The sequence below is a fragment of the Sphingobium sp. CECT 9361 genome (assembly GCF_918741285.1).
Taxonomy (GTDB): domain Bacteria; phylum Pseudomonadota; class Alphaproteobacteria; order Sphingomonadales; family Sphingomonadaceae; genus Sphingobium.
Map to the genome: position 1 here is coordinate 172,349 of NZ_CAKKNC010000002.1, position 114,570 is coordinate 286,918.

At 59.7% G+C, this 114,570-nt stretch carries 106 protein-coding genes, 1 tRNA gene and 1 riboswitch (2 of these 108 only partly in view); of the genes, 51 read left to right on the top strand and 56 right to left on the bottom strand.

Annotation, left to right across the window (positions count from 1 at the left end; all coding sequences use genetic code 11):
- From LQ220_RS05995 to LQ220_RS06010, 4 genes are all read left to right on the top strand, one after another.
- A protein-coding gene (locus LQ220_RS05995; protein WP_230187398.1) for a DsbE family thiol:disulfide interchange protein crosses the window boundary here: on the top strand, positions 1 to 518 show its 3' portion. Its footprint begins 13 nt before the window's first position; 518 of the gene's 531 nt are visible here — the last part of the coding sequence; its start codon lies beyond the left edge, outside the window; the stop codon is at positions 516 to 518.
- Positions 515 to 928, top strand: a complete 414-nt coding sequence (locus LQ220_RS06000) for a cytochrome c-type biogenesis protein (RefSeq protein ID WP_230187399.1) — start codon at positions 515 to 517, stop codon at positions 926 to 928. The genes LQ220_RS05995 and LQ220_RS06000 overlap by 4 nt, the downstream gene beginning before the upstream one ends.
- Positions 925 to 1,551: a tetratricopeptide repeat protein gene (locus LQ220_RS06005; RefSeq protein WP_230187400.1), complete on the top strand. Its 627-nt coding sequence runs from the start codon at positions 925 to 927 to the stop codon at positions 1,549 to 1,551. The genes LQ220_RS06000 and LQ220_RS06005 overlap by 4 nt, the downstream gene beginning before the upstream one ends.
- A gap of 136 nt (positions 1,552 to 1,687) precedes the next feature.
- Complete coding sequence (locus LQ220_RS06010) at positions 1,688 to 3,622, top strand: potassium transporter Kup (protein WP_230187401.1); 1,935 nt, start codon at positions 1,688 to 1,690, stop codon at positions 3,620 to 3,622.
- A gap of 50 nt (positions 3,623 to 3,672) precedes the next feature.
- Here the strand turns inward: LQ220_RS06010 and leuA are convergent, their stop codons facing one another.
- The 7 genes from leuA to miaA form a co-directional block, all read right to left on the bottom strand.
- Positions 3,673 to 5,349 (bottom strand): 2-isopropylmalate synthase, encoded by a 1,677-nt coding sequence (leuA, locus tag LQ220_RS06015; protein WP_230187402.1) that lies wholly within the window; start codon positions 5,347 to 5,349, stop codon positions 3,673 to 3,675.
- A 250-nt stretch (positions 5,350 to 5,599) separates the two neighbouring features.
- Positions 5,600 to 6,226, bottom strand: a complete 627-nt coding sequence (locus LQ220_RS06020) for a YceI family protein (RefSeq protein ID WP_230187403.1) — start codon at positions 6,224 to 6,226, stop codon at positions 5,600 to 5,602.
- Between the two features lie 109 nt (positions 6,227 to 6,335).
- Positions 6,336 to 7,355 (bottom strand): ketol-acid reductoisomerase, encoded by a 1,020-nt coding sequence (gene ilvC / locus LQ220_RS06025; protein ID WP_230187404.1) that lies wholly within the window; start codon positions 7,353 to 7,355, stop codon positions 6,336 to 6,338.
- A 62-nt stretch (positions 7,356 to 7,417) separates the two neighbouring features.
- The gene (gene ilvN, locus LQ220_RS06030) at positions 7,418 to 7,933 is read right to left on the bottom strand and encodes an acetolactate synthase small subunit (protein ID WP_230187405.1); all 516 of its coding nucleotides are present in this window, start codon (positions 7,931 to 7,933) and stop codon (positions 7,418 to 7,420) included.
- The gene (locus LQ220_RS06035; RefSeq protein WP_230187406.1) at positions 7,933 to 8,298 is read right to left on the bottom strand and encodes a hypothetical protein; all 366 of its coding nucleotides are present in this window, start codon (positions 8,296 to 8,298) and stop codon (positions 7,933 to 7,935) included. Before LQ220_RS06035 ends, ilvN begins: the two co-directional genes overlap by 1 nt.
- 41 nt (positions 8,299 to 8,339) lie before the next feature.
- Positions 8,340 to 10,148: an acetolactate synthase 3 large subunit gene (locus LQ220_RS06040; RefSeq protein ID WP_290369017.1), complete on the bottom strand. Its 1,809-nt coding sequence runs from the start codon at positions 10,146 to 10,148 to the stop codon at positions 8,340 to 8,342.
- Positions 10,149 to 10,258: 110 nt separating this feature from the next.
- The gene (miaA, locus tag LQ220_RS06045; protein ID WP_230187407.1) at positions 10,259 to 11,200 is read right to left on the bottom strand and encodes a tRNA (adenosine(37)-N6)-dimethylallyltransferase MiaA; all 942 of its coding nucleotides are present in this window, start codon (positions 11,198 to 11,200) and stop codon (positions 10,259 to 10,261) included.
- Here miaA and serB point away from each other — a divergent pair.
- Positions 11,199 to 12,074 (top strand): phosphoserine phosphatase SerB, encoded by an 876-nt coding sequence (gene serB, locus LQ220_RS06050; RefSeq protein ID WP_230187408.1) that lies wholly within the window; start codon positions 11,199 to 11,201, stop codon positions 12,072 to 12,074. The two genes, miaA and serB, sit on opposite strands and share 2 nt — an antisense overlap.
- 5 nt (positions 12,075 to 12,079) lie before the next feature.
- Here the strand turns inward: serB and LQ220_RS06055 are convergent, their stop codons facing one another.
- The 4 genes from LQ220_RS06055 to LQ220_RS06070 all read right to left on the bottom strand — a co-directional run bounded on the left by LQ220_RS06055 (position 12,080) and on the right by LQ220_RS06070 (position 16,335).
- Complete coding sequence (locus LQ220_RS06055) at positions 12,080 to 13,135, bottom strand: potassium channel family protein (protein ID WP_230187521.1); 1,056 nt, start codon at positions 13,133 to 13,135, stop codon at positions 12,080 to 12,082.
- Positions 13,136 to 13,175: 40 nt separating this feature from the next.
- Positions 13,176 to 13,970 carry a 5'/3'-nucleotidase SurE gene (surE, locus tag LQ220_RS06060; RefSeq protein WP_230187409.1) on the bottom strand — a complete coding sequence of 265 codons (795 nt, stop codon included), beginning with the start codon at positions 13,968 to 13,970 and terminating at the stop codon, positions 13,176 to 13,178.
- A 40-nt stretch (positions 13,971 to 14,010) separates the two neighbouring features.
- Positions 14,011 to 15,288: a serine--tRNA ligase gene (gene serS, locus LQ220_RS06065; RefSeq protein ID WP_230187410.1), complete on the bottom strand. Its 1,278-nt coding sequence runs from the start codon at positions 15,286 to 15,288 to the stop codon at positions 14,011 to 14,013.
- Between the two features lie 126 nt (positions 15,289 to 15,414).
- A complete protein-coding gene (locus LQ220_RS06070; RefSeq protein WP_230187411.1) occupies positions 15,415 to 16,335 on the bottom strand; it encodes a PEP-CTERM sorting domain-containing protein in 921 nt (306 codons plus the stop codon).
- A gap of 419 nt (positions 16,336 to 16,754) precedes the next feature.
- On the opposite strand from LQ220_RS06070, the gene dksA reads away from it, so the two are divergent.
- Positions 16,755 to 17,219, top strand: coding sequence for an RNA polymerase-binding protein DksA (gene dksA, locus LQ220_RS06075; RefSeq protein ID WP_230187412.1), 465 nt, complete (start codon positions 16,755 to 16,757; stop codon positions 17,217 to 17,219).
- A gap of 68 nt (positions 17,220 to 17,287) precedes the next feature.
- Positions 17,288 to 17,656, top strand: a complete 369-nt coding sequence (locus LQ220_RS06080; RefSeq protein ID WP_230187413.1) for a PilZ domain-containing protein — start codon at positions 17,288 to 17,290, stop codon at positions 17,654 to 17,656.
- 78 nt (positions 17,657 to 17,734) lie between these two features.
- On the opposite strand, the gene LQ220_RS06085 is transcribed toward LQ220_RS06080, so the two are convergent.
- Positions 17,735 to 17,893: a YdcH family protein gene (locus LQ220_RS06085; protein WP_230187414.1), complete on the bottom strand. Its 159-nt coding sequence runs from the start codon at positions 17,891 to 17,893 to the stop codon at positions 17,735 to 17,737.
- A 175-nt stretch (positions 17,894 to 18,068) separates the two neighbouring features.
- On the opposite strand from LQ220_RS06085, the gene LQ220_RS06090 reads away from it, so the two are divergent.
- The 10 genes from LQ220_RS06090 (at position 18,069) to gcvPB (ending at position 32,697) form a co-directional block, all read left to right on the top strand.
- Positions 18,069 to 18,266, top strand: a complete 198-nt coding sequence (locus LQ220_RS06090) for a DUF465 domain-containing protein (RefSeq protein WP_230187415.1) — start codon at positions 18,069 to 18,071, stop codon at positions 18,264 to 18,266.
- Positions 18,267 to 18,350: 84 nt separating this feature from the next.
- Positions 18,351 to 18,833: a DUF1465 family protein gene (locus LQ220_RS06095; RefSeq protein ID WP_230187416.1), complete on the top strand. Its 483-nt coding sequence runs from the start codon at positions 18,351 to 18,353 to the stop codon at positions 18,831 to 18,833.
- A gap of 218 nt (positions 18,834 to 19,051) precedes the next feature.
- Positions 19,052 to 21,043, top strand: coding sequence for a BamA/TamA family outer membrane protein (locus LQ220_RS06100; RefSeq protein ID WP_230187522.1), 1,992 nt, complete (start codon positions 19,052 to 19,054; stop codon positions 21,041 to 21,043).
- Positions 21,043 to 25,224 (top strand): translocation/assembly module TamB domain-containing protein, encoded by a 4,182-nt coding sequence (locus LQ220_RS06105; protein ID WP_230187417.1) that lies wholly within the window; start codon positions 21,043 to 21,045, stop codon positions 25,222 to 25,224. The genes LQ220_RS06100 and LQ220_RS06105 overlap by 1 nt, the downstream gene beginning before the upstream one ends.
- A 25-nt stretch (positions 25,225 to 25,249) precedes the next feature.
- On the top strand, positions 25,250 to 26,662 hold the full coding sequence (locus LQ220_RS06110; RefSeq protein WP_290369021.1) for an L-serine ammonia-lyase: 1,413 nt from the start codon (positions 25,250 to 25,252) through the stop codon (positions 26,660 to 26,662).
- 51 nt (positions 26,663 to 26,713) lie between these two features.
- Complete coding sequence (locus tag LQ220_RS06115) at positions 26,714 to 27,880, top strand: deoxyguanosinetriphosphate triphosphohydrolase (RefSeq protein ID WP_230187418.1); 1,167 nt, start codon at positions 26,714 to 26,716, stop codon at positions 27,878 to 27,880.
- 53 nt (positions 27,881 to 27,933) lie between these two features.
- A riboswitch (glycine riboswitch) is annotated at positions 27,934 to 28,036 on the top strand.
- A 188-nt stretch (positions 28,037 to 28,224) separates the two neighbouring features.
- The gene (gene gcvT / locus LQ220_RS06120; RefSeq protein WP_230187419.1) at positions 28,225 to 29,376 is read left to right on the top strand and encodes a glycine cleavage system aminomethyltransferase GcvT; all 1,152 of its coding nucleotides are present in this window, start codon (positions 28,225 to 28,227) and stop codon (positions 29,374 to 29,376) included.
- A gap of 2 nt (positions 29,377 to 29,378) precedes the next feature.
- The gene (gene gcvH, locus LQ220_RS06125; protein ID WP_230187420.1) at positions 29,379 to 29,750 is read left to right on the top strand and encodes a glycine cleavage system protein GcvH; all 372 of its coding nucleotides are present in this window, start codon (positions 29,379 to 29,381) and stop codon (positions 29,748 to 29,750) included.
- Between the two features lie 20 nt (positions 29,751 to 29,770).
- The gene (gene gcvPA / locus LQ220_RS06130; RefSeq protein ID WP_230187421.1) at positions 29,771 to 31,129 is read left to right on the top strand and encodes an aminomethyl-transferring glycine dehydrogenase subunit GcvPA; all 1,359 of its coding nucleotides are present in this window, start codon (positions 29,771 to 29,773) and stop codon (positions 31,127 to 31,129) included.
- Positions 31,126 to 32,697: an aminomethyl-transferring glycine dehydrogenase subunit GcvPB gene (gcvPB, locus tag LQ220_RS06135; protein ID WP_230187422.1), complete on the top strand. Its 1,572-nt coding sequence runs from the start codon at positions 31,126 to 31,128 to the stop codon at positions 32,695 to 32,697. The genes gcvPA and gcvPB overlap by 4 nt, the downstream gene beginning before the upstream one ends.
- Before the next feature lie 7 nt (positions 32,698 to 32,704).
- Here gcvPB and LQ220_RS06140 read toward each other — a convergent pair whose 3' ends face one another.
- The 4 genes from LQ220_RS06140 to LQ220_RS06155 form a co-directional block, all read right to left on the bottom strand.
- Complete coding sequence (locus tag LQ220_RS06140) at positions 32,705 to 33,202, bottom strand: hypothetical protein (RefSeq protein ID WP_230187423.1); 498 nt, start codon at positions 33,200 to 33,202, stop codon at positions 32,705 to 32,707.
- Positions 33,203 to 33,354: 152 nt separating this feature from the next.
- A complete protein-coding gene (gene rpoC / locus LQ220_RS06145; RefSeq protein ID WP_230187424.1) occupies positions 33,355 to 37,605 on the bottom strand; it encodes a DNA-directed RNA polymerase subunit beta' in 4,251 nt (1,416 codons plus the stop codon).
- 122 nt (positions 37,606 to 37,727) lie between these two features.
- Entirely contained in the window at positions 37,728 to 41,894 is a 4,167-nt protein-coding gene (gene rpoB / locus LQ220_RS06150; RefSeq protein WP_230187425.1) for a DNA-directed RNA polymerase subunit beta, read from the bottom strand.
- Between the two features lie 410 nt (positions 41,895 to 42,304).
- Positions 42,305 to 43,369, bottom strand: coding sequence for a mannose-1-phosphate guanylyltransferase/mannose-6-phosphate isomerase (locus LQ220_RS06155; RefSeq protein WP_230187426.1), 1,065 nt, complete (start codon positions 43,367 to 43,369; stop codon positions 42,305 to 42,307).
- 138 nt (positions 43,370 to 43,507) lie between these two features.
- Between LQ220_RS06155 and wecB the strand changes: the two genes are divergently transcribed.
- The 3 genes from wecB (at position 43,508) to LQ220_RS06170 (ending at position 46,824) form a co-directional block, all read left to right on the top strand.
- The gene (gene wecB / locus LQ220_RS06160) at positions 43,508 to 44,656 is read left to right on the top strand and encodes a UDP-N-acetylglucosamine 2-epimerase (non-hydrolyzing) (protein WP_230187427.1); all 1,149 of its coding nucleotides are present in this window, start codon (positions 43,508 to 43,510) and stop codon (positions 44,654 to 44,656) included.
- Between the two features lie 106 nt (positions 44,657 to 44,762).
- Complete coding sequence (wecC, locus tag LQ220_RS06165; protein WP_230187428.1) at positions 44,763 to 46,058, top strand: UDP-N-acetyl-D-mannosamine dehydrogenase; 1,296 nt, start codon at positions 44,763 to 44,765, stop codon at positions 46,056 to 46,058.
- 61 nt (positions 46,059 to 46,119) lie between these two features.
- Positions 46,120 to 46,824, top strand: coding sequence for a fatty acid desaturase family protein (locus tag LQ220_RS06170; RefSeq protein WP_230187429.1), 705 nt, complete (start codon positions 46,120 to 46,122; stop codon positions 46,822 to 46,824).
- Positions 46,825 to 46,837: 13 nt separating this feature from the next.
- Here LQ220_RS06170 and LQ220_RS06175 read toward each other — a convergent pair whose 3' ends face one another.
- From LQ220_RS06175 to LQ220_RS06210, 8 genes are all read right to left on the bottom strand, one after another.
- Positions 46,838 to 47,926, bottom strand: coding sequence for a glycosyltransferase family 1 protein (locus LQ220_RS06175; protein WP_230187430.1), 1,089 nt, complete (start codon positions 47,924 to 47,926; stop codon positions 46,838 to 46,840).
- 197 nt (positions 47,927 to 48,123) lie between these two features.
- Entirely contained in the window at positions 48,124 to 49,434 is a 1,311-nt protein-coding gene (locus LQ220_RS06180) for a capsular biosynthesis protein (protein ID WP_230187431.1), read from the bottom strand.
- Positions 49,421 to 51,061, bottom strand: coding sequence for a capsule biosynthesis protein (locus tag LQ220_RS06185; protein ID WP_230187432.1), 1,641 nt, complete (start codon positions 51,059 to 51,061; stop codon positions 49,421 to 49,423). Before LQ220_RS06185 ends, LQ220_RS06180 begins: the two co-directional genes overlap by 14 nt.
- The gene (locus tag LQ220_RS06190) at positions 51,058 to 51,909 is read right to left on the bottom strand and encodes an alpha/beta fold hydrolase (RefSeq protein WP_230187433.1); all 852 of its coding nucleotides are present in this window, start codon (positions 51,907 to 51,909) and stop codon (positions 51,058 to 51,060) included. Before LQ220_RS06190 ends, LQ220_RS06185 begins: the two co-directional genes overlap by 4 nt.
- A gap of 3 nt (positions 51,910 to 51,912) precedes the next feature.
- A complete protein-coding gene (gene kdsA / locus LQ220_RS06195) occupies positions 51,913 to 52,746 on the bottom strand; it encodes a 3-deoxy-8-phosphooctulonate synthase (protein ID WP_230187434.1) in 834 nt (277 codons plus the stop codon).
- An 8-nt stretch (positions 52,747 to 52,754) separates the two neighbouring features.
- Positions 52,755 to 53,555: a manno-octulosonate cytidylyltransferase gene (locus LQ220_RS06200; protein ID WP_230187435.1), complete on the bottom strand. Its 801-nt coding sequence runs from the start codon at positions 53,553 to 53,555 to the stop codon at positions 52,755 to 52,757.
- Positions 53,556 to 53,583: 28 nt separating this feature from the next.
- Positions 53,584 to 54,552: a KpsF/GutQ family sugar-phosphate isomerase gene (locus LQ220_RS06205; RefSeq protein ID WP_230187436.1), complete on the bottom strand. Its 969-nt coding sequence runs from the start codon at positions 54,550 to 54,552 to the stop codon at positions 53,584 to 53,586.
- A 169-nt stretch (positions 54,553 to 54,721) separates the two neighbouring features.
- On the bottom strand, positions 54,722 to 55,756 hold the full coding sequence (locus LQ220_RS06210) for a phytanoyl-CoA dioxygenase family protein (RefSeq protein ID WP_230187437.1): 1,035 nt from the start codon (positions 55,754 to 55,756) through the stop codon (positions 54,722 to 54,724).
- 204 nt (positions 55,757 to 55,960) lie between these two features.
- Between LQ220_RS06210 and LQ220_RS06215 the strand changes: the two genes are divergently transcribed.
- The 6 genes from LQ220_RS06215 to LQ220_RS06240 all read left to right on the top strand — a co-directional run bounded on the left by LQ220_RS06215 (position 55,961) and on the right by LQ220_RS06240 (position 65,114).
- A complete protein-coding gene (locus LQ220_RS06215) occupies positions 55,961 to 57,325 on the top strand; it encodes an exopolysaccharide biosynthesis polyprenyl glycosylphosphotransferase (protein ID WP_230187524.1) in 1,365 nt (454 codons plus the stop codon).
- A gap of 16 nt (positions 57,326 to 57,341) precedes the next feature.
- Positions 57,342 to 58,658: a hypothetical protein gene (locus LQ220_RS06220; protein ID WP_230187438.1), complete on the top strand. Its 1,317-nt coding sequence runs from the start codon at positions 57,342 to 57,344 to the stop codon at positions 58,656 to 58,658.
- Positions 58,655 to 59,818 (top strand): glycosyltransferase, encoded by a 1,164-nt coding sequence (locus LQ220_RS06225; protein ID WP_230187439.1) that lies wholly within the window; start codon positions 58,655 to 58,657, stop codon positions 59,816 to 59,818. Before LQ220_RS06220 ends, LQ220_RS06225 begins: the two co-directional genes overlap by 4 nt.
- The gene (locus LQ220_RS06230; protein WP_230187440.1) at positions 59,815 to 60,564 is read left to right on the top strand and encodes an FkbM family methyltransferase; all 750 of its coding nucleotides are present in this window, start codon (positions 59,815 to 59,817) and stop codon (positions 60,562 to 60,564) included. Before LQ220_RS06225 ends, LQ220_RS06230 begins: the two co-directional genes overlap by 4 nt.
- A gap of 233 nt (positions 60,565 to 60,797) precedes the next feature.
- Positions 60,798 to 62,309, top strand: coding sequence for a hypothetical protein (locus LQ220_RS06235; RefSeq protein ID WP_230187441.1), 1,512 nt, complete (start codon positions 60,798 to 60,800; stop codon positions 62,307 to 62,309).
- Positions 62,310 to 62,390: 81 nt separating this feature from the next.
- Positions 62,391 to 65,114, top strand: a complete 2,724-nt coding sequence (locus LQ220_RS06240) for a TonB-dependent receptor (RefSeq protein ID WP_230187442.1) — start codon at positions 62,391 to 62,393, stop codon at positions 65,112 to 65,114.
- A gap of 24 nt (positions 65,115 to 65,138) precedes the next feature.
- On the opposite strand, the gene LQ220_RS06245 is transcribed toward LQ220_RS06240, so the two are convergent.
- Entirely contained in the window at positions 65,139 to 65,786 is a 648-nt protein-coding gene (locus LQ220_RS06245) for a 2OG-Fe(II) oxygenase (RefSeq protein ID WP_230187443.1), read from the bottom strand.
- A gap of 164 nt (positions 65,787 to 65,950) precedes the next feature.
- Here LQ220_RS06245 and LQ220_RS06250 point away from each other — a divergent pair, with 164 nt between their 5' ends.
- From LQ220_RS06250 to LQ220_RS06310, 13 genes are read left to right on the top strand one after another with little or no spacing between them, the layout of a single operon-like run.
- Positions 65,951 to 66,799, top strand: coding sequence for a type II secretion system protein N (locus LQ220_RS06250; protein ID WP_230187525.1), 849 nt, complete (start codon positions 65,951 to 65,953; stop codon positions 66,797 to 66,799).
- Positions 66,796 to 69,012 (top strand): type II secretion system secretin GspD, encoded by a 2,217-nt coding sequence (gene gspD, locus LQ220_RS06255; RefSeq protein ID WP_230187444.1) that lies wholly within the window; start codon positions 66,796 to 66,798, stop codon positions 69,010 to 69,012. The genes LQ220_RS06250 and gspD overlap by 4 nt, the downstream gene beginning before the upstream one ends.
- A gap of 52 nt (positions 69,013 to 69,064) precedes the next feature.
- Positions 69,065 to 70,642 carry a type II secretion system ATPase GspE gene (gene gspE, locus LQ220_RS06260; protein ID WP_230187445.1) on the top strand — a complete coding sequence of 526 codons (1,578 nt, stop codon included), beginning with the start codon at positions 69,065 to 69,067 and terminating at the stop codon, positions 70,640 to 70,642.
- Positions 70,635 to 71,855 carry a type II secretion system inner membrane protein GspF gene (gene gspF / locus LQ220_RS06265; RefSeq protein WP_230187446.1) on the top strand — a complete coding sequence of 407 codons (1,221 nt, stop codon included), beginning with the start codon at positions 70,635 to 70,637 and terminating at the stop codon, positions 71,853 to 71,855. Before gspE ends, gspF begins: the two co-directional genes overlap by 8 nt.
- Before the next feature lie 4 nt (positions 71,856 to 71,859).
- Positions 71,860 to 72,336: a type II secretion system major pseudopilin GspG gene (gene gspG / locus LQ220_RS06270; RefSeq protein WP_230187447.1), complete on the top strand. Its 477-nt coding sequence runs from the start codon at positions 71,860 to 71,862 to the stop codon at positions 72,334 to 72,336.
- Positions 72,308 to 72,778, top strand: a complete 471-nt coding sequence (locus LQ220_RS06275; protein ID WP_281822596.1) for a GspH/FimT family pseudopilin — start codon at positions 72,308 to 72,310, stop codon at positions 72,776 to 72,778. The genes gspG and LQ220_RS06275 overlap by 29 nt, the downstream gene beginning before the upstream one ends.
- On the top strand, positions 72,765 to 73,142 hold the full coding sequence (gene gspI, locus LQ220_RS06280; RefSeq protein WP_230187448.1) for a type II secretion system minor pseudopilin GspI: 378 nt from the start codon (positions 72,765 to 72,767) through the stop codon (positions 73,140 to 73,142). The genes LQ220_RS06275 and gspI overlap by 14 nt, the downstream gene beginning before the upstream one ends.
- Positions 73,139 to 73,774: a type II secretion system minor pseudopilin GspJ gene (gspJ, locus tag LQ220_RS06285; protein WP_230187449.1), complete on the top strand. Its 636-nt coding sequence runs from the start codon at positions 73,139 to 73,141 to the stop codon at positions 73,772 to 73,774. The genes gspI and gspJ overlap by 4 nt, the downstream gene beginning before the upstream one ends.
- Positions 73,767 to 74,759, top strand: a complete 993-nt coding sequence (gene gspK, locus LQ220_RS06290; RefSeq protein ID WP_290369018.1) for a type II secretion system minor pseudopilin GspK — start codon at positions 73,767 to 73,769, stop codon at positions 74,757 to 74,759. Before gspJ ends, gspK begins: the two co-directional genes overlap by 8 nt.
- Positions 74,756 to 75,877 (top strand): type II secretion system protein GspL, encoded by a 1,122-nt coding sequence (gene gspL, locus LQ220_RS06295; protein WP_230187450.1) that lies wholly within the window; start codon positions 74,756 to 74,758, stop codon positions 75,875 to 75,877. The genes gspK and gspL overlap by 4 nt, the downstream gene beginning before the upstream one ends.
- Positions 75,874 to 76,353 carry a type II secretion system protein M gene (locus LQ220_RS06300; RefSeq protein WP_230187451.1) on the top strand — a complete coding sequence of 160 codons (480 nt, stop codon included), beginning with the start codon at positions 75,874 to 75,876 and terminating at the stop codon, positions 76,351 to 76,353. Before gspL ends, LQ220_RS06300 begins: the two co-directional genes overlap by 4 nt.
- Positions 76,350 to 77,072, top strand: coding sequence for a type II secretion system protein N (gspN, locus tag LQ220_RS06305; protein ID WP_230187452.1), 723 nt, complete (start codon positions 76,350 to 76,352; stop codon positions 77,070 to 77,072). The genes LQ220_RS06300 and gspN overlap by 4 nt, the downstream gene beginning before the upstream one ends.
- A complete protein-coding gene (locus tag LQ220_RS06310) occupies positions 77,069 to 77,839 on the top strand; it encodes an A24 family peptidase (RefSeq protein WP_230187453.1) in 771 nt (256 codons plus the stop codon). The genes gspN and LQ220_RS06310 overlap by 4 nt, the downstream gene beginning before the upstream one ends.
- On the opposite strand, the gene LQ220_RS06315 is transcribed toward LQ220_RS06310, so the two are convergent.
- From LQ220_RS06315 to LQ220_RS06330, 4 genes are all read right to left on the bottom strand, one after another.
- Positions 77,827 to 77,901, bottom strand: a tRNA-Thr gene (locus LQ220_RS06315). The genes LQ220_RS06310 and LQ220_RS06315 overlap by 13 nt on opposite strands.
- Before the next feature lie 28 nt (positions 77,902 to 77,929).
- The gene (locus LQ220_RS06320; protein ID WP_230187454.1) at positions 77,930 to 78,811 is read right to left on the bottom strand and encodes a hypothetical protein; all 882 of its coding nucleotides are present in this window, start codon (positions 78,809 to 78,811) and stop codon (positions 77,930 to 77,932) included.
- Positions 78,808 to 80,127: a replication-associated recombination protein A gene (locus LQ220_RS06325; RefSeq protein ID WP_230187455.1), complete on the bottom strand. Its 1,320-nt coding sequence runs from the start codon at positions 80,125 to 80,127 to the stop codon at positions 78,808 to 78,810. The genes LQ220_RS06320 and LQ220_RS06325 overlap by 4 nt, the downstream gene beginning before the upstream one ends.
- 6 nt (positions 80,128 to 80,133) lie before the next feature.
- On the bottom strand, positions 80,134 to 81,312 hold the full coding sequence (locus LQ220_RS06330; protein WP_230187456.1) for a glycosyltransferase family 1 protein: 1,179 nt from the start codon (positions 81,310 to 81,312) through the stop codon (positions 80,134 to 80,136).
- Positions 81,313 to 81,402: 90 nt separating this feature from the next.
- On the opposite strand from LQ220_RS06330, the gene LQ220_RS06335 reads away from it, so the two are divergent.
- Together LQ220_RS06335 and LQ220_RS06340 are read left to right on the top strand one after the other, a co-directional pair.
- Positions 81,403 to 81,636 (top strand): DUF2945 domain-containing protein, encoded by a 234-nt coding sequence (locus tag LQ220_RS06335; protein ID WP_230187457.1) that lies wholly within the window; start codon positions 81,403 to 81,405, stop codon positions 81,634 to 81,636.
- A gap of 38 nt (positions 81,637 to 81,674) precedes the next feature.
- The gene (locus LQ220_RS06340) at positions 81,675 to 82,325 is read left to right on the top strand and encodes an MOSC domain-containing protein (RefSeq protein ID WP_230187458.1); all 651 of its coding nucleotides are present in this window, start codon (positions 81,675 to 81,677) and stop codon (positions 82,323 to 82,325) included.
- On the opposite strand, the gene LQ220_RS06345 is transcribed toward LQ220_RS06340, so the two are convergent.
- From LQ220_RS06345 to LQ220_RS06400, 12 genes are all read right to left on the bottom strand, one after another.
- Positions 82,322 to 82,561, bottom strand: coding sequence for a hypothetical protein (locus LQ220_RS06345; protein ID WP_230187459.1), 240 nt, complete (start codon positions 82,559 to 82,561; stop codon positions 82,322 to 82,324). The two genes, LQ220_RS06340 and LQ220_RS06345, sit on opposite strands and share 4 nt — an antisense overlap.
- Positions 82,562 to 82,629: 68 nt before the next feature.
- On the bottom strand, positions 82,630 to 83,577 hold the full coding sequence (locus tag LQ220_RS06350) for a hemolysin family protein (RefSeq protein WP_230187460.1): 948 nt from the start codon (positions 83,575 to 83,577) through the stop codon (positions 82,630 to 82,632).
- Positions 83,578 to 83,613: 36 nt separating this feature from the next.
- On the bottom strand, positions 83,614 to 84,117 hold the full coding sequence (ybeY, locus tag LQ220_RS06355; RefSeq protein WP_230187461.1) for an rRNA maturation RNase YbeY: 504 nt from the start codon (positions 84,115 to 84,117) through the stop codon (positions 83,614 to 83,616).
- A complete protein-coding gene (locus tag LQ220_RS06360) occupies positions 84,110 to 85,108 on the bottom strand; it encodes a PhoH family protein (RefSeq protein ID WP_230187462.1) in 999 nt (332 codons plus the stop codon). The genes ybeY and LQ220_RS06360 overlap by 8 nt, the downstream gene beginning before the upstream one ends.
- 25 nt (positions 85,109 to 85,133) lie before the next feature.
- Positions 85,134 to 86,513 (bottom strand): tRNA (N6-isopentenyl adenosine(37)-C2)-methylthiotransferase MiaB, encoded by a 1,380-nt coding sequence (gene miaB / locus LQ220_RS06365; protein ID WP_290369022.1) that lies wholly within the window; start codon positions 86,511 to 86,513, stop codon positions 85,134 to 85,136.
- A gap of 8 nt (positions 86,514 to 86,521) precedes the next feature.
- On the bottom strand, positions 86,522 to 87,091 hold the full coding sequence (locus tag LQ220_RS06370; protein ID WP_354957186.1) for a lysophospholipid acyltransferase family protein: 570 nt from the start codon (positions 87,089 to 87,091) through the stop codon (positions 86,522 to 86,524).
- A gap of 193 nt (positions 87,092 to 87,284) precedes the next feature.
- Positions 87,285 to 87,707 carry a Fur family transcriptional regulator gene (locus LQ220_RS06375; RefSeq protein ID WP_230187463.1) on the bottom strand — a complete coding sequence of 141 codons (423 nt, stop codon included), beginning with the start codon at positions 87,705 to 87,707 and terminating at the stop codon, positions 87,285 to 87,287.
- A 127-nt stretch (positions 87,708 to 87,834) separates the two neighbouring features.
- Entirely contained in the window at positions 87,835 to 88,260 is a 426-nt protein-coding gene (locus LQ220_RS06380; RefSeq protein ID WP_230187464.1) for a MucR family transcriptional regulator, read from the bottom strand.
- A gap of 114 nt (positions 88,261 to 88,374) precedes the next feature.
- A complete protein-coding gene (locus LQ220_RS06385) occupies positions 88,375 to 88,848 on the bottom strand; it encodes a GNAT family N-acetyltransferase (RefSeq protein ID WP_230187465.1) in 474 nt (157 codons plus the stop codon).
- Positions 88,845 to 89,480, bottom strand: coding sequence for a tRNA (adenosine(37)-N6)-threonylcarbamoyltransferase complex dimerization subunit type 1 TsaB (tsaB, locus tag LQ220_RS06390; RefSeq protein ID WP_230187466.1), 636 nt, complete (start codon positions 89,478 to 89,480; stop codon positions 88,845 to 88,847). Before tsaB ends, LQ220_RS06385 begins: the two co-directional genes overlap by 4 nt.
- A 31-nt stretch (positions 89,481 to 89,511) precedes the next feature.
- A complete protein-coding gene (locus LQ220_RS06395) occupies positions 89,512 to 90,105 on the bottom strand; it encodes a malonic semialdehyde reductase (RefSeq protein ID WP_230187467.1) in 594 nt (197 codons plus the stop codon).
- Positions 90,106 to 90,149: 44 nt separating this feature from the next.
- Positions 90,150 to 90,722 (bottom strand): NifU family protein, encoded by a 573-nt coding sequence (locus tag LQ220_RS06400; RefSeq protein WP_230187530.1) that lies wholly within the window; start codon positions 90,720 to 90,722, stop codon positions 90,150 to 90,152.
- Positions 90,723 to 90,842: 120 nt separating this feature from the next.
- Here LQ220_RS06400 and LQ220_RS06405 point away from each other — a divergent pair, with 120 nt between their 5' ends.
- The 3 genes from LQ220_RS06405 (at position 90,843) to LQ220_RS06415 (ending at position 96,002) form a co-directional block, all read left to right on the top strand.
- Entirely contained in the window at positions 90,843 to 91,313 is a 471-nt protein-coding gene (locus tag LQ220_RS06405; protein WP_230187468.1) for a pyridoxamine 5'-phosphate oxidase family protein, read from the top strand.
- Between the two features lie 314 nt (positions 91,314 to 91,627).
- Entirely contained in the window at positions 91,628 to 92,983 is a 1,356-nt protein-coding gene (locus LQ220_RS06410; RefSeq protein WP_230187469.1) for a DEAD/DEAH box helicase, read from the top strand.
- 127 nt (positions 92,984 to 93,110) lie between these two features.
- Positions 93,111 to 96,002, top strand: a complete 2,892-nt coding sequence (locus LQ220_RS06415; protein WP_230187470.1) for a M16 family metallopeptidase — start codon at positions 93,111 to 93,113, stop codon at positions 96,000 to 96,002.
- Positions 96,003 to 96,223: 221 nt separating this feature from the next.
- Here LQ220_RS06415 and hslU read toward each other — a convergent pair whose 3' ends face one another.
- Entirely contained in the window at positions 96,224 to 97,525 is a 1,302-nt protein-coding gene (hslU, locus tag LQ220_RS06420) for an ATP-dependent protease ATPase subunit HslU (protein WP_230187471.1), read from the bottom strand.
- An 82-nt stretch (positions 97,526 to 97,607) separates the two neighbouring features.
- Complete coding sequence (gene hslV / locus LQ220_RS06425; protein ID WP_290369019.1) at positions 97,608 to 98,171, bottom strand: ATP-dependent protease subunit HslV; 564 nt, start codon at positions 98,169 to 98,171, stop codon at positions 97,608 to 97,610.
- Between the two features lie 180 nt (positions 98,172 to 98,351).
- On the opposite strand from hslV, the gene LQ220_RS06430 reads away from it, so the two are divergent.
- Genes LQ220_RS06430 through LQ220_RS06440 form a run of 3 tightly spaced genes read left to right on the top strand, consistent with a single transcriptional unit; the run spans position 98,352 to position 99,467 of the window.
- Positions 98,352 to 98,540, top strand: coding sequence for a hypothetical protein (locus LQ220_RS06430; RefSeq protein WP_230187472.1), 189 nt, complete (start codon positions 98,352 to 98,354; stop codon positions 98,538 to 98,540).
- A 41-nt stretch (positions 98,541 to 98,581) separates the two neighbouring features.
- Positions 98,582 to 98,959, top strand: coding sequence for a phosphoribosyl-AMP cyclohydrolase (hisI, locus tag LQ220_RS06435; RefSeq protein WP_230187473.1), 378 nt, complete (start codon positions 98,582 to 98,584; stop codon positions 98,957 to 98,959).
- Entirely contained in the window at positions 98,952 to 99,467 is a 516-nt protein-coding gene (locus tag LQ220_RS06440) for a hypothetical protein (RefSeq protein WP_230187474.1), read from the top strand. The genes hisI and LQ220_RS06440 overlap by 8 nt, the downstream gene beginning before the upstream one ends.
- Positions 99,468 to 99,474: 7 nt before the next feature.
- On the opposite strand, the gene LQ220_RS06445 is transcribed toward LQ220_RS06440, so the two are convergent.
- Positions 99,475 to 100,626, bottom strand: coding sequence for an aspartyl/asparaginyl beta-hydroxylase domain-containing protein (locus LQ220_RS06445; protein WP_230187475.1), 1,152 nt, complete (start codon positions 100,624 to 100,626; stop codon positions 99,475 to 99,477).
- A gap of 126 nt (positions 100,627 to 100,752) precedes the next feature.
- Between LQ220_RS06445 and LQ220_RS06450 the strand changes: the two genes are divergently transcribed.
- Positions 100,753 to 101,340, top strand: a complete 588-nt coding sequence (locus tag LQ220_RS06450; protein ID WP_230187476.1) for a hypothetical protein — start codon at positions 100,753 to 100,755, stop codon at positions 101,338 to 101,340.
- Positions 101,341 to 101,346: 6 nt separating this feature from the next.
- Here LQ220_RS06450 and LQ220_RS06455 read toward each other — a convergent pair whose 3' ends face one another.
- Positions 101,347 to 103,641 (bottom strand): UvrD-helicase domain-containing protein, encoded by a 2,295-nt coding sequence (locus LQ220_RS06455; protein ID WP_230187477.1) that lies wholly within the window; start codon positions 103,639 to 103,641, stop codon positions 101,347 to 101,349.
- 164 nt (positions 103,642 to 103,805) lie between these two features.
- On the opposite strand from LQ220_RS06455, the gene LQ220_RS06460 reads away from it, so the two are divergent.
- Positions 103,806 to 104,207 carry a Fe-S oxidoreductase gene (locus LQ220_RS06460; protein ID WP_230187478.1) on the top strand — a complete coding sequence of 134 codons (402 nt, stop codon included), beginning with the start codon at positions 103,806 to 103,808 and terminating at the stop codon, positions 104,205 to 104,207.
- Positions 104,208 to 104,279: 72 nt separating this feature from the next.
- Here LQ220_RS06460 and rsmD read toward each other — a convergent pair whose 3' ends face one another.
- The gene (gene rsmD, locus LQ220_RS06465; protein ID WP_230187479.1) at positions 104,280 to 104,822 is read right to left on the bottom strand and encodes a 16S rRNA (guanine(966)-N(2))-methyltransferase RsmD; all 543 of its coding nucleotides are present in this window, start codon (positions 104,820 to 104,822) and stop codon (positions 104,280 to 104,282) included.
- Entirely contained in the window at positions 104,819 to 105,613 is a 795-nt protein-coding gene (locus tag LQ220_RS06470; RefSeq protein ID WP_230187480.1) for a pseudouridine synthase, read from the bottom strand. Before LQ220_RS06470 ends, rsmD begins: the two co-directional genes overlap by 4 nt.
- A gap of 236 nt (positions 105,614 to 105,849) precedes the next feature.
- Here LQ220_RS06470 and LQ220_RS06475 point away from each other — a divergent pair, with 236 nt between their 5' ends.
- Together LQ220_RS06475 and LQ220_RS06480 are read left to right on the top strand one after the other, a co-directional pair.
- Entirely contained in the window at positions 105,850 to 106,311 is a 462-nt protein-coding gene (locus LQ220_RS06475) for a response regulator (RefSeq protein WP_230187481.1), read from the top strand.
- Between the two features lie 62 nt (positions 106,312 to 106,373).
- Positions 106,374 to 107,711, top strand: coding sequence for an MFS transporter (locus LQ220_RS06480; protein WP_230187482.1), 1,338 nt, complete (start codon positions 106,374 to 106,376; stop codon positions 107,709 to 107,711).
- Here the strand turns inward: LQ220_RS06480 and LQ220_RS06485 are convergent.
- From LQ220_RS06485 to purB, 9 genes are all read right to left on the bottom strand, one after another.
- A complete protein-coding gene (locus LQ220_RS06485; RefSeq protein ID WP_309298556.1) occupies positions 107,696 to 108,166 on the bottom strand; it encodes a DUF6628 family protein in 471 nt (156 codons plus the stop codon). The two genes, LQ220_RS06480 and LQ220_RS06485, sit on opposite strands and share 16 nt — an antisense overlap.
- 81 nt (positions 108,167 to 108,247) lie before the next feature.
- Positions 108,248 to 109,567 (bottom strand): folylpolyglutamate synthase/dihydrofolate synthase family protein, encoded by a 1,320-nt coding sequence (locus LQ220_RS06490; RefSeq protein ID WP_230187483.1) that lies wholly within the window; start codon positions 109,565 to 109,567, stop codon positions 108,248 to 108,250.
- A gap of 40 nt (positions 109,568 to 109,607) precedes the next feature.
- A complete protein-coding gene (accD, locus tag LQ220_RS06495) occupies positions 109,608 to 110,459 on the bottom strand; it encodes an acetyl-CoA carboxylase, carboxyltransferase subunit beta (RefSeq protein ID WP_230187484.1) in 852 nt (283 codons plus the stop codon).
- Complete coding sequence (gene trpA, locus LQ220_RS06500) at positions 110,456 to 111,268, bottom strand: tryptophan synthase subunit alpha (RefSeq protein ID WP_230187485.1); 813 nt, start codon at positions 111,266 to 111,268, stop codon at positions 110,456 to 110,458. Before trpA ends, accD begins: the two co-directional genes overlap by 4 nt.
- Before the next feature lies 1 nt (position 111,269).
- A complete protein-coding gene (trpB, locus tag LQ220_RS06505) occupies positions 111,270 to 112,514 on the bottom strand; it encodes a tryptophan synthase subunit beta (protein ID WP_230187486.1) in 1,245 nt (414 codons plus the stop codon).
- On the bottom strand, positions 112,511 to 113,152 hold the full coding sequence (locus LQ220_RS06510) for a phosphoribosylanthranilate isomerase (protein ID WP_230187487.1): 642 nt from the start codon (positions 113,150 to 113,152) through the stop codon (positions 112,511 to 112,513). The genes trpB and LQ220_RS06510 overlap by 4 nt, the downstream gene beginning before the upstream one ends.
- 76 nt (positions 113,153 to 113,228) lie before the next feature.
- On the bottom strand, positions 113,229 to 113,903 hold the full coding sequence (gene pyrF / locus LQ220_RS06515) for an orotidine-5'-phosphate decarboxylase (protein WP_230187488.1): 675 nt from the start codon (positions 113,901 to 113,903) through the stop codon (positions 113,229 to 113,231).
- Entirely contained in the window at positions 113,900 to 114,217 is a 318-nt protein-coding gene (locus LQ220_RS06520; protein ID WP_230187489.1) for a hypothetical protein, read from the bottom strand. The genes pyrF and LQ220_RS06520 overlap by 4 nt, the downstream gene beginning before the upstream one ends.
- 75 nt (positions 114,218 to 114,292) lie before the next feature.
- A protein-coding gene (gene purB / locus LQ220_RS06525; protein WP_230187490.1) for an adenylosuccinate lyase crosses the window boundary here: on the bottom strand, positions 114,293 to 114,570 show its end. Its footprint extends 1,039 nt past the window's final position; 278 of the gene's 1,317 nt are visible here — the last part of the coding sequence; its start codon lies off the right edge, out of view; it ends in the stop codon at positions 114,293 to 114,295.

The following is a 114,570-nucleotide window of genomic DNA, read 5'->3' on the forward strand; positions in this document are numbered from 1 at the left end:
CGATCTGGTTGCCGCTGGGGTTGTTTCTGGCCTTTTTCGCTTTGTTCGCGAGCGGGCTGTTGAAGCCTGACGATAGGGTAATCGCGTCGAAAATGGTCGGAAAGCCGATCCCTGCGTTCACCTTGCCTGCTGCCGCGAGCGACAGGCCCGCTTTATCCAGCGCCGATTTGGCAACGGGCAAGCCGCGCCTTCTCAACATCTTTGCCAGTTGGTGCGTGCCATGCGCTGCCGAAGCGCCGCAGTTGATGGCGCTCAAGCAGGCGGGCGCGGAAATCGATGCCGTTGCCATTCGCGATGCGCGTGCCGATGTCGATCAGTTCCTCGGGCGATGGGGCAATCCTTATGCCCGTATCGGGCTGGATGCGCGCAGCAGCTTGCAGATTGCGATGGGGTCGTCGGGCGTTCCGGAGACCTTCGTGATCGACGGCAAAGGGACAATCGTGCACCAGCACATCGGCGATATCCGTGCCGAAGACGTGCCTACGATCCTGGAAAAGCTGAAGGAAGCAGGCCGATGAGAACCCTCATCGCGCTGATCCTGATGCTGTTTGCAGCGCCAGTACTGGCGCAGTCTGCACTGCCGCCTGCGCCCTATGCCGACCGACAACTCGACGATCCGCGGTTGGAAGCAAAGGCGCGTGACTTGATGATGACCATTCGGTGCCTGACCTGCCAAAGCCAGTCTATTGCAGACAGCAACGCCAGCATGGCGGGGGATATGCGGTCCCAGATTCGGGAAAGGATTGCCGCCGGGGAAGATCCCGAAGCCATCCGATCCTGGCTGATAGAGCGCTATGGAGATTGGGTGAGCTACGAACCGACCGCGTCGCCTATCCTTTGGCCTCTGTGGGCTGCGCCGGTGATACTACTCGCGCTAGGATTTTGGTTGATGCGGGGGCGCATCCGACGGCGGAAGGCATCGTCATGACGGGATGGATAATCGCGGGGCTGCTTGCGATCCTGACTATGGGGGCGCTGCTCTGGCTGGGGCGTGCACCTCGACCGACATGGGAGCTGCTGGGGGCGGCGGTCCTGTTCGGCATTGCTGGCTATGCGTGGCAGGGTTCCCCCGGATTGGCTGGGTCCCCTCGCTTCGTAAAGGACAAGCCTGCCGAGTTCGATGAAGAGATCGCTTCACAACGTCGGGCATTGGGCGAGCGATTCGGGAAGGCCGGGCAGTGGTTGGTGTTGTCCGACGGATTGGGGCGGCAAGGCAAGACACAGGAAGCCGCCAATGTGCTGGTTGCGGCTGTTCGACAAGATCCAAAGGATCCCAATCTTTGGCTCGGACTTGGTAACGCATTGGTAGCGCACGGCGAGGGTTTGCTTTCGCCATCGGCAGAATTCGCTTTCCGAAAGGCCATGGCCATCGATCCGGCAGGTTTTGCGGCACCCTATTTCTACGGACTGGCCCTCGCACAATCGGGCCAACTGGATGGGGCGCGCAAGATCTGGGCACCTTTGGCGGCGCGGTTGCCGGAAGGCAGCAAATTGCGCACGGAGTTGGAGCAGAATCTCTCGATGATCGATCAGCGTCTTGGTGGATCGTAACGTCTGCGCACTATATTCGTTATATTGCGCTGCATGACAGTGCGTGATAGGCGCACCTCCAACAGTCCGGGATCATTCCGTTGGCGCTGTTTCCGGGGTCGGGCAATCACTATCATGACTTTTGTCGCTGTGTTTCATGACTGATACCGGAGCTGAACCTGCCGCTTCCAATGGCGGATCGCACGACCTTGACGCGCATGTCGGTCATGGGCACGAAAGCGCGACCGTAAAGCTCGTCGTTGGCGCGATTGGCATCGTCTTTGGCGACATCGGCACCAGCCCGCTCTATGCGTTTCGGGAAACCTTCGCCGGTCATCACAAGCTGACGCTGGATCCCGATCATATTCTCAGTGTCGTCAGCCTGATGTTCTGGTCGATGATGCTCGTCGTTACGCTCAAATATGTTTCGATCATTATGCGCGCGGATAACAAGGGAGAGGGCGGCAGCCTTGCCTTGCTCGCACTCATCAGCGGCCAGACGAAAACGCGCCGGTGGTCTTCCGGGATTGTGCTGCTGGGGGTCTTTGCGACCGCTTTGTTCTATGGCGATTCGATGATTACCCCGGCGGTGTCCGTATTGTCGGCGGTCGAGGGTCTGGCCGTTTATAACCATGCTCTTGCTCCCCTGATCTTGCCATGCGCAGTTATTATCCTGGTGGGCCTTTTCTGGATACAAAGTGCAGGCACCAACCGCGTTGCCGCGCTTTTCGGTCCTATTATGCTGCTTTATTTTGTGGTCATTTCCACATTGGGGGTGCTGAGCATTTGGCAGACTCCGGGCATTTTGGTCGCTTTCAACCCTTATTGGGCAGTGATGTTCTTTGTGACGGACCCGCTGCCGGCGTTCCTGGCATTGGGCTCTGTGGTCCTCGCAGTGACGGGTGCCGAAGCGCTTTATGCCGACATGGGGCATTTCGGGCGGAATCCTATCCGGATATCCTGGCTCTTCTTCGTGCTGCCGGCCCTGATGCTCAACTATATGGGGCAGGGCGCCTTGCTGTTCCGCGAAGGGCACGATGCGCTGGCCAGCCCATTCTATAATCTTGCGCCGCAGTGGTTTCAGTTGCCCCTGATCGGCATTGCTACACTGGCTGCGATCATCGCTTCCCAAGCCGTTATTTCCGGCGCTTTCTCTGTGACGCAACAGGCCATCCAGTTGGGCTTCATGCCACGGTTGCGTATCGCACACACCAGCGCTTCGACTGCGGGCCAGATCTACATTCCCCTCGTCAACTGGGGGCTGATGGTGATGGTAATCCTGCTGGTGCTCAGCTTCCGCACCTCATCCAGCCTTACATCTGCCTATGGCATCGCGGTGACAGGAGCGATGTTCATCGACAATGTCCTACTCACGGTTCTGATATTCCGTCTTTGGAAGTGGAACCGGATTTGGGCAGTCATGCTGCTGTCCGTGTTCTACATTGTCGATGGCGCCTATCTGGCGGCGAATCTGACCAAGATCCCCGATGGTGGATGGTTCCCGCTGTTGATCGGCTTCATCATCTTCACCCTGCTGACGACCTGGTCGCGGGGCCGCAAGCTGATGATCGAGCGTATGCGGGAGTCTGCAATGCCTATCCCGGTGTTTATTGCGTCCGCTGCAAACAGCGCGGTGCGTGTGCCGGGTACCGCAGTGTTCATGACATCGACGCCCGACGGCGTTCCCCATGCTCTGCTGCACAATCTCAAGCACAACAAGGTGCTGCATGAGCGTGTGGTTCTGTTGACGGTCAAGATTGTAGGTGTGCCGGTCGTCGCCGAGGAAAGCCGCGCGAAGCTTGAGGATTTGGGACGTGGGTTCTTCCGCCTCGTGCTGCATTATGGTTTCATGCAGGAACCTGACGTGCCTCTGGCTCTCAAGAACGTTACGCAATGCGGTCAGGCGTTCAAGATGATGGAAACCAGCTTCTTCCTGGCACGTCAGACTCTGCTGCCATCGGCTCGCCCAGGCATGCCGATCTGGCGTGAAAAGATTTTCGCATGGATGCTGCGCAACGCGGAAAGCGCGATGGAGTTTTTCCGCTTGCCTACCAACCGGGTTGTCGAACTTGGTAGTCAGGTCGAAATCTAGTCCCCGGTTCGCCACCCAGTTTTGCTGGGTGACGAACCGTAGTGGCGATTTTATCCTTTGCGTGCGGCCAAGCCGTTTGCGGCGGACAGAACAGCCTGCACCGATGCAGTGGCGACGTCGGCGTCCATTCCGACCCCAAACACCGTCACGCCGTCTGGCGTGCGACATTCGACATAGGCGGCTGCATTGACGTTCGAGCCTGCGCCGATGGCGTGTTCGTTATAGTCGACGACGTCGAGTTCAATCCCGAGTTCATCGCGCAACGCCGCGAGGACGCCGGAAATGAGCCCGTTGCCGCGACCGGAAATGCTGCGCTCGCCGCCTTCGTGACCGATCTTGCCTACGAACACGCGGTCACCCGATGCGCCGGTCTCGTGGTAATCGAGCAGCTTATAGGGCTGATCCGATCCCAATGCGTAGTGCTTCTCGAACGCTTCCCAGATGTCCGCGGCGACCAGTTCGCGGCTCGTGCTGTCTGCGACATTCTGAACGACGCGACTGAAATCGGCCTGCATCCGTTTGGGAAGCTTCAGCCCCTTGTCCTGTTGCAGAACCCAGGCGACACCGCCCTTGCCTGACTGCGAATTGACGCGAATGACCGCTTCGTAGCTCCGACCCAGATCGGCGGGGTCGATCGGGAGATAGGGCACGTCCCAGAATTCGTCATTCCGCACTTCCTGTGCGGCAAAGCCCTTCTTGATGGCATCCTGATGGCTGCCGGAAAAGGCCGTGAACACCAGTTCGCCTGCATAGGGATGACGCGGGTGAACGGGCAGTTGATTGCAATATTCGACCGTCTGAATGACATCGTCGATATCCGAGAAGTCGAGATCAGGGTTCACGCCCTGCGTATAGAGATTGAGGCCCAAGGTCACCAGATCGACATTGCCGGTCCGCTCGCCATTGCCGAACAGGCAGCCTTCGACGCGATCCGCGCCCGCCATCAATCCGAGTTCGGCGGCCGCGACGCCCGTGCCGCGATCGTTATGCGGGTGGAGGGAGATGACGACATGATCGCGCTTGCTGATATGCTTGCACATCCATTCGATCTGATCGGCATAGATATTGGCGGTTGCTGCCTCAACCGTAGCAGGGAGGTTCAGGATCAATGGCTTGTCAGCGGTGGGCTGAAGAATGTCCATCACCGCCTCGCAACATTCCAGGCTGAAATCGAGCTCGGCGGTTGAGAAGGTTTCCGGGCTGTATTCGAAGCGCCAATCGGTATTCGGCTGCTTAGCAGCTTCGTCGCGCAGAATTTTTGCAGCATCGATGGCGATCTGCTTCACTTGGCTGCGTTCCATGCCAAACACGATGCGGCGCCAGGCAGGGGAGACTGCATTATACACGTGGACGATGGCCGATCGCGCGCCCTGAAGGCTTTCGAAGGTCTTTTCGATGAGGTCGTGGCGGGCCTGCGTCAGCACCTGAATGGTGACATCGTCGGGGATCGTGCCGGACTTCACCAGTCCGCTGATGAAATCGAATTCGGTCGCGCCTGCGGAGGGAAAGCCGACTTCGATTTCCTTGACGCCGACACGCAGGAGCAGGTCAAAGAAACGCTGTTTCTTCTCCGCATTCATCGGATCGATCAGGGCCTGATTGCCATCGCGCAAGTCGGTTGAAAGCCAGCGGGGCGCGTGGGTGATCGTGCGGCCCGGCCACTGACGGTCGGGCAAATCGACCTGAGGGAAGGGGCGGTATTTCTGAGAAGGATCTTTCAGCATCATGGGAACGGCATTCCTGGCGATCGGACGCACATATTTGGCATCCGGGTGTCACGACTATTTGCGATTATGCCCTTAGGCGAAATGTGCGACCGCGCAAGGCAGCACAAAAACCACGCCTAAGGGCGTGTAAGTCGTAGCAGGAAAGGTAGCGCGCGCTGCATGATGCGGCGCTTGTAACGGCAAACGACAGAGAACGTCCAGCATTTTCATCGAAAGGGGGGAGAGAAACCCTCTCTCCCCCAAGGTCAACTTAGTCTTTCTGGAATGCGACGGTCATCTTCAGTTCGATTTCGTCGCCTACCATCGGCACAGCATAGCCCATGCCGAAATCGCTACGCTTGATGGCGGTGGTGGCGTTGAAACCGACATTTTCCTTGCCGCCCATTTGCGCGGGGCCTTTGCCTGCGCCATAAAATGCGGCTTCCAGCACCACTGGCTTTGTAATGCCCTTGATCGTCAAATTGCCGCTGATGTCGGCAGTCGTGCCATCGACCTTCACTGCGGTAGATACGAAAGTGGCCGTCGGGAATTTCGCGCTGTCGAAGAAGTCGGCCTTCATCAGATGCTCGTCCAGCTTGGGAATGCCAGTCGTCAGATTAGCGATGGGAATGGTCACAGAGAGCTTGGCCGCTGCCGGGTTCTTCGGATCGAGCGACAATGTGCCCGTCGGCGCTGAAATCAGCCCCATATTGTTGCTGAAGCCCATATGGTCATAGGCAAACAGAATTTGCGTGTGGCTCGATTCGACCGTGTAGTTGCCACCGGTCACCAACGCGGGGTTGGGAGAACCCGGCTTTGCAGGAGCGTTTTGGGCGACGACGGCGGCGCTACCGAGCAGTGCAAGCACGGCAGCGGCGGGGAGCAGAGTCTTGTACATCGGCTATCTCCAGTCAGGGCAATAAAAAGGGACGCCGCCAGAATAGGCGACGTCCCCCAAACATGCCAGATGCTAATGCGAAACGGATCGTTCCGCATTTAAGCGTCGGTCAGTTCTTTTCCTTGTCCACCAGCGCGTTTTTGCCAATCCATGGCATCATGGCGCGGAGTTCGGCACCCGTCTTTTCGATGGGATGGGCGGCAGCAAGCTTGCGCGCTGCCTTCAGTTCCGGCTGACCGGCGCGGTTGTCGAGGATGAAGCGCTTGACGAAGCGGCCAGCCTGAATGTCTTCCAGAACGCGCTTCATTTCCTTCTTCGTTTCATCGGTGATGATGCGCGGACCGGTGTGGATGTCGCCATATTCGGCGGTGTTGCTGATTGAATAGCGCATGTTGGCGATGCCGCCTTCATACATCAGGTCGACGATCAGCTTCACTTCATGCAGACATTCGAAATAGGCCATTTCCGGGGCATAACCTGCTTCGGTCAGTGTTTCGAAACCCGCCTGGATAAGGTGGGTCAGACCACCGCAGAGCACGGCTTGCTCACCGAACAGATCGGTTTCGCACTCTTCGCGGAACGTCGTTTCGATGACGCCCGAACGACCGCCACCCACAGCCGATGCATAGGACAGCGCCACGTCATGTGCATTGCCGGTCGAATCCTGAGCGATAGCGATCAGGCAGGGAACGCCGCCGCCGCGCACATATTCGCTGCGTACGGTGTGGCCCGGACCTTTGGGTGCGATCATGAATACATCGAGATCGGCGCGAGGCTCGATCAGGCCGAAATGGACGTTGAGACCATGTGCAAATGCCAGCGCGGCACCCTGCTTCATGTTGGCGTGCAGATCATCGGCGTAAATGGCAGCCTGATGCTCATCGGGCGCCAGGATCATGACGATATCGGCCCATGCCGCCGCTTCGGCGTTGCTGAGAACCTTGAAGCCTGCGCCTTCGGCTTTCTTCGCGGTGGCCGAACCGGGACGCAGGGCAATCGCGACTTCGGTCACGCCGCTGTCGCGCAGGTTCTGGGCATGGGCATGGCCCTGGCTGCCATAGCCGACGATAGCGATCTTCTTGCCCTTGATCAGGCCGATGTCCGCATCACGATCATAATAAACGCGCATGATAAGTGTCTTCCCTCTGTATCGTACTTGGAGTTGAAATGGATGCCCGAATGGGCGGAAATTCAGATCGGATCTTTGCCGCGGATCAAGCCGACTACGCCCGTGCGTCCGATTTCCACGAGGCCGATCTGACGCATCAATCCGACGAATGTGTCGATCTTTTCGGTCGTGCCGGTAATTTCGAAGATAAAGCTCTCAATGGTCGTGTCGACCACCTTGGCCCGGAAAACCTCAGCAAGACGCAAGGCTTCGATCCGGTGATCGCCGGTGCCAGCCACCTTCACCAGTGCGAGTTCGCGTTCGACATATGGCCCGGCTTCCGTCAGGTCGACAACCCGATGGACGGGTACCAACCGGTCAAGTTGGGCAATGATCTGATCGATTACCCGGGGCGGGCCGTTGGTCACGATCGTGATACGGCTGATCGAATGATCCTGCGTGATGTCAGCCACGGTCAGGCTTTCGATATTATAGCCGCGCGCCGTAAACATGCCTGCGATACGCGCAAGGATGCCCGCTTCGTTAGCAACGGTCAGCGAAAGGACGTGCCGTTCGCTTTGTTCTTCGGTGATATGCATCAGGATGGCGTCTCTTCCTTGGCCTTGTCTTCGGTGTCGCGGCGAACGGACAGCATGCCGGCATACGCATAATGCCAGCCGCCATCGCCGCTGCGATGCGCTATACGGACGGGGAAACCCACGACCGCGTCGAAAATCCTCTCCAGATGTTCCCCAACGTAGCGGGCGCTGACCAGCAGGCGTGCGAAACGTCGCCCATTATAGTCAAAGCCTTCGTCTAACGTCACTTCCCACTCCTGGTTGTTGTCATCGGTACCATCCGACGCATGATCGATAGTCCATCCGGTAAGCTCGTCCACGCCTGTGATGCGCTCAAAATCCCACGGCTCCGTGACGTGGATGCGCAGCTTTAGATGAGTGGTCACGATACTCTCCTTATGGACGACCCATGCTGCCGCTTTTGCGGTCAGACCAGGGCTTTCGCTTCGTCGTCCATCGTGCCTGACACCATGCTGGGGTCAAGCAACATATCGGTATGCGCCGCGCCCGATGGTATCATCGGGAAACAGTTGGACAGTTTTGCCACACGGCAGTCGACCAGAACGGGGCCGGGCGTATCGATCATACGCTGAATACCCGATGCCAGATCTGCATGACTTTCAATTCGAATGGCTGTCCAGCCATAGGCTTCAGCCAGCTTCACGAAGTCGGGAAGACTGTCGCTGTAGCTTTCCGAATAACGGCTCTCGTAGGTCAATTCCTGCCATTGCCGGACCATGCCCATATATTCATTGTTCAGGATGAAAATCTTGACCGGCAGCCGATACTGCGTTGCGGTGCCGAGTTCCTGAATATTCATCTGGATGGAAGCATCACCGGCAATGTCGATGACCAGCGCGTCGGGGTTGCCCAATTGCGCGCCGATAGCAGCCGGAAGGCCATAGCCCATGGTTCCAAGACCGCCGGAGGTGAGCCATTTGTTGGGATCATCGAAATGGAAGTGCTGTGCCGCCCACATCTGATGCTGGCCGACTTCGGTCGTGATGATGACGTTCTTGCCCCGCGTCGCGGTGAACAGGTCGGCAATTGCGCGCTGCGGCATGATCTCCTCGCCGCCTTCGACATAGTCGAGGCTGCGACGGGCGCGCCATCCGTCGATGCGCGCCCACCATTCCGAAAAATCGGGCTTGGCATAGCCGCGCTTCTTCAGCATAGCGATCATGTCCGCCATGACGCTGCCAACGTCACCGATGACGGGCAGGTCGACCAGCACGTTCTTGTTCACCGAACTGCGATCGATATCGACGTGAATCTTTTTGCTGTTGGGCGAGAAGGCGTCGAGCCGTCCGGTAACGCGATCGTCGAAGCGCGCGCCGAGGCAGAGGATCAAGTCCGCCTTATTCATAGCGAAATTGGCTTCGTAGGTGCCGTGCATACCCAGCATGCCAAGCCATTGACCGCCTGACGCGGGGTAAGATCCAAGACCCATCAGCGTCGAGGTGACAGGTGCACCCGTCATCTCGGCCAGTTCCCGCAACAACGTGCTGGCTTCCGGCCCCGAGTTGATGATGCCGCCGCCGGTGTAGAGAATGGGGCGTTCGGCAGCCATCAGCATTTCGACGGCGGATTCGATCAGGCGCGGATCAGCTTTGACCTGCGGGCGGTAGCTCGGATGATCGATCGGTTCCGGGCGAGCATAAGGCGCGGTGGCGACCTGAACGTCCTTGGGAATGTCGATGACGACCGGGCCGGGACGACCTGATGTTGCGATATGAAACGCCTCATGGATGACATGCGCGAGTTTGGTCGGCGATTTCACCAGATAATTATGCTTGGTGCAGTGGCGCGTCAGGCCAACTGTGTCGGCTTCCTGAAATGCGTCGGTGCCGATCAGATGCGTGGCAACCTGGCCGGTGATGACGACCATCGGGATCGAGTCCATCAGCGCATCGGTGATGCCGGTGATTGCATTGGTTGCGCCGGGACCGGACGTGACAAGAACGACGCCGGGTTTGCCCGTAGAGCGCGCATAGCCTTCCGCAGCATGGGTGGCAGCCTGTTCATGCCGAACCAGAATATGCTTGATCCTGGGATGCGCGTAGAGCGCATCGTAAATGGGGAGCACCGCGCCGCCGGGATAGCCGAACACCACTTCAACGCCCAGGTCGACCAGGCATTCGCACAAGATGTCGGCACCGCTACGTTCTTTATGGGTGGTCTTCGGGCGATTGCCCGCGCCAGCGTTCCCCTGCGTAACGGCCTGAGAGTCGGCCACGATAAATCTCCTGTCTGCCTGTCAGCGCGCAATGGGCCACTCCCACGCGGATGACAAGTCCGGTCTAGGAGGTGCGCTCTATGTGTTATAATATGCCGTGTCAACCCAATCTATCGCAATAATGTTACGATATCATCGGCATTATTGTTATGGATAATATCGCGATGGCGCGGCCATGTTGCGGGCGGCTGGTTCGAAAACCATGTATATTGGCGCTTTGCATATTGCCGGGTGGCGAGCCGACCGCGTTCGAGCATCTCGGTTCGTTCTATCTCTCCGGCTTCCCATGCCGCGATTTCGCGCACGCCTATGGCGCGCATGACTGGCAGGAGGGGGGCGAGATTACGTGCGACCAGCGTGCGTACCTCCTCGATAGCGCCTTGTTCCACCATCAGGTCAAAACGGGTGTCGCAGCGCGCGATAAGCCAGTCTCGCGGGGGTAGAAGGATGAGTGGACGTAGAGATATCCGATCGCCTATGCCGCCTTCCTTATGGGCCTGCCATTCGGCCAGCGGACGACCCGTTGCGCGGACGACTTCGAGAGCGCGGGCAACGCGCGTCGTGTCTGCGGGTGCCAGGCGCAACGCTGCTGCGGGATCTTCTTTAGCAAGGGCAGCGTGGGCATCGGCGACGGGAAGGGCGCGGACATGAGCACGCACCGCCGCGTCGATTTCCGGAACGGGCGCGATGCCATCCAGAAGCGTGCGGATGTAGAGGCCTGTGCCGCCGACGAGGATGGGGAGTTTCCCGCTGGCATGGGCAGCCGCGATTTCGGCGCGGGCTTCGGCGGCCCAGCGTGGTGCGGAACAGGCCTCCGCACCGTCGATATGGCCGAACAGGCGGTGAGGCGCGCGGGCCATATCGTCGGGTGATGGGCGCGCGGACAGGATCGAGAGATCTCGGTACACTTGGCTGGCGTCGGCATTGATGACGATGCCGCCGGTCTCTTCGGCCAAGGCGATGGCAAGCGCACTCTTGCCGCTGGCGGTCGGCCCGGCAATAAGCGCGAGCGGCGGGCGGGATTCGCCTCGATCTGTTTCAGGAGTATCCATGTTCGTTGCAACCTTAGTGGCAAGTGAGGCCATCGGGCAGGGGGATATTGCAGAAGCGCGCGACCGCCTGAACGCGGCGAGTTGTGCGGCGGGCGAATGGCGCTGGATCGATCAGGATAAGGCCGCAGATATCTTCTTCGTGGATGATGCAGTGTCGGCGCGTGCGGCTCTTGCCGGGATAGGGCAGGGCATCGACGTTATCGTGCAGCCAGTGGCTTCGCGGGAAAAGAAGCTGATCGTAGCGGATATGGATTCGACGATGATCACGGTCGAATGCATCGATGAGCTTGCCGATTACGCAGGGATCAAGGATCAGATCGCGGAGATCACTGAGCGGGCGATGCAAGGCGAGCTGGACTTTGCCGAAGCGTTGCGGGCGCGCGTGGCATTGCTCAAGGGGCTGGACGATGCGGTGATCGATCAATGCCGCCTTGAGCGGGTCAAGATCATGCCCGGCGCGAAGGCGCTGATCGGCACTATGCGCTCCCGGGGCGCGCGTGCGATATTGGTGTCTGGTGGGTTCACGCGGTTCACCGGGCCAGTGGCGGCGGAGATTGGCTTCGATACGGCGGTCGCGAATGTTCTGGATATTGTCGATGGCAAGCTGACGGGAACGGTATGCGATCCCATTGTCGATGCAGCGCGCAAGCGGTTCGAGCTGGGAGCCGCAATGGCGCAGCACCGATTGCCACGGGAGGCTACGTTGGCCGTGGGAGACGGGGCGAACGACATTCCGATGATCGAGGCTGCAGGGCTGGGCGTCGCCTATCACGCTAAGGCGAAAGCGCGGGCGGCGGCGGATGCGGAGATCGTCTATGGCGACCTGAGCGTGCTGCTGTATGCGCAGGGGATTGGGCGGAGCGATTGGGTATAACTTCTCTAAGGTCGCGCGTGTGGCTTTCCGTTGGCGCCCGGAACGATCTCCACGATCTGGTCCCCGGCCTGTAGGATTTTTGCGGCCTCTTCCCAATAACCGATGGGGGATTCGTTGCGGTAAATCCGCAGAGCGATGCCGGTTGTGACGCTTTGCAGCGGCTTGCCGATTTCGTCCGGGAGGACCGCGCGTTCGGATAGTTTTACGCCGCCGCCTGCTGCCGCGAGGTCGGCCATATAGTCGGCGATGTGATGCCCTGAGCAGCTTCCTGCCAGCAACAAGCCCGCAAAGCTGACGGGGTTGATGACGGTGGTTGCGCCTGCCTGACGAGCGGGTAACTCATTGTCTTCATTGCGAACAACGATGCTGATCGGGACATCCGGGGCCAGATGGCGGGCGGTCAGCGTGATGAGGATGGAGGAGTCGTCGCGCCCTGCGGACACGATCAGCGAACAGGCACGATCTATTCGCACATCGGCAAGTGTCTTGTCCCGCGTCGCGTCGCCACAGAGGATGTTGCAGCCCAGCGCCTCTGCTTCGGCCAGCGCGGTTTCGTTGCCGTCGATGACGACGATGGAATGCGGATCGTGGCCGCGCGCGATGAGTTCCCGCACGGCCTCGCTATTGCTCGTGCCGAACCCGGCAACGACGATGTGCTTGTCGAGCGCTTTTTGAATGCGGGCCATACGCCACCTGTAGAATGTGTTGCGAAGGAAGAAGTTATAGGCCGTGCCGAGAAAAATCAGCCACACGAACAGCCGAATGGGCGTGACGATGAATGTTTCGAACAGGCGCGTCTGCGGGCTGACCGGCACGATATCGCCATAGCCGACGGTGGTTACCGTGACCGTCGTGAAATACAGCACGTCGATAAAGCTGATGTGATTGTCGAGATTGTCCTTCAGGCCGTCGCGGTCGATCCAGTGGATCGCAAGGACGATGGTGATCAGGACGAAGATCGCTCCGACCCGCCACGCAAGATCCATCCATGCCGGAAGCGAGGAGCGGCGGCGCAGGAAATGCGCGACGCCGGGACCGACCGGGCGACGGTCAAGACGCATCAAGGAGCCGATATCTTTGAAGAACCCAAGGCCATGTCAGCTATGATAGCAGCCCCGTGCCATCATGCAACGTATTTGAAAAGGCCGCTGCAACGGCGTCCATCGACCCGTCATGGGTCAGGTCGTAGTGGAGGGGGGTGACAGTGATATAGCCTTGCGAAATGGCTTCCAGATCGGTCCCCGCAGGCACAGCGTCGCTATTGCCCAGGCCGAACCAGTAATAGCGATAGCCGCGTGGGTCGGTGCCTTCGATGATGCGCGTGCGATCGACATCATGGAAGCCCTGACGAACAACCCGGACGCCTTTGACTTCGGCCGGTTCGATGGCAGGGAAATTGACGTTCAGCAGCATACGCTTGCCCGCAGGCATGGCGATCAGGGGGCGGAGTACCTTTTCACCCCATGCCTCTGCACAGGCAAAGGGAACGCTGTCCCCCATGCCTTCGCGAGAATAGACCTGGCTGAGCGCGATGGAGCGAATCCCCGAAATCGCGCCTTCCATGGCTGCTGCCACCGTGCCGCTATAGGTCACGTCCTCGGCCAGATTTGCGCCGCGATTGACGCCGGAGAGGATGAGGTTCGGCGGGCAGTCTTTCATCAATTGACCCACCGCCATCATCACCGCGTCGGTAGGCGTTCCGGTGACGCTGTAATGTTTATCGGCATGTTTGCGAATGCGGAGCGGGCGCGACAGCGTGAGGCTGTGGCCTGCGCCGGACTGTTCTTCCGAAGGCGCGACGATCCAGATGTCGTCGGACAAGGTGCGGGCGATAGCCTCCAGCACCTTGAGGCCGGGGGCGTGGACGCCGTCGTCATTGGTCAGGAGGATGCGCATTGGAAACTTTCGAGCAGCGAATGGAATGTCGGCGAATGGACTAACGCGGTTCCAGCTTGGTCACGCCACCCATATAGCGCGCAAGCACCTCTGGGATGACGACGCTGCCGTCGGCTTGCTGATAGTTTTCCAGCACGGCCACCAGCGTCCGGCCCACGGCAAGGCCGGAACCGTTGAGGGTGTGCAGGAAGCGCGTCGCCTTTTCGCCTTCGGGCTTGAAGCGCGCGTTCATGCGACGCGCCTGAAAATCGCCGCAGTTGGAGATGCTGGATATTTCGCGATAGGTCTGTTGGCTGGGCAACCAGACTTCCAGATCGAAGGTCTTGCGCGCAGAGAACCCCATGTCGCCGGTGCAGAGCAGCATCTTGCGATAGGGGAGGTCCAGCGCCTGCAATATGCCTTCGGCGGCGGCGACCATGCGTTCATGCTCGGCTTCCGATTGGTCGGGCGGGCAGATCGCAACCAACTCAACCTTTTCGAACTGATGCTGGCGGATATAGCCGCGCGTGTCGCGCCCCGCCGACCCGGCTTCGGAACGGAAGCAGGGAGTGAGCGCCGTGAAGCGCAACGGCAGGGTGTCGAGCGGGACGATCTGCTCGCGGACGAGATTGGTAAGACTGACTTCGGCTGTCGGGATCAGCCAGCGACCGTCGGTGGTGTGGAAAAGATCTTCGGCGAATTTGGGTAGCTGACCTGTGCCATACAGCGCCTCGTCGCGCACCAGCAGTGGCGGATTGACTTCCTCATAGGCATTGGTGCCGGTTTGCGTGTCCAGCATGAACTGCGCCAGTGCGCGGTGCAGTCGCGCTATCGGACCGCGAAGCGCTGCGAAGCGCGCACCGGCCATTTTGGCGGCACCTTCAAAATCAAGGCCGATAGCCGGTCCGAAATCGGCATGATCGCGCGGCGTAAAATCGAAGTCACGCGGCTTACCCCAGCGGGCGACTTCGACATTGTCGGCTTCGTCGGCACCCTGTGGCACATCGTCGGCGGGCAGGTTGGGGATTGCCAACAGCATCGCCTCGACTGCGGCGGTCGTGTCCCGCTCCTCCTGTTCCATTTCCGGCAGGCGCTCTTTCAGCGCGGCGACTTCCGCCTTGATCGCGTCTGCGCGGGCGCTGTCCTTGGCAGCCATGGCCTGGCCGATGGCCTTGCTGGCTTCGTTGCGGCTCGCCTGATTGACTTGCAGCTCGGTCGCAATCGCGCGCCGCTTCTCATCCGCTTGAACAATCTCGGCGGAGAGCGGCGCCAGTCCGCGCTTGGCGAGGGCGGCGTCGAAGGTGGCGGGATTGTCCCGTATGGCGCGAATATCATGCATGGGGTGACCCTATGCCGCCGGGCGATGAGGCGTGCAAGAGCGGTTCGCGCCTGCGGCGCGGTTCATGGAAAAAGGGCGGACCTGTAACACAGGCTCGCCCTTGAACTTTCCCCCACGGAAACTTGATCAGACTGCCTCTTGAGCCTCTTCGTCCGCCTTCTTTGCAAAGCGCCGACGGGCGACAAGGGCTGCCGCTGCTGCGCCGAACAGAAGAACCATCGGCGGCGCGGGAACGTCGGTCCCGCCGCTGCTGCTCGACGTTCCGCCGCTGCTGCTTGACGAGGATGACGACGACGAGCTGGAGCTGGACGATGAGGATGACGAACTGCTGCTGGTCGCGCCGAAGCTGGACGAGGAAGTCGAGGACGACACATTGCCCGAAGAGGACGAGCTTACATTGCCCGATGAAGAGGAGGTCGAGCTGACGCCGCCAGTGGACGTGGATGAAGTCGAACTCACGCCGCCAGTGGATGTCGAAGAGGTAGAGCTGACCCCGCCCGACGTGGAGCTGACCCCGCCGGTCGAAGTCGAGGAGCCGCCAGACGTGGAGCTGACACCCCCTGTGGAGCTGCTCGATCCGCCTGAGCTGGTGGAGCTGGAACCGCCGCTGGTCGATGTGGAGCCGCCGCTGGTGGTGGACGAGACAACGACGCTGCCGCCCCCCCCGCCGCTGCCGCCGAAGAACCCACCGAAGAAACCGCCGCCGCTGCCGCCAAAGCCGCCGCTGCCGCCGATAATCACGGGCGCGCCGCCTCCGCCGCCAGAAACGAAGCCTGGATCGGAAGCCATGGCCATCGGCATGGGGATGGGCGGGTTCTGGGTGGTGACGGTGACGGTCTGCGGGGCACAATTGGCAGCGGTACGCACAACACGCTTTTTAACCGGGCGCTGTGCATAGTGCTGCCGCGGCTTAGCGTGCTTGACCATCTTGAGGCTTTGAACGGTCGCAGGGCGCGGCTTTTCCGCTACATGCACGGCGCCACCACCTATTATGGCTCCGCCGCAAGCGCAGGCGCAGAGTTTGGCGAGGGCCATACGAACGGACATAGCGTAACACTCTTTTTGTTTCTTGCCGATCGCCCCGTTCGCTAATCACGAACAAGCGAGGCGGCAGTCGGTATGTGAATAAACGCAAAAGAAAGCGTTAACTGCAACGCTGTTAACCCCGTTTGTCTGTCCGTAAGCAAGAAAAACGTAAACGGGGAATGAACGAAGCTGGTTAACGTCCCAATTCGATACAGTGTTTTAGGTAAAGGCTGGCCCGATCCGCCTCACGATACATGTGCATGACCTCAGTTGGGGCATGTTGACGCTACGGCAGGGCAGGGGGGATTCGTCGATTTCAAACGCACATGGCGAGCGAGGAATGGCGCTTGTGTCCGCCTTGCCCGCTGGCTATACGCCCGCTCAAACTTTATCAGGCGGTCGGGTTCCCGCCCCGATCAGCCATCCTGTCGGAGAGCCCAATGGCATTGGTCCTGAATTCCGGAAAAGACGACGGCGACTCTGCAAAAGCCGCCGTTCCACTTCCGGCAGATTACCGCCCTTCGGCGGACGAAGATTTCATGAATCCGCAACAACTGGAATATTTCCGTCAGCGTTTGCTCGATTGGAAAAAGCAGATATTGGCGGAAGCGGAAGGTACGCTTGCGGTTCTGCAAAACGAGCCGTTGCGCGAACCCGATCTCAACGATCGTGCGTCCAGCGAGACCGACTGGTCCATCGAACTGCGCACGCGCGACCGGCAACGCAAGCTGATTTCCAAGATCGATGCGGCGCTGCGTCGGATCGACGATGGCGAATATGGCTATTGCGAAGTTACGGGCGAACCGATTTCCCTTGGCCGACTAGAAGCCCGTCCCATCGCAACGATGACTGTCGAAGCGCAGGAACGGCATGAGCGTCAGGAAAAGGTTTCGCGCGACGATTAACTGTTCGTCTACTTTATGGGGTTAAGGCTGCCAGACCGACGTTTTTTCGATCTGGATGCCTGCATATCATGACCATAAATGTAGAAGACGCTGATGACCGTGGCCCCGCTCGCGGTGCGCGGCGCGATAGCCTCTTCCTGTTGACGGTGATAAGCGATCCCGATGGTCGCGCGATGGGCAGCGCACGAGTGCGGAACCTGTCCGCGACGGGGCTCATGGCTGACTGCGAAAAGCCCTTTTCGGTGGGTGACCGCATTTCAACGAAGTTGCGCGGCGTCGGCGAGGTTACCGGCAAAATCACTTGGGTAAAAGACGACCGGGTCGGCGTGAGTTTCGACGCGCCGATAGATCCGAAACTGGCACGGCGCGCTGTTGCTGCACCGCAAAGCACACTGCCCGGTTATCTGCGTCCGACGATAACATTGTCGCGCAAATAAGTTCTATATTCACGACGACTTATGACTGACCCCATAACTGGGGCCAGCCATGTCGCGACGGCAATATGACGATGGTGTCTAGTGAGACGAGGAAATCTCTTCTTTCACTCGTAGTTTCCGCTTTTTGAGCGTGGCTAACAGCACTGGATCGGGCATGGGGCGGCTGGTTTCCGCCTTAATACGCGCTTCGATTCCCGCATGCTTGGCTTGCAGGGCAGAGATGTGGCTATTTTCCATATTGGTCTCCTTCACTTCATGTGCCGGATGACGGAATAGATCATGATTCGCGGCGCCTGTCTCGCACGATTTTGTGCGCTGCGACCGAAGCCTTTTCTTTTGCGACGATCTGCATTTGGCATGTCGGGGCGCAAGATGCATTGCGTGGAAAGAACCGATCGGCGATGATGGGCAAATGACCGCTGAAGACACCATGCGCAGGCTGGAACTGCTCCGACTCGAGCACCGCGATATGGACATGGCTATAGGGGCCTTAATCGTCAGCGGAACGGGCGATCAGTTGCAACTCGCGCGGCTGAAGAAACGCAAGCTGCGGCTGCGCGACGAAATCGCGATACTTGAGGACAGCCTGATACCCGACATCATCGCATGATCCGGATTGATACAGCCGACGCATCGTATTGAAATTTAGGGTTAACGCCCCTGACAAGCCTGAGTGCCTGTGACACAGGAAGCGATGCGCAATGCTCCCTACGTTCTGGATGCCGGACTCCACCGTCGGCTGGTCGATAGCTTGTATGTCGAAGCTATGGTCATGGCGGACGAAGCGCGCGGCTATTTCGACAAGCTGGGCGCCGTCGATCGGGAAAATCTGGAGCCGATGCAGCGCATCCTGTTTTCCTGCGAGTCGCTAAAAGTGACGACGCGGCTGATGCATGTGATCGCGTGGTTGCTGGCACAGAGGGCCTGGCAGCGCGGCGAAATCGATTCCGAGGCTCTGGCGGACGAGCGTTTTCGTTTGGGCGACGCGGCGGCGACGGATGGAGAGAGCATTGCCGCCTTTCCGTTTGCAGCCAAGGCGCTGATCGAAGGAAGCACGGACCTCTACGATCGCGTTGCGCGTTTCGAAGCGCAAATGATTGCCGGGCGCAATAGTGCCCATGACGGCCGACAAAGTCCCGCCCAGGACCTGATCGACAGGCTGGTGCGCTCGTTGTGACGCGATCTGCGCGCGCGAATTGTAAAAGCGTTGTTCCTAAGTATCTTGACTGGCGCGGGGCCAAGAACATCGGCTAGAGCGAGACAATGTCGCACGGCACGTTGCCCAATACATCTGAACTACTCTGTCCGCACTCCGCCTGGCTTACGCTTGTCACGCTGGCGTTGCTGCCCGTGGGGGCATGGGCGCAAGAGACGGTCGCGCGCCCGCGCGCGGTTATGCCCGCCCAAATATACGCACCGCCGCCCGTGCGAAGCACGCTGGATATCGACCCGAACGCCACCTTGGCGCCGATGCCGGATCTGGGCGTTGACTGGCCCGACATGGACGCGCCGGACACTATGGCACCGCTAATGGCGGAAGTGCCGGATGCACAGGCACCTGTTGCCACGTCCGAAGCGGACACTCCGACCGTCACAGTCGATGCTGCCGCTACGCCCGCCGACCCGCCGCCTGAACAGGACGTTGAGTTCGACGCCGGTGCCGAGCGCCGGTATCGCGTGACGCTGGCGGGGTTGGAGAATATCTCCGATACTGTTTTCGCCACCCGGTTCGATGAACTGTCCGTGCTGAAGCAGGGCGATGGCAAGCCCGCCAATCTGGCGCAGATCAACCGGCGGATCAAAGAAGACACTGCGCTGCTTGACCGGCTGATGCGTGCCAAAGGCTATTACGACGCGCGCATTCGCGGATCGGTGTCCGCACCGACAGCGGCCGACCAGCGTTTGCAGGTCAGTCTGGATGTCGTGCCGGGGCCGCTATATGTACTCGCGTCCGTCGATCTGGAAGGATTGCAGGATACTGGTCCCAAAGAGCCGGTATTGCGTGACGCCTTTTCGGTGAAGGTCGGCGATCCGATCGATGCGGACAAGATTGTCGGTGCGCAGACGGCGTTGACAGCGGCGCTTGGCAACAACGGCTTTCCCTTTGCCAAGGTCGAAGAGCCGGTCGTGCGGGTCGATCATGAAGCCGACAAGGGCGATCTCGATATGATCATCGCGACCGGCGGATATCGTACCTTCGGGCGGATCGTGCTGCCCGATGACGACTTGTTCAGCGCGCGTCATGTCCAGCGGATTGCACGCTTTCGTCCAGGCGACACCTATACGGCGTCCGATGTGGAGGATCTTCGGCGGGCGCTAGTCGCTACGGGGCTAGTATCCTCGGTCAAATTGACGCCCAAGGACGCAGGCGATGGCGAGCATGTCGATCTCGCGGTCGATGTGACTGCCGCGCCGCCGCGGACCATTGCCGGTGAAATCGGCTATGGCACGGGCGAAGGCTATCGCATCGAAGCAAGCTGGCAGCATCGCAATTTCTTCCCGCCCGAAGGCGCGCTGACAGTGCGCGGGGTAGCCGGAACGCAGGAGCAGACCGGATCGGTCACTTACCGTCGCAATAACTTCAGAAAGCGCGATCAGGTTCTGACGGGCCTGCTGTCTGTAAGTAACATCAACCGCAACGCTTTTGACGCGCGGACCGTGCAGTTGTCCGGCACATTGGAACGCCAGACCAATATCATATTCCAGAAGAAGTGGGTTTGGAGTGTCGGCGGGGAGTTGGTGGCGTCCGACGAACGTGACAGCTTCAGTCAGTTACGCGGAGGGCGGCGCACCTTCTTCATCGGTGCATTGCCGACAGGCTTGACCTATGACGGCAGTGATGACCTTCTGAACCCCACCACAGGGTTCCGACTGGGTGGTCGCCTGAGCCCTGAGCTGTCTTTCCAGAACAGCACTTTCGGATACATCCGTGCGCAGATCGACGGCAGCATATATCAGCCCATGTCCGATCGGATCACACTGGCAGGACGCGCGCGGCTGGGCACGATTTTCGGTTCGACCGTCAGCCGGATTGCACCGTCCCGGCGCTTTTATGCGGGCGGTGGCGGATCGGTGCGCGGTTATGGTTATCAGGCCATCGGGCCGCGTGACGCGAACAACGATCCTATCGGCGGCAAGAGCCTGGCGGAATTTTCGCTGGAGGCTCGCGTACGGTTCGGTAATTTCGGCGTTGTGCCGTTTGTGGATGCGGGCAACATCTCGACGGCGGCGCTGCCGCGTTTCAACGATCTGCGCATCGGTGCGGGTGTCGGTGTGCGCTATTACAGCAATTTCGGTCCGATCCGCATCGACGTAGGCACGCCCATCAATCCGCAGCGCGGCGATTCGAAGATTGCGGTGTATGTTTCGCTTGGGCAGGCCTTCTGATGGACGAGCCTACACCCGAAGCTGAGGTCCAGCCAGTCGCGCGCAAAGCGAAGCGCGGGCGATGGCAGCGGTGGGTGCTGGGCGTATTATTGACGCTGGCCGTCGCGGTTGTGGGGGCGGTCGTCTGGCTCGACACCGGTGCAGGCCATCGTTTCGTCATCAGCCGCATAGAGCGCGTCGCGCCGCAATCCGGTTTGCGGATCAAGGTCGGCGGGATAGACGGCAGTATCTATAGCAAGGCTCGGTTGCGCGATCTGCGCCTGTACGATCCCAACGGGCTGTTCTTTTCTGCGCCGGATGTTCAGCTCGACTGGTGGCCGGTCGCGTGGATATCGAACCGGCTGGACATCGATCGCCTGTTTATACCGCGCGCAACGCTGCATCAGTTGCCCAAATTGCGGCCGACCAAGGTGCAGGGGCCGATTCTGCCCGATTTCGACATCCGGCTGATGCAGTTCAAGGTGGAGCGGTTGACGCTCGCCCAAAAGGTCACGGGGCGGGAGCAGGTCGCTACCCTGGGTGGGGATGCCGACATCCGTTCCGGCCGTGCCGTGATCGACTTGCAAGCGCGTGTGCTGGGCGGGTCCGATGCCGTCATTCTGTCGCTGGATAGCCGTCCTGACGACAACAGGTTCGATGTAGACGTCACCGTCAATGCGCCCAAGGGTGGCGTGCTGGCGATGATGGCCGGGTTGAAACAGGACGCCAATGTTCGCGTGCAGGGGGATGGCACCTGGGCGAAATGGAACGGGACGGCGATTGCTTCGCTGGATAAGGTGCCCGCCGTTTCGCTGCGGCTGGCGGCGACGAAGGGGCAGTATCAACTGACCGGCGATGTTGAGGGGCAAGCCATAGCGGGCAACGGCCTGATCCAGCGTCTCTCGGCCCCCCGGCTCGATCTGACCGCGACCGGGACGTTGGAGAACCGGGTGCTGGACGGCACCATGAAGTTGCGCTCTGCGGCCATCGATCTGACGGCGGACGGCGCCTTCGATCTGCGCAACAGCAGTCTCGACAATATGCGGATCGATGCGAAGCTGGCACGGCCGCAGGCGTTGCTCAAGACGATGACGGGGCGCGACGTGGTTGCGCGGGTGCGGCTGGATGGGCCGATATCGACGGTGGGTTTCGAATATCTGCTGTCCGCCAAGCAACTGGCGTTCGGCAAGACGATATTGCGCGATGTGCGGGCGCAGGGTGAGGGGCGGCGCGCGAAGGGCGGTCCGGCAATCGTGCCCATCAAATTGTCCGCGCGTCAGCTTGATGGGCAAGGCGATCTGGTGGCGGGCATCGTCCGTAATTTTTCGCTGGCGGGTGCGCTGCAGATCAATGGACAGAAGATCACGTCCACCCCGCTGCAGGTGCGATCCGACAAGTTGAAGGGCGCGCTTATCGTTATCGCGGACCTGAAGACCGGGCGGTATGATATCGGGCTGACGGGTGACATTAACGGATTGCTGATCCCTGGCCTGGGCATTGTGGATGTGCGGTCGAAGGTGCAGGCGGTGCCCGGAGCCAATGGCGCATTTACGCTGAAAGGGCAGGCGCTGGCGACGATGCGGCGGCTGGACAACAGCTTCTTCCGGACATTGGGAGGCGGGTTGCCGCGTCTGCGATCCGGCTTGTCGCTGGGGCCGGATGGTCGATTGATCCTGAGCGGTTTGAAGCTGGATACGCCGCGATTGTCGCTGTCGGCCAATGGCTACAGGCGGCCCGACAAGACGTTCCATTTCGAAGGGGGCGGGTCTCACAAGACGTACGGGCCGGTCAAACTTGTGATCGACGGGATAATCGACCGGCCGACGGTGGATGTGCTGCTGGCGCGGCCGATGGATTCGGCGGGGCTGGCCAATGTGAAGGTGCACCTCGACCCCAACGTCCTTGGCTATGCTTTCACGACCGAGGGCATGTCGACCCTTGGCATGTTCACGGGCAATGGGACCATTTCGCTGCCGAAGGGTGCGCAGAGCGTGATATTCGTCGACCGGCTGGCCGTGGCCGGATCGGTTGCGCGGGGACGTATCCTGCCGGTGACTGGCGGACTAGACGGAAGGCTGGATGTTAGCGGCGCTCTGGCGGGATTCGTGGCCCTGGCACCTGTGAACGGCGATCAACAGATCAAGACCGAGTTGACGGCGACCGATGCAACTTTCGATGGGCCAACCAGCATCCGGGTTCGTCGCGGGAAGTTAACTGCGACGGCTCTGCTGGAGCCGACCGGCACAACTATCGACGCGACGGTTACGGCGCGCGGGCTGCAAGTGGGGCCCATGCGGATCAACCGGCTCGATGGAAACGCCAAGCTGGTGGATGGGAGCGGCAAGGTGACTGCCAGCGTTGTGGGGCAGCGCGGGAGGTTGTTCGATCTGAAGTTCGATGCGGATGTTACGCCGGATCGGGTGTCCGTCATGGCGGCGGGGACGCTGGACCGGCGACCGATCACCCTGACGCGCGCTGCGGTGCTGACGAAGACCGACGACGGCTGGCGGTTGGCGCCCACAACGATCAACTATCGCGGCGGCACGTCCCAATTCGCGGGGCGTCTGGGCGGTGAGTCGACGGAGATCGAGGCGCGGCTCAACAAGCTGCCGCTGGCCTTGCTGGACATTGCTTATGATACGCTGGGTCTCGGCGGGGCCGCGACGGGGACGCTGAGCTATGTGAAACCGCGTGGGGGCGTGCCGACGGGAACGGCTAATTTGCGGATACGGGGGCTGACACGGTCCGGGCTGGCGTTGACGTCCCGTCCGGTGGATGTGGGCGTCAATGCGGTCCTGTCCGCGACCCGGCTGGCCGCGCGCGCGACGATCAATGCCGATGGCAAGACGATTGGGCGCGCGCAGGCGCTGCTGACGCCGCTGGGGTCGGGCGATCTGATGCAGCGGCTTCATGCTGCGCCGTTGTTCGCGCAGATGCGGTATAATGGCACGGCGGATACGTTGTGGCGTCTTACGGGGATCGAGATTATCGATCTGACCGGTCCGGCGGCGGTGGCTGCGGACGTGCGCGGTACGCTGGACAATCCGGTCATCAACGGAACGCTCGCGAGCGACAATGCGACCATCGACAGCCCAATTACGGGTATGCGGCTGTCGGGCGTGAAAGCGCGCGGTCGTTTTGGCGGATCGCAACTGGTCATCTCCAGCTTCTCCGGCAATGCGCGCGGCGGCGGGAGTGTCACCGGCACCGGACGCTTCGACTTTGCAGGGGGCAAGGGCGTCGCGATGGATCTGTCGATGCAGGCGACCAATGCGGCGTTGCTGGAGCGCGACGATATTGGCGCGACGGTGACCGGGCCGATCACGATTACGTCGGACGGCGTGGGCGGCACCATTGCTGGCAATGTCGATCTGATCCGTAGCCGCTTTACATTGGGGCAGGCTGCTGCGGTGGCGGCCATTCCGGAATTACGGGTGATAGAAGTCAACCGGCGCGGTGAGGAGTTCGAGAAGGCGACGGCAAGTGCGCCTTGGAAACTCGATATCAAAGCGAACGCACGCAATCGGCTGACCGTGACGGGGCTGGGCCTCAGCAGCGAATGGCGCGCCAATCTCGACATTGGCGGCACGGTTACTGCGCCGGCTATTCAGGGGACGGTCGATCTGGTGCGGGGTGGATATGAATTTGCCGGTCGCCGCTTTGACCTGAGCGAAGGGCGCATCCGGTTCGATGGGTCGACGCCTGCTGACCCGACGCTGGATATCGAAGCGGCAGCAAGCCTTAATGGGATCAATGCGACGATCCGGGTGACGGGGAGCAGCCTGAAACCCGTCATCAACTTCACCAGCATACCGGCGCTGCCGGAGGACGAACTGTTGTCTCGCCTGCTGTTCGGAACGTCGATCACCAATTTGTCTGCGCCCGAAGCGCTGCAACTGGCGACGGCGGTTACATCGTTGCGGGGCGGGGGCGGTGGTCTCGACCCCATCAACGCCGTGCGCAAAGCAGCGGGCCTCGATCGCCTGCGCATCCTGCCCGCCGATCCGACCATCGGTCAGGGAACGTCCGTTGCGGCTGGCAAATATCTCACCCGGAAGACTTATGTCGAGTTGATCACCGATGGGCAGGGCTATTCGGCAACGCGCATAGAATATCAGGTAACACGGTGGTTATCTCTGCTGTCGAGCGTTTCCACCATCGGACGGCAAAGCGCCAATGTTCGCGTATCGAAGGACTATTGATGTGACCACTACCGATGCAGATTCCGTGCTTGCTGAAGCGCGGCCCCGGCAACGGTCGCGCATCGATAGCAGCGCGGCGATCAGCGTGGTCGATCTGTTCACCATCGGCATAGGGCCGTCCAGTTCGCATACTGTAGGTCCGATGCGGGCGGCACTGATGTTCATGGAGGTGCTGCCGGAACAGCCCAAAAATGTGACGTGCGAACTGTTCGGGTCGCTCGCGCTGACGGGGCATGGCCACGCGACTGACACCGCCATCTTGCTGGGACTATCCGGGGAGCGGCCGGAGACAGCCGATCCCGAAACGATAGCCCCACAGATCGCCGAAATCCGCAAGGCACAGGTCATTCGCTTTGGCGACTGGTCGGTCCCTTTCGTGGAAGACCGCGATCTGCTGTTCCACAAGGGCGTGTTTCTGGAGCAGCACAGCAACGGTATGCGCTTCACTGCACAGATGGCCGACGGCAGCGAAATCGTTCGCGAATATTTCTCCGTCGGCGGTGGTGCGGTGTTGGGCGGGGATGCCATCGCCGATGCGTCTTCGGGCGGAGGGAAGATCGGGCATAATCTCGTTCAGCCGCTGCCCTTTTCGTCCGGAGCCGAGATGCTTTCCCAAGGGGAAGAAACGGGACTGTGCATCGCGACTTTGGTGATGCGCAACGAAGCGGCATGGCGTCCGCAAGCGGAGACCGAGGCGTTTCTGGACGATGTGATCGACGCCATGAATGCGTCGATCGATCGGGGTATGAAGCAGGAAGGGATGCTACCCGGCGGTCTTAAGGTTCGGCGTCGGGCAAAGGCGATCCATGCACGGCTGCGCGCGGGGCAGGAAGGTATGCAGCCTGCGGCGGTATTTGAGTGGGTGAGCCTGTTCGCTCTGGCGGTGAATGAGGAGAACGCTGCGGGGGGCAGAGTTGTTACCGCGCCGACCAATGGCGCAGCGGGGGTCATTCCTGCGGTACTGCGTTACTATCGCAAGTTCGTGCCGGGTGCGGATCGTGAAGGCGAGCGCCAGCTTTTGCTGACCGCGGCGGCCATCGGCTTTCTGTACAAGAAGCGCGCCTCCATTTCGGCGGCGGAGATGGGATGTCAGGGCGAAGTGGGCGTTGCCTGCTCCATGGCGGCGGCAGGTCTGGCGGCGGTGCTGGGCGGCACCAATCAGCAAGTCGAGAACGCTGCCGAAATCGGCATGGAGCATAATCTGGGGCTGACCTGCGATCCCATTGGCGGGCTGGTGCAGATACCCTGTATCGAACGGAACACGATGGGCGCAGTGAAGGCAATCAATGCGGCCTATCTCGCGCTGCAAGGCGACGGTCGGCACATCGTCAGTCTGGATGCGGTCATCGAAACGATGCGCCAGACGGGCGAGGACATGGCGAGCCGGTACAAGGAAACGAGCCTTGGCGGGCTGGCCGTCAATGTCGTGGAGTGCTGATCGCAGGATATCGGCATTTGCACGGTCGCTCCGGTCGGCTACATCGCGCGCATGACGATGCCCGCTCCCTATGCCGCAAAGCCCGATGACAGCGGTGGACGACTTCACCCCGAACCCGGCGGCGAGACGCGCGGGCCGCGCGACATGTTTCAGCGCGACCGGGACCGGATCATCCATTCGATTTCCTTCCGCCGCCTGCGCCACAAGACGCAGGTGTTCGTGGCGCCGGATGGCGACCATTATCGCGTAAGACTGACCCACAGTCTGGAAGTCGCGCAGATCGGGCGGACTATTGCGCGGGTGCTGGGCCTCAACGAAGATCTGACCGAGGCATTGTGCCTTGCCCATGATATCGGCCATCCGCCGTTCGGTCATGCGGGGGAAGATGCGCTGGAGGAAGCCCTGGCGGAGCAGGGTGGGTTCGACCACAACGCCCATACGCTGCGCACGCTGATGCTGTTGGAAAGCCCCTATCCGCGTTTTGCCGGACTGAACCTGAGTTGGGACATGCTGGAGGGGCTGGCCAAGCATAACGGCCCCATCGATCGGCCCAGTTGGGCGATGGCGGAAATCGATGCGATGATGCCTCTCGACCTGCATAGCTGGCCATCGCTGGAGGCGCAGGTTGCCGCGATTGCAGACGACATCGCCTATGACAATCATGATATTGATGATGGCCTGCGCGCCGGATTGCTGACGCTCGACCAGTTGCTCGAAGTGCCGATGGTTGCGCGATGCTGGGAACGGGTACGGACGCGGCATCCCGATGTCGCTGAGGCGCGATTGCTCCGTGAACTGGTGCGCGACCAGATCGGCCTGATGGTGAACGATGTGCTGGAAACGAGCAGGGCCGCCATTGCTTCGGCGGGCGTGACAAGTGTTGCGGATGTACGCGCAGCGGGATGTGCGCTCATCGGCTTTTCGCCGGAAATGGCCGCCGAGGAACGGGCATTGAAGCGTTTCATGTATGCAGAGCTTTATCATCATCCAGAACAGCTCGCCGCCGCCGAGCGCGCTCGCGCTATCGTCACCGGTCTGTTTGCCGCCTATCGGGAAGACCCGACGCGAATGGCGGATGGATGGTCCGAGGACTGTGGCGCGCATGAGCCGGAACGCAGCCGCCATATCGCCGACTTCATTGCCGGCATGACCGACCGTTATGCAGAAAACTGTTACCAAGCGTTATTCGGGCGGCGCGTACCACTTCTGATGGATTGACGCGCTGACGGAATTGGGGAAAGGACGAATCGTCTCCGCGCCGGATTCGGTGCGGGCATGATACGGGAGAGTGTCGCTGCGGGGTAAAAGCCGGAGCGACCGCCGAAGGAGCAACCGCCCCGGAATCTCTCAGGCGACAAGGACCGTCTCATGTTCAGACACTCTGGAAAGCGAGCGGCGTAAATCCGCTCCACCGAAGGTGTAAGCCGCTGGATACCCTGAGTTTGGGGTCGATGTGGTCAAATCTCTCAGGTTCCGCGACAGAGGGGGTAGTGACATGATGGGCCACGCGTGTTGGTTCGTTATGCCATTACATGGACCCTATTGTTTTGTCGGAGACCAGGATGACCACCCAACCCAGTGAAATTCTGGACGACTCAGCGCCCGAAACGGCGAGTCCCGAACGCCTGCCGCTGGATGCATGGCATCGTTCGCGCGGCGGACGGATGGTCGAATTTGCCAGCTATGAAATGCCGATCCAGTATGAAGGGATCATGGCGGAACATGCCTGGACACGCACCCATGCCGGTCTGTTCGATGTGAGCCATATGGGGCAGTTGGCCTTCAGCGGCGACGATGTGGATGCTGCTCTCGAAACGGTGCTGCCGGGCGATATTCTGGGTCTCAAGACATTCTGCCAGAAATATTCGCTGCTGCTCGATGAGAATGGCGGCATATTGGATGACCTGATGGTGAGCCGTCGCCCTGATGACTTCTACATGGTCGTCAATGGCGCGATGAAGTTCGAGGATATCGGGTGGCTGCGCGAACATCTGCCTGACAACATCACCATGAACCATATGGAAGACCACGCGCTGCTGGCGCTGCAGGGGCCGGAGGCTGGCGCCGCGCTGGCGGAGCTTATCCCTGAGACCGCCGACCTGTATTTCATGCAGTGCAATGCGTTCACCTTTGGTGGCCACGATCTTTGGATTTCCCGGTCCGGTTATACGGGTGAGGACGGGTTTGAGATAAGTGTTCCCGCCGAGGGTGTAGAGGCTTTGGCCGATGCGTTGTGCGCTTTGCCGCAGGTGAAACCCATCGGCCTTGGCGCACGCGATTCCTTGCGGCTTGAGGCAGGCTTGCCGCTGTACGGGCATGACATCGATACGAAGGTCAGCCCCATCGCCGCCGATCTGGGCTTTGCGATTTCGAAGCGGCGCCGGGAGCAGGGCGGTTTTATCGGTCATGGGCGTATAGCCAAGGAACTGACCGATGGTGTGCCGTCTCGCCGCGTCGGCCTTTCGATCGACGGGCGTTTGCCCGCTCGTGAAGGTTCGCTCATTTTTGTTGGCGATGCGCAGGTTGGCATGGTCACCTCCGGTGGTTTCGCCCCTACTGTTGGCGCGCCCATCGCGATGGGTTGGGTTGCGACCCCGCATTGCGCCATCGGCACTGCGCTGGAAATCGAAGTCCGCGGCAAGCGCCTTGCGGCCAAGGTCGCGCCCATGCCATTCGTCCCTCACAATTATCGCCGTCTTAAACCGGGAGCCTGAAAATGAGCCGTTATTTTACCGAAGAGCATGAATGGATCGATGTCGATGGCGACATCGCCACTGTCGGCATCACCGAATATGCGCAGGAACAACTGGGCGACATCGTGTTCGTCGAGTTGCCCGCTGAAGGCGCGAAGTTCGACAAGGGCGATGATGCGGCTGTGGTCGAGTCCGTCAAGGCGGCGTCCGATGTCTATGCGCCAATCTCCGGCGAAGTCGTCGAAGCCAATGGCGCTTTGGAAGAAGAACCTGCGCTGGTGAACAGCGATCCGGAAGAGGATGGCTGGTTCTTCAAACTGCGGGTCGCGGACAGCAGCGAGTTCGAAGGGCTGATGAACGAAGCCGATTATCGCAAGTTCATCGCTGGCCTGTAATTTACGCATAAGGAATTAGAATGCGTTATCTTCCCCTGACCGATGCCGACCGCAGCGAAATGCTGAATGTCATCGGTGTGTCCTCGATCGACGACCTGTTTGTGGATGTGCCTGCCGAGGCGCGACTGACGGCCAAGATCGCCGATTTGCCGGACCACGCCAGCGAGCTTTCGGTGGAGCGGCACATGGGGAAGCTGGCGCGGCAAAATATGGTCGCGGGCGACGTGCCTTTCTTCCTGGGGGCAGGGGCGTATCGCCATCATGTCCCCGCCAGCGTCGATCACCTGATCCAGCGCGGCGAGTTCCTGACGGCCTATACTCCCTATCAGCCGGAAATCGCGCAGGGGACGTTGCAGGTCCTGTTCGAGTTCCAGACGCAGGTCGCGCGGCTGTTCGGGTGCGACGTGGCGAATGCTTCGATGTACGACGGTTCGACCGCCTGCTGGGAAGCGATTGGCATGGCGCGGCGGATTACCAAGCGCGGCAAGGCGCTGCTGTCGTCGGGTCTGCACCCGCATTATGTGTCGGTCGCTAAGACGATGGCGAAATTTACCGGCGATCAGTTGGTGTACGATACGCCCACGGCGGAAGCCGCGGCGGACATTGAAACGCTGATTGCCGGGATTGACCGGGACACGAGCTGCGTCGTTGTGCAGTATCCTGACATTCTGGGGCGCATTGCCGATCTGTCGGCTCTGGCGGACAAGGTGCATGAGGTCGGCGCGTTGCTGGTTGCGGTGGTGACCGAGCCGGTCGCGTTGGGCGCAATCACGCCGCCGGGCGATATGGGCGCGGACATCGTTGTGGGCGAGGGCCAGTCGATTGGCGTCGGCCTTCAATTCGGTGGGCCGTATCTGGGCCTGTTCGCGTGCAAGCAGAAATATGTGCGGCAGATGCCGGGACGCTTGTGCGGCGAGACTGTCGATGCGGAGGGCAAGCGCGGCTTTGTGCTGACGCTTTCGACGCGCGAGCAGCATATTCGCCGGGAGAAGGCGACGTCGAACATTTGCACCAATTCCGGGCTGTGCGCTCTGGCCTTCTCGATCCACATGACGTTGCTGGGGGAGAAGGGGCTGACCGATCTGGCTGCGCTCAACCATGGGCGTGCCGTTCAGGCGGCAGAAGCGCTGGAGCAGGTGCCCGGTGTCACTGTGGTGAACGACAGCTTCTTCAATGAATTTACCGTGACGCTGAACAAGGATGCGCGTGAAGTAGCGCGGACTTTGGCGGATTGCGGGATACTGGGCGGCGTGTCGCTGGGACGCCTGTTCCCGGAAGCTGCGGATTTGGCAAATGGCCTGATCGTCGGGGTGACCGAGACGACGACCGAGGAAGACATCGACGCTCTGTGCGCGGCGCTCAAGGAGATACTGGCATGACCATGCTCAAGGAAGGTCGCCCGACGCGGCCGGTAGCCGTAGCGCACGAGGGTCGGCCCACGACCACAGGCAACAAGGCGTTGATGCTGGAAGAGGCGCTGATCTTCGAGATCGGGTCGCATGACACGACTGGCGTCGATATTGCCCCGGCACCTGAAGTTAAGAGCCGCTTGGGCGGTCTCGAACGGCGCAAAGCCTTGGCATTGCCGGGGCTGTCCGAGCCGGAGACCGTGCGGCATTATACGCGGCTGTCGCGGCAGAATTACGGGATCGATCTGGGCTTCTTTCCGCTCGGCTCCTGCACCATGAAGCATAACCCGCGCCTGAATGAGAAGGTGGCGCGGATGCCCGGATTTGCGGATATTCATCCGCTCGCTCCGGTAGCGACTGTGCAGGGCGCACTGGGTGTGATCCATGAACTGGCCGAATGGCTCAAGACGCTGACGGGCATGGCGGCGGTGGCGATGAGCCCCAAGGCTGGCGCGCATGGGGAGCTATGCGGTCTGCTGGCCATTCGGGCAGCTTTGGAGGCGCGCGGCGATGCGCGTTCGGTCGTACTGGTGCCGGAAAGCGCGCATGGCACCAATCCCGCTACGGCGGCGTTCTGCGGCTATGCGGTGGAGGATATTCCCGCAACGCCGGAAGGGCGCGTTGATCTGGCTGCGCTTGAGGCGCGGCTGGGGCCAGATGTGGCTGCCGTGATGATTACCAACCCCAATACGTGCGGACTGTTCGAGCGCGATCTCAAGAAGATCGCCGATGCCGTTCATGGGATTGGTGGATTTGTGTATTGCGACGGCGCGAATTTCAACGCCATCGTCGGGCGCGTGCGTCCGGGCGACCTGGGCGTCGATGCCATGCATATCAACCTGCACAAGACCTTCTCCACCCCGCATGGCGGTGGCGGGCCGGGCAGTGGGCCGGTTGTGTTCAGCGCGGCATTGGCGCCGTTCGCACCGTTGCCATTCGTTGAGAAAACGGATGACGGCTATGTGTTGGTCGAAGAGGAAACGGCTGGCGAACATCATGCAGGCAGCTTCGGACGCATGGTCGCGTTTCATGGCCAGATGGGCATGTTCACACGCGCGCTGACTTACATCATGAGCCACGGGTCTGACGGGCTGCGGCAGGTGAGTGGCGATGCGGTGTTGAACGCCAACTACATCCTGCGCAGTCTGGAAGGCGCATTGGACGCGCCGTTCGCTGGATCGGGGCCGTGTATGCATGAAGCGCTTTTCAGCGACAAGGGCATGGCCGAGGGCTTCACCACGCTGGATATCGCGAAAGGCCTCATCGACGAAGGCTTTCACCCGATGACGGTGTATTTCCCGCTGGTGGTGCATGGCGCCATGCTGGTGGAGCCTACCGAAACCGAAAGCAAAGCGGCGCTCGACCAGTTCATAACAGCGTTCCGGTCGGTTGCGGAGCGTGCCAAGGTGGGAGACGAAGCGTTGAAGGGTGCGCCTTATTTCGCGCCGCGTCGCCGTCTGGATGAGACCCTTGCAGCGCGCAAGCCTGTGTTGGTCTGGACGGAGCCCGCCGCTGCCGTTGCTGAGGCTGCCGAATAAGTCTGTTTTAGAGGGCCAGTTCCTCGCTCGCCGCATGGTGCTCAGATGATATGTCTGCTGCATGATGCGGCGAGTCTAATGTCGGGACCGCTTCGGGCGGGTCCATGGAAGGCGGAACGGCCGCATCCCGATGCGCGGATTGCGGCATGATGTCCGTAGGCTGGGCGATCATTGTATCGCTGGCCGCATACTCTTGATCGTCGCGATAAATCGCATTGAGTTGGCGGCTATATTCGTCGCCATAATAGCTGGCGTTTTTACGTTCGTCCAAAGTGGGGCCGCACCCCTTTCTGCAGACCGGAATATGATAGGGGGCTAGCATCTCTGCTGTCGTACCGATGGGTGAGTTTTGCACACTGTCGAAACTGTCCGCAGTATCGCTCACGTCCGCTTCCTTGATTGCGCCCGAGCTATGCGGCGTCGTCGCGTATCGGCCCAGAGCGATGCCCGAAATAGACCCGACCGCGATGAAGGAGGCAGCGAAGATAGCAAGTTTGCTGTTCAATTCGTGTCTCCTTGGGATGGACCAACCACAATAACCCGACACGCGCCGCGATGTTCCAATCCGCGACAGACACGAAAAAGCCGCCGAGTTCTCACCCGGCGGCTTGTTCATTTTACCGACTGCGCGCCTTGAGGAGCGTGGTCGCTATCCTATCACTCCATGTCGCTCGTGGTGAATTCTTCACCTTGAACGGCACCCAGCGGATCGTCGCCAATCGCGGCTTCCGGACCCTGCTGCAATTCGGCAGCATGTTCTTCGGCGGCGGTCTGCGGCGCGATAAGGTGGGCCTGAAGCCCCTTGATCTGTGCGCGCAGGGCGGCGTCGCGGCTGGAGGCTGCCACGCGCAGACGGTTCATGCCTGCACCCGTACCGGCGGGGATCAGACGACCCACAATGACGTTTTCCTTCAGACCGATCAGCGTGTCCTTCTTCCCCTGAACCGCCGCTTCGGTAAGGACGCGGGTGGTTTCCTGGAAAGACGCTGCCGAGATGAAGCTGCGGGTTTGCAGCGAAGCCTTGGTGATGCCGAGCAACACGGGCTTGCCGATAGCGGGCTGCTGCCCTGCGGAAAGCTTCGCATTGATTTCATGCATCTCTTCGGCATCGACCTGTTCGCCAGCCAGCAACGTGGTCTCGCCGCCATCGGTGATCTCAACCTTCTGCAGCATCTGACGAACGATCGTTTCGATGTGCTTGTCGTTGATCTTCACGCCCTGCAGACGATAGACTTCCTGAATTTCCGACACGAGATATTCAGCCAGCGGCTCGATGCCGAGCACTTCGAGAATATCGTGCGGATCAGGCGAGCCGCCGATCAGGTTATCGCCGCGCTTCACGAAGTCGCCTTCCTGAACGTCGATCACCTTGCTCTTGGGGATCAGATACTCGACTGGCTCACCGCCATCCTCGGGACGAATGGCGATCTTGCGCTTCGCCTTATAGTCCTTGAGGAATTCGACGCGACCGCTGATCTTCGCGATGATCGCATTGTCCTTGGGCTTACGCGCTTCGAACAATTCGGCAACGCGCGGCAGACCACCGGTAATGTCGCGGGTCTTGGCAGCTTCGCGAGACACACGTGCCAGAACGTCACCAGCCGCAACCTGCTGGCCATCTTCGACCGACAGGGTGGCACCGATGGCGAGCATGTAGCGTGCCGCTTCACCCGAACCGTCGTCCAGCAGGGTCAGGCGCGGACGCAGATCCTCCTTCGTACGGGCCGAACCACGATGCTCCGTGACGACGCGCTGGGCGATACCCGTTGCTTCGTCGGTCTGCTCGGTCAGCGTCTTGCCGTCGATCAGGTCGACATACTTCACGATACCCGGACGTTCCGTGATCACCGGCATGGTGAACGGATCCCACTCGGCGATACGATCGCCCAGCTTCACCTTGGCATTGTTCTCGAACAGGATCGTCGCACCATAAGGCAGACGATGGACCGCACGTTCGCGGCCTTCCTGATCGATGATCGCCAGTTCGCCGTTGCGCGCGAGCGACAGGCGACGGCCACGGCTGTCCGTGATCGTGGGCATGTCACGCAGTTCCAGCGTACCGTCGGCAACCGCTTCGAGGTTGGACGTTTCGTTGAGCTGCGCTGCGCCGCCGATGTGGAAGGTACGCATGGTAAGCTGCGTACCCGGTTCACCGATGGACTGTGCCGCGATGACGCCGACGGCTTCACCGATGTTAACCGGCGTACCACGGGCGAGGTCACGACCGTAGCACTTGCCGCAGACGCCCATCTTGCTTTCGCAGATCAGCGGGCTGCGGATTTTCACGGCCTGCGTGCCGATGCCTTCGATCTGCGTGATCAGGGCTTCGTCAAGCAAGGTGCCTTCGGGGATCGCGATGCTGTTGTCCTTGGGATCGACGATATCCTCTGCGGTCGTACGACCCAGGATACGCTCACCCAGCGACGCGATGACCGTACCGCCCTGAACGATTGCCTTCATTTCCAGAGCGCGGTTGGTGCCGCAATCTTCCTCGACGATCGTGCAATCCTGCGACACGTCGACCAGACGGCGGGTCAGGTAACCCGAGTTTGCCGTCTTGAGCGCGGTGTCGGCCAGACCCTTACGGGCGCCGTGGGTGGAGTTGAAGTATTCAAGGACGGTCAGACCTTCTTTGAAGTTCGAGATGATCGGCGTTTCGATGATCTCGCCCGACGGCTTGGCCATGAGGCCACGCATACCGGCAAGCTGCTTCATCTGCGCTTGGCTACCACGAGCACCCGAATGCGCCATCATGTAGATGGAGTTGATCGGGGCCATGCGGCCATTCGCGTCCTTAGGCTGGGCGCGAATCTCGTCCATCATCGCGTTGGCGACAACGTCACCGCAACGTGACCAGGCGTCGATCACCTTGTTGTACTTTTCCTGCTGGGTGATGAGACCGTCCTGATACTGCTGCTCATAGTCAGCAACCATCGCCTTGGTTTCATCGACCGTGCCGACCTTCGAGTCCGGAATGACCATGTCATCCTTGCCGAAGGAGATGCCGGCCTGGAATGCGTGGCGGAAGCCCAGCGCCATGATGGCGTCGGCGAACAGCACGGTGTCCTTCTGACCGGTGTGGCGATAGACCTGATCGATCACGTCGCCGATTTCCTTCTTGGTGAGAAGGCGGTTGATGACGTCGAAAGGCACCTTGAAGCTCTTGGGCAGCGTTTCGCCCAGCAGCATACGACCGGGGGTCGTTTCAAAGCGCTTCATATACTGCTTACCGGCTTCGTCGGTCTGCGGTACGCGGGTGATGATCTTCGAGTGAAGCGTCACGGCCTTTGCGAACAGTGCCTGATGCACTTCCTGCATGTCGGACAGCATCATGCCTTCGCCCGGTTCGCCTTCGCGTTCCATCGAAAGATAATAGATACCCAGGACCATGTCCTGCGACGGCACGATGATCGGCTTGCCGTTCGCGGGCGACAGGATGTTGTTGGTGGACATCATCAGCACGCGTGCTTCGAGCTGGGCTTCCAGCGAAAGCGGAACGTGGACGGCCATCTGATCGCCATCGAAGTCGGCGTTGAAAGCCGAGCAGACGAGCGGGTGAAGCTGGATCGCCTTGCCTTCGATCAGCACAGGCTCGAACGCCTGAATGCCAAGACGGTGAAGCGTAGGCGCGCGGTTCAGCATGACTGGATGCTCGCGGATCACTTCGTCCAGAATGTCCCAGACTTCCTTGCGTTCCTTCTCGACCCACTTCTTCGCCTGCTTCAAGGTCATGGACAGACCCTTGGCATCAAGGCGCGCGTAGATGAACGGCTTGAACAGTTCGAGCGCCATCTTCTTCGGCAGGCCGCACTGATGCAGCTTCAATTCCGGACCGGTCACGATCACGGAACGACCCGAATAGTCGACGCGCTTGCCGAGCAGGTTCTGACGGAAGCGGCCCTGCTTGCCCTTGAGCATGTCGGACAGCGACTTCAATGGACGCTTGTTCGCGCCGGTGATGACGCGACCGCGGCGACCGTTGTCGAACAGGGCGTCGACGGCTTCCTGCAACATGCGCTTTTCGTTGCGGACGATGATGTCCGGCGCGCGCAGTTCCATCAGGCGCTTCAAGCGGTTGTTACGGTTGATGACGCGGCGATACAGATCGTTGAGATCCGACGTCGCGAAACGACCGCCGTCTAGCGGAACCAGCGGGCGCAGTTCTGGGGGAATGACCGGGACGACGTCCAAGATCATCCATTCGGGGCGGTTGCCCGATTCCAGGAAGCTTTCGACGACCTTCAGGCGCTTGATGATCTTCTTGGGCTTCAGTTCCGACTTGGTGACGGCCAGTTCTTCGAGAAGAACCTTCTTTTCGCCTTCCAGATCGAGGTCCATCAGCATCTGCTTGACGGCTTCTGCGCCGATGCCGGCCGAGAAGGCGTCTTCGCCATACTCGTCCTGCGCGTCGAGCAGTTCGTCTTCGTTCAGAAGCTGATATTTATCGAGCGGGGTCAGGCCCGGTTCGATAACGATATAGCTTTCGAAATAGAGGACGCGCTCAAGCTGCTTGAGCTGCATGTCGAGCAATAAGCCGATACGCGAAGGCAGCGATTTGAGGAACCAGATGTGCGCGACCGGCGCGGCCAGTTCGATATGGCCCATGCGCTCACGGCGGACCTTCGACACGGTAACTTCAACGCCGCACTTTTCGCAGACGATGCCCTTGTACTTCATGCGCTTGTACTTGCCGCACAGGCATTCGTAATCCTTGATCGGACCGAAGATGCGCGCACAGAACAGGCCGTCGCGCTCAGGCTTGAACGTGCGGTAGTTGATGGTTTCCGGCTTCTTGATCTCACCGAAGGACCACGAACGGATGCGTTCGGGCGAAGCGAGACCGATCTGGATCTGGTCGAAGGTTTCCGGCTTTACGACCGGGTTTGCGAAGTTGGTCAGTTCGTTCATTCTAGTTCTCCAGTTCCCCTCCCGCTTGCGGGAGGGGGTAGGGGAGGGGATATTCGGTTCCGAGATCAGACCTGCTTACAGGCCCTCCCCCGACCCCTCCCGCATGCGGGAGGGGAGAGAGCTTATTCCGCCGCCAGAGCCGGGCTGTCGTCTTCGGTGAGCTCATCGATCGACGTCAGTTCGACGTTCAGACCCAGCGAGCGCATTTCCTTGACGAGCACGTTGAAGCTTTCCGGGATACCGGCTTCGAAGGTGTCGTCGCCCTTGACGATCGCTTCGTAAACCTTGGTACGGCCGACAACGTCGTCCGACTTCACGGTCAGCATTTCCTGCAGCGTATAGGCGGCACCATAAGCCTGGAGCGCCCAGACTTCCATTTCCCCGAAGCGCTGGCCACCGAACTGCGCCTTACCACCCAGCGGCTGCTGCGTGACGAGCGAGTAGGGACCGATCGAGCGGGCATGGATCTTGTCGTCGACAAGGTGATGCAGCTTGAGCATGTAGATGTAGCCCACGGTAACCTTACGGTCGAACTTGTCGCCCGTACGGCCATCGAACAGATCGCTCTGACCCGACGTGTCCAGACCGGCCAGTTCCAGCATTGCCGATACGTCGGCTTCGCGGGCACCGTCGAACACGGGGGTAGCCATCGGCACGCCATGCGTCAGGTTGGAGGCAAGCTCGATGATCTGATCGGCGCTGCGTGCTTCGATCTCGTCATGATACTTTTCGCCATAGACTGTCTTGAGGCGTTCCTTGACCGCTTCGGGCGGCGCTGCGCTCTCAGGGTTGGGGTTCGCTTCACGCCAATCTTCCAGCGCTGCCTTGATCTGCTGACCCAGACCGCGTGCGGCCCAGCCCAGATGCGTTTCGAAGATCTGACCGACGTTCATGCGCGAAGGCACGCCCAGCGGGTTCAGCACGATGTCGACATGCGTACCGTCCGCAAGGAACGGCATGTCTTCGATCGGCAGGATGCGCGAGATGACACCCTTGTTTCCGTGACGACCGGCCATCTTGTCACCCGGCTGCAGCTTGCGCTTCACAGCCACGAACACCTTGACCATCTTGAGCACGCCCGGGGGCAGCTCATCGCCGCGCTGCAGCTTCTCTACGCGATCTTCGAACCGGTCGACGATGGTCTTCACCGCTTCGTCATACTGGCCCTTGATGGCTTCGAGCGATACCTGAACGCTGTCGTCCGCAACCGCGAACTTCCACCATTCATGACGTTCGACTTCATCGAGAAGTGCGTCGTCGATGACGATGCCCTTCTTAATGCCCTTGGGCGCAGCGGTCGCGGTCTGGCCGAGAAGCTGTTCCTTAAGGCGATTGAAGGTCGCACGGTTGAGAATGCCGCGTTCGTCTTCGCGATCCTTTGCAAGACGGTCGATTTCTTCGCGTTCGATAGCCATCGCACGCTCATCCTTGTCGATGCCGTGGCGATTGAACACGCGCACTTCAACGACCGTACCGGCAACGCCCGGCGGCAGACGCAGCGAGGTATCGCGCACGTCCGAAGCCTTTTCACCGAAGATCGCGCGGAGGAGCTTTTCTTCCGGCGTCATTGGCGATTCACCCTTGGGGGTGATCTTGCCGCACAGGATATCGCCCGGCTCCACTTCGGCGCCGATGTAGACGATGCCTGCTTCGTCGAGGTTGCGAAGAGCTTCTTCACCGACGTTGGGAATGTCGCGGGTGATGTCTTCCGGACCCAGCTTCGTATCGCGGGCCATGACTTCGAATTCCTCGATATGGATCGAGGTGAAGACGTCGTCCTTAACGATCCGCTCGGAGATCAGGATACTATCTTCGTAGTTGTAGCCATTCCACGGCATGAACGCGACGAGGGTGTTGCGACCCAGCGCCAGTTCACCGAATTCGGTCGAAGGACCATCGGCAATCACGTCGCCACCGTTGATCAGATCGCCGACCTTCACCAGCGGACGCTGGTTGATGCAGGTGTCCTGGTTGGACCGCTGGAACTTCTGCAACGTGTAGATATCGACGCCCGACTTGCCGGGTTCGACGTCATCCGTAGCGCGGATCACGATGCGGGTGGCGTCCACCTGATCGACGACGCCCGAACGCTTGGCCGAGATGGCCGCGCCGGAGTCACGTGCGACGGTTTCTTCCATGCCAGTGCCGACGAACGGCGCTTCGGCACGTACCAGAGGCACGGCCTGACGCTGCATGTTCGATCCCATGAGTGCGCGGTTGGCGTCATCGTTTTCCAGGAACGGAATGAGCGATGCGGCGACCGACACGAGCTGCTTGGGGCTGACGTCCATCAAGGTGATCTGATCGCGCGGGGCCATCAGGAATTCACCGGCTTCACGCGAGGACACGAGGTCTTCGATGAACTGACCTTCGCCATCGGTGTCGGCGTTAGCCTGCGCGATGGTGTGCTTGGCTTCCTCCATTGCCGACAGGTAAACGACGTCGTCGGTTACCTTGTGGTCGACAACCTTGCGGTACGGCGTTTCGATGAAGCCGTATTTATTCACGCGGCTGAAGGTCGCGAGGCTGTTGATCAGACCGATGTTCGGGCCTTCCGGCGTTTCAATCGGGCAGATACGGCCATAGTGGGTCGGGTGAACGTCGCGGACTTCGAAGCCTGCGCGCTCACGGGTAAGACCGCCCGGGCCCAAGGCCGATACGCGGCGCTTATGAGTGACTTCCGACAGCGGGTTGGTCTGATCCATGAACTGCGAAAGCTGCGAGGAGCCGAAGAACTCACGCACGGCAGCCACGGCGGGCTTCGCGTTGATGAGGTCGTTGGGCATGACCGTCGATACGTCGACCGAGGACATACGCTCCTTTACGGCGCGCTCCATGCGAAGAAGACCGACGCGATACTGGTTTTCCAGAAGCTCACCGACCGAACGCACACGACGGTTGCCGAGGTTGTCGATATCGTCGATTTCGCCCTTGCCGTCCTTCAGGTTCACCAGTTCCTTGACGACCGCGAGGATGTCTTCGCGGCGCAGGGTGGTGACCGTGTCTTCAGCATCGAGTTCGAGGCGCATGTTGAGCTTCACGCGGCCAACAGCCGAGAGGTCATAGCGCTCCGGATCGAAGAACAGGCCGTCGAACAGCGACTCTGCGGTTTCGCGCGTCGGCGGTTCGCCGGGGCGCATGACGCGGTAGATGTCGGACAGGGCGTGGTCGCGATCTTCGGCCTTGTCGGCCTTCAGCGTATTGCGGATCCACGGACCGGTCGTGACATGATCGATGTCGAGCAGTTCGAGCGTTTCGATGCCAGCCTTGTCGAGCTTTTCGAGGTTCTCAGGGCTGATTTCATCGCCAGCTTCAACGTAGATTTCGCCGGTTGCATCGTTGACGAGATCATAAGCGCTGTAGCGGCCGAAGATTTCTTCGGTCGGGATCAGCAGTGTTTCGAGGCCGTCCTTCTGTGCCTTGTTCGCGGCGCGCGGCGAGATTTTCGCAGCGGCGGGGAACACGACTTCGCCGGACTTTGCGTCAACGATGTCGAACGCAGGCTTCTGACCGCGCCATGCTTCGGGCGTGAAAGGGATCTGCCAGCCGCCCTGACCGCGGACGAAGGTGACCTTGCTGTAGAATTCACCCAGAATGTCTTCGGCATTGAGGCCGAGCGCGAACAGCAGCGCCGTGACCGGCAACTTGCGCTTGCGGTCGATACGGACGTTGACGATGTCCTTGGCGTCGAATTCGAAATCGAGCCAGGAACCGCGATACGGAATGACGCGGGCAGCGAAGAGATACTTGCCCGATGCGTGGGTCTTGCCACGGTCATGGTCGAACAGGACGCCCGGCGAACGGTGCATCTGGCTGACGATGACGCGCTCTGTGCCGTTGATAATGAAGGTGCCGTTGCCCGTCATCAGGGGCATGTCGCCCATGTAGACGTCCTGCTCCTTGATATCGAGGACCGAGCGGGTGTCGGTGTCCTGATCGACTTCGAACACGATCAGGCGAAGGGTAACGCGCATCGGCGCCGCGTAGGTGATCCCGCGCTGACGGCATTCCTCGGTATCGTACTTGGGATCTTCCAGCACATACTGGACGAAATCCATTTCCGCCGTGCCAGCGAAATCGCGGATCGGGAAAACGCTGCGCAACGTCTTTTCCAGGCCCGAGACATAGCCGATCGAGGGGTCGGAGCGGAGGAACTGTTCATAGCTCTCACGCTGCACTTCGATGAGGTTCGGCATCTGCACGACTTCGTGGATGTTGCCGAAAACCTTGCGGATGCGCTTCTTTGCGCCCGTCATGGTGCTTGCGGGGGGAGCTGCTTTGGTCGCCATGCTTGGTCCTGCCTTTAATCACGATTTATTTTCGCATTGCAGCGAAAGTTCAGCCGATTCGCGCAGCCATGAGACGCAAAAAAGTGCGGGTCGGGGCTGTCCGATCCGCACTGTCAGCGTCTGGCATTACCTTCCGATTTCTGCCCTATTCGTCTCGGTTCGAGCGCAAATCGAACCGGGTCCCGGGTAGTTGGAAGGTTGGCCCATTTCCACCGGAGAGGCGGAAGCAGGCCGATAACTCTTGAGCGCCATATAGCGACGATGTTGGAGTTTGTTAAGAGGGTAAACGGAGGGATGGCCCAAATCAGATGAATTGGGCGAAGAACGGCACGACGATCTGCGTTGCCCAAAGCAGCAGGAGCGCATAGGCCCAATGCTTCAAGGTTGGCCGGTGCGCGCGTGTCATCCGATCAGCGGTTCTTCAGCGCTTCTGTCACCTTCTTCACATTCTGCGACTGTCCACGACGCAGGATCATGATGTCGCCATGCGCGACGACGACGATCAGATCCTCGACACCGACCATCGCCACGCGCGGTCCATCGCTATGGACGAGACAGCGTGCCGTATCGAGCGTCAGCACGTCGCCACGGACGGCATTACCATTGTCGTCCTTATCGCTGATGGCGTGGAGGGAGTCCCAGCTTCCGACGTCCGACCATCCCATGTCTACGGGAACGCACGCGACCTTCGCTGCCTTTTCCATGACGGCGTAGTCGATTGAGTCCGAGGGGCAGGCCTCGAAAGAGGTCGCATCGGGATAGAAGCGCTGTCCGTCCTTGCGACCTTTTTCCAGCGATGCCTTCGCAGCGACGAGCATGTCTGGCTGAAACTCTTCGAGAGCGGCAAGGTAAGCGTCAGCCCGGAACAGGAATATCCCCGCGTTCCAGGCATAGCCTCCTTCGGCAAGCATGTCCGCCGCGCGCACTGCATCGGGCTTTTCCACGAAGCGGGTAACTGCCTTGACGGTCCCCTGCACGGCATCGCCCATCTGAATGTAGCCATAGCCGGTTTCGGGAGCGTCGGGCGTGATACCGAATGTTACCAGCCAGCCTTCCGAAACAAGCGGCAGCGCTTGCGCGATGGCGGCGTGAAAGGCGGGAAGATCGAGAATGACGTGATCGCTCGGCATGACCAGCAAAGCGTCCGCAGGATTGTCCGCCACCAATGCGGCGAGGGCGATGGCGGGCGCCGTGTTGCGGCCAAAGGGTTCAAGCAGGATCTGGCTATCGGTAATACCGATTTCCGCCAGTTGCTCCTCGATCACGTCGGCATGATTGGCATTGGCCACGAGAATCGGAGCGCCGAAGGAAATGTAGGACGCAGCAGTCGCATCGGTACGACGAGCGGTCAGTTGCAGCATGGTCTCAGCCGCGGTCAAGGCCAGCAATTGCTTGGGTCGTTCAGGGCGTGAAACAGGCCAAAGGCGCGTTCCTGACCCACCAGAAAGGATAACCGGAACAACAGATGCCGTCATGAAGAGTAGTCCTGCCTTTTCGAAAGTGGCGACCCCTTAGCATGTGCAGCATAATCTAAGAAGCCGCGATTAAAGGGCTGTGAAGGAATTTAGGCCATAACGGCGGGAAACGCTATTAGTTACACATCAGGGGTTTCGATGAAGATATTGTGCGTATTCGGAACCCGTCCCGAAGCGATCAAGCTGTTCCCGGTAATCCATGCGCTGCGCGATGCACCCGGCGTTGACGTTCGTGTTTGCGTCACTGCGCAGCACCGGGGGTTACTCGACCAGGTATTGGAGACCGCAGGAATCTTGCCGGATATAGATTTGGACGTCATGACGCCGGACCAGACGCTCGATGGGCTTACGGCGCGACTCATTGTGGAACTGGGCAAGGCATTTGACAGTGAAAAGCCCGACCGGGTGCTGGTACATGGCGATACGTTGACGACGATGGTGGCCAGTCTTGCGGCCTATTATCGCAAAATCCCGGTGGCGCATGTCGAAGCGGGGCTTCGCAGCGGCGATATTCATCACCCCTGGCCTGAGGAAGTGAACCGGCGTGTGGTAGCCTGCATCGCGGATATGAACTTCGCGCCAACGCAGACGGCGGCCGACGCTCTATTGGCGGAAGGGCGCGATCCTGCTGGCATCTATGTGACGGGCAACACCGTGATTGACGCATTGCTCGCGACAAAGGCGCGCATATCTCTGGAGCCTGCGCTAGCCGGCGGCCTTGACGACTTGGCGACACGCTTTGCGGGCAAGCGCATCATCGCCGTCACAAGTCACCGGCGGGAGAATTTCGGCGGAGGCATGGAAGCGATTGCCAAGGCCGTCCGGGACATTGCAGCGCGACCGGATGTCGCCATCATCTTCCCGGTGCATCCCAATCCCAACGTGCGGAAGGTGATGGATGCGGAGCTGGACGGGCTGGCGAATGTCGCCATGATCGATCCGCTGGACTATCCGCATTTCGTCCGCCTTCTCGACATGTGCCACATCGTCCTGACCGATAGCGGCGGCGTACAGGAAGAAGCGCCTTCGCTGGGCAAGCCGGTGCTCGTCATGCGGGAGACGACCGAGCGACCAGAAGGGGTTGCAGCGGGAACGGCGAAGTTGGTCGGAACGGATCGTCACAGGATCGTGGCAGAGGTTTTCGCCTTACTGGACGACGATGCGGCTTATGCCGAAATGGCACGGGCGCATAATCCGTTCGGGGATGGAGAGGCGAGCGGGCGGATAGCTGGCGTGATCGGAACGAATGCGCACCAAAGTGCCCAAGGGGATAACATCGCCGCCTGACGCTGACCTTCCGATGGGCAAATCCGATGCTGGCCCATTACCGAAATATTCAGCTTTTCAAGGCAGGAATGTCCGCAAATCCACCTACCACGGGAATTTGCATTTCATGCCGGTCGACATCGAACAACAGGTTTCCGTTATCGGTCTTGGCTATATCGGGCTGCCAACCGCTGCATTGATTGCACGGTCCGGGGCAAAGGTCCTGGGCATAGACGTGTCGCAGACCGTTGTGGATACGGTCAACAATGGCCGAGTGCATATCGAAGAAGTCGATTTGGACGGGCTGGTACAGGGCGTAGTCGCGCGTGGATTGCTGCGCGCATCCACCCAAGTCGAGCCGAGCGATGTATTCGTGATCGCAGTGCCGACCCCTGTTTCGGAAGATCATGCGCCCGACATCAGCTTTGTCCTGTCGGCAGCGAGAACGATCGCGCCGGTGTTGAAAGCGGGCGACACAGTCATTCTGGAATCGACCTCGCCGGTTGGCACTACTGAAGCCATGCGCGATTTGCTGGGGACGCTGCGCGGCGATCTCAAGATGCCGGGGCAGGGCGGGGTGCCGGACGTCTCCATCGCCTATTGCCCGGAACGGGTTCTTCCGGGCCGCATTCTGGTCGAGTTAATCGACAACGACCGATGCATCGGGGGCATAACGCCGCGTTGCGCACGAAAGGCGCTGGGCTTCTATCGCCAGTTCGTTCGCGGGCAATGTATCACTACGACTGCGCGGGCGGCTGAGATGGTTAAGCTAGTTGAGAACAGCTTCCGTGACGTAAACATTGCGTTCGCCAACGAACTGTCGGTCATTGCCGAGGGCATGGGGATTGACGTTTGGGAAGTGATACGTCTGGCCAATCGTCATCCACGTGTGAACATATTGTCGCCCGGTCCTGGTGTGGGCGGTCATTGCATTGCCGTCGATCCGTGGTTCATTGTGCATGGCGACCCTGAAAATGCGAAGATCATCCGCACGGCACGGGAAGTGAACGACGCGAAAACCGATTATGTCGTTGCGAAGGCTTCAGACCTGATCGACACCCATCCGGGTGCGGAAATTGCGTGCCTCGGCCTGGCGTTCAAAGCCAACATCGACGACTTCCGTGAAAGCCCTGCGGTCAAGGTCGCAGCCCGATTGGCGCGACGCTATGGTCGGCGGATCAAACTCGTCGAACCTTATGCTGCTGACCTACCTGTGGATTTTGTCGGTACGGGGGCAGAGTTGATCGATATCGATAGTGCGTTGGAACGCTGCGATGTATTCATCGTGCTTGTCGATCACGACATCTTCAAGTCCGTTCCTGTCGAAGAGCGGGCGAGCAAAACCGTATACGACACGCGGGGCATATGGCCCGATCAGCCAATGGCCACCACTCAACCCATCCGGATCGCGGGCGCAGCGTAAGTCTGATCGACTTGCCATTCTGACGATTGGAAGGCTGGCGATGCTCTGCTAAAGGGCTGGAATGTTGATGCGTTTCGTGATCGCCCTGTTCTTTGCTTCGCTGGCTGCCAACGTTGCCTTTGTGCTGCGCGATCCCAGTTGGTGGGTGTTTCCCGCCATGCTCGTCGGGTGGTATGGTGCGGATTTGCTGTCTGGCGCAGTTCATATGTATATGGACTATCGGCCCTGCGTGACGGGCGTCGGTTTGGATCGGCTATATTTTTATGGCGGATCGCGTGAATCGCAGGAATATCAAACTATGTTTCGCAGTGCGATGAAGCGCATCAATCCGCTCGAACGGTTGGTTTATGATTTCAAGAACCACCATCCACGGCCCGATGCACTGGGTAGGCGCGGGGTCGTGCGCTTGATCGGATCGACGGTTCTTGCCGGGGCGCTGCCACTTTCTCTACTGATGAATGCCGCAGCCGTCATGTTCCCGGTCCCCGGCTGGGCTATCGCAGCTATGGTCGCATTACTGCTAGGCGGCGCTTTCGCCCAATATTTCCACGGCACATTACATCGCGCCGACAATGTCTGGATCGTGCGGGTCATGCGGCAAACAGGACTGCTGATGACGCCCGCAGCGCATCAATTGCATCACGATACCCTGAAACGTGATTTCAGCACCAATTGCGGTTGGAGTAATCCGCTGTTGAACCGGGTTTTCAAGATTGCGTATGAAAGGCAATGGTTGCGGGACGAGGGGCTTGAGCCCGTTGGCTAAGCAACAAGATCGTTCATAGGACGTTTCTCTCCCGAACGGTTGGAAGCCACGCATCTACCTTGGTAAAATGCTCATCCCATGTGGGAGCATGAAACCCCTCCATACGATCCACCTGTTTGTGTCGCGCCGGACTATCTTTCGGCAAATACGCCTCAATCGTTTGGCGCCAACCGAGACCATCGATCGGACTAAGATATTCGGGGATATCATCGGCCAATTCCCGAAAGACTCCGATGTCGCTGGCGATAACAGGCAGCCCTGTTGCTAACGCTTCGATCAGTGGCATTCCATAACCTTCGGTGAAGGAGGGGAACAGTAAGGCGCGCGCATGATGGAAATAGCGGGCCACTTCCTCGTCCGGACAATGCGGTAGCTCCAGCACATGGCGCGAAAGCCCCGGACATCTTTCAAGCAGATCTACAGCTTGTTCGCTTTCCCAGCCACGTTTTCCTATGATCACCAGAACAGGCGCATTCTCGCCCATGTCGGCAACCATGTCGCGCCAGATGTTCAACATGAGGATATGGTTTTTTCGGCCTTCGATCGTACCCAGCATGACGAAATAGGGGCGGTCGATAGGGCTGGGCGTCTGATCGGGACGTGTCATCAAACGTGTCCCAAGATAGGCAGTCAAGGTGGGCGGCATAGGGTGATCGTGCGCGCCAGCAAACTGCTGCAGTGCTTTTACGGTGTCGTTGGAATTGGCGATTACACCGTGACCGCGATTGAGGATCGTTCGGACACGTTCAGTATGACGGACGTCTTCGCCTGCGCGACAATATTCCGGATGGGTTATCGGGATCAGGTCGTGGAGCAGGTAAATCGGGCTAACCTCTAAAGAGGCCGCACTCGATTTTGAGTCCAGCCCGGTGTGGCCGACATTGAGATATGGTCTTCCCATGCCGCGGCTCGCATCACCGAAATTCGAGAGGATCGCACGGATCCCCAATATGGACATGTCCCGCTTAAATCCGCCTATGCCGAAACGAAGGATCGCGAAAAGGCGGTCGGACTGTTCCGGCGACAAGATACGCCGAAAGCGACCGCGCTCTACAACTGCCTGGGCTTGGGGCGCAAAATGTTTGAGATAGGCAAGGCACACATGGTCGACCCCCGTAGGCATTCCGCCAACCCAGATGCGCCAGATCAGGCGGCGTACGTCTAGCAATAATGGACGAGAACGCACTCTAACTTCACCTGACGCCGATATTGAATGGCAGTTGCCACACATTGTTTCCGAAAAAAAGCGATACAACTTTGACTAACTGTCAGAAGAAAATACCTGTCATCACAAGATTTCTACGACAAAATTCTTCTGGACACGGATTCTATCAATATGGAAACCGCGGTGTTGCTCGCAAAGCCGCCCCTGACTAGGCAATCATTATGCAGCACTTGGCGAAAAGAACGCCACGTAGCATCGTCCGGCGTTTGTGGATCGGTCCAGAACCGGTCGAGTTCTCCCTGATGCGTAATACCCTGAATATCGTATATCGCATCACCAAGAACAGTAACGGGAATTCTGGATTCAAGCGCAAAAGTACCCGATGTTGAGTTGACCGTGACCATTCCAACGGAATGTTTTGCCAAATAAGCCAAATCGCCGCCCGCAAGGTGAACCACTCGATCGGCCAGATTTTGCCGCGTGGCTTCGCGCTTAACAAACCTGGACCAGATCGTCGTCCCGGCGTCCAGTGGATGCTCCTTGATAAGGAGCATGGCGTCGGCGGGCGCATGGTGCGCAAAACTGTCGAGCACATAGTGCACCGCGCTTGCCATGTCGGGAAAGGGGCTGTGTTCGCGGATCTGATAGTCTGAGCTGAGCTGAAGGGGGAAAAGAAAGTAACGTTTTCCTTCAACCCGGGCGAGCGCGCGCTTTGTGCGTTGCTCTGCGAGTCTTTTGGTTACGACCAGCTTCCATCCCCACCGCACCCCTTCAATCAATACAGATCCAGGTCGGTGCGAACGATAATGGGGAAAGCGCCAGCATTGCGTGACGACATGATGAAAATAGCGATAGCTGTCTCTGATACGCCTATCGAAGCTCGCCGTTATGGGGGGCAGTTCGGGGACGGGGGGCAGGGTGCGAGCCTGTTCGAGAAACCATTTCGGGTCACGCGGCAATGTAGAGTGACCGTTCACGCCATCCAGTTCCATTGTCACCCAGTCGGGACGAATATAGCCTTCCTCGAACACATGAATATTGATGTCGCGCAGTTTCGCCATTCCGTGTGCGGCGCGATGCATAGGGCGACAATCGCCGAAGAGCATGACATCGGTAATGCCCTTGTCGCGAAGGAAATGATCGAAAAAACGAGGCCACTTGGCGAAGCGATCGCGAAAATCGACGGCGCCTTCGCCCGGCCAGTCGATCCGGTCGCCGCCATTGAAATTGATGCGATGCACCGCGGCACCCAACGCGCGCAGCCGCTCACCCAGTAAGCAGAAAAAGGGGCCGGGCGGTCCCTGAAGCATGACAAATACACGGCCGGCTAATGACGGCTGCGCTGCCGGCGGAAGATCGCGACTTACATCGCGAAGATGCGACTTGGCCGTAGGGCTGCTGCGAAAGCCGACGGTGGGCTCATTGCCAATATCAAACTTCTTCAACGGAACCCGCCCGGAATCGCCAGCGATTCACTTTTCCCTGAAGCCTGCGTAGCGGCACGATGAATCGGCTTTCCTTCTTTACCCCTGCAACCAGCCGCCTCACCAGTATCTCAGGGGGGCAGGGCAGGCCAGTGACCGGGTCTAAATAGCGGGGATAAAGCAACAGCACGGCTGCCGCTAGTTCATTGATGACGATGCGTCTTTTACGGCGCGTAGGTGTTGCTGCAAGGTCACGGGTCAAGCCCCAGCCAGCATAAAATGGGGTGCCGTGACACGTGACATCCTTACCCCGCAACAGCGCTTCGAATCCTGCGAGCGATGATAGCACGTGCACAGCATCGACCATATCCAGCAGCGCCGAAATGGCCGTGCCCCGATCTATAGAGTCAGCGTAAGCCAGCGCCGCCTCATCCGAAACATGGCCTTTGCGATGCCCGGCATCCACATCGGGATGCGGGCGATAGATTATGTAGGCGTCGGGTTCCGCAGCACGCGCACGCCGCAAAAGATCAAGATTGCCGCGCACATCGCCCCGCGCTGCCAATACCGAACGGTCGTCCTCAACCTGCCCCGGCACAAGCAGATGCCGCTTGTCTCCACCCGGCCGGTCCAGCGTACCGCTGCCTACGCCATATTTCGACAAGCCTGAAGATACGATCAGTTCGCGTATGGCCGCCGCTCTGGCCAACTGTTCCGGCATAATGTCTGCATCATTCAACAATCGCTCCAGAGCGCTTTCTTGTGCCGGATCGAAATGAACGCCTATGGAATCGACCGTGATGGAAAGAGGGGGAACGCAGTCAGCGCCAAGGCCAATCGACCGGATGAATCCGTCCTCAACTTCGTGCAGCAGGGCAGGGTTATTGGCCGCGCGCTGTTCTATAGCCTTTAGCAGGTCGGGCGGTGTCTTCGCTTTCCACACCGCAACCGCCGCATCCAGGGGCAAGGACTGCAGCGCATCGAGTGACGCAATATGGTGAACGTTCGAACATCCGTTCCAGAGCAGCGGTTCGACCGTCTCGCGCTTCCAGAAAGCCATGCCTGCAGCCGCTGCAATCGTCCGATTGGCATCAATGATGCTGCGCCAATACGCTAATAGTTCAATCGTTTGGGCCATGCCGACAGGTTCGGTGGTGAATGGGTCGATGTGCACCCATTGCTGGCAGTATTCGTGCAGCGTTGCGATGGCATCGGGATAGGGTGCTCCGTCCATCCCCTCGACTGCGCGCCCTGCCAAAACCGCGATAAGCAAGCGCTCATCGTCGAAATTGCCCCAGAACATCGATGCTTTATCGGACATGTGCCAAGGGTCAGCGTCGCCGATGACCACCGCGATGTGCGACGTATCGACTTGTTGTGCGACAGTCTTATCCTTCGCCCACAGGACGAACGGCTTTTCTATGATGGTGGCACGTTCAACCATGCTCCTCGCACTGACCGTATCCCACGGGCACCCGACGATAGCGCCAGCGGGTATAGCGGGCTGCGCAGCCCAGAATGTGCCGCCTACTTTTGCATCCCGTAGCAGCGGCAGGATGATTTCGGATTCATCCGTACCTTTACCAGCACGGGCTAGCTGCGTGACTTTGCTGCCGGGAAAGGGCGGGATGCGGAGCAACGGTATCATGGCCGATGCACACCCTCTATCGCCCAGTGTTCCGGCAATGGCGGTAGCGGAGTGCCTTCTCCCTTTGCAAGAGCCTCGATGGCTTCGGCCACCCACGGGCCCATTGTCTGCATCACAGGCTTATGCGCCCAGTTTGCGATTGCTATGGCCGTCGCCGGTCCACCGCTGCTTTTTAGAAGAACGGCAGCACTGCTTGGCGCAACGATCCGGTCTTCGGCACCCTGCAGGATAAGGAGTGGCGCAGTAACGCAATGCGCCGTGCGACGATTGTCCCATTGGTCGGGCAAAAATGACCGCAGGAGCGGCGGGGCGGCTTCGCGGATATCCGAGAACGCGCTGATTGCGATGACGCCTGCCGCGTGCCCGTCCGTGCAGGCCGCCTGTAATGCCACTGCGGCGCCTAAAGAATGTCCCACGAACCATAAGCGCGCATCTGGCCCGGCAAGCTGCCGCGCCTTTGCGACAAAGGCAGTCGCGTCTGTCAGTAGTCCTTCGCGCGAAGGATGGCCGGGATTGCCGCCGAAGCCGCGATAAGACGCCACGAGTACGGCATCGCCCCCCGCTGCAAGATACTGCGCATATTTTGCGCCTACGCCTTGGTGCGCGCCGCGACCGTGGAAAAAGATAAATATATCGCGATCATCCGCGCGGGCGGGTGGCCAGTAGAACCCTTCCAGTATCAAGCCATCGCGGGTCGAAACGGAGAGCCTCTCCGGCCGGGCTTTGGTCCATTCGGCGATCGCGATAGGTTCGGTGCGCGGTGCATAAAGCGCATTTCGAGCGATGCTGCATCCCGAGACGGCCAATAAAGCAGCGGCCAAAGGCACCGCCAAAATACGCGCCTTCATCTTTCAGCTCACGGAGCGGGGAACCCGCGACAAAGCAAGCAGATCGCTAAGCAACGCCTCCGCCTTGTCCAGTGGCCAGGCATTGGGCCCGTCTGAAAGCGCATTTTCCGGATTTGGATGCGTTTCCATGAAAAGCCCATTTATACCAGCAGCAACCGCTGCGCGCGCCAGCAGTGGCACAAACTCCCGGTCGCCACCCGACCGGTCGCCCAGTCCGCCGGGCCTTTGTACGGAATGGGTGGCATCGAACACGACCGGACAACCCGTTTGCGCCATCGTAGCAAGGCCACGCATATCCACGACCAGATTATTGTAGCCAAAGGTGGTGCCGCGCTCACACACTGCGATGCAATCGGTATCGAGACCGGCGCGGGCAGCAGCAGCGCGCCCCTTTGCGACGACCTGCGTCATGTCGCTGGGCGCCATGAACTGGGCTTTCTTGATGTTCACGGGCTTCCCGGTCGACGATGCCGCTTCTATCAGATCTGTCTGGCGAGCAAGAAACGCCGGGGTTTGGAGCATGTCGACCGCATCAGCGGCAGCGCGGCATTGTTCGGGGGTGTGGATGTCGGTCAGGACCGGCAGGCCGGTTTCTGTGCGAACCTTTTCCAATATCCGCAGGCCTTCGTCCATTCCCGGCCCACGAAAGGTCGCGCCGGAGGAACGGTTGGCTTTGTCGAAGCTGCTTTTGAAGATCAAAACGATGCCCAGCCGGTCGGCAATCGCGCGCAACGTTTCCGCAACGGACAGAACAAGACCTTCGGACTCGATTACGCAGGGGCCAGCAATGACGAACAAAGGCGCGTCACCGCCTATCGATTTTCCCGCAATCTTCATGGATCGGCCTATACTATCCCACGCGCGGACAAGATAGCCTCGATTGGTCCGGTATCCGATGGGTTATTAAGTTCGATGGCGTCCCATTCCGGTGGGTCGGCAACGACCACCGCGACAGGGATCCCGTAAAACAGGAACCGCAGTTGCTCCAGCCCTTCAATGGCTTCCAAGTCCGTCGTCGCAAGAGCCGCATAACGCTCCAAAGCCGAACGGCGATAAGCGTAAAGACCTAGATGCAACAGCACGGGAGGCGAGTCTTCATATGTGCTGCCAACGGCAATGTGCGGCAACACGCGCTTCGAGAAATACAGCGCCTCGTTCCTGGCATTGCACACCACTGTCGTGCCGCCCACTCGACCATGTGCCTGATCGTTCAGCAGATGGGCATAGACCGTTGGCGAACAGCGCACGGCGACTGTAGCGACTTCGCAGTTCGGATGCTCGTGCATATGCGCGATGAGCATAGATACCAGATCGGGCGGGGTAAGCAGCGCATCACCCTGAAAATTGACGACAACGTCGACGTCTTCAGGCAGCGAAGGCAGAGCCGCCCCCACACGTTCTGAGCCATTGGCGCATTCCGGCGGCGTCATTGCGATCTGTGCACCGCATTCCAACGCTACGTTGGCGATGCGCTCATCGTCGGTCGCGACGAACAGGTGATCTACACCTTGAACGGTACGCGCAGCCTCGATGCTCCGCTGGACCAATGGTTTTGAAAGGCCGCTTGCGCCCTTCAACGGCGCCAGAGGTTTTCCCGGAAAGCGCGAAGACGCATATCGCGCAGGAATGATGATCGCCGTAGTCATGGGAATGTTCTGAATCGCTGAGAAGCGGTCAGAGGCTCATTGCCATGCTGTGGATATGGAGCAACCCCAGAGGCTGCCGGGGGTTTTCGCTGCTCATCACGAACACCACCGTAATGGCGGCCTCAGACAACAGCGTCAGTGCATCTTCGATCGGCGTGCCGCTCGGCACCGTGATCGGATTGCGCGTCATCACATCGCCTGCCGTCGCAATCAACATCTGATCGAATGACCGCCGCAAATCGCCATCGGTAATGATGCCGATAAGATTGCCATCGTCGTCGACGACCCCCGCCGCGCCTTTGCCGGTCGATGTCATTTCCAGCACGACGTCGCGCATCCCTGTCGTGGGGCGGACGAGCGGAAGCGGGTCTTCACTACGGAGCAGGGTGTCCACTGGCATCAGCTTCCACCCGATGTTTCCGCCGGGGTGGAGCCGCATCAGGTCCGTTCGCGACGTCCCGCGCATCTCCATCACAGCGATCGCCAACGCATCGCCCAACGCAAGCATCATTGTAGTGGATGTTGTGGGGGCTATTTTGACGGGGCAGGCTTCCGCCATTCGCGGCAGGCAAATGGCTACAGTGGATTGGCGCACTATCGGCGAGTCTGCCTTGGACGCCATTGCAACGATTGGAATCCCGATCTGTCGCGCATGGCCAACGATGGCGCGTAGCTCAACGGTCGCGCCTGAGTTCGACAGAACAACGAGGCTATCGACCGATTTGAGCATCCCCAGATCGCCGTGCGAAGCTTCGGCGGGGTGAACGAAGAAAGCCGGTGTTCCTGTCGAGGCCAATGTCGCAGCTATCTTTCGCGCGATGTGGCCTGATTTGCCGATGCCGGTAACGATTACGCGTCCAGCGGTGGCGGCAACGATCCGGACGGCAGCTGAGAAATTCTCATCCAGAGCCACGCTCAAGGCATTCAAGCCAGATGCTTCTTGCTCTATGACGCGCCGTCCACTTTCGATGGATGAAATCCGAGTGGCTATGTTCATACGCGGGTGTCCCTGCACAAATCACTTTATGTTTTACAATCCCGCCCCGCCCGCGTTTGTAGTTTAGGAAGCCGGTATTGCAAGCACGTTTTCGCGCTGCACAATTTTGTTAACTATAACGAGTAAGTAAATATGCTGTTATGACAATCGCTTGATTAGCGGGATGCTATCAACCATCCGATGGCCGCTTTACGCCGACGTCGGTCCAAGGCTGGCCAATCCAGCGGGCCAGTCGATCGCGGGCCAGCCACATTAACGAGATACGCCGAAACGCAATTCCCGGGAGCGATAGCGGGTCAAGGCCCGTCCACGGGATAAACGGATTGCGCCGTGCATATGCCCATATCTCCACCCGCGTCGTGGGTCGCACGGAAGCGCCGCGGGCATGAAAACCACATGTGTCCGCAACCACCAGCGTATTTGCTTTGACCGCAAGTTTGACCGGCTCCGGAAGCCCCATTGCGCGCAGTTCATCCCGATCGACGCGCATCGATCCGCGCGCGGAAAGATGATCCACGCCTTCGGGCGCTATCATGCTGCGCGCTTTCTCCCATGCCAGACGCTGCTGGGTCAGGCGATGGGAGCCGGGAACATATGTGAATGGGCCTTCGTCCTCCGCAACGTCAGTCAGAAAGAACCAGGCTTTCATCGTGGGATGGAAGGTATCCGCGTGCAGCAGTTCCTGCGGATCTGGCGGAGCTTCCGCGCGATGCGAGAGGATGGTCTGAATATAATATAGCGGTTCGCTGGCATAGCTTGCCACATATTGCATCAACCCGTGCCAGCGAGGCGTTGTAAAGAGCTTGGCCAAGCCTGGCACCTCACGCATCAGCTTTGCATCGATCGCGATACGCCGGGTGATCGTGTCGCCCTGCAACATCTCCCGCGCAGGATATGCGCGGTCCAGCAATGTGGACCGTAATGTCTCGAACTGCGCGGGGCCAAGGAAATTGGGGATAGCAACGTAACCGAGTGCATCGAACTGAATGCGATCTTCCGCCGAAACCCCTCGCGCAAGCTTACGGCGTCGATAGGCTGCTGCCCGGTGAGCAAGCGCCATTCGCTTCACATGCAACCCATAGCCGTTCAAGCGCTTCGATCCGATGAACGGATTGTCCTTGAACGATTTGGCCCCTGTCGCAAGCTGGAGAAGGTGCCATGGGCTTGCTGTTATCGAGCGAAGAGAGGTGCGCATCAATGCCATCGTGACAGATGCAATGCCGCTGGCTCGTCGCGGAGTAAAGATGTGTTACGAATTCTTTCTCGGAAGTGGATGTTGTTTGTGTTCGGAAGCCGCTTCTGTTCCGGAACAATTATCAGCGATATTCCGATACGCCGATAATAGTGCTACGAGCCTGCTCGGCATGATGATTTTAGGGAAGTTCAGGTGAATGCACCTGTCCATCAGATGATAACGCAACAGCGTGGCCCGACACTTTCGGCGTTGCGTGTGCGATTGTATCTGATCAGCTTGATCGCGGACATCGCCATTTTGTTCGCTGCGTTTGCGCTCGCCAACCTGCTCGTCATTGGCGAGTTCGTAGGCGAGCCTGCAAAGCCGCACGGCCTGGTCATGTTCGCCATGATCGCCCCGGTCTATGCCTTGCTGGCTGTGCAGGCGGGCGTATATGGGGTGCGCAGTCTGGCGACGCCGCGCGCTACCGCCATGCGTGCCTGTTGGGCGCTGATGCAGGCAATCATGCTGATGCTCGTGATCATATACTTCGGGAAGATCGCCGAGCAGCTTTCGCGCCTGACCTTTCTCGTCGGCGTCGGTTTCAGCATGGCTGGGCTTGTCGCGCTACGGCCTATTCTGGCGCGGGTTGTCCCTGCGCTGATAGGGGAAATGCCTGCGGTCGCAGTTATGATCGTGGATGGCGTCCCATTTTCTCCTATTACGCAAACCAGCGTGTTGGATGCCTCACAACTGGGCATAGATCCTGCGCGCCACGACGCCGAGATGGCAGCTCGCCTTGCCGCAGCGGTTGGTCATGCCGAACGGGTTATCGTCGCTTGTCCAAGCGCGCGTATCAACGATTGGTCGATAGCCTTGAAATCGCTTGAGGCGCGTGGCGAAATTCTTGTGCCCGAGTTGATGCGTTTCGCACCGGCCAAGCTTGACGAATATGAGCGGCATCCGACATTGGTCGTGGCGGGCGGCCCACTGCAATATCGTGACCGCATCATCAAGCGCCTGTTCGATATGATCGTCGCGAGCGCGGGCACTGTCCTGCTGTCCCCTATTTTTATTGCCGTGGCTATCGCCATCAAGCTGACCAGTCCCGGTCCAGTGCTGTTTCGTCAGCCGCGGCTCGGGCGAGATGCACGGCTTTTTTCGATCTACAAGTTCCGGACGATGCGGGCCGACATGACGGACCATGCCGCCGCGCAGCTTACCCAACGCAGCGATCCGCGTGTCACGCGGATCGGCGGTTTCCTGCGCCGGACCAGCATTGATGAACTGCCGCAGATATTCAATGTCCTGAAAGGCGACATGAGCATCGTCGGACCGCGCCCCCATGCCGCTGCGGCCAAGGCAGCCGACAAGCTGTATTGGGAAGTCGACGATCGCTATTGGCAACGGCATTGCATCAAGCCGGGCATCACCGGCTTGGCGCAAGTGCGCGGCCATCGCGGCGCGACCAATGTGCATCAGGATCTGATCGATCGGCTGCAATCCGATCTGGAATATGTGACCAACTGGTCGATCTGGCGCGATATCCGCATCGTGCTGGCGACGTTGCGTGTGCTGGTCCACGACAAGGCATACTGAACTGTCCGGCCACCCCATGTCCATTGTTGCACGTCTGGAAGGGTCGGCGCGTATCCTCGCACTGGTCAAGCTGGCCAATGTGGCGCTGGCGATGCTGTGGGGCTTTGCCGTCACCTATGTATTTGTCCGCTTGCTGCCGATTCAGGAATTCCGGGCATTCCTGCTGCTGGTGGCGTTCGGTAATTTTACGGTCTCGGCGGAATTGGGGCTGACGAGCATCGCCTATAACCGCCTGCGGCGGCACTGGCTCGCCGCGCGTGGGGAAGGGGAGGCGAGCGATTTCCGGCCGGAGGAACTGGGCGTTCTGGTCGCGCTGCTTGGTGGACTGACGCTGACCGCGACGCTGGCGATGATCGGCGCGATCCTGCTGGGTATCATCTCGACGCAATACCCATGGCTGTTCGTGCTGTTTTTCCTGACGGCCTGCCTCAATCTGTTCGCGACGCTCGCCAAGCGTGCGTTGGCTGCGGTGGACCGAAATATGCTCTGGGAAGGGCTGGATATGGCGCGGCGGCTGGTGCTGCTTTCGCTGTTGGTGGCAACATTGGTGGGCTTGAACCTCACCGTGTCGGTGCTTCTCCAACTATTGGTCAGTTTCAGCGCTATCGGCATGGCTTTGTTGCTGCTGCATCGTCGGATGGCGCTGCGGGCCGGACACTGGTTTGCGCTTCGCGTGGGGGGAGGACATGTGCGGCGGCATTATCTGGCAGACTTCGGCGCTTCTGCCGCACTCACGGTTTCTGAGGTCGTGGCCTACAACGCGCCGTATTTCCTGATCGCACTGGCGACGCACGATCCGCGCCCGCTTCTGCTGTTCGATTTCCTGTTCAAAGTCAGCCGCTCGATCAGCGCACTGGTGCGCGCAATGATCGAGGCGGCGTTGCCGCGCCTGACTTCGGCCTGGTATCGTGGTGATGCTGCGCGGTTCAGGCAATTGCTACTCCGGGCCGTGATCGCTGGCGGCGGCATGGCGTTGGCCATCGGCATTGCCCTCATCGTCTTCGGCAGGGTGCTGGTGCTTTCCTTGTTCGATGGAAAGCTGATCGTTGATCGGGTCGATCTGGCCGGTATAGCGCTGCTGTTGCTGGGTCTGAGTATCACATGCGTATCGGTTTATGTGCAGGCGGCTCTGGGACGGTTCAGATTGCTGCTGCGCCAGTCTTTGCCTTTTCTGGCGGGATCGGTGCTCTCCGTACCGTTGGCCGCACTCGCCGCGCGCAATGGCGTCTCTTTCACAGAGGCCTTTTCGCTTCTATTGCTTATGACGTTCCTCGGCACCGGGATGCTCCATGCCTTCGCATTGTGCCGTCTTACGCAAAGCGTGAAGGCATGAAGATCGCCATGGTCGATCCATCGCTGTTTACCGGGCGCTATGACGACAGCCTGTGTGCGGCATTGGGCGCGGAAGGGCATGACGTTACGCTGCTTGGACGTCCGCTGAGAACGACCGACGCGATCCTTCCGCAAAACTATCGCTACAGCCCGCGCTACTTCCGCGTCGGTGAAACCGCTCGCCGTTTCGTTGGCGAGGGCCTCCAGTTCCGCGCAATCAAGGCGGCGGAGTATTTCGCCGATTGTTTGATCGGCGCAAAACCGAGCGCCGATGTCGTGCACTATCAATGGCTACCCTTCGCGCCCGCCGACAGACATATCCTGCGTCGCCTAAGCCATACGGGCGTTCCGCTCGTCCACACTGTCCATAATGCCAGCGCCTATCATGGCGACGCGAATTTGCAGGGCAGAGGCTATGCGGAACTTCTGGACCACTTCGACCGGCTGATCGTTCATGGCCAGACCACGAAGGACGCGCTCGTCAGTAAAGGTGTTGCGTCCGAACGTATCGCGATCATCCCGCATCCCCCCATGCAGCTTGCGCCTGCGACCGATGCAAGTCGCGCTGCCATGCCGCCACCGCAATCACCCCGCATACTCTTCTTCGGCACGATCCGGCCCTATAAAGGCCTCGACCTGCTGATCGAAGCCTGCCTCGCCTTGTGGCGGAAGGGTGCACAATTCGAACTCGCGATTGCGGGAAAACCGTTCATGGACATCGCCCCCATGCTGGCCAGCGTCACCGACGCCGGTTTCGCGCAATCGCTCCACACCGACCTTGGCTTCCTGGAAGAAAGCCGCCTGTCGGCATGGATCGAAAGCGCGGACCTGCTGGTCTTCCCGTATCGGCACATCGATTCCAGCGGTGCATTCCTGTCCGCGCTGCATTGTGGCAAAGCGATGGTCTGTACCGATACAGGATTATTTTCTTCGCTACGGGACGAGGATGCGGTCGCACTTGTCCCTTGCGAAAACGCGGACGCATTGGCGCAGAGCCTCTTGCCGATACTCCAGAGCGCTGCCATCAGGCACGAAATGGGCAACCGCGTAGCGGCGCTGGGGCATCGCCTCGGCAATTGGGACAAGGCAGGATCGGCAACGGTGGACATGTATCAGCAGGCACAGGCGATCGCCGCCCGCGGCGGGAAGGCCAACGCATGAGTCCCCGCGTCAAACGTGAACTGCGCGACCGCTGGCTGGCCCTGCGCCTTTCGCTGCGCGGCCGGGTGCACGAATATCCCGAAGTTTTGCAATTGCGGCGGCTGGTCGCGGCATTCGATATCGACTGTATCATCGACGTCGGGGCCAATGCCGGTCAGCACGCCACCATGCTACGCCGCGATGTCGGCTTCAAAGGCACAATCCTCTCGTTCGAGCCCAACCCGCAGGTATTTGCCGCACTGGAACGCAACGCTGCGCGCGATCCGTACTGGCATGCCTTCAACGTCGCCTTGTCGAATACAGACGGCACGGCGCAATTCAATGTGATGGCGGCCAATCAGTTCAGTTCGCTGGAAGTCCCAGCCGAACGGATGGACCCGATCTTTGTCGAGCGGAACAAGGTCGCCCAGACCGTCGATGTGCAGTGCCAGAGGCTGGATGGGCTATATCCGCAATTGCAGGCCAAGCATGGCTTCTCCCGCACGCTGCTCAAGATGGATACGCAGGGCCATGACAGCATCGTCTGCGAAGGGGCGGGCAATCTGCTGAGCGACATGATCGCTATCCAGACTGAGTTGGCGATCCAGCCGCTCTATCGCGGAGGGAAAGGCTATCGCGACATGATAGACCTTATGGATGCGCAGGGTTTTGCCCCCAGCGCGTTCTTTGCGAATAATAAGGGGCATTTCCCCTGCTTGATCGAAATGGATGGGCTCTTCGTCAATCGCGAGGCGTTGAAGGGGTAGCCCCTAAAGCGCTCCAATCCGCCCATATTCGCAGGGCGTGTCATCGTTTCGTCATAACGGACACAAATCAGTAACATTACTGTCGCCAAAACGACACGTGAATACAATCAACCTGTCATCAGCAGAGCCTAGTCGCCGCTTCGAGGGCGGCAGGGGGCTTTGCTGATTCGTATTATTCCCCTTGGCGCTCCGCAGCCAATTCACATCCCGGTCAGGGCCGGAGCGGAGACACTATGTCCAAGATTTCACGCATTTCGACAATTTTGCTTGCAGGTTGCGCCTGTGCAGCATTGAGCGCCTGCGGTGCGGACAGCATTGCTTCGCCCGGCGAAGGCACGATTGTCATCCCGGCGCCCACGCCCACGCCCACGCCCACGCCCACGCCTACACCGACCCCCACGCCGACGGCAGCCGCGGCTTGTCCGACCGGCCCCTTCACCGATCGCGGTGTGATCGGCAACTTCCGTAACTGCGAACTCAGCGGTACGCTGGCCACGAGCCTTGCCCTGGCGAAACAGCCCGGCGTCATCTACTCGCTTTCCGGTCGTGTGAATGTCGGTACGGATGCAGGCGGTGCCAGCACGTCCACCGGCGTTACCCTCACGATCGATCCAGGCGTCATGATCTTCGCATCGAGTGGCCTTGATTATCTGGTCGTCAATCGCGGCAACCGCATCAATGCCGTCGGCACCGCGACGCAGCCGATCATCTTTACGTCGCGTCAGAATGTCCTCGGCACCGCAACCGACACCAGCTCGGGCCAGTGGGGTGGCGTCGTTCTCCTCGGTCGCGCGCCTATCTCTGACTGCCTTGCCAATCCCGACACCGACGGTGGTAACGCCACTTGCGAACGCATTCTGGAAGGTACCACGGACGTTCGCTTCGGCGGCGCTGCGCCTGCCGATAACAGCGGCACGATGCGCTATGTACAGATTCGCTACTCCGGTTTCGAACTGTCGGCAGGCAGCGAGCTTCAGGGTCTGACCTTGGGCGGCACGGGTTCGGGTACGGACATCAGCTTCATTCAGGTCCACAACAGCTCGGACGATGGTATCGAAGTGTTCGGTGGCCGCACTAACATGAAGCGCTTGGTTCTCACCGGCAACGAAGATGACAGCCTCGACACCGATGTCGGTTACAAGGCGTTCATCCAGTATGTCATCGCCGTACAGCGTTCGGTTGGTGACCGTCTGCTCGAGATCGACTCGACCGGTAACGTCGATCGCCTGCCGCGTCAGAACCTTCGCCTCGCCAACTTCACACTGGTCGGTAACAACGGCACCCGCGCCGTCACGCTGCATGGTGGAGCTGACTACAGCTTCATCAACGGCACGATCAAGGGCGCCACGAACTGCTTCGACATCGACAATGCGCAGACGATCGCAGCGACGGGTACGGACGAAGCTGGCCCGCCGGTATTCCGTTCCATGTATCTGGCTTGCACCAATCCGTTCGAAGACGATACCGACGTTACCGCAGCACAGATCGCAACGATCTTCGGCACCGGCACGAACGGCAACACCGCCGCTGGTACTTCGACGTTGGCCAGCATCTTCGTGAACGGCGCCAATGAAACGGCGGTCACGCCATTCGACGCTCGCACGCTCAGCACTTTCTTCGACACCACGACGTACATCGGGGCCGTGAAGGACGCGAACGACACCTGGTATCGTGGCTGGACATGCGACTCTTCGACAGCAACGTTCGGCAGCAACTCGCTCTGCACCGCGCTGCCTACCACCTAAGCATAACGGCCTGAAACGGGGTAGCGGACGCGATGCGCCGCTGCCCCGTAAGCCTATTTTATTCTAATTCGGGGATTAGCAATGTCGAAGCCGCTCAGCCTGGGGTGCCTGCTGCTCCTGACCACAGCATTGTCTGCACCTGCAGCCTTTGCCCAAACCTCTGCCGGAAGCGCGCCCGCCGCGCCGACTTCCGCTGCTCCGCCTGCGGCGGACCGTCCGCAGGACAGCACACCTCCTGCAGAAGAGCAGGTCGACATTTCCACGACTGGCGGCGACATCGGCGCGGATATTGTCGTTACCGGTCGCTTCATTCCTGAGCCAGTTCGGGCAACTGCGGAAGTCATCTCCGTGTTGTCTTCGGCGGATATCGCGCGCTCGGGCGATGGCGACGTGTCCGAAGCTCTCAACCGGGTTACGGGCTTGAGCGTTGTCGGCAACGGCTATGTCTATGTGCGTGGTCTGGGCGATCGCTATTCGCTGGCATTGCTGAACGGTCTTCCGCTGCCTTCGCCGGAGCCGCTGAAGCGCGTCGTTCCCCTCGATATTTTCCCGACCAGCGTTCTTGCGTCCGCATTGGTTCAAAAAAGCTACTCCGCCAATTACCCGGGCGAATTCGGCGGCGGTGTCATCAACCTGACCACCAAGTCGCAACCCGAAGAAGGTTTCGTAACGCTTAGCGCCTCGGTTGGTGCCAACCTCGAAACCACTGGGAAGCTGGGCTACACCTATTATGGTAGCAAGTCGGATTGGACGGGTTTTGACAGCGGCGCGCGTGACATTCCGCAACCTCTGAAGGCTGCCCTGAACAGCGGCAATGTTATTTCCGAAGGCGCTAATTTCTCGCCCGCCCAGCTCAAGACCATCGGGACGAGCCTTCTGAATAGCGCGACGAGCGTCGTGCAGCGTAACGGAAATATCCCGGCCAATTTCTCCGCTGAAATTTCCGGTGGCGATACCTACGATCTGGGCGGCGCGGATCTCGGGCTCATTGTCTCGGCGGGCTATCGTAACGGCTGGCAGACGCGCGATGCTATCCAGCAGTTTTCGAACAGCACGGATCTTGCCATCGGCAATGATTATCGTTCGGTGTTGACGCAAAATCGGATCGTGGTGAACGGCTTGCTGGGTCTGGGTCTTGAGTTCGACAAGAACAAGATCCGCTGGACCAACCTTTACATCCGCGACACCGTGAAGCAGGCGAAGCTGTCCCGGGGTACGGATTTAATCGCGAGCAGCGACGATATCGAGAATCTGAAGCAGGACACCGCATGGTATGAGCGTCAGCTTATCGCCACACAGTTGGTCGGTGAATTCAAGTTCGGCGATCTCGGTCTCGACCTGCGTGGTACTTATGCCAATTCGCAACGTGAAGCGCCCTATGAACGGAGCTTCACTTATGCGTTCACACGGCAGGACGGCATCAACGACTTCGTGAACGACCTTCGTTCGGTCAATCAGAATGCTCGGATCTCCTTCAGTGATCTCAACGAAGATGTCTTCGGCGCCGGTATCGATCTGTCCTATCGTCTGCCCACGAGCATCCCGGTCTCGATCACTGGCGGCTATGCTTTCAATGACACGAAGCGCAGTTCATCGCGTCGCGATTTCCGCTTCCTGCCATCGGGATCGCTTAACCTGGCCGTTGCGCAGCAACGTCCCGACTATCTGCTTTCGGATTATAATATCCAGACGTACAACATCCTGCTGACGGAAACGTCGGGCCAGTCGGGGGCTGCCGCTTTCGACGCCGCGCTTCAGGTCCATGCAGGTTACGGGCAGATCGAAGCAGAACTGGTCGATGGCCTGCGGGTCACCGGCGGTGTTCGGTATGAAGATGGCGATCAGTCGGTAACGCCGACCAACCTCTTCAACAGCAACGACCTTACGTTCCTTCAGCCCACTCGCATCACGAACAGCTATTGGCTGCCCGCCGGTACGATCACCTGGAACTTCAAGGAAGACATGCAACTGCGCGCATCGGCGTCGAAGACGATCGCCCGTCCGCAGTTCCGTGAGCTTGCACGCCAGTTGTACCAGGATGTCGATGCTGACCGTCAGTTCTTCGGCAACCCGTTCCTGCAGGACAGCAAACTCTTCAACGTAGAAGCCCGCTACGAATGGTATTTCGGTCGTGGCGAGCGCTTCAGCCTGGGTGGATTCTATAAGAAGATTGACAAGCCTATCGAAACCTTCGCGTTCATCCCGTCGGGATCGCTGACAGCCAGCTTCGCCAACGCACCGAAGGCAACGCTCTATGGTGCAGAACTGGAAGTCCAGAAGTTCGTGCCACTCGACACACTGTCGGATTCGAAGGCTTTTGCCAGCCGTCGGCTCGTGCTGATCGGCAACTACACCTACTCGGAATCTGAGATCAAGGTGGGGGCCAACGACAAGATCATTCTCCCCTTCGGTGAATTTGGCGAAGTGCGGAATGCCTCGGATTATTTCGACGACGGCGCACCGCTCACGGGTCAATCCAAGCATCTCGTCAACTTGCAGTTGGGTTTCGAAGATACCGACCGCCTGTCGCAACAGACGATCCTGCTGACTTACGCCAGCAAGCGCGTGACCAATCGTGGACCGGAAAATCAGCCGGATATCTTTGAAAAGCCCGGCATCAAACTTGATGTCGTGCTGCGCGAAGGCTTTGAATTTTATGGCCGCGAACTCGAATTGAAGCTGGAAGGCCGCAACCTTACCAACACCAAGTTCCAGGAATATCAGACCAACGGAACGAACCGCATTGACGTGAACACCTACAAATTGGGTCGCGCCTTTACTTTCGGTGCCAGCTACAAGTTCTAATCGCCAATAAGAACGGCCTTGGGCTCACGCCCAGGGTCGTTCGCGATACCATTTCGTGATCACATATTTGACCCCGCTACGGACCTTCATTCCATGATGGATCGTAGCGGGGTTAAATGTGCCATCCGCGTTGCGATTGTCCCACGCCAGCAGCTTGCCCGACTCCGGCTGCACCGTCTTGCCTACTTTGGTGAACCGCGTCGCGCCGCCTGCTTGGGGCAGGTTCAGGTAGATCATGAACGTCCAGGTGCGGTTGCCTGCGACGGAGCAATATTTGGCAAAGTCAGTGCCATGCGGCTCGAAGTAATCGGTGTGCGCCTTGAATTCCTGTCCCACGGCGTAACGCTGACCCTGCAATGGCTCGCCGTAGATCGGGTCGATCCCGGCATAGTTGGCGATCAGGCGATCGACGTTCGCAACGAACGGGTCCAGAGGATCGAGATCGCAGGTTTCGCTCGTCCGAAAATACCCGTCCCCATTGGGATCGGCGATGGTCGAGGGGCGGCGATCCTTCTCTATCCGCGCGATCAGTTCTGCACATTGCGTGCCTGACAGAAAGTCGCGCTGGATGAACAGCGTCAGATCGCGGTTGGGAAAGCGCATCGCACCGGGATGGGCGGCGATCCGCGCGGCATCGGCGTCTGCGCGCCATAGGTCGGATGGAGAAGCCATGTGGCTTGCCTAAACAAAATTATTGCCGCCGCCAACGGGTTGATGCACTGCAATAAAACTGTCGCAATTGCGTCATGTAAGCGTAAGAATAGACGCCTAGCACCACGCCGTCGGCGCTTACTGCCAAAGGGATCGCTAAAGCTATGCAGATTGCGATGACCGAAATGCTGCGGACCAGATCGGTGTCTTTGGTCCGGCGTTTGCCGCGACCCGATATGCAGCGCATCAATGGCGTAGCGGCACTCGAATGGCTCATGCTCGCGCTTCTGGCGATTCAGATCGCGCGCCTCGTCTGGGCAATTGTCACGCCCGTGGACAGCTTTGGCAACTGGCAGGGTCGTCAGGCAGTCATTCCATCGACAGCGGAACGGCAAACGCTCTTCACACAGTTCGATCCCTTTTTCCGCACGCCGAACGCTGCCAGTGGCACGCCGGTCGTCACGTCCCTTTCGATTACCGTGTATGGAATCCGCGTGAACGAAGGATCGGGGTTGGGCAGCGCAATAATCGCGACGCCCGATGGCGTGCAAAACAGCTTCGCCGTGGGGGACGAAATTCTGCCCGGCGTAAAGCTCAAATCTGTGTCCTTCGATCATATTGTCATCGATCGCGGCGGTGCGGAGGAAACCGTATTCCTTGACCAGTCGCAGGCAGCGCCAGTGGCCGATCCTGCATCGGTTCCGCCGGCATCCGGCGGAACCGGCCAATCTGTACCGTCCCCTGTAGCATTGCAGGATCTTACGGCCGCCGCGATCAAATCGGACATCGGTTTCAGCCCGCGGAGCGAAAGCGGCCGTATCACTGGCGTTGTCCTGTCGCCAAAAGGTCCGGCCTTTCAGCGCGCCGGATTTCTGGCAGGTGACATCGTGACGCAGATCAACGGTCGTCCCATAAGCAGCGCGTCTGACCTTCAGGTGCTTCAGGGGCAGATATCCCCCGGCGCGCGCCTTTCCCTTATCGTGGAGCGCGGCGCCAGCACCGTTCCCATCGCCCTGACATTGCAAGGTTCATGAAAACACAGCTCTTTCTTCGTGGCGCCGCTCTTGCGCTGGTGCTGTCTGCACCATTCTCGACGCCTGTTCAGGCCCAGCAAACGCTCAACGTTCGCGACGCCGATATCCGGGCCTTCATCCAGGACGCGGCGCGGGTCACCGGCAGAACGTTCATCATCGACAGTCGGGTTCAGGGGAAGGTTTCGGTCGTCACGGATCGCCCGTTAAGCCGTTCTGAATATTTTGAAATTTTCCTTTCGACCCTGCGCGCCAATGGCCTTGTCGCCGTGCCTTCAGCGGGCGGTGCCTATCGCATTCAACCCGCCGAAGGCGCTGCCGGTCAGCCGAGCAGCGTCGGGCGCGCCGCCAGTCGCAATCAGTTCGTTACGGAAGTGTTCCGATTGCGCTCTATTGACGCAGCGTCGGCTTTGGAAACACTGCGCCCGCTCGTGAGCCGCGATGGATCGGTTACCGCCAATCGCGCCGGAAACAGCATCGTCGTTGCCGATTACGCTGATAACATCCAGCGCATCCGCCAGGTGATCGGTCGGATCGACCGAGATACCGCCGCGACTGAAATGGTCATGCTGAAAAATGCAGGCGCCCGTGAAATCGCAACATCGCTGCAGGCGCTCGTCGGCAATGGCGGGGGCGGTGAAGGCGGGGCCGGGGCAGGGGCAGCAGCCACCGTTGTACCCATCGACAGCAGTAACGCGATTGCCATTCGCGGTGATGCGGGCACTGTCGCCCGCCTCGCCAACATGGCGCGCAGCCTGGATAAGCAAGCGGCCAGTGGCACCGAAATTCGTGTATTCTGGCTCGAACATGCCGATGCAGAAAAGCTGCTGCCCGTATTGCAGCAGCTCGTCGGTCAGGGCGGCGGCACACAGGCCATCGAAGCGGCGAGGTCCAGCGCGTCAGGCGCGAAGGGCGCACCCCCGGCTGCTGCCCCGGCGCCCGTTTCGGTATCGAGCAGTCCGGCATCGGGCGGCGGCATATCCACACGCGGCCCGGCCATCGTAACCCGTTATGAAGGTGCCAACGCCATCATCGTCGCCGCTAACAGCGATGTACAACGCATGTTGGGCGAAACGATTCGCCAGATCGATACACGCCGCGAACAGGTGTTGGTCGAAGCGATCATCGTGGAAATCGGCGACAGCGCAGCGCGCCAGCTTGGCGTGCAATTCCTGTTGGGTAGCACCAAAACCGGCTTTGCTGCGACTAACTACAGCAACGCCAATCCCAACATTCTGACTCTTGCCGGGGCATATGCGTCCACGAAACTTGGCCAGACGACGACGACGGTTGTCGCGCCGGACGGTACGCGCACGACCACCAGCACCACCGAAAACGGCGATCTTTCCAGTACGCTGCAAAAGGCCGCTGTCGACTCCCTGCTCAACGCCACCGGCGGATTCGGCGGGCTCGCGACCAACATCGGTAAAAACGGCCTGTTTGGTGCGATCATCAACGCCGTGCGCAGCGACACCGACAGCAATATCCTGTCGACGCCTTCGGTGATGACGCTCGACAATCAGAAGGCCAGCATCCTCGTCGGGCAGGAAGTTCCGGTCACGACCGGCGAAGCGCTGAGCCAGAATTTCGACAATCAGTTCCGTACTGTACAGCGTCAGAATGTCGGTGTGCAGCTCGAGGTGAAGCCTCAGATCAACGCAGGCGGCGCCATCAAGTTGTTCCTGCGGCAAGAAGTCAGCAGCATCGCGGGGCCTGTTTCCAGCAACAGCAGCGACCTCATCATCAACAAGCGCGAGATTGAAACTACGGTCACCGTCGACGATGGCGAAATCCTGGCACTGGGCGGTCTGCTGGACGACAACGAGCGCCGTACGATCGAACGCATTCCCTTCCTCAGCGATATTCCCTTGCTCGGCGAATTGTTCAAGTCGCGCAGCCGGTCGCGCGCCAAAACGAACCTCATGGTCTTCATCCGCCCAACGATCTTGCGTAGCAAGGAAGATGCTCAGCGGCTGACTGCGCAGCGTTACGGCTATATTCGCGGCCAGCAACTGCTTAGCAATCCCGACAGCGAACCGAGCCTCGACGAGCTGCTGCGCGATTACATGGGTACCACGCCGCCCGTACCGGTTCAGGCAGGCGATGTGACGGCTCCGGGCAGCGTTACCGCACCAGAAGTGACGACGCCGGAAGTCAAATCCTCGACCAGCGTGGTCCGCCCCGTCGCCATTCCGCCAAGCGAGCCACCGAAATGATATTGCACGTGTCGACTTATTTCGATGGCGCGCACCTTCAGGAGTGCGGCGCATGAAAATCGGTCGTGGCGGTCCCGACGATGACTCGATCGTATCTGAAAATCCGCTCGCTATCTCGCCGCATATCGCACCGCGTCTGATCGACATTCCTTACGGCTTCGCGCGCAAGTTCGGGGTCGTTTTGCTCGGTGTTGAGGAAGGTGCACGTCTGGCGGTGGCCTTCCGCGAACGCGGCGATCCCCGTGTTCTCCTTGAGGTGCGTCGTCACCTCGCCCAGAGCTTCGACGTGCGCTTTGTGGATGACGTGCAATTCGACAAGCACCTGTCCCAGCATTATGCGATGGACGGCAGCGCTGCGGCGATGGCCGGGTCGATGGAAGTCGGTGCCGACGAACTGGACCTGATCGCTGGGGACATTCCCACCGCCGACGATCTGCTCGACAGCGCAGACGACGCTCCTGCCATCCGCCTGATCAACGGCATCATTGCCGAAGCCGCGCGGCAGGGTGTGTCGGATATTCATATTGAGCCCTATGAAACGGGCCTAGTTGTCCGGATGCGGATCGACGGCGTATTGCGGGAAACGCTCCGCATGCCGCCGCATGTCGCGCCAGTGGTCGTCAGCCGCGTCAAGGTGATGGCGCGCCTCGACATCGCCGAACGCCGCGTGCCGCAGGATGGACGTATCGGCTTAACGCTGGGTGGCAAGCTGCTCGACGTGCGCGTCTCTACCTTGCCAAGCCGCGCTGGCGAGCGCGTGGTGCTGCGTATTCTTGACAAGGAAAATGCCGGATTGTCGCTCGATGTGTTGGGGATGACCGGCAATGCCGACCGCATTTTCCGCGAGGCGCTGGCCGAACCCAATGGCATCATCCTGGTCACCGGGCCGACCGGTTCGGGCAAGACGACGACGCTGTACGGCGGCCTGCGCCAGTTGAACGACGGTAGCCGGAATATTCTGACCGTCGAAGATCCCGTTGAATACGCCATCGACGGCGTCGGCCAGACGCAGGTGAATCCCAAGGTCGGGCTGACGTTCGCGGCGGGCCTTCGCGCGATTCTGCGTCAGGATCCTGACGTGGTAATGATCGGCGAAATCCGTGACCGTGAGACTGCAGAGATCGCGGTACAGGCTTCGCTCACTGGCCATCTGGTTTTGTCCACTGTCCATACCAACGATGCCGTGGGCGCCATCACCCGGATGCGCGACATGCGCGTCGAACCGTTTCTGCTGGCCTCCACGCTGCGCGCTGTGATTGCTCAGCGGCTGGTGCGACGCTTGTGCCAGCATTGCCGTGAGCCGGTACAAGCAGACAAATCCGCCTCCGCCTTGCTCGGCTTCGATCTGGGGACCATCGTCTACAAAGCGAAGGGGTGCCCGGAATGCGGCGAGACAGGGTTCAAGGGCCGCATCGGCGTGTTCGAAGCTATCCGCATCGACGACACCATTCGTCGGCTTATCAACGACGGCGGCGATGAATCGCTGATCGCGCGTCACGCCTTCCTCAACGCGCCCAATCTGGGGTCTGCGGCTAGAGCGTTGGTCCGTGACGGTCAGACTACGGCCGAGGAAGCTATCCGGATTTCGCGCCGCGAAGCCGAGCCGGAAGCTGTAAAAGCCGATGCCTGAATTCGATTATCTCGCCATCGACCCGGCGGGTCGCGAGAAGCGAGGGAAGGTGCGTGCCGACACGATCGACGACGCAAAGGCGCGACTGGATGCGCGCAAGCTTTTCGTCGTCAAGGTCGATGCGGGTCTGACCGCGACGGCCCCGGCAGGACGCGCTCTGCTCGCCCGTCGTGGCAAGAAACTGTCGCCCAAGGAACTGACGCTGTTCACCCGTCAGCTTTCGACGCTGGTGCAGGTCAGCCCGCTTGAAGAATCGCTGCGTACCATTTCTCGGCAAAGTGAGCAGGATCACGTCCGCGCTGTCATCGGTCGGGTGCATGCCGGGGTAATGGAAGGCCGCCGTCTGTCCGACGCGCTCGGTGCCGATCCCCGCAGCTTCCCGCCGCTTTACCGCGCGATGATCTCCGCAGGCGAAAGCTCCGGCAGCCTTCCCACGATTATGGAACGTCTCGCCGACCTGATGGAGCGGCAAGCGGTTATCCGGTCGAAGGTGACGACAGCCGTCGCCTATCCGACCGTGCTTGCGGTGTTCGCGGTTACTGTCGTGATTGCTTTGATGGTGTTTGTCGTCCCCAAAATCGTCGAGCAATTTGATACAATTGGTCAACAATTGCCGTTGCTTACGCGCATAGTCATCGGCATATCCAACATGCTGGTAAACTACTGGTATGTGTTTTTAGGTGTCGGCTTATTTGCCGGGTTGGCCGGGTGGTACGCCCTGCGGCAGCCCGCAATCCGCTATCGGTTCGATGGCTTTTTGTTGCGCCTGCCAGTCATAGGTCGCCTGATCCGCGATCTTCACGCCGCCCGCCTTGCACGTACGCTGTCCACTATGGTCGCCAGCCGATTGCCCCTGATGGAAGGGCTCGCGCTGACCGCCAACACCGTTCACAATCGCGTCCTGCGCCGTGCCTCTGACGACCTCGTCGTGGCCATTCGCGGCGGCGGCAGCCTGTCAGCGGCGTTGCGTCGTGCAGGGGTCTTCCCACCGCTGCTGGTATATCTCACAGCCAGCGGAGAAGCCGCCGGACGGCTCGACACCATGCTGGAACGCGCGGCAGATTATCTGGAACGGGAGTTCGACAGCTTTACGTCCACTGCGCTAGCCATGCTGGAACCGATCATCATTATCTTGATGGGCGGCCTAGTTGCCGTCATCATCCTCTCCATCCTTCTTCCCATCCTGCAATTGCAAAGCCTTACAGGTGTTTAAGTCCATGAAGTCCCCCTTCACCCATCGCGCCGCAGAACGCGGCTCCGTGTTCTCGCGCCGTTCCGCCGAACACGGCTTCACGCTCGTCGAGCTTCTCGTCGTGATTGTGATCATCGGCTTATTGGCGACCATCGTTGCGATCAACGTCATCCCCGCGACCGACAAGGCCCGCGTCGAAAAGGCCAAGGCCGACGTCGCGACGATCGAGCAGGCGCTTGATCAGTACCGCCTCGACAACCTCAATTATCCAAGCGGCACCGAAGGGTTGCAGGCGCTCCTGTCGCCCCCTGCGACGCTGGCCCAACCGGCCCGCTACCGCCGTGGCGGCTACATCAAGAAGCTGCCGGCCGATCCCTGGGGCCGTCCTTACAGCTATTCCGTACCTGGCAAAAAGGGACCGTTCGACATCTATTCGCTGGGTGCCGACGGCCAGCCGGGCGGCGAGGGTGACAATGCCGACATCTATTCCAGCGAGATCTAAAGCCAGAGAGCAAGGCTTTACGCTGGTAGAGTTGATGGTGGTGATCGCGATCATCGGCCTCACGTCGGCCGCCGTGCTGCTTGCTATCCCGGATCCTCGGGGGCGTGTCATGGACGATGCGGAGCGCTTCGCTGCACGGACACTGGCCGCCCGCGACAACGCCGTCGTGCTGGCACAGCCTATCGCCGTGTGGGTGTCCGCATCGGGCTATGGTTTCGAACGTCGCCGGGAAGGACAATGGGTGCCGGTCGAAGACAAGCCCTTCGTTACGACGAACTGGCGCGAAGGCACGACCGCGCTGGTGGGCGATTCTGGGCGCGTACAAGTCATGTTCGATAGCACCGGGCTCCCTGCCGACCCTCTCAATTTAAGGCTGACCCGCGACGACCAGACGGTGTCCGTGCGAGTCGACATGGCTGGAAAAGTCGATGTCGAAGGTTGATCGGACGATGCAGCAATCGGGCTTCACCCTTCTTGAGATGCTGGTAGCGCTTGCGGTGTTCAGTCTCGCTGCGCTGGCCCTGATCCGCTTGCAGGGCGTCACCATCCGCACTGCCGCCGATCTCGACGGCAAGGTGATGGCGCAGATTGTCGCGCGCAACCTTATGGTCGGATGGCAGACCGATCCCCAGCCGCCAAGCATGGGTAAAGCCGATGGTGAAGTTGAGAACGCCGGGCAACGCTGGCGTTGGACACGTGAAGCGACCGCCTTGGACGACAAACGCCTGATGCGCGTCGATGTAAGGGTCGAGGGCCAAGTGAGCACCGCGCCCGCCGTCCTCACCTTCGTACGACGGGTTGAGTGATTACCGTGCGGAACAATGGCTTCACTCTGATCGAGCTGCTCGTCGCCCTCACGATCTTCGCCATGCTGGCGGGAGCGGGTGTGTTGCTGCTTGGCAATAGCGTATCGGCGCAGGGTGCGATCAAGGCGCATCTCGATGACATGGCGGCGTTGGAACGCATGGATGGCGCACTTTCCGCCGATCTGGGGCAGGCGGTATCGCGGATCAGCCGCACGGAAACCGGCGCACTGGCTCCAGCATTTTTCGCCAATCCGCAAGGCGAGGCGGCACCCATCATGCAATTCATCCGCGCCGGACGCAGCAACTTCAGCGATGCGCCCCGCTCTTCCCTTCAAAAGGTCGAATATTGGTTTCGCCAGGGGAAGCTCGAGCGGCGTACCTACGATCAGGTGGATGGCGGCGTGGCGGTTGACCCTGCCGCTCTACTGGAAGGCGTCCAGTCGGTGACGCTGCGATTCCGTAATGCCCGTGGCGATTGGCTCAATGTCTGGACACCCCAACAACCCGATCTATTACCGCGGGCTGTGGAGATGAACCTGGTGCGAAGCGGTGGTTCCGCGCTCACTATGCTATTTGCGGTTGGCCCAGGACCGGAAGAGCGCGCTTTGCCCGGGGCGGTGTCCGGTGGGTAAGCAGCCGAAAGACCATGAACTCGGTGCGGCGCTCCTCACTGTGCTGCTCCTAGTGGCCGTGATGTCCGTCATTGCTGCGACCGCGCTGGAGCGGGTAACTCTGGCAACCCGGCTGACAGGCAACGCCGGGCTGCAGGCACAGGCGCGCGCCTATGCCGACGCTGCCGAAGACATCGCCAAGTTGCGTATCGCCGATCTCGTCGCGGCGCAGCCCGGCAAGACCACGCTTGCAGGCAACTGGCTCGGCACCCCGCAACAACTGCCGGTGCCCGGCGGCAGCGCAACAGCGCGTGTGACCGACAGCGGAAATTGCTTCAATCTTAATAGCGTGGTTACTGGCGATAACCCTGAAAATCTTAAGGTCCGCCCGGTCGGCGTAAGCCAGTTCGAGGCACTGATGCAGGCATTGGCAATCGATCCAAGGCAGGCGCAGATTGTAGCGGCCTCCCTGGCCGACTGGATCGATACCGACGCCGTACCACAACCGGGTGGGGGAGAAGACGAAGTCTATCTTGGCCTTGCGCAGCCTTATCGCGCAGCAAACCGGATCATGACCGATCCCAGCGAATTGCGCGCGGTGCAGGGCGTTACGCCAGCGCTGTATGGCATATTGCGTCCCTGGATATGCGCGCTGCCGATCAGCGATCTTTCACCCATCAATGTCAACACCCTCTTGCCGCAGCAGGCGCCGCTGTTCGTCATGCTCCTGCCGGGAAAAGTGACGGTCGAACAAGCGCGACTATGGCTGGCGCAACGCCCGGCGGATGGCTATGGGAGCCCCAACACATTTTGGGCGCTTCCAGGACGGGCAGGGATCATTCCTTCTGGCGAGGTCGGTGCGCAGGTGAAGTTGACCAGCCGATGGTTCCGTGTCGATATTGAGGTAGAATTGGGGGGCATGGACTTGAGCGAGACAGCGTTAATTGACGCGCAGCCCTCTATGCCTGCCAAGCTTGTGTATCGTTACTGGGGCGAAAGCGCATGAGCGGCCGCGATGCTTTGATAATCGTCCTCCCGCAGAAGGCTGATGCCGAGCCGGAATGGATGCGCGTGATCGACCAAACGGTTGTTCAGCGTGGGAAAGGCGCTGACTGGTTGTCCGCTTGTGGCCTCCGAGAGTTGCCCACGAATAGTGTCTCTATGCTGGTGGCGCCTGCTGCGGCGACTACGCTGCATTGGGTGGAGATGCCCGATCTTCCGGCGCGGCAAGGGCGGGCAGCGGCGCGTCTCACCGCGCTCGATACCAGCATCGGGCAAGCCGACACCATGGCCGCGGCGACCGACGAGCAAAACGATCCTGCCAAGCCCCATCTAGTCGCCGTCACCGCTCGCGCCGATTTGCAGCATTGGTTGCTCTGGTCTCAGCATAATGGGATAGATCCCGACGTCATCATCCCGGCTGCTCTGCTGCTACCCGACCCGTTGGAGAGCTTTGCGCGCGGGACGGTCGGCGATACGACGCTGCTACGCGGCAACGGCATCATCGTGGCAGAAGACGATCCGATTGCCTCGCTTCTGGTGGCTGACGCGGTTGTTCAGGATTTGCCAGCCGATGCCGTTACAACGGCTATGATCGATGCGCTGGAGCACCCGGCAATCAACCTGCGCCAAGGCGATTTTGCCAAACGGACCCGCATGACCGTCGACCGCGATCAAGTCGCGCGGATCGTCATGTGGAGTGGCTTCGTAGCGTTGGTCAGCCTGCTGATTGCCTTGATAGCGATCATAAAGCTCAACGTTGACGCCGACCGTCTCGATGCCGAAAGCCTCGCCATAGCCCGCAAGGTCGCGCCCAATGCCGTAGATGCCATTGATGCGGCAACCCAAGTCGATCAGCAACTGATCAAGCGCGGCACCGGTGCTTATGGCTTCTCCGGCCCTACGGCGGGCCTTTATGCAGCCATGCGGGGCAGTCCGTCGGTTGGATTGACTTTACTCGACCGCAGTCAGGATGGGACATTGAAAGCGACACTGGCGGCGCCGAAAGCCGACGATATCAATGTCGTGCTGCTGGCATTGCAGGCATCGGGTTTTACGATCACCGCGACATCTTCGCAGGACCCCAGCGGTCGCGTGCTGGCCAACATAACGGTGCGGCCATGAGCGCTCTCAAAAACTGGTGGGCTGACTTGAGCCAGCGCGAACGCATGCTGGTCGGGGTAATGGGCGTCCTGGTCTTCGTTGTGTTCCTGTGGCTGGCCATCGCTCGCCCGGTTGAGGCAGGATTGGCCAACGCGCGGGAACGGCAGGCACAGGCACAGGACCGCAACGCCTCTATACGGGCAAAGGTCAAGACGCTGAAGGCTTTGCCAACCCAGCAGGCTGTCGCCGCTGTGGGCTCGCTCGATCAGATGGTCGGCCAAAGCGCAGGTGAAGCGGGCTTCACTCTCGAACGTGCGCAGGCTCAGGGAGAAGACCGGGTCGAACTGGCCATCGCATCTGCGCGTCCTACGGCTCTGTTTGGCTGGATCTCCGCGCTCGAAGCGCAAGGCATTGTCGTCGAAACGCTGACGGTTCAACCAGCCCCGACTGCCGGGACGATTTCCGTGCGGGCCGTGTTGAAGAGGGCAGGCCAATGATGAGGCCCGTTCTTTCACGGCGTGCAAAGCTTGGTTTGCTTGGTGCCTTCGTTCTGGGCTTGGTCGCATTCTTTCCCCTGCGTTTGGCAATCGGCTTATTTGGCTTGGAAGGGCAGGGGGTTAGCGCGCGCGCCGTTCAGGGCAGCCTTTGGTATGGCCGGATCGACCAGTTGATGGTCGGCGACGTGTCGGTCGGCACGGTGCATGCTGGTTTGTCGCCGATCCAGTTGTTGGTCGGGCGGGCGCGGCTCGATCTTGGTCGCAAGGCTGGATTGCCCGACGATATTGAAGGCGCGCTGACCGTTGGATTTGGGCGTATCGGTCTGGATGATGTGACGGGTAATCTGCCCGTCGGTGCCGCCTTGGCGCCGTTGCCGATCAGCAGTATAACTTTCACCGATATGAGTGCATATTTTTCGGGTGGAGCCTGCGGTCATGCCGAAGGGCGGGTCAAAGCCTCGATTGCCGGTGAACTACCCGGTTTGAATCTGAGCCAAGGTTTGAGCGGGGATGTGCGATGTGATGGGTCTTCCATTCTGCTGCCGCTGGTCAGTCAATCGGGGCTGGAGAAGCTGAACCTGCGTATCAACGCGGATGGCCATTACACCGCTGAAATGCGCATAACGAGCAGTGATCCCGCCTTGGGGCAGGGATTGGGCGCTATGGGATTTCAGCAGGCCGGGGATGGTTATACGCTAAGGATCGACGGGACGTTGTGAACGCACTGTGGGCGTTCGGCATGGGTGCTGTTGCGGGTGCGATTATCGGCAGCTTCCTTGCGACCCTCATCCTCCGCTGGCCAGAGGAACGCTCAGTGGCACAAGGGCGATCAGCGTGCGATAGTTGCGGTGTTGTCCTCGGGCCAATGGATTTGGTCCCGTTATTAAGTGCACTGGCGTACCGAGGGCGCTGCCGGCGCTGCGGAGAGCCAATCGACCCATTGCACTTTTCGGTTGAATTGGGATGCGCGTTGATCGGTGGCATCGCGCTTATGCTCGCCCCGACTCTGGAAGGGGCAGGCTGGGCAATGCTCGGATGGGGGCTTTTGACCTTGGCCGTGCTGGACTGGCGTCACTTCTGGCTGCCGGATGCAATAACATTACCTCTGGTTTTCCTTGGCCTGACTTTGGGTATGTGGACGACTGACATTGCCCTAGTCGACAGGGTTATCGGGGCCGCCGCAGGATACGGTGCATTGGTCGCGATCTCATTGGGCTACAAGGCTTGGCGCGGTCGCGAAGGCCTCGGGTTGGGCGATGCCAAGCTGCTGGGCGCTATAGGCGCGTGGTTCGGATGGCAGGCTCTGCCCTTCGTGTTGCTTATGGCCAGCCTTACCGCCTTGGTTGTGGTAGGTGTAAGCCTTATGCGCACACGCAACCTCGATCCCGCCATGCGCATACCGCTTGGGACGTTCCTATGCATCGCTGCTGTACCAGGGTGGTGGGCCCTGAACGCCTTGACCGGAATGAACGCTGGTGCCGGCTGAGGGATTTGAACCCCCGACCTTCGGTTTACAAAACCGCTGCACTACCACTGTGCTAAGCCGGCTCACCGCGTTGGTGCGACGCCCATACTATCAGTAGACGCCAAAGGTCCACCCCTCCGTTTGCGCTATTTTTGGTGTTAGATGTTCGGGATGCCAAAGTGCGGCATCCGCAACCGCCCGCCGCAACCAGGCTGTAGTGAGAATTGCGTCGGTACTGTGGTCGTCATACCTCGCAAGCGGCGCATGAGGGCGCGTGCCAAATGCCGCCAGTGCTTCATCGAGAGACGCGCCGTCGCGGATTTTGGACAAGCCTTTGCGTAATCCCGCGGCACGGGCGGCCAGCGCCGTATAAATCTCAACGATTACTGGCCCATGATCCGGCAACGGGTCGAATGGCCAGATCGGCACTAACCCCCTCAACCGATGGAGAACCCGCATCCCGGTCAGGCTGGACTTCCCCACTTGCGCCGCACCCACCAGATTGAAACAGCTATAGGGCGAAAGACGCATGGCCGCCTGGCCATGCTCACACACCCGAAAGCGTCCGCGTCCCGTAGGAAACAGATCGCCGCAATCCCTTAACTGCCTAAAATGGCGGCGGGCTTCGGGATGGAGGAGGAAGCTGTTGGCGGATAGATGCGGATCGTTAGCACTTAGTGCGTCAACAAACTGCCAAAGCGCCGGAGCATCGGCGGGTGATTGGTCCCAGCTAGGGAAATAGCCGCCCGCATCTAGAAAGGGAAAAGCGGGAGAAAGGTCCATGCCGACCAGCATGCGCGTCCCCGCACGCCCATGCTCCGCAAGCCATTGCGCAAGGGCTGGCCGGGTCCATCCCCTTTCGGGACGTAAAAGGGTAGGGGCCGCGTCACCCCCAGTTGCGTGGGCAAGTGCCAATCCGGCAGGCCGTTCCACGGCTTGCCCGGACCAGTCAATGACGGCGAAATGATCGAAGCGGATGTCGCAGAGCGTCAATTGTCGCGTTGTTCGGCGCGGCGCGCGTCCCACCATGCGAGACGCTCGGCTATGCGCTGTTCGAAGCCGCGATCTGTGGGTTGATAAAATGCCTGTGGGGGCAATTCGTCCGGCCAATAATTTGCAGCGGAGAAACCGTCCGGCGCATCATGATCATAGGCATAGCCCTTGCCGTAGCCGACATCTTTCATCAGCTTGGTAGGAGCGTTCAGGATATTCTGCGGGGGCATCAGCGACCCTGTCTCTCGCGCCGCCTTGAACGCCGCTTTCTGTGCAACATAGGCCGCGTTGGATTTGGGCGCTGTCGCGCAATAGAGGCAAGCTTGAACGATGGCCAGCTCACCTTCTGGGGAGCCCAGAAAATCATAGGCTTCCTTAGCAGCTAGGCACTGCACCAGCGCTTGTGGGTCGGCGAGGCCGATGTCCTCACTTGCGAAGCGCACAAGTCGGCGCAGTACATAGAGCGGCTGTTCGCCGGCCGTCAGCATTCTTGCCAGATAATAGAGCGCCGCTTGCGGGTCCGATCCGCGCAGGGATTTGTGAAGCGCAGAGATGAGATTGTAGTGACCTTCTCGATCCTTGTCGTACACAGCAAGCCGCCGGTGGAGCAAAGCGGATAAGCCTGCCGGATCGAGCGGCTCAGGGATCGATACCGAATATAATGTCTCGGCTTGGTTGAGCAGAAAGCGACCATCGCCATCGGCACTGGCGATCAAGGCTTCCCGCGCATCAAGCGTTAAGGGAAGGGGGCGTTGGACTAACTCCTCAGCCCGTGTCAGCAATTTTTCCAGCGCATCGCTATCGAGACGCCGCAGGATCAGCACCTGGGTACGCGAAAGAAGAGCAGCGTTCAGTTCAAAGCTGGGGTTCTCCGTCGTAGCTCCGACCAGAGTGACGGTGCCGTCTTCTACATAGGGGAGAAAGCTGTCTTGCTGGGCCCGGTTGAAGCGGTGAATTTCATCGACGAAAAGCAGCGTCTTCTGGCCGATACGAGCATGATCGCGTGCTGCGGCAAAGACCTTCTTTAGATCGGCCACGCCGGAAAACACAGCCGAGATGGGTTCGAAACGGATTCCGACTGCATCGGCCAACAGGCGGGAGATTGTGGTCTTTCCCGTTCCGGGCGGTCCCCAGAAAAGGATAGACGACAGGCGCCCTGCTGCAACCATGCGCCCTATCGCCCCCTCAGGGCCGGTCAGATGATCCTGACCCACGACTTCCTGTAGCGTGCGAGGACGTAAGCGGTCTGCCAGCGGTGAGTCAGCCTGACCCCGTTCAGCCGGTGCGTTATCATCATCGCCAAAGAGATCAGTCATGACAGATCACGGAACGGGGCTGGCAAGCGCCATCGCGCCCCGGGTGCGCTGGCCGATTACGCGAATATATGTATCGACCAACTGCTGATTGACTTGATCCCAACCATAGCGTTCGGCTTCCAACCGACCGGCCTCGCCAGCACGACGGCGGCTTTCAGGGTCGATGCAATATTGTTGTAGCGCATCGGCAAACTTGTTGATGGCTCCGGGGCGGATCAAACGCCCGGTAATTCCATCACTGACCAGAGAATCGCTGCCTGTCGCGCGGGCGGCAACCGTCGGAAGTGCACAGGCCATAGCTTCAAGCGTCACATTACCGAAGGTTTCGGTCACGGACGGATTGAAGAGCATATCCATGCTGGCAACACCACGCCCGAGATTTGTACCACTTTGGAATCCGACGAAGGTCGCATCGGGCAACCTGTTTTCGAACCATCCCCTTGCGGGACCGTCGCCCAGCACCAGAACGTGATGCCGGACGCCACGCGTCTGAAGTTGCGATATCGCATCGGAAAATACGTCCAGGCCCTTTTCCATGACCAAACGCCCGGTGAATCCGATGACGGGGGTGTCGTCGGCTATCCCAAGACTGCGGCGCCATTCCAGATCGCGCCGTCCAGGGTTGAATATCTCTTGATCGATACCGCGCGTCCAAATGCCAACATCATAGTTCATGCGCTGGTTGCGCAGCAGTTGTGCCATGGAATCGGAAGGTGCCATGATCGCGTCGCACCGGCGATAGAAGCGGCGCAGCCCCGCTTCAATAATGGGCTCGAGAAAAGCGAGGCCATAATAACGGGGGTAGGTTTCAAACCTAGTGTGGACGGAGGCTACGGCAGGTAAATTGCGTGCGCGTGCCCAGCTTATGGCACGATGTCCCATCGGATCGGGACTGGCAACATGGACTATGTTCGGCGCAAATCGCTTAAGGTCTTTTCGCAGTTTAGGCGAAAGACCCAACGGTACCCGGTATTCGCCGCGCCCTGGTATAGGTAGGGAAGGCGCGCTGACTAAATCGCCCGTCGCAGGGAAAGCAGGCTCTTTTACCGTAGGCGCATAAATACGCACATGAGCGCCCTGCCGTATCAAATAGCCGACCAGCCTGTTCAGGGCCTGATTAGCTCCGTCTCGTACATAGTTATAGTTACCGCTGAACAGCGCGATACGAAGGGCCGTAGTATCCATTTCCCCGCCCTTAAACCACACCGGCGCAAAGGCCAAGGGAACCGGCTGCGCCTCTTCCGCTTTATATCTTCGAAAGAGAGATATTCGGTTATGAGTGATCCGGGCCAGACCACGCTTTTTCGCAAGGGCCAGCGCGTTCGTTGGAACTGGGGCACTGGCGTTGGACATGGCAAAGTCACCGACAGGTTTGAGAGGCATGTCGAACGAACCATCGAGAGCGCAAAAGTCTCCCGCAACGGCAGCCAAAGTAATCCTGCTTATCTCATCTCTACCGATGCTGGCGGTCAAGTGCTGAAACTTGGTTCAGAGTTGCAGTCTGTATGAACGCTGGAAATATTAGATAGATTCTGCGAAAACGTGGAATGCCAAAGATGACCATCACTGCCTTGTTGACAGGCCAGCCTGCGCTATTTCGCGATCAGGAATATAGCGCAATCGAGAAAAAGGAAGTTCCAGGCCCCGTACGGATCGGTTGGCTCGGACTGGAAGGGGATGCCGTTGCAGACCCCGTCCATCATGGCGGTTGGGACAAAGCCATCCACCTGTATCCCCAAGATCATTACCCTTTTTGGAATAAGCAACTTTCCGACCATTTCTTATTGAAGAAACCGGGTGCATTCGGGGAAAATATCGCGTCGCGCGGTTTGGTGGAAACGGAAATCTGCATAGGCGATCGTTTTACATTCGGCAGTGCTGTGGTCGAGGTGAGCCATGGACGGCAGCCATGCTCCAAGCTCGATCATCGGTTTGGCAGGCGCGATGTTATGGCGACAGTCGTGAAAACCGGGCGATCCGGAGTTTATTTCCGCGTAATCAAAGAGGGCGATGCGGAGGCGGGGTCTGAAATGGCTTTGATAGAGCGTCCGCTTCCCGAATGGAGCGTCGAGCGCGTTTTCAACCTGCTGATAGCCGGCGGCTACAAACGCGATCCGGAAGCTGTACGAACGTTAGCGGCCATGCCGCAATTGGCCGAAGCATGGCGCCAGCGGGCGATTGGCTTCACCCTTAGCTAATTTGTAGGGAAATCCGCTCTCGCCGACAAATTGGTGATATCGTTTATGTTCAGTGACCCCACGCCGAACGCATCGATAATCAGCCGGGCCTTTTGATCGGAAGGCAAGGCCATCACATAAGAAATGAGCTCTGACAGGGTCCCACTCTTCAAGGTTTTGAATTCGACGAACATGTCGGAGCCAGCATCGTCGCGCTCATGCAATTGAGCGTTTGCGCTCCAGTTGACGGCATCCATCGAATCGTTTCCCCTCAAAATCTTAGATAAGACAGTAAACGGCTGCGCTAGCCGCGCAAGACCAGCCGCTAGTCCGTTTCATGACCATTGTCATGCTGCGGCGGATGGAGGCGCAATCGACTGACCCTTCGACTGTCGCTTGCCGTAACTTCCAAACGCCAGCCGCTTTCTTCATGCAGCAGAATTTCACCGATTTCCGGAACCCGTCCAGCGATCACGAAAGCCAGGCCTCCTAATGTGTCCACATCTTCTTCGATATCGGCCAGCTTCTTATCGATTTCTTCCGCGACATCCTCAAGTTCCGCGCGCGCGTCAGCATCCCAAAGTCCACCTTCCAACGGAATGAGGAGCGCTTCCGGCTCGTCGTCATGCTCGTCTTCGACTTCGCCCACGATTTCCTCGACAAGGTCTTCGAAGGTCAGAAGCCCCTCGGTGCCTGAATATTCATCCAGGACAATGGCGAGATGGGTGCGCTTCGCCCGCATTTCCGCAAGAAGATCGAGCACGCCCATGCTCTCCGGGACATAGAGAGGCTGGCGGATCAGTGGCTCAAGCGTTGCGGGGGGAGGGGCTTTTCCAGCCAGAATGGCAAAGGCATCGCGAATGTGGATCATGCCGATGATAGTGTCGAGCGTATCGCGATAAACGGGGATGCGGCTATGGCCCGCGTCGGCAAACAACGCTGCCAGGTCGTCGAAACTCGCTTTTTCTTCGATGGCGATGATATCGGCCCGCGGTAGCGCGATATCGTCAACGGTATGCTCGCTGAAATGCAGGAGATTTCGAAGCATTTGCCGTTCTATGGCCGACAAATCGCCCTTGGTTCGGGAAGAGCCGTCTTCCTCATTGTCCTCGTCATATTCGTCTATGGCTTCTTCGATCTCCTTGCGCAGACTATGATCGCTGTCTTCGCCGAAGATGAGAGCCTTCAGGCCTTGCCATAAGCCGCCTTCGCCCGAGGATGCATTGCTGCTACTGTCCGCGTCTTTCGAAGGCGCCGGGCTGTCGTCAGCCATGAGAAGTTCTCTTCCTTATGTTGTTGAGCCTGTTGTTCAGCTCGAATATGGGTCAGCAAGTCCCATAGAAGCAAGGGCGCGTATTTCCAATGCTTCCATCGCCTCGGCATCTAATTCGTCCATGTGGTCGTAGCCCAAAAGGTGAAACATGCCGTGTACTATCAGATGCGTGGCGTGATCGGCTACGGAGATGCCTTTATCCTGAGCCTCAGAGGTGCAGACGCCAGCGGCTAGCACGATATCGCCCAGAAGGACTTCGCCATCGTCTGTGTTGGCCATCGTTTCGAGCAGGTCGGTTTGCACCATGGGAAATGACAGCACATTCGTCGGCTTGTCTTTCTGCCGATAGTCGCGGTTGAGCGTTTGGACTTCCGTATTGCCGGTCAGCTTTACGGCAACTTCGTAGGACACGGGTTGCGTTTCGTAATCGGCATAAAGGCTGTGTCGTATGGCTGAAACGACAGCGCGTTCCGCCAGGCTTTCCCAGTCTACTCCCGTCGGCCATTCATTGCCTTCGTTGATAAGCGCAACGTCAAGCATCCGGACCCTCGTAAGCCTGAACAATCCGACCAACGACAGGATGACGCACGACGTCGGATATGCCGAACGGCACGACCGCGATGCCTTCGATACCCTCCAGCTTTCCGACAGCGTCTGCCAAGCCGGAGGCACCAGGCTGCGGCAAGTCAACCTGTTTGGGGTCGCCGCAGATGACCATCCGGCTATTCTCGCCGAAGCGGGTGAGGAACATCTTCATCTGCGCAATGGTAGTATTCTGGGCTTCATCGAGGATGATAAAGGCATTGGCGAGCGTGCGGCCACGCATGAAAGCAAGCGGCGCAATTTCAATTTCGCCGGACGCAATGCGGCGCTCGACCTGTTCGGCAGGTAAGGTGTCGTAGAGCGCATCGTAAAGCGGCCGAAGATAAGGATCGACCTTTTCCTTCATATCGCCGGGAAGGAAACCCAAGCGCTCACCCGCTTCGACGGCCGGACGCGACAGGATGAGGCGATCGACGCTTCCTGAGATGAGCTGACTTACGGCCTGCGCTACTGCAAGATAGGTTTTGCCGGTTCCTGCTGGCCCAAGGGCAAAGATGACATCGTTGCGCGCCAGCGCTTCCATATAGGTAATTTGCGTCGGCGAGCGGGGGACGATTGTCTTCTTGCGCGTCCGGATCATCACTTTGGGCGGTTCGGCAACATCGCGGCGAATGATGCCGTCGAGAGTAGGCTCCGATGACATGGCAATCACTGCCTCCACGGCGCCGGAATCGATGGGCTGTCCCTCGACAATGCGATTGTAGAGGCCGGTCAACACGTCACGGGCACGCGCGGCGGCTTCGGCCTCGCCTTCGATCTGCAGATGGTTGCCGCGTGCGGCGATATATACGCCCAGCCTGTTCTCGATAGCGACGAGGTTTTGGTCGAACTGACCAAAGAGCGTTCCGAGGAGGTAAGGCTTTTCGAATGTGACTTCGAGCCGGACGCGTTCGCCAGGTTCGGCCTTGGGATGATGCTTCTTCGCCATTATCGTTCCCTCCTGGTGATTTCGCTCAAGCAGCTTTCCTCCCTGCAATCTCGCCCGCCAGACTATTAGGTCCGGCGCTGACAATATCGACGTCTATTACATCGCCCAGCGCAGCATGGGGGGCAGTCACATGAACGGATTGCAGCCACGGCGTCTTGCCGATCAATTGACCGGGGTATCGCCCAACCCGTTCCAACAGAATAGGCACACGCTTGCCCACAGTCGCGGAGTTGAACTCAACCTGATGCGCATTGATGCGCGCTTGGAGTCGTTGAAGACGCTCGTCCATTACGTCAGGCGAAATCTGGTCACTCATGTCTGCGGCAGGTGTGCCCGGACGAGGACTGTATTTGAAGCTGTAGGCCATGAAATAGCGTACTTGATCCAGCAGGGTCATGGTCGCTTCGAAATCGCTTTCGCTTTCGCCCGGAAACCCCACGATAAAATCGCCAGACAATGCAATATCCGGGCGGACTGCCCGCATTTTGTCAATGATCGTCAGGTAGCTCTCAACCGTGTGGTTGCGGTTCATCGCCTTCAATATGCGATCGCTTCCGGCCTGTACTGGAAGGTGCAAAAAGGGCATTAACTTGGGTACTTCCGCGTGCGCCCTAATCAACCCATCGGTCATGTCGTTGGGATGGCTGGTCATGTAACGGATACGCGATAAATCAGGTAAGTCGGCCAAGGCACGGATAAGATCGTCAAAACCCATGTGCCGCCCGCGCTCGTCTTCTCCGGTCCAGGCATTCACATTCTGCCCGAGAAGAGTGACTTCGCTAACTCCCCCGTCGATCAGCGCTTTGGCTTCGTCGAGAATTGCGGAACAAGGGCGACTGATTTCCGCACCGCGCGTGTAAGGAACGACGCAATAGGTGCAGAATTTGTCGCAGCCTTCCTGAATCGTAAGGAAAGCGGTTGGCCGTGCTTGCCTGGGTCGCGCCGGAAGTGCGCCGAATTTCGATGCCGCCGGCATATCCGTATCGAGTGCCGCTTCGCCACGCACAGCTTTGCCGATTAATTCCGGTAAATGGTGGTAGGCTTGCGGACCGACCACGATGTCCACCGTAGGAGCGCGACGCGAAATTTCTCCGCCCTCGGCCTGTGCCACGCAACCGGCCACCGCAATCATCGGTCGGGTTCCATCCTCATAGCGCATCCGGCCGATGTCGGAATAAACCCGGTCAACGGCCTTTTCCCGAATATGGCAGGTGTTGAGCACGACAAGATCGGCTTGCGCGTTTTCCTCCGCGGCATTCATACCTTGCGCAGTTAGCATTTCCGCCATGCGTTCGCCGTCATAGACGTTCATCTGGCAGCCGAAGGACTTGACCTGGAAAGTTGTCGGCGCACCCGCTCGGCGGGCCGCTGGAAGATGCTTGTTGGGCAGAAGGGGGCGATTCATTAGATCGGCTATACCGCGCTCGGATGTGTGGCGATAGGCGGTAGGCAGGCTGAAATTCTTTTTCTGCATTCCGCCGCCAGCATTTTCCGATCAGGAAAGTCTTTAGGATCGAAGGGAGGCAGAAAGTGCAGTGTGACCAAGAGATTTCCAGGGCGCGTTAGAACGCGACGCGCGTTCGTTGCCAGACTGGGTTCGTGCCAAGCAATCTCGGAAGCAGCCGTTCCGTAGTCGATGTAAACAGGCTGCACGTTAAGATCGCGGGGCGGGGGAAGCATAACGGATAACAGAGCAGGCTTGAACGGCAGTAGAGTTGCGCCATGCCCTGTGGTTCCTTCCGGGAACAATGTCATTGGCTGATGCTGTTCCAACGCGCGCCTTAGTGCATCGACCTGATCGCTTACCCGATTGCGGCTGTGACGCGCGATAAACAGCGTGTTGTTTTGTGCTGCAAGCCATCCGACCAGCGGCAGGCCTTTCACATCATCCTTTGAAACGAAGGCCGTTCCTGTCGCTCCTCCCATGGCCAGAATATCTATCCAGCTCAGATGATTTGCCACAAAGAACACATCGCGTTTCAAAGGCTTTCCTCTGATTTCGACGCGAGCGCCAACGGCGCGTGCCGCAAGACCGAGAAATATGCGAGGCCATGGCGATCGCCATGGCAATATTCGCCAAAGCACATGCGGCAACACACACAATAACAACACTGTCAGGAGCGCGGCGAGCCGCTGCGCTCGTCTAATGCGGTCTGCCAGTGGAAAGCGCTTCAAATCAGCTTTTAGGGTCTAGAGCTACGCCGTAAAGTTCCATGCGGTGGTCGACCAGGCGAAAACCCAGCTTGGCGGCTATCATTTTTTGTAGCTGTTCCAGCTCTGGGTCTACAAACTCGATCACCATGCCGGTTTCGACGTCGATCAGATGATCGTGATGAGATTCCGGGGCGGCTTCATACCGTGCTCGACCATCGCCGAAATCATGCCGCTCCAATATGCCCGCTTCTTCGAACAGGCGCACGGTGCGGTAAACCGTCGCAATGGAGATGCCCGGATCGATAGCCGCTGCACGCGCGTGGAGCCGTTCCACGTCAGGATGATCTTCAGCGTCCGATAGTACCTGAGCGATAACCCGCCGCTGCTCGGTAATGCGCAAGCCCTTTTCGGCACATAAGGCTTCAACGTCGATCTTGCGGTTCATGAGCGCCCTATTCTGCGAGTCATTACGGGTAAAGTGACTTGCAGCTTATCTAATTTATCGCAGATGCGAAAGGGCTGCGCTGTTTGCTATCAAACGCATCCCTTCCACGACCGACGCTATCTTCAGATCACTTGGCAGCGACGCGGCGGCGCCTTTTAGTCCCCAGGCCAATCTTTTTCGCCAATGTGCGGCGTTGCTCAGCATAGTTGGGGGCCACCATTGGATAGTCGGCTGGAAGGCTCCACTTTGTCCGGTAATCGTCCGGCGTCATCTGATAATGGGTCATAAGGTGACGCTTAAGCATTTTGAGCTTCTTTCCATCCTCCAAACATACAATGTAGTCCGGTTTGATAGAAGATCGAACAGAAACAGCCGGTTCCAACTTGACTTCAGGTACGACAGGAGCATCCGAAAGGCTGGAAAGTGCACCATATACATTCTTGATGAGAACGGGCAGGTCGGAAACAGCTACGCTATTGTTGGATACATGCGCAGCAACGATGTCGGAGGTTAGCGTTATGAGCATTTCTGACTGGGCATTTTGTTCGTCCATTATGACACTCCTGACATCGGTTATTGAGGCGACCCGTCCGTTACTTATTTTTAGGAGGGTTGTTGACCCACTATGGGCGAACTCAGTAGATTTCAAGCCAATAGTAATAGGGCGCTAAAGATCAATACGGAAAGTCAAAGCGTCACGAACCTGACCGTCACTGCCATGATAGTAATTAGGACGAGTATTTATATGGTTAAAGCCAATATTTTTGTAGAGATGAATTGCGTCATTGGTTGATCGCACTTCCAAATGCATGGTGAGTATGCCGCGAAATCGTGCAGCGGTCAGGCAGTCCCGAAGCAATGCAGTCCCAATGGAACGGCCGCTCCACCCCGGGTCTACGGCCAACAGAAGCAATTCGGACTCATCGAGTATCGCGCGTACCAGCGCAAATCCAAGCGTTGCAGCGTCAAGTCGCGCCAATGTCAGCCAAGTGCCCGGTAGTGCCACCATCCCAGCGAGTTGAGATGCGGTCCACGCTTCACCAAAAACAGGATTGAACGCGCGCGTCATGATGGTCATCGCGGCGGCCTGCGCATTCCGATCGGCCTTTTCGTGCCGTTGTAGAACAAGCCCGTGGATCATGCTGACGCCGCCATCCCGGCCATTGGCATGGCATCTGCGCCACGACCGTAGAGAGGAGTCGCGGGCAGGGTCCGGTCTATCGAATTCATAAATGCGTATTGGGCCGTGTCGATTTCCACATCGATTGCATCGCCAAAGCCGCGGGCATCGACCAGCGCCGTTGCGCCACTGCCATAGACGACTGCGTTAGTCAGCGTGACTGCCAATGCGGAAATCGCCGTAGATCGCAATGGCGTTGTGGCACACGCCGTATCGGGGGCAAACATTTGCCAGAATAGCTCGCCATGACCGCCCGTAATGACGACGGGGAAAGCGCCTTCTGGCGAAAACTGCTGCTTCACTGTCGCTGCTATCAATGACAGCGAACTGTATCCGTTGAGCGGTACGCCCCAAGCAAATGCCAAAGCGCGCGCTGCGGCGACGCCAATGCGGACGCCGGTGAAGCTGCCTGGCCCGACATCCACAGCTATTGCGTCGGCCAGCCCTCCGTTGGGTAAGGCGGCAATAGCCGGCAGCAGGCGCTCCGCGTGGCCGCGCCCCACGCGCGTACTCGCTTCGGCGACGCACGCGGCATCGTCGAACAATGCCAGTGACAACGCCAGCGTTGCCGTATCGATAACTAAAGTGCGCATTCCCAACCCCGAAAGACTACTCCCGCAGGCGCTAGTCTATACGGTTGAATTTTCCAAATTCGGGACGTGGCAGACGTTCGAAAATCGTGGCGGGATCGCCATAGCCAAGGGTCGAGATAAAGTTGGACTTCACACTGGGCGTATCCGCGAAGAAGGCCGCATCGACGGCAGCATTGTCAAACCCCGACATCGGTCCGGTATCGAGCCCAAGCGCACGCGCGGCAACAATGAAGTATGCCCCTTGCAGTGTGCTATTGCGGAAGGCGCTGGTCTTCCGCAGTTCTTCGTTTCCGTCGAACCAGGACTTCGCGTCTGCTGGCGGGAAAAGCTCTGGCAAAAATTCGTGAAAATTTTCGTCCATACCGATGATAGCCGTCACCGGCGCCTTGCTTATCTTCTCGGCATTCGTTCCCGATGACAGTGCTGCAAGCTTATCCTTCGATTCCTGGGATACGCACCATATCAGCCGCGCGGGCAACTGGTTTGCTGAAGTGGGTCCCCATTTCATAAGATCCCAAATCGCATGCAGGTCTGCTTCCGCAACAGGCTTGTCGAGGTAGCCGTTGTAGGACCGTGCCTTTACGAAAATCTGATCAAGGGCATTCTGCGGCAGAGCGTCAGCCATGTCGTAAACTCCAGATAGCAATGAGATTTATTTCGAAAGGATGTCTAAACGGCGCGAACTTCGGTTACCTCAGGCACATAGTGCTTTAGCAAGGACTCTATACCTTGTTTCAAAGTCGCAGAAGAGGACGGGCAGCCAGCGCAAGCGCCCTGCATCTTCAAAAAGACCTTGCCCTTGTCGAAGCCACGGTACACGATGTCACCGCCGTCGTTTGCGACAGCGGGGCGGACGCGCGTTTCGATCAATTCTCTGATCTGGGCAACGATTTCGGCATCGGCTGGATCATCTTCGAATGCCTCGTCGTCAGGAACGAATATCCCCGACGCGCTTCCAGAGTGGAATAGCGGCATATTGCCGGAGAAGTGATCAAGGAGAATGGCGATTACGTCTGGTTTGACGTCCGACCAATCGACGCCGGCGCTCAACGTTACCGAGACGAAATCATAGCCAAAAAATACGCCGGTTACGTCGCCCAGTGAAAAGAGCGTCTCTGCAAGAGGTGACGCAGCCGCTTCCTCTTCAGTAGCGAAATCGCGTGTGCCTGACGCCATTACTGCCTGGCCTGGCAGGAATTTGAGAGTGGCGGGGTTCGGGGTAGTTTCGGTCTCGATCAACATATGTGTCATTTGGGGTGTTAGCTGACGCAGATCAAGCAAGCTTTTGTTTGGTGCCTCACAAGGAACCCGCTTTGGCCTTGGGCGCTTTACCCCAATGAACTTCACCAAAGGAGCGTTGGAATGACCCAGGAGCATGATATCAAGGATCGGTTTTGGAAGGAGCTTTCCGACAGTCCCTTTCTAATGGTGGGGCTGGACAATGCTTCGGGGCATAGCATCCCTATGACTGCGCAACTGGACAAGGATGCTAATCATGCATTCTGGTTCTACACCTCGCGAGACAACAGGCTGGCAGCCGGTGGCGCAGCAATGGCCCAGTTTGCTGGCAAGGATCATCATCTGTTTGCGTGCATTTCGGGCACTTTGGTTGAGGAGACCGATCAGGCCGTAGTGGACGCGCATTGGTCCAACGAAGTGGCCGCCTGGTATGAGGGCGGGCGGGAGGACCCCAATTTATTGATGCTACGTTTTGATCTGGGGGACGCCGAAATATGGTTGGCCGACATGTCCCTCAAAGGCGTTTTCAAAATGCTGATCGGCGGCGACATCCGTTCCGAGATGAAGGGGAAGCACGCCGAGGTTACACTATAAGGCGATCTGCCACCCACTTTCCTGACAGTCGGGAAAGTGGGTGGCTTCTCAAGACTTAAAATTGTTGCTTTTTTAATCGATCACACCTAAAGACCTCCGCAGCGCAGCATCCGGGCCATTTCGGCCCCGTAGCGATTGGTAGCGTGATCGTCCTTATATCCGCCTGGCAGAGCCGCGTGGATGACTGGACCGGCCAATGACCTGCGCTTTGCTTGAGGCTTCCCTTTTCACGCGGGTCGTTTCGTAACCCGCCTTGTGCCGCGATTGCGTCTTGCGATCGTTTCGGCGCAACGCTCCATTGTGAGTATTTAACTTTGACTACATTTAAAGAACTCGGCCTTGCTGAGCCGATCCTGCAAGCGCTTGCTGCGAAGAATTATGAAGTGCCGACGCCGATCCAAGCGCAGGCTATTCCTGCTTTGATGGAAGGCCGCGATTTGTGCGGTATCGCCCAGACAGGAACCGGCAAGACCGCAGCGTTTGCGCTTCCCAGCCTGGATTACTTTCATAACAATCCGAAGCTGACGCCCCAAAAGGGCTGTCGCATGCTCGTCCTGTCGCCGACGCGCGAACTGGCCGCGCAGATTGCGGACAGCTTTCGCGACTATGCACGCTTCATGAAGCTATCCGTCACGACCGTCTTCGGGGGCGTCCCCATCAACAAGCAGATCAATCAGCTTCGCGGCGGTGTCGATATTCTTGTGGCGACGCCAGGCCGTTTGCTGGACCTCATCGAACAGCGTGCACTGAGCCTTGGGCATGTAGAAATCTTCGTTCTCGATGAAGCCGATCAGATGATGGATCTGGGCTTTATTCAGCCGCTTAAGCGCATCGACAAGATGCTCCCTAAGCAGCGCCAGAGCCTGTTCTTCTCTGCCACTATGCCGAAAACCATTGCCGATCTGGGCAGCCAGTTCCTTGTCGATCCGGTGCATGTCTCTGTCGCGCCGCAGTCAACGACTGCCGAACGTGTGAAGCAATATGCGACATATGTGAATCAGGCCGAAAAGCAGGCGCTGCTGACCCTCACCGTCAAGAACGAGCCAATCGAGCGTGCGCTCATCTTTACGCGCACCAAGCATGGCGCGGACCGGGTGGTGCGTTTTCTGGAAGGTGCGGGCATCCCCGCTGCCGCTATTCATGGTAACAAGAGCCAGGGGCAGCGTACCGCCGCTTTGCAGGCGTTTCGTGCGGGGCAAGTGAAGTTGCTGGTCGCAACCGACATCGCCGCGCGCGGCATTGACGTTTCCGGTGTCAGCCATGTCATCAACTTTGAACTGCCGAACGTGGCAGAACAATATGTGCACCGCATCGGCCGTACGGCGCGTGCCGGAGCGGAAGGCATTGCCATCAGCTTCGTGGCGGATGACGAGCGGCAGTATCTCAAGGCCATCGAAAAGGTGACCCGCGTACGTTGTGAGTTGCAGGTGCTTCCGGAAAACTTTGCAGAAGCGGTTCGCAACCTGCCGAAGGCGGCGCCGCCCAAAAAGGGCAGCGAAGGCGGCAATGGTCGCGGCGGTCCCGGTCGTGGCAATCCCGATCGCGCACATCGCGGTCGCGATGGAGCGGCAGGCGACGGCGCGGCACCAGCGAAGCGTCCCTTCCGTCCGCGCAACCGCAATGGCGTAGGCGCACATAAGGGTGCGGTTCAGCGGGTCGCTGGACGGTAATTCCTCTTATATTTTATAAAAACGCCCGCTCTTGGTTGTCCAAGGGCGGGCGTTTTTATGTCATGCGCGAACCGTGCTGCCGCTTTGTCAGTGGCCATTCATAAAAATGGCGCTAGGCTGTCGCCATATGACAATTTCCTTCCGGCGCGCAGCCACTTCGCTTTCCGTTATCGCATTCCTGCTGACGGCCAGTCCCATATCGGTTCAGGCGAAGGAGGCTGTATCCACCGCGGCGCTGCCCAGCACCGATGTCGCACAAAAGCGCCCCTGGCTCTATGAAAACAGCGATGTGCCGATCGATCCAGAATGGCATTTCGGTGCGCTACCCAATGGCGTTCGCTACGCTGTCCGGCGCAATGGTGTGCCGCCGGGTCAGGTTGCTATTCGTCTGCGGATCGATGCGGGATCGCTGATGGAGAAGCCCGACGAGTTGGGCTTCGCGCATTTCATGGAGCATCTGACGTTTCGTGGGTCGAAATATGTGCCGGATGGTGAGTCAAAGCGGATCTGGCAGCGTCTGGGGGTGACTTTCGGCAGCGATAGTAACGCACAGACCACGCCGACCGGAACGACCTATGCTCTCGATCTGCCGCAGGCCACGCCGCAGGGTTTGGACGAGAGCATGAAGATCCTCTCGGGCATGATGACCGATCCGAACATCGTGGATAGCGCGGTAAGCGCCGAGCGGTCCGTCGTTCTGGCGGAGAAGCGGGAAGGCGAGGGACCGGGGAGCCGTGTCAGCGACGCGACCCGCGCATTTCTGTTCGCCGGTCAGCGGATGGAAACGCGCTCACCTATTGGGACGAATGCTACTCTGAATGCTGCGACCGCTGCGCGGATGGAGGCTTTCCATCAGCGTTGGTATCGACCCGAAAATGCTGTGATTTCTATTGCTGGTGACATTGACCCCGCAACCGCCGAAGCACTGATCGCGAAATATTTCACGCCCTGGAAAGCCGCCGGTGCCGCGGAAAGCGTTCCGGACTTCGGTGATCCCAATCCAGCAAAGCCGGCGGCGGGGGTGATTGTCGAGGCAGGCGTGCCGACCGGGTTGAGCTACGCGTTTTTGCGGCCTTGGCGGCCTCGGGCGGATACGATCATCTACAATCAGGACAAGCTGACAGACGCGCTGGCGCTACAGATCATCAATCGCCGGCTGGAGCAAGCGGCGCGCAGCGGCGGCAGTTTCCTGCAGGCCAATGTGGAGCAACAAGACGTTTCTCGCTCTGTGGACGGCACTTTCATCAGCATCATGCCGGTCGGCGCGGATTGGGCCAAAGCGTTGATGGATGTGCGCGCCGTCATAGAAGATGCCAAGACAACACCGCCCACGCCCGCAGAGATTGCGCGCGAATATGCGCAGTTCGACACGGCGTTGGCGATACAGGTCGAAAATTCCGATACGGAGGGCGGATCGAAGCAGGCGTGGGACTTGGTGAACGCCGTCGATATTCGCGAGACAACGGTCAGCCCGCAGGCTGCGCTCGACATATTCCGTGGTGGCAAGGCAGCGATGACGCCTGACAAGTTGCTTCAGTCGACCCGCCGGTTGTTTACTGCCGATGTTACTCGCGCCTTGCTGATGCTGCCAACGGTACAACCCGATGCACAGGCGAAACTTACCGCAGCGCTCAAGACGCCGGTGACAGCGGCGACCGGTGTTCGGTTGGCGGACAAGGCCGTAACGATGGCGGACCTCCCCAAGCTAGGCGCACCGGGCGCGGTGGTTTCGCGCACGCCGCTGGGCGTATTGGGGATCGAGACCGTCACTTTCGCCAACGGTGTGAAGCTGACATTGTTTGCCAATAATGCCGAGACGGAGAAGGTCCGGATCAACGTCCGCTTCGGGCATGGGCAGCAGGCTTTTTCTCCCACCAAGCCAGTTCCCAGTTGGGCGGCAAGCTATGCGCTGGTTGCCGGGGGGATCGGCAAGCTGGGTCAGCGCGATCTGGATGAGCTCACCAACGGGCGTCGACTGGGTTTCGACTTTTCCGTCGACGATGACGCCTTCGCCATGGCAGCGGTAACTCGTCCGGCGGATTATGCCGACCAATTGAAGCTGTTTGCCACCAAGCTGGCGTATCCCGGATGGGATCCCGCGCCGATTGCCCGGGTGAAGGCCGGCATGACGGCCGCGTACGATACGCTGTCCACTTCGGCGGATGCGGTGTTGAGCCGCGATCTCAACTGGCTGATCCACGCAAAGGACGTGCGTTACCGGACGCCGGATCGGGCGGAGATTGCGGCTCTGACGCCGCAGGCATTTCGAGCCACCTGGGAGCCTATTCTGGCTTCCGGGCCTATCGAGGTCCAGATTTTCGGACAGGTGAAAGCGGACGATGCGATTGCGCAGGTTGCGGCTACTTTCGGGGCTTTGCCTGCACGACCGAATAAGCCAGTTCCTGCCGCCAATCTGCAGATGCGCTTTCCGGCGCATGTCGCTACCCCGGTCGTGTTGCGTCACCGCGGCGACAAGGATCAGGCTGCTGCTGTGATGGCGTGGCCCACGGCGGGCGGCTTTGCAGGGTCGAAGGAAGCGCGCCAGCTTGTGATACTGACGCAGATTTTCAACGATCGATTGTTCGAGAAGCTGCGGTCGACCGATGGCGCGGCCTACTCGCCGAATGTCCAGAACAACTGGCCATTTTCGTCGGAAAGCGGCGGCTATATCCTGGTGAATAGTCAGGTGAAGCCGGAGAAGGTCGGCTACTTCTTCCAACTGATCAAGGATACGGCAGCCGATCTGGCGGCTAAGCCAGTCAGCGACGATGAACTGCAGCGGGCGGTGGCGCCTATGCGGCAATTGTTGTCGCGGGCCAGTACCGGCAACGCTTTCTGGATGCAGCAGACCGCCGGGGCGGCGCGGGATCCGCGCTATGTCGATGTGGTGAATAACATGGGCAGGGACTTGCTGACGGTGACCTCCGCCGATTTGCAGGCGTTGGCCAAGAAGTACCTGGTCGCGGAGAAGAGCTGGTCGGCGGTCGCACTTCCCGAAGGGGTGCAGGCGGGCAAATAAGCTGTGGCGGATCGACCGGATTTGCTCCGGTCGATCCGCCTGCAGAACCCCGCTGGACGTCAATAACCCGACACGTAAAAGCGGGATTTACGCGTCGTGCGCCCAAATAAGTCGACACGTAAAAATGCGTTTCAACGGTCGGCGAGGTGCCTTTACCGAAAAATAAGTCGACACGTGAAAAGTGGATTTTGAAACTACCATTCTATAATATATTGATATTGTTATAGAATATACTTGCTCAAGTCGGTGTCGCGGGCGATGGAGTTGAGTTGCTTGGCGACATAGTCGGCGTCGACCACCAAGGTTTGTCCGACGCGATCTTCCGCATCGAAGCTGACTTCTTCCAGCAGTTTTTCCATCACGGTCTGAAGACGGCGTGCGCCGATGTTCTCGATCTGCTCATTCACTTCGGCGGCGATTTTCGCCACGGCGCGGATGCCTTCGGGGGTCAGGTCGATGGTCAGGCCTTCGGTCGCCAGCAGGGCTTTATACTGCTCGGCAAGCGACGCCTTGGTGTCGGACAGGATCGCAACGAAGTCGTCTTCGGTCAGTGCTTTCAGTTCGACACGGATCGGCAAGCGGCCCTGTAGTTCTGGTAGCAAGTCGCTCGGCTTGGCGACGTGAAAGGCGCCTGAGGCGATGAAGAGGATGTGGTCGGTCTTGAGCGGACCGTATTTGGTCGCGACGGTGGTGCCTTCGATCAGCGGGAGCAGATCGCGCTGGACGCCTTCGCGGCTGACCGAACCGCCGCGCACGTCGCTGACCGCGATCTTGTCGATCTCATCGAGGAAGACGATGCCGTTCTGCTCGGCATTGCTGAGGGCCACACGCGCGACGTCGTCCTGATCCAGACGCTTGTCCTGTTCTTCCTCGACCAGCTTGTCCCATGCTTCGGGCACGCGCATCTTGCGGCGCTTTTTCTGTTGTTGGCCAAAGGCTTTGCTCATCATGTCGGAAAGGTTGATCATGCCGACCTGACCGCCCATGCCCGGAATTTCCATCGGCATGGAGGGCGCGTCAGAGACTTCGACTTCGACCTCGGCCTCGTTCATCTGATTGGCTTCGATCCGCGAGCGGTACGACAGGCGCGTGGCTTCGCTGGCTTCCTTGCCCGTGAGTGCATCGAGCAGACGGCCCATTGCGGCTTCGGATGCGGCTTCGCGAACGGACTCGCGGCGGCGATCCCGCTCCAGACGGACGGCTTCTTCGACAAGGTCGCGCGCGATTTGTTCGACGTCGCGCCCGACATAGCCGACTTCGGTGAACTTGGTGGCTTCCACCTTCACGAACGGCGCGTCGGCCAGCTTGGCAAGACGACGGCTGATTTCGGTCTTGCCGCAGCCTGTGGGGCCGATCATCAGGATATTCTTCGGCGTTACTTCGTCGCGAAGGGCAGCGTCGAGCTTTTGGCGGCGCCAACGGTTGCGCAGGGCAACGGCAACCGCGCGCTTGGCGTCGGTCTGTCCGATGATGTGCGCGTCGAGCGCAGCGACAATGGCTTTAGGGGTAAGGGCGTCGTTCATGTCTGTCTTTCTGCCGTCCTGTGACGGAAGGGGGAAGGGCGCACGAGCATATCTGGTCTCGCGCTCTCTTGAGGAGGGAGATTTAGGTGGCGCTGACCAACGTTTCCAAGGTCAACTGATCGTTGGTGTAGACGCACAAATCGGCGGCGATAGCCATGGCCTTGCGGCCCAATGTTTCGGCATCGGCTTCATAGTCCACAAGGGCGCGGGCAGCGGCCAGGGCGAAGTTGCCACCCGATCCGATGGCTGCCACGCCACCGACCGGTTCCAGCACGTCGCCATTACCGGTCAGGATCAACGTTACGTCCTTGTCCGCCACGATCATCATGGCTTCGAGATTGCGCAGATATTTGTCGGTGCGCCAATCCTTGGCGAGTTCGACGGCAGCGCGCATCAACTGGCCGTTATGGCGCTCAAGCTTCGATTCCAGCCGTTCGAAGAGGGTGAAGGCGTCCGCAGTTGCGCCTGCAAAGCCGCCTATGACGGAGCCGTCATGCAAGCGGCGGACCTTGCGGGCGTTCGGCTTCATGACGGTTTGCCCCATGCTGACCTGCCCATCGCCGACGACGATGACGTGGCCGTTTTTGCGCACGGATAAGATGGTCGTGCCATGCCATGTCGGCATGCTGTTCTGATTGTCGCTCATATCGCGGATATGGTGCGGATATCGGCTGCTGCAAGACAGTGTCGCATTCGCTGACCGATCTCGACCCAAAATTGAACATTGCGATGGAACTGGATCAATTCATGCGTGTTGACTTTGTGCGGTGCAGCATAAAAATTATCGGTGTCGTGCCGAAGGCTCGACTCGCAGGGACGACGTGGCATGTCGCTGAAGACCAGAGTTCAGGAAAAGATAGAACGTGCTGGAATAGCGAACTATTCCTTCGATGCCGACACTCTGATCCTGTGCGGCGTACGCTATGCGATTGAGGCCTGCACATGCGGTGCGACCGACTGCGACGGTGTGCAGTTGCAGCGTAAGGCCAGTGACGGTGTCGTGACGCTGCAATAATCTTCTTTCGCAAATATCGCGGCCCATTCTATATGCGTCGCATGAACAGCAATCCTTCGAAGGTGCGGGAAACCGGCCTGATCCTCGATCCGAAATATGGACCCGATGGCCTGATAACGGCGGTGGTGACCGACGCCGCCGATGGCAAGGTCCTGATGCTCGCGCATATGAATGCCGAAGCACTAGGTTTGACCATCGATACGGGCGTCGCGCATTTCTGGTCGCGCAGCCGCAACCGGCTTTGGAAGAAGGGCGAGACGTCCGGGCATATCCTGTCGGTCGAGGATATTCGCATCGATTGCGATCAGGATGCCATATGGATAATCGCGCGCCCCGCGGGTCCGGCATGCCATACGGGGGAAGTCAGTTGCTTTTATCGTCGGGTAACCGCTGCGGGCCTGGAAAGGGTCGATGATTAGGGGAGCGGTACTGATCGTCGCGATGTTGCTATGCGGCTGTCAGTCGAAGGACCTGCCCGCCGGGGACAACCCGGCCATTGCGGGGTTGGAACGCGCGGGCATAGAAACCGGCGTGGTGGCCGACGCGACGAAGATACCACCGGTCGGATTGTTTCAGCGCCGCAGCGACATGGGCAAGGATTTGCTCTGCATCGTTCCGGGCAAGGCCAATGCGTATCGCTTTGGATTGGAAGTGCAGCTTGGGGCGAACGAATATTGCGCCGGGAGCGGGACTGCCCGGCGCACAAATGACAAGCTGATCCTCAATTTCTCGCAAGGCGCGCGCTGCATAGCGGTGGCGCAATATGACGGCGACCGTGTGGTCATGCCGGGCGTGATGGACATGAAGTGCGCCGATATGTGCGCCGGGAAAGGCACTATCGAAGGCGTCGATCTGCCCAGATTGGCCAGCGGTGTGAGCAGCGCCCGGGCCGCTCGGGATCGGAGCAATGCGCCGCTCTGTCCGTAGCGGCGCGTTATAACGGTCCGCCTGATTCTGCATCCTGGGGGCCATAGGCGTCTATGGCTTCGAACAAATGTACCAGCGCCGCGCGTTCTTCTTCGGTGATTTCAGGGCGCCATATTTCGAAAAGCAGGATGACGCGGGTATCGGCGCTGCGGTTCCAGGCTTCATGTTCTATGCTGTCATCGAAGATCAAGGCCTTGCCCGGTTCCCACGAGCGCGTTTCGTTCCCGACGCGCAGTGCGCAATCGGGCGGAACGATCAGCGGGATGTGGCAAATGAGCCGCGTGTTCAGCATCCCGTAATGGGGTGCGATATGCGTGCCGGGTTTAAGCAGCGACCATAAGGCCATGGGCGAGCGCCCCGTAATGTGCGGCAACGGCGCGGAGGCCAGCGCCGTCATCGTAGCCGGAGCGCGGGCTGTATTTTCAGTTACGTGCGTGCCATTCTTCCAGAAATAATGCGCGCCCCATGCCGGATCGTCCCGCAGAGGGTTGTTGGGTGCCGGGCGATCCGGCGCGGTTTCGACATAGGGTCGGAAATCCTGTCCATCGGCAAGAACATCGCGCAGTTCCGCCTGCATATCGGTCGTTGCCGCTTCGACTTCGGCAAGCCAGTCGAACTCTCCGCGCTCGTAGAACTGGCGCTGGGGCAGGCCGGGGAAGTAGAACATGCTGGGTTGCTGTTGGTAGAGGGTGGTCTTGCCGGTCAGAAGATCGATCGACTGCGCAATTCTGGCGCTTTTCTGGGCAAGGCCCGCTGCCGACAAGCTGTTGCGCAGGTGGCTTTCAAAGGCGGCGTTGGCTTCCATCAGGAAGGCCTGCCCGCGGTCGAGCAGCGGGTGGAGGGCGGCCGGCACCTCCATCACCGACGCCTGCGCGATGGCCGTGCGGTAGAAGGATGTCGCGGCGCGATGGTCCTGCGTGCGTTCCTTCAAGACGGCCATTGCGAGCAGGGCCGGGAGGTTCCGCGCGTCAGCGGCCAGTTGCCCTTTCAGCGCGGCTTCCTCGCCTGCGCTATCGCCCATACGGTTGCAGGCTTGCGCAAGCGGTAGCCATGACGGCGGGGACATGGCTTCAAAATGCCGTCTGGCTGTGACGAAATCGCCGCTGCGCAAGGCAGTCAGGCCGCTGGCGAGTAGCGTGGCGTTTGGCGTGCTTTCCATCGTCCGCGTTCTAGCGAGGCGCGGCGGCGGAGGTAAGGAAAAGTTGCGGGCGGAAAAGGCGGCAATCGTAAGAGATCGTTAACGCTGTCTGTTTACCTTTGGCGCTGTGTAATTGCGAAGGTGCTTATGTCGCTGATTTCGATCCTCTCTACGTTTACCAGCGGATCATCGTCCGCCACGGGCAACAGCGTTATTTCTGCGGCGCAAGCGCGCCTTGTTCTCGCACAAGCTGCCCAGGAAAAAGCGGACGCCAAATCCAGGCCATCGACAGGCGATGTGCAGATATCGCCCGCCGCCACGCTGGCGCAGGCGAACAAGGCCGATCAGGCCAAGAATTTTGGCGTGCTGGCCAAAGAGATGCGGGCCATATTGAACAGTCAGTATAAGGCAGGCAGCACATCGCCCGACTTTGCGAAGATTTCCGGTCGTGGCCTTGCGTCCATTGTTCTTAACGAAGGGCATCAGTTTTCGCAGGAAGAACAGGCAGCGGCGCGCGCGGCACTGAAGGGGCGGGAGCGGGACGTGCTGACCACGGCTTTGTCGAGCGGCATGTCGGTGGCCACGCTGGCCAGCTATGGCAAGACGCTGGAGCAGAATTACGACACCAAAAGCCCCGAAGAGCGCAAGGCGCTGGGCTATACCGAGCAGACCCGGATCAACGCTGCGCGCATGGCGGGCACGAAGAACATCTCCCTGTTCGACGAGCTGGACTGAACGGGATCAGCTTAGGCTGACGAAACTGTCCATCACGCGCTTGCGGCCGGCGGTTTCGAAATCGATTTCCAGCTTGTTGCCTTCAATTTCTGCGACGGTGCCATAGCCGAATTTCTGGTGGAACACGCGCAGGCCGACTTCCATATCGCTGCGGCCCTTGTTGCCGATGGAAACGGCGGAGGTGCGTGCTTCCACCAGCCGAGTGGGTTCGCGGGTGAACTGGCCGCCAGTCGATGCGCGTTGCCAGCCGGGGCCGCGCCCGGTGCCGCGCACGACGTCCGAGAAGGGATCGTCGCGTTCCGACCAGTTGGCGCGCCATAGGGACGCGCCGCCGGTCATGCTGCTTTCCTCGGCTATGTGCGCCTTTGGCAATTCGCCGACGAAGCGGCTGGGAATGGAGCTGGTCCACTGGCCGTAGATGCGGCGGTTGGCTGCGTGGAGGATGACGCATTTGCGGCGCGCGCGGGTGATTGCGACGTAGGCAAGGCGGCGTTCTTCCTCCAGCGATGCGAGGCCGCCTTCGTCGAGCGCGCGTTGCGAGGGGAAAATGCCTTCTTCCCAGCCGACGAGGAAGACTGTGTCATATTCCAGCCCCTTGGCGGCGTGGATGGTCATGATGGTGACCTTCTGACTGTCCGCCTGGGCCTCATTGTCCATGACGAGGCTGACATGTTCGAGGAACGCGCCGAGCGTTTCATATTCTTCCATCGCACGGACGAGTTCAGTGAGGTTTTCGAGGCGTCCGGCAGCTTCGGTCGAGCGTTCGGCCTGTAGCGCAGCGGTGTAGCCGCTTTCGTCGAGGATCTGGCGCGCAAGTTCGGGGTGAGGGAGCTGGGTCGCCTTGTCGCGCCAGCGGGCGAGATCGCCGACGAAATTGCCGAGCGCGCGGCGGGCCTGTGGGGTCAGTTCGTCGGTGTCGAGGATGCGGGCGGCGGCGATGGTGAGCGGTGCGCCTTCGGCACGGGCGAGGCGGTGAAGTTTCTCGACCGCCTTGTCGCCAAGGCCGCGCTTGGGGACATTGACGATGCGTTCGAAGGCGAGATCGTCGGCGGGCTGGTTGACGAGGCGGAGGTATGCGAGCGCATCGCGGATTTCGGCGCGTTCGTAGAAGCGGAAGCCGCCCACGATCTTGTACGGCATCCCGATCTGAATGAAGCGGTCTTCGAATTCGCGCGTCTGATGCTGGGCGCGGACGAGGATGGCGACATCGTCCAGCGTGCCGCCTGCGCGCTGATGATTTTCGATTTCGTCGCCGACGCGGCGGGCCTCTTCCGGGCCGTCCCAGATGCCGAGCACCTGAACCTTTTCGCCTTCGGCTTCGTCGGTCCAGAGCGTCTTGCCGAGCCGTCCGCCATTTTCCGCGATCACGCCCGATGCGGCGGCGAGGATGTGCGGGGTGGAGCGGTAATTCTGTTCCAGCTTGACGATTTTCGCGCCGGGGAAATCCTTTTCGAACTTCAGGATGTTTTCCACTTGCGCGCCGCGCCAGCTATAGATGCTCTGGTCGTCATCGCCCACGCAGCAGATATTCTTGCGCTCCTGCGCCAGCAGGCGAAGCCAGAGATACTGGCTGGAGTTGGTGTCCTGATATTCGTCCACCATGATGTAGCGGAAGCGTTGCTGATACTGCGCCAGTATCTCGCGATCTTTTTTGAGCAAGGTCAGGACGTGGAGCAGCAGGTCGCCGAAGTCGCAGGCGTTAAGCGCGAGCAGGCGCGCCTGATATGCGGCATAGAGTTGCTGTCCCTTGCCATTGGCATAGCCTTCGCTTTCGCCGGCATCGATATCCGGCGGGGTCAGCCCCTTGTTCTTCCAGCGGTCGATAAGGCCGCCCAACTGCCGCGCGGGCCAGCGCTTTTCGTCGATCCCTTCAGCCTGGATGAGTTGCTTCATCAGCCGGAGCTGATCGTCGGTATCGAGGATGGTGAAGTTGCTTTGCAGGCCGACCAGTTCAGCATGGCGGCGCAGCATCTTCGCGCCGATGGCGTGGAAAGTGCCGAGCCATGGCAGACCCTCCATCTGACCCTCTGGGCCGCCCATCATGCGCGCGACGCGCTCCTTCATTTCACGAGCCGCCTTATTGGTGAAGGTGACGGCGAGGATTTCCGAAGGGTAAGCGCGACGGGTGGCGATGAGGTGCGCGAGGCGCGCGGTCAGCGCTGCCGTCTTGCCTGTGCCAGCGCCTGCCAGCACGAGTAGCGGGCCTTCGGTGGTAAGCACCGCCTCCCGCTGGGGGGCGTTGAGGCCGCGCAGATAAGGCGGATCGTTCGGAGACGGCGTATCGGAAATGGGGAGAGACATGATCGAACAATTAGGGAACGTCGCCCACAGGAGCAAGGATAAAGGCGCATTATCCATTCGCGTCACGCGAAGCACGGTCGGTCGCGATTCACGGCGCGAAGGGGAACGGGCAGGCGGCACTCCTGTTGAGCGCCTACCGAATATAACGACAGAGGATGATCTCCATGAAACTCTCGATGCTTATAAGCGCCGCTGCTTTGGCCATTGCTGCCCCCGCCATAGCGCAGGAAGCCGGTCAGATGGCACCGCCGCCGCCGCCCGCCGGAGCGCCCGATGCCCCGATGCCGCCGCCTCCGCCAAACGATATGAGCGCCCAGCAAATGCCGCAGAGCGGCCAGATGCCGCCCGCCGATCCCAACGCAGGTGGAGCGGAAAGCGCGCCACAGCCCAATGGTGGAATGATGGCACCGACGCCGCCGGCACCTCCAGGAGCGCCGGCTGCCGGAGCACCCATGCCCACCGAAGCAGCGCCCGCGCCGAAAACAGATTATCCGATGTGCAGCAAGACTGTGACGGACAGTTGTATGAACCCATCGGAAGCGCGGAAAATGAAGCGTAAGCGCTAAAGTTTGCTGACCCTTTTATGGGTCACGAGGGAGGAAGAGGTCGGATCGTTGATCCGGCCTTTTCTTTTTGCGTCAGGCGCCGGTCATCCTAAGTAGATGGATGCGGGCTTTGCCGATGTCGCGGACAGTTTCCGCTTCGAAGCCCTTTACGTCAATCGTTTCGCGCTTGTCGGTTTCGATGCTGACCCAGGTCGCGGGACCGATCCAGCCGAGGCGCGATAATTTGTCGAGGGCCACGGCACCGGCACCGGTGCCGTAGGGTGGGTCCATCAGAATGAGGTCGAGCGGCACAGGCGCGCTGCCCAAGGCCAGCGCCGATGTCTGGCGGACGTCCGCGCGCAGCCCCAGCTTTTCTGCATTGGCCCGCAGGGCATCTACGGCTGGCTTGTCATGTTCGACGAAGATGCAGCTTGCCGCGCCGCGCGACAGTGCTTCGAGGCCCAGCGCGCCCGATCCGGCGAAAAGATCCGCGACGCTTATGTCTTCGAAGCTGCCGAGGCGGCTTGTGAGCATCGAGAAGAGGGCTTCGCGCGTGCGGTCGGCGGTGGGGCGAGTCACTTCGCCTTTGGGCGCGACCAGCGGACGGCCACGCCATTGCCCGGCAATGATCCTCATTTCTTGAGCGTCTTTCGAAACTGCGCCAGATCATGCTGGCGCACTTCGAACACTTCGCCGACGGGCAGGTCGGTCAGTTCGAAAACGCCATAGCGCGTACGTATGAGGCGGTTCACTTCGACGCCGAGATATTCCAGAACGCGGCGCACTTCGCGGTTTTTGCCTTCGGTCAGCGTCATTTCGATCCACTGGTTCGTGCCGGTGCGGCGTTCCAGATTGGCGTCGATGCGACCGTAGCGGACGCCTTCGATTTCGACGCCCATCGCCAGATCTTCAAGCTGTGCCTGACTGACCGTGCCGTGCGCACGGGCGCGGTAGCTGCGCTCTACGCCGGTGGAAGGCAGTTCCATCTGCCGCTTGAACTCGCCATCGGTGGTGAGGAGGAGCAGTCCTTCGGTGTTCATGTCGAGGCGACCGATGGGCATGACACGCGGCAGACCGGCGGGCAGCCGGTCGTAGATGGTCTTGCGCCCCTTCGGGTCGCGCTCGGTCGTCAGGAAGCCCGCTGGTTTGTGGAAGAGGAAGAGGCGGGTCGGTTCTGGCGCGTCGATGAACTTGCCGTCGACAGTCACGCCTTGCAGGTTGGCGAGCAACGTTGCCGGGGTCGTCAGCACTGTGCCGTTGAGGGAGACGCGGCCTTCCTCTATCATCCGCTCGATCTCGCGGCGCGAGGCGACGCCGGCGCGGGCAAGCAACTTGGCGATCCGTTGCGGCTCATCGCTTCCTGCGCTGGCGGCCTGCGCGCGGGCGGGGTGCGGATTGGCCGCAGTCGGGGTCTTGCGCGCGCCCACGACGGGACGTCGCGTGGCGCGAGCAGGGCCGGGAGTTGCGAAGGGTTTCTTGGGCGGGCGCAGACTAAATTTCCTCTTACCGGCTGACCGGCGTACAAATTGGATAAACAGTGCCAGTATGCTGGCAGATTAATAGGGTGTAGCGGGTCCGGCAGGCAACTTGCGGATGATGCCGGGCGTTATACCACACGCGCTAATGCTGCGCGCGTGATGACGGAAATGGGGCGGGACGGCAAATGTTTTTCGGGAAGGGCGTCTCTGGGAGTGCGCGACAGGCAATCCATCGCATATTGGTGGTGGAGGATGAGCCGCTGGTTGCCTTCGATAATGAGAATTTTCTGGTGCATGCCGGATATACCGTGGTGGGGACGGTCGACAGCTATGAGGCGGCCTTTGCGCATATGGAAAGCGACGCCATCGATCTGGTTATTGCTGACGTAAATCTGTCCGGTGACCGCAATGGAGTGGAGGTTGCCGCAGTGGCCGGCGAGCGTGATATTCCGGTGCTGTTCGTGACGGGGGCTTGTCCCGGCGAGGCGCGGCATCTGGCTTATGGGTGCCTTGCCAAACCCTATTCCCAGAAGGACCTGTTGGCGGCGATCAAGGTTGTCGATGCCCTTATCCGCGGGAAACGGCCGCCGCGATCTCCGGGTGGATTGAGCCTGTTCCGGGGCGTCGGGGATAATCCTCCGCAATAGGGGGTGGTGCGCCGTCTATTTTTGGCTAGGGTTCGCGCAATGAGACGGGGACCGCAGCGACCATGACAGTGACGACCGAGACGACAGGCTGGCGCAGGAATGTGCCGGAAATGGTGCGGCCTTATACGCAGCCTGCGCCTGTGGCGGCTTTCTTTCTGGGTGTGTCTTCTGGCTTTCCCTATGCGATGATCGGCGCGACGCTGACGACGCGGCTGGCGCAGGACGGGATCGACAAGAAAGCGGTGACCGCGTTCACGCTGGCGTTTCTGGTCTATAATCTCAAATGGCTTTGGGCCTGGGTGGTTGACGGTGTTCGGTTGCCGCTGATCGGGCATATGGGCAAGCGCGTGTCGTGGTTGTTGCTGGCGGGCGTGCTGGTGATGGCGGCGGTCGCCAATCTGGCGCTGGTCGATCCGCGTGCGAGCCTGCTTGCGACGGCTTATGCCGCTGTGCTTGTCGGTGCGGCGGGTGCTACATTCGATATCGTGATCGATGCCTATCGCATCGAATTGCTCAAGCCCGAGGAACTGGGTGTCGGGTCCGGCATGACGCAATATGGCTGGCGCATCGGATCGGTCGCCGCTGGGGCATTGGCGCTGGTGCTTGCGTCGCGCATCGGGTGGGAAGGGGCGTATCTCGCCTGTGCGGTCTTTGCGCTTCCCGCCATGCTGACCGGGCTTATTATGGGTGAGCCGGAGCGGCATCGCGATCCTACGGCCAAGCGCGCGGTGGGTGAGTTGTGGCAGTCTATCGCAGGCCCGCTGGTGGAGTTTTTTCAGCGGAAAGGCGCGTTTCTGGTCCTGCTGTTCATCTTGTTGCACAAGATTGGCGACACGCTCGCCAATCTGACGTTTCGTTTGTTGTTCGACGATCTGGGCTACAGCAATGACGAGATCGCCATTTACGATGTGGGGATCGGTTTCTGGGCGTATCTGATCGGCATTTTCGTGGGCGGCATCCTCTATGCGCGGATGGGGATGAAGCGGTCAGTGCTGGTCAGTTTGATCCTGATGGGCGTGTCCAATTTCAGCTTTGCGGCGCTTGCGTCTGCGGGGCACAGCAATTGGGGCATGGCCGGGGCCATCGGCTTTGAGAATTTCGCGAGCGGCATTGGGGGCGTGACGGTGATCGCTTACTTCTCCGCCTTGTGCGATCTGCGTTTTACGGCCGCGCAATATGCGTTGATCTCTGCGGCGGCGAGTATCGTTGGGCGCTTCCTGACGGGGACAAGCGCGGGGGCGTTGATTGAGCGGTTCGGCTATGTGGACTTTTATCTGCTGACTACGGCGCTGGCCGTGCCGGGGATATTGCTGTTCTGGCTGATGATGCGGGCGGGTCTGATCGATGCCAGCGTGGGGACGGCGGGCACCGTCGAGGCGCCCGATCAGCCTTCGGCATAGAGGTCTATCGGGCAGCCCAGGTCTGCATAGCTTTGTGCGACAGCCTGCGCGCATGTCAGGGCGCCCAATACAGCGGTTTCCATAAACAGCGTCGACAAGTCTTCAAAGGCCTTTGCAGGATCGTTGCGGGAGGTCGTCATCGCGCGGATCATGCGGGCTTCGTCGCCGGTCATGCGATGGCAGCAGCACGGCGCGACCAGAATCTTGCGGTTAGACACGCGTGAGAATTCCAGCATCATCGCGCGCATCAGGATCAGCGGGCGGCGATAGCTCTTGCCGAAATTGCCCAGCAGCGCGTTTGCGGCGTGCGCATCGTTGACGCCTGCCGACGCCATGCGGCGCATCGCGAAAAGGAAAAGCCGACTGCCGCTGGTATGCGGCATGGGCCTGTCTGCTATGGCCGGGGCGGACGATGGCGTGGATAGCGAAGCGGGGCGCGAGGGAATCTGGGACATGATCGGGGGTCTCCTGTAGCGGCAGCACCCACGATATAGATTAGCTATTGCGAGTCAATCGCAATAATGAGAGGCGGTGGATTAGTCCGGTAGTTGGTTGTTTCGCCGGAGTACATCGCCCGCCAGATAGAGCGAACCTGCGATCAGTATGGACGCCGGTTTTCCTTCCGCCGCTATGACAGCGACGGCCTCTGCAGCGTTGCTATGGGGGGTGCAGCCGATGTCCCATTGTCCAGCGATGGCTTCGAAACGGTCCGCGCCGTGATGTTCATGGCCGGGAACGGGAAGGGCGTGGATATGCGCCACCTTGCCCTTTAGCGGCGCGATAAAGGCGTCCACATCCTTGTTCGAGAGCATGCCGATGATGAGGTGCAAGCCCCCGTCAGGCAGATTGGGCCCGCTGAAAAACGCGCCGAGCATTTCGCCGGCGTCGGCATTATGCCCCCCGTCCAGCCAGACCGAGCTGCCGGTGGGGAGCGGTGCGACGAGCGGGCCGCCGTCCAAACGCTGCAACCGGGCGGGCCATTGCGCCCATAAGGGTGCGGCTTTTAGGGCCGACTCGCTAATCGGAACGGCATGCTGATGGCGCAGCATGGCAATTGCGAGCGCGGCATTCATGGGTTGATGCGGGCCGGGGAGGCGGGGCAGCGGCAGGTCCAGTTTTCCGAGCGCGTCGCGATAATGCAAGCGCTCGCGATAAACCGCCGCATCCCAGTCCGATCCCATGGGTAGCCATGGAGCCTGAATGGCGTTGGCCACGCCTGCGATGATGGGTTCTATCGATGAGGCATAGCGCGCCGTCACCAGCGGGACATCCGCTTTGGCGATGCCTGCCTTTTCCGCTGCAATTTCCGCGAGGCTGTTTCCGAGGAAAGCCTGATGATCGATGCCGAGTTGCGCGATGCCGCACACGGTGGGCGTTGTCAGGACATTGGTCGCGTCCAACCGCCCGCCCAATCCGACCTCTATGATGCAGGCGTCGGCAGGGTGCCGTGCAAAGGCCATGAACGCCACGGCGGTAGTCACTTCGAAAAAACTGGCGCCGATGTCCGCCGATCGGTCGAGCACATATTCCAGATATTCGGCCAGCATCGCGTCGGTGATGAGTGTGCCGTTTATGCGGATGCGTTCGTTGAAGCGGACGAGGTGCGGCGACGTGAAGACATGGACGCTCTTGCCATCCGCCTCCAGCGCGGCGCGCAGGAAAGCGCAGGTCGAGCCTTTGCCATTTGTGCCAGCGACATGGAAGATCGGCGGCAAGGACAGGTGCGGGTCGCCAAGGCGCGCCAGGATCTGCGTGATGCGTTCGAGGCCAAGGATGTCGGCACCGGGCGACAATGACCACAGGCGATCAAGCTGAGCCTGTACGGCGGGATCGGTGGAGGTCGCGTTATCGGGCATTAGGCCTCACGAGCCTCTCAAGGGAGGAGAAATATAAGAACTAGGCTGCTTCTTTAGCTGTCAGATAGCCGACCACCTGGGCAAGCGTCGCCTTCAGATCGCGGCGGTGCACGACCATGTCGATCATGCCGTGATCGAGCAGATATTCGGCGCGTTGGAAGCCCTCTGGCAGTTTTTCGCGAATGGTGTTTTCGATCACGCGCTGTCCGGCAAAGCCGATGAGGGCATTGGGTTCGGCAATCTGTACGTCGCCCAGCATCGCATAGCTGGCGGTCACGCCACCCGTGGTCGGATCGGTCAGCACGACGATATAAGGAAGGCCCGCCGCGTGGAGTTTCTGGATCGCGGCCGTAGCGCGCGGCATCTGCATGAGGGAAAGAATACCCTCCTGCATCCGCGCGCCGCCTGCTGCGGTGAAGATGATGTAGGGCGCGCGATGGGCAATGGCTTCCTCGACGCCCTGAACGAAAGCTGCGCCCACACCCATGCCCATGGAACCGCCCATATAGGCGAAATCCTGTATGCCCAGTACGACAGTGCTGCCGTCGATGGCGCCCCGTGCGTTGATCAGCGCGTCGGTTTCACCCGTTGCGGTGCGCGCCGCCTTGATGCGGTCGACATATTTCTTAGAATCGCGGAATTTCAGCGGATCTTCGCGGACGGTCGGCGTGGAAAGCACGACAAAACCAGCATCGAGCAACTGATTGAAGCGCGCTTTTGGACCGATGCGGCCATGATGATCGCATTTGGGGCAGACCGACAGATTCTCTTCCCACTCCCGCGTGAAGATCATCTGACCGCAATTGCCGCACTTATGCCAGAGCGTGTCGGTGTTTTCATTCTTCTTCGCGATGAAGGGAATGACGTTGCGAACGCGGTTGATCCAGCTCATGTGACAGGCTCTTTGACGGTAAGGGCTGCGCGGAGGGAGGCGACATAGTCTGTGACGTAGGCCGCAGACTGATTGCCATGGGTTCCCACGATGTCGATGATCGCCGAACCCACGACCACACCATCGGCCACCCGACCGATGGCAGCGGCCTGCTCCGGCGTGCGGATGCCGAAACCTACGGCGATTGGGATATCGGTGGCAGCCTTGAGCTTGCCGACCGCATTTTCGATGCTGGCCTGCTGCGCTTGTTGCTTGCCGGTTATGCCTGCGACCGACACATAATAGAGGAAGCCGCTGGCGCCATTGAGAACCGTAGGCAAGCGCGCATCATCCGTGGTCGGCGTCGCGAGGCGCACGAGATGCAGTCCGGCGTTGCGGAGCGCGGGGCCAAGTTCGCCGTCTTCTTCGGGCGGGATATCCACGCAGATGACGCCATCGACACCGGCGTTGCGCGCTGCGGTCGCGAACCACTCGCCACCGCGCCGGACCATCGGGTTGGCATATCCCATCAGGATCAGCGGCGTTTCAGGGTGACGCTGACGGAAGGCCGTGGCGATTGCAAGGATGTCGGCTGTCTTCGTGCCTGCGCCGAGGCTGCGCAAATTGGCAAGCTGGATGGCTTGGCCGTCGGCCATCGGGTCGGTGAAGGGCATGCCCAGTTCGATAATGTCAGCGCCGCCCGCGACGAGCGCGTCGAGGATCGCCGCGGTATCGCCCGGTGTCGGATCGCCGGCGGTAACGAAGGTGATGAGCGCAGCGCGCCCTTCCGCACGGCATTTGGCGAAGCGGGTGGAGAGACGGTCGTTCATGTCAGATATCCACGCCGAGTGCTTCGGCCACGGTGAAGATGTCCTTGTCCCCGCGACCGCACAGATTGGCGATGATGATCTGGTCACGATCCATTTCACGGGCCTTGCGGGCGACAGCGGCGATGGCATGGCTGGGTTCGAGAGCGGGGATGATCCCTTCGGTACGGCAGAGAAGCTGGAATCCCTCCAGCGCTTCCTTGTCGGTCACCGATTCATATTGCACGCGGCCGATATCCTTCAGCCAGCTATGCTCCGGGCCGATGCCGGGATAATCGAGACCGGCGGAAATGCTGTGTGCTTCGGCGATCTGGCCGTCTTCGTCCTGTAGCAGAAACGTCTTGTTGCCGTGGAGGATGCCGGGGGTACCGCCTGCAAGGCTGGCAGCATGTTCGCCGCTTTCGATGCCGTGACCTGCCGCTTCGATACCCAGCATGGCGACATCGGGATCGTCGAGGAAGGGATGGAAGAGGCCGATGGCGTTGGAGCCGCCGCCGATGGCTGCGATCAGCAGGTCGGGCAGCCGTCCGGCCAGTTCCTGAATCTGTTCGCGGGCTTCACGGCCAATGACCGATTGAAATTCGCGGACGAGTTCGGGGTAGGGATGTGGACCCGCTGCCGTGCCGATGATGTAGAAGGTGTCGTGAACGTTGGCGACCCAATCGCGGAGCGCTTCATTCATGGCGTCCTTGAGCGTGCGCGCGCCGCTCTGCACCGCTACGACCTCGGCGCCGAGCAGCTTCATGCGGAAGACATTGGGCTGCTGCCGTTCGATATCGCGGGCGCCCATGTAGATGACGCAGGGCAAGCCGAAGCGTGCTGCGACGGTCGCGGTGGCCACGCCATGCTGGCCTGCGCCGGTTTCCGCGATGATCCGCGTCTTGCCCATGCGCTTGGCGAGCAGGATCTGGCCGATGCAGTTGTTGATCTTGTGCGCGCCGGTGTGGTTCAGCTCGTCGCGCTTGAACCAGACTTGTGCGCCCTTGCCCTCCGGTGCACTTTCTCGCAGCGTTTCGGTCAGGCGTTCGGCGTAATAAAGCGGGCTGGGGCGGCCCACATAATGCTTCATCAGCCAGTCGAATTCCTCATGGAATTTCGGATCGGCCATCGCCGCGCGATAATGGCGGTCGAGGTCGAGGACGAGCGGCATCAGCGTTTCGGCGACATAGCGTCCACCGAATTGGCCGAAATGACCATTCTCGTCGGGTTGTGCGCGGAAGCTGTTGGCGAGGGGTGCGTGCTGGGTCATGATCGGGAAACCGCTTTGCAGAAGGCAGCGATCTTGTCCACATCCTTGATGCCTGGCGAACTTTCTACGCCGGAGGATACGTCCACAAGAGGGGTGCGGGTGACGGTGACTGCTTCGGCCACATTGTCGGGGTCGAGGCCGCCTGACAGGCCCCAGGGGAGCGGCGAGTTGAAGCCGACGAGCAGCGTCCAGTCGAATCGCAGGCCCATGCCGCCGGGAAGCGATGCACCATCCGGGGTTTTTGCGTCGTAGAGGAGGAAATCGGCGGCGCCCGTATAAGCGCGGCCTTGGTCGAGGTCGGCGCGGGTTTTGACGGAAATAGCTTTCCACAGGGGCAGGCCGAAGCGCGCGCGGATCGCGGCGGTTCTTTCGGGGCTTTCGTGGCCGTGAAGCTGGATAGCGGTGACGCCTGCCTGCTTGGCTTGGGTGATGGTGTCGTCGTCCGGATCGACCATGACGCCTACACTAACGACATGCGGGGGGACGCGCGCCGTGAGACCGGCGGCGCGGTCGAAATCGATGTGGCGGGGGCTTTTGGGGAAAAAGACGAAGCCGACATGGCTGGCCCCGGCTTTCAGGGCCGCATCGAGCGTTTCCGGCGTGGAAAGGCCGCAGATTTTGGTGGCGATTCGGGACATGGCGCGGGTTTAGACGGGTTAGCGCATCATACCAACTGGAGATGGATTTCCACCTTCGTGGGCATCACGGATGATATCAGAGCGTTGCTTCGATCTCGCGAGCGGCCAGATCGGGGTCCTGCGCCATGGTGATCGGGCGGCCCACGACCAACATGGATGCGCCGCGATCCAGTGCCTGTCGGGGCGTAACGGCGCGCTTTTGGTCGCCCATCGCGCCGCCAGCGGGGCGGACGCCGGGGACGACGAAATAGCCATCGTGCCATGCGCGCTTTGCGATGGCGACCTCTGCACCGGAACAGACGATGCCGTCGCAGCCTGCACTTTTGGCGAGTTCCGCCAGCCGCGCGACCTGATCCTCTGCGCGGGCACTGACGCCGATATCATTGAGGTCGCTATCGTCGAGGCTGGTGAGGACAGTTACGGCGACGACCTTCGTGTTGAGGCCGGCGGCGGCTTTCGCATTCTCCAGCATCGCGCGGCCACCCGCGGCATGGACGGTGATGACGGCCGGTTCCAGAACGTGAAGCGCCTGCACTGCCTTCGCGACGGTGTTGGGAATGTCATGCAGTTTAAGGTCGAGGAAGATGGGCAGGCCGATCTTCGCCATTTCGTGCACACCATGATGACCGTTGGCGCAGAAAAATTCGAGACCCAGCTTCAGTCCGCCGACATGGCGCCGCACTTTGGTCGCCAAGGCCTGCGCCTTGAGCAGGTCGGGCGTGTCGAGTGCTATGTAGATCGGGCTGGTCATGATGCGTTCGGTACTATGGTAATGTCTTCGGGCGGAAGCATGGGGGCAGGGGGCGGGGGCGGTACGGCTGTAGCGTTGGCTAGTGCCTTTTCCATCGATTCCAACCGTTTACGCATGCTCCATCGCGTAGCGCGCAAGGCGATCCACAAGGGCACCGCGCCCAGCAGGAACGCGGCCATCATCAGGATCGGCAGCTTGATATCCGCGACCAGATCGCCCCAGAGTTTTACGGGAACCGACGCCCAGTTCGCCTTGCAGAACAAGGCAATAGCGACGGCGATCACCACCCAGAACGCGGTTTTCAGAAACTGCATCGGAAGCCCTCTTGCTGTTGCTCGATGCAGTCTAGGGGATTTCGCATGGTCGTTCCAGCCCTACCGCCGCAGCGGTCAGGCTTGCCCGAAGACGCGGGTGAAGATCGTGTCGACCTGCTTGAAGTGATAATCGAGATTGAACTTGTCTTCGATCTCCTGCGCGGACAGCGCAGCGGCAACATCGGCGTCGGCCTTGAGCAATTCGAGCAGCGAAAGCGCGCCGTCCGATTCCCAGACCTTCATGGCGTTGCGCTGGACATAGCGATAGCTGTCCTCCCGGCTCACTCCGGCCTGCGTCAGTGCCAACAGCACGCGCTGCGAGTGAACGAGGCCGCCCATCTTGTCGAGATTCT

Excerpts from the sequence above, each read along its gene's own strand:
- kdsA (WP_230187434.1), bottom strand. The coding sequence starts at position 52,746 with ATGAAGATTGCGGGAAAATCGATAGGCGGTGACGCGCCTTTGTTCGTC.
- LQ220_RS06335 (WP_230187457.1), top strand. The coding sequence starts at position 81,403 with ATGAGTGATCCGGGCCAGACCACGCTTTTTCGCAAGGGCCAGCGCGTT.
- LQ220_RS06510 (WP_230187487.1), bottom strand. The coding sequence starts at position 113,152 with ATGTCCCGAATCGCCACCAAAATCTGCGGCCTTTCCACGCCGGAAACG.
- LQ220_RS06340 (WP_230187458.1), top strand. The coding sequence starts at position 81,675 with ATGCCAAAGATGACCATCACTGCCTTGTTGACAGGCCAGCCTGCGCTA.
- gspE (WP_230187445.1), top strand. The coding sequence starts at position 69,065 with ATGAAAATCGGTCGTGGCGGTCCCGACGATGACTCGATCGTATCTGAA.
- LQ220_RS06520 (WP_230187489.1), bottom strand. The coding sequence starts at position 114,217 with ATGCAGTTTCTGAAAACCGCGTTCTGGGTGGTGATCGCCGTCGCTATT.
- LQ220_RS06085 (WP_230187414.1), bottom strand. The coding sequence starts at position 17,893 with ATGGAAAATAGCCACATCTCTGCCCTGCAAGCCAAGCATGCGGGAATC.
- LQ220_RS06475 (WP_230187481.1), top strand. The coding sequence starts at position 105,850 with ATGTTTTTCGGGAAGGGCGTCTCTGGGAGTGCGCGACAGGCAATCCAT.
- LQ220_RS06185 (WP_230187432.1), bottom strand. The coding sequence starts at position 51,061 with ATGATACCGTTGCTCCGCATCCCGCCCTTTCCCGGCAGCAAAGTCACG.
- LQ220_RS06200 (WP_230187435.1), bottom strand. The coding sequence starts at position 53,555 with ATGACTACGGCGATCATCATTCCTGCGCGATATGCGTCTTCGCGCTTT.
- gcvH (WP_230187420.1), top strand. The coding sequence starts at position 29,379 with ATGAGCCGTTATTTTACCGAAGAGCATGAATGGATCGATGTCGATGGC.
- surE (WP_230187409.1), bottom strand. The coding sequence starts at position 13,970 with ATGCGCATCCTCCTGACCAATGACGACGGCGTCCACGCCCCCGGCCTC.
- LQ220_RS06385 (WP_230187465.1), bottom strand. The coding sequence starts at position 88,848 with ATGATCCACGGGCTTGTTCTACAACGGCACGAAAAGGCCGATCGGAAT.
- leuA (WP_230187402.1), bottom strand. The coding sequence starts at position 5,349 with ATGATGCTGAAAGATCCTTCTCAGAAATACCGCCCCTTCCCTCAGGTC.
- LQ220_RS06010 (WP_230187401.1), top strand. The coding sequence starts at position 1,688 with ATGACTGATACCGGAGCTGAACCTGCCGCTTCCAATGGCGGATCGCAC.
- LQ220_RS06230 (WP_230187440.1), top strand. The coding sequence starts at position 59,815 with ATGAGTCCCCGCGTCAAACGTGAACTGCGCGACCGCTGGCTGGCCCTG.
- LQ220_RS06000 (WP_230187399.1), top strand. The coding sequence starts at position 515 with ATGAGAACCCTCATCGCGCTGATCCTGATGCTGTTTGCAGCGCCAGTA.
- LQ220_RS06400 (WP_230187530.1), bottom strand. The coding sequence starts at position 90,722 with ATGTTGATCGAGACCGAAACTACCCCGAACCCCGCCACTCTCAAATTC.
- LQ220_RS06450 (WP_230187476.1), top strand. The coding sequence starts at position 100,753 with ATGTCGCTGATTTCGATCCTCTCTACGTTTACCAGCGGATCATCGTCC.
- LQ220_RS06455 (WP_230187477.1), bottom strand. The coding sequence starts at position 103,641 with ATGTCTCTCCCCATTTCCGATACGCCGTCTCCGAACGATCCGCCTTAT.
- LQ220_RS06205 (WP_230187436.1), bottom strand. The coding sequence starts at position 54,552 with ATGAACATAGCCACTCGGATTTCATCCATCGAAAGTGGACGGCGCGTC.
- miaB (WP_290369022.1), bottom strand. The coding sequence starts at position 86,513 with ATGAATCGCCCCCTTCTGCCCAACAAGCATCTTCCAGCGGCCCGCCGA.
- LQ220_RS06115 (WP_230187418.1), top strand. The coding sequence starts at position 26,714 with ATGACGATGCCCGCTCCCTATGCCGCAAAGCCCGATGACAGCGGTGGA.
- LQ220_RS06070 (WP_230187411.1), bottom strand. The coding sequence starts at position 16,335 with ATGTCCGTTCGTATGGCCCTCGCCAAACTCTGCGCCTGCGCTTGCGGC.
- LQ220_RS06240 (WP_230187442.1), top strand. The coding sequence starts at position 62,391 with ATGTCGAAGCCGCTCAGCCTGGGGTGCCTGCTGCTCCTGACCACAGCA.
- ilvN (WP_230187405.1), bottom strand. The coding sequence starts at position 7,933 with ATGCATATCACCGAAGAACAAAGCGAACGGCACGTCCTTTCGCTGACC.
- LQ220_RS06415 (WP_230187470.1), top strand. The coding sequence starts at position 93,111 with ATGACAATTTCCTTCCGGCGCGCAGCCACTTCGCTTTCCGTTATCGCA.
- hslU (WP_230187471.1), bottom strand. The coding sequence starts at position 97,525 with ATGAACGACGCCCTTACCCCTAAAGCCATTGTCGCTGCGCTCGACGCG.
- dksA (WP_230187412.1), top strand. The coding sequence starts at position 16,755 with ATGGCATTGGTCCTGAATTCCGGAAAAGACGACGGCGACTCTGCAAAA.
- LQ220_RS06210 (WP_230187437.1), bottom strand. The coding sequence starts at position 55,756 with ATGGCATTGATGCGCACCTCTCTTCGCTCGATAACAGCAAGCCCATGG.
- ybeY (WP_230187461.1), bottom strand. The coding sequence starts at position 84,117 with ATGCTTGACGTTGCGCTTATCAACGAAGGCAATGAATGGCCGACGGGA.
- LQ220_RS06105 (WP_230187417.1), top strand. The coding sequence starts at position 21,043 with ATGGACGAGCCTACACCCGAAGCTGAGGTCCAGCCAGTCGCGCGCAAA.
- gcvPB (WP_230187422.1), top strand. The coding sequence starts at position 31,126 with ATGACCATGCTCAAGGAAGGTCGCCCGACGCGGCCGGTAGCCGTAGCG.
- LQ220_RS06250 (WP_230187525.1), top strand. The coding sequence starts at position 65,951 with ATGCTGCGGACCAGATCGGTGTCTTTGGTCCGGCGTTTGCCGCGACCC.
- LQ220_RS06300 (WP_230187451.1), top strand. The coding sequence starts at position 75,874 with ATGAGCGCTCTCAAAAACTGGTGGGCTGACTTGAGCCAGCGCGAACGC.
- LQ220_RS06005 (WP_230187400.1), top strand. The coding sequence starts at position 925 with ATGACGGGATGGATAATCGCGGGGCTGCTTGCGATCCTGACTATGGGG.
- pyrF (WP_230187488.1), bottom strand. The coding sequence starts at position 113,903 with ATGACCAGCCCGATCTACATAGCACTCGACACGCCCGACCTGCTCAAG.
- gcvPA (WP_230187421.1), top strand. The coding sequence starts at position 29,771 with ATGCGTTATCTTCCCCTGACCGATGCCGACCGCAGCGAAATGCTGAAT.
- LQ220_RS06350 (WP_230187460.1), bottom strand. The coding sequence starts at position 83,577 with ATGGCTGACGACAGCCCGGCGCCTTCGAAAGACGCGGACAGTAGCAGC.
- LQ220_RS06155 (WP_230187426.1), bottom strand. The coding sequence starts at position 43,369 with ATGACGGCATCTGTTGTTCCGGTTATCCTTTCTGGTGGGTCAGGAACG.
- ilvC (WP_230187404.1), bottom strand. The coding sequence starts at position 7,355 with ATGCGCGTTTATTATGATCGTGATGCGGACATCGGCCTGATCAAGGGC.
- serB (WP_230187408.1), top strand. The coding sequence starts at position 11,199 with ATGTTCGTTGCAACCTTAGTGGCAAGTGAGGCCATCGGGCAGGGGGAT.
- LQ220_RS06405 (WP_230187468.1), top strand. The coding sequence starts at position 90,843 with ATGACCCAGGAGCATGATATCAAGGATCGGTTTTGGAAGGAGCTTTCC.
- miaA (WP_230187407.1), bottom strand. The coding sequence starts at position 11,200 with ATGGATACTCCTGAAACAGATCGAGGCGAATCCCGCCCGCCGCTCGCG.
- LQ220_RS06430 (WP_230187472.1), top strand. The coding sequence starts at position 98,352 with ATGTCGCTGAAGACCAGAGTTCAGGAAAAGATAGAACGTGCTGGAATA.
- LQ220_RS06345 (WP_230187459.1), bottom strand. The coding sequence starts at position 82,561 with ATGGATGCCGTCAACTGGAGCGCAAACGCTCAATTGCATGAGCGCGAC.
- LQ220_RS06020 (WP_230187403.1), bottom strand. The coding sequence starts at position 6,226 with ATGTACAAGACTCTGCTCCCCGCCGCTGCCGTGCTTGCACTGCTCGGT.
- LQ220_RS06460 (WP_230187478.1), top strand. The coding sequence starts at position 103,806 with ATGAAACTCTCGATGCTTATAAGCGCCGCTGCTTTGGCCATTGCTGCC.
- LQ220_RS06095 (WP_230187416.1), top strand. The coding sequence starts at position 18,351 with ATGCGCAATGCTCCCTACGTTCTGGATGCCGGACTCCACCGTCGGCTG.
- LQ220_RS06080 (WP_230187413.1), top strand. The coding sequence starts at position 17,288 with ATGACCATAAATGTAGAAGACGCTGATGACCGTGGCCCCGCTCGCGGT.
- LQ220_RS06380 (WP_230187464.1), bottom strand. The coding sequence starts at position 88,260 with ATGGACGAACAAAATGCCCAGTCAGAAATGCTCATAACGCTAACCTCC.
- LQ220_RS06190 (WP_230187433.1), bottom strand. The coding sequence starts at position 51,909 with ATGAAGGCGCGTATTTTGGCGGTGCCTTTGGCCGCTGCTTTATTGGCC.
- LQ220_RS06325 (WP_230187455.1), bottom strand. The coding sequence starts at position 80,127 with ATGACTGATCTCTTTGGCGATGATGATAACGCACCGGCTGAACGGGGT.
- LQ220_RS06220 (WP_230187438.1), top strand. The coding sequence starts at position 57,342 with ATGTCCATTGTTGCACGTCTGGAAGGGTCGGCGCGTATCCTCGCACTG.
- LQ220_RS06375 (WP_230187463.1), bottom strand. The coding sequence starts at position 87,707 with ATGAACCGCAAGATCGACGTTGAAGCCTTATGTGCCGAAAAGGGCTTG.
- LQ220_RS06395 (WP_230187467.1), bottom strand. The coding sequence starts at position 90,105 with ATGGCTGACGCTCTGCCGCAGAATGCCCTTGATCAGATTTTCGTAAAG.
- serS (WP_230187410.1), bottom strand. The coding sequence starts at position 15,288 with ATGCATGATATTCGCGCCATACGGGACAATCCCGCCACCTTCGACGCC.
- LQ220_RS06485 (WP_309298556.1), bottom strand. The coding sequence starts at position 108,166 with ATGTCCCAGATTCCCTCGCGCCCCGCTTCGCTATCCACGCCATCGTCC.
- rpoC (WP_230187424.1), bottom strand. The coding sequence starts at position 37,605 with ATGAACGAACTGACCAACTTCGCAAACCCGGTCGTAAAGCCGGAAACC.
- LQ220_RS06490 (WP_230187483.1), bottom strand. The coding sequence starts at position 109,567 with ATGCCCGATAACGCGACCTCCACCGATCCCGCCGTACAGGCTCAGCTT.
- gspL (WP_230187450.1), top strand. The coding sequence starts at position 74,756 with ATGAGCGGCCGCGATGCTTTGATAATCGTCCTCCCGCAGAAGGCTGAT.
- LQ220_RS06445 (WP_230187475.1), bottom strand. The coding sequence starts at position 100,626 with ATGGAAAGCACGCCAAACGCCACGCTACTCGCCAGCGGCCTGACTGCC.
- LQ220_RS06090 (WP_230187415.1), top strand. The coding sequence starts at position 18,069 with ATGACCGCTGAAGACACCATGCGCAGGCTGGAACTGCTCCGACTCGAG.
- LQ220_RS06100 (WP_230187522.1), top strand. The coding sequence starts at position 19,052 with ATGCCCGCCCAAATATACGCACCGCCGCCCGTGCGAAGCACGCTGGAT.
- LQ220_RS06440 (WP_230187474.1), top strand. The coding sequence starts at position 98,952 with ATGATTAGGGGAGCGGTACTGATCGTCGCGATGTTGCTATGCGGCTGT.
- gcvT (WP_230187419.1), top strand. The coding sequence starts at position 28,225 with ATGACCACCCAACCCAGTGAAATTCTGGACGACTCAGCGCCCGAAACG.
- LQ220_RS06360 (WP_230187462.1), bottom strand. The coding sequence starts at position 85,108 with ATGGCGAAGAAGCATCATCCCAAGGCCGAACCTGGCGAACGCGTCCGG.
- LQ220_RS06215 (WP_230187524.1), top strand. The coding sequence starts at position 55,961 with ATGATAACGCAACAGCGTGGCCCGACACTTTCGGCGTTGCGTGTGCGA.
- LQ220_RS06055 (WP_230187521.1), bottom strand. The coding sequence starts at position 13,135 with ATGCGTCTTGACCGTCGCCCGGTCGGTCCCGGCGTCGCGCATTTCCTG.
- gspN (WP_230187452.1), top strand. The coding sequence starts at position 76,350 with ATGATGAGGCCCGTTCTTTCACGGCGTGCAAAGCTTGGTTTGCTTGGT.
- tsaB (WP_230187466.1), bottom strand. The coding sequence starts at position 89,480 with ATGCGCACTTTAGTTATCGATACGGCAACGCTGGCGTTGTCACTGGCA.
- rpoB (WP_230187425.1), bottom strand. The coding sequence starts at position 41,894 with ATGGCGACCAAAGCAGCTCCCCCCGCAAGCACCATGACGGGCGCAAAG.
- LQ220_RS06330 (WP_230187456.1), bottom strand. The coding sequence starts at position 81,312 with ATGGATACTACGGCCCTTCGTATCGCGCTGTTCAGCGGTAACTATAAC.
- LQ220_RS06275 (WP_281822596.1), top strand. The coding sequence starts at position 72,308 with ATGCCGACATCTATTCCAGCGAGATCTAAAGCCAGAGAGCAAGGCTTT.
- hisI (WP_230187473.1), top strand. The coding sequence starts at position 98,582 with ATGAACAGCAATCCTTCGAAGGTGCGGGAAACCGGCCTGATCCTCGAT.
- gspD (WP_230187444.1), top strand. The coding sequence starts at position 66,796 with ATGAAAACACAGCTCTTTCTTCGTGGCGCCGCTCTTGCGCTGGTGCTG.
- gspI (WP_230187448.1), top strand. The coding sequence starts at position 72,765 with ATGTCGAAGGTTGATCGGACGATGCAGCAATCGGGCTTCACCCTTCTT.
- wecB (WP_230187427.1), top strand. The coding sequence starts at position 43,508 with ATGAAGATATTGTGCGTATTCGGAACCCGTCCCGAAGCGATCAAGCTG.
- trpB (WP_230187486.1), bottom strand. The coding sequence starts at position 112,514 with ATGACCCAGCACGCACCCCTCGCCAACAGCTTCCGCGCACAACCCGAC.
- LQ220_RS06170 (WP_230187429.1), top strand. The coding sequence starts at position 46,120 with ATGTTGATGCGTTTCGTGATCGCCCTGTTCTTTGCTTCGCTGGCTGCC.
- trpA (WP_230187485.1), bottom strand. The coding sequence starts at position 111,268 with ATGAACGACCGTCTCTCCACCCGCTTCGCCAAATGCCGTGCGGAAGGG.
- gspF (WP_230187446.1), top strand. The coding sequence starts at position 70,635 with ATGCCTGAATTCGATTATCTCGCCATCGACCCGGCGGGTCGCGAGAAG.
- LQ220_RS06225 (WP_230187439.1), top strand. The coding sequence starts at position 58,655 with ATGAAGATCGCCATGGTCGATCCATCGCTGTTTACCGGGCGCTATGAC.
- wecC (WP_230187428.1), top strand. The coding sequence starts at position 44,763 with ATGCCGGTCGACATCGAACAACAGGTTTCCGTTATCGGTCTTGGCTAT.
- accD (WP_230187484.1), bottom strand. The coding sequence starts at position 110,459 with ATGAGCTGGATCAACCGCGTTCGCAACGTCATTCCCTTCATCGCGAAG.
- hslV (WP_290369019.1), bottom strand. The coding sequence starts at position 98,171 with ATGAGCGACAATCAGAACAGCATGCCGACATGGCATGGCACGACCATC.
- LQ220_RS06235 (WP_230187441.1), top strand. The coding sequence starts at position 60,798 with ATGTCCAAGATTTCACGCATTTCGACAATTTTGCTTGCAGGTTGCGCC.
- LQ220_RS06480 (WP_230187482.1), top strand. The coding sequence starts at position 106,374 with ATGACAGTGACGACCGAGACGACAGGCTGGCGCAGGAATGTGCCGGAA.
- rsmD (WP_230187479.1), bottom strand. The coding sequence starts at position 104,822 with ATGAGGATCATTGCCGGGCAATGGCGTGGCCGTCCGCTGGTCGCGCCC.
- gspG (WP_230187447.1), top strand. The coding sequence starts at position 71,860 with ATGAAGTCCCCCTTCACCCATCGCGCCGCAGAACGCGGCTCCGTGTTC.
- LQ220_RS06245 (WP_230187443.1), bottom strand. The coding sequence starts at position 65,786 with ATGGCTTCTCCATCCGACCTATGGCGCGCAGACGCCGATGCCGCGCGG.